This is a genomic window from Novosphingobium olei, from assembly GCF_037076535.1.
Taxonomy (GTDB): Bacteria; Pseudomonadota; Alphaproteobacteria; order Sphingomonadales; family Sphingomonadaceae; genus Novosphingobium; species Novosphingobium olei.
On record NZ_AP029021.1, the window covers coordinates 1,243,454 to 1,353,571 of the forward strand.

The 110,118-nt window shown below is 63.6% G+C and carries 117 protein-coding genes, 4 tRNA genes and 1 pseudogene (2 of these 122 only partly in view); 59 read left to right on the forward strand and 63 right to left on the reverse strand.

What is annotated here, in order from left to right; all coding sequences use genetic code 11:
• A protein-coding gene (locus AACH40_RS05860) for a phage tail tape measure protein (protein ID WP_338644692.1) crosses the window boundary here: on the reverse strand, nt 1–1,188 show its 5' portion. The gene continues 1,185 nt to the left of window position 1, outside the view; the window shows 1,188 of its 2,373 coding nt (coding positions 1–1,188); it begins with the start codon at nt 1,186–1,188; the stop codon falls past the left edge of the window.
• A 76-nt stretch (nt 1,189–1,264) separates the two neighbouring features.
• Here AACH40_RS05860 and AACH40_RS05865 point away from each other — a divergent pair, with 76 nt between their 5' ends.
• The gene (locus AACH40_RS05865; protein ID WP_338644694.1) at nt 1,265–1,552 is read left to right on the forward strand and encodes a hypothetical protein; all 288 of its coding nucleotides are present in this window, start codon (nt 1,265–1,267) and stop codon (nt 1,550–1,552) included.
• Nucleotides 1,553–1,687: 135 nt separating this feature from the next.
• Here AACH40_RS05865 and AACH40_RS05870 read toward each other — a convergent pair whose 3' ends face one another.
• Both AACH40_RS05870 and AACH40_RS05875 read right to left on the reverse strand, forming a co-directional pair.
• Nucleotides 1,688–2,098, reverse strand: a complete 411-nt coding sequence (locus tag AACH40_RS05870) for a GTA-gp10 family protein (RefSeq protein ID WP_338644696.1) — start codon at nt 2,096–2,098, stop codon at nt 1,688–1,690.
• A gap of 21 nt (nt 2,099–2,119) precedes the next feature.
• Nucleotides 2,120–2,569, reverse strand: a complete 450-nt coding sequence (locus AACH40_RS05875) for a hypothetical protein (protein WP_338644698.1) — start codon at nt 2,567–2,569, stop codon at nt 2,120–2,122.
• Between the two features lie 447 nt (nt 2,570–3,016).
• Between AACH40_RS05875 and AACH40_RS05880 the strand changes: the two genes are divergently transcribed.
• A complete protein-coding gene (locus AACH40_RS05880) occupies nt 3,017–4,849 on the forward strand; it encodes an acyltransferase family protein (RefSeq protein WP_338644700.1) in 1,833 nt (610 codons plus the stop codon).
• Nucleotides 4,850–5,019: 170 nt separating this feature from the next.
• Here the strand turns inward: AACH40_RS05880 and AACH40_RS05885 are convergent, their stop codons facing one another.
• From AACH40_RS05885 to terL, 15 genes are all read right to left on the reverse strand, one after another.
• Nucleotides 5,020–5,241: a hypothetical protein gene (locus tag AACH40_RS05885; protein ID WP_338644702.1), complete on the reverse strand. Its 222-nt coding sequence runs from the start codon at nt 5,239–5,241 to the stop codon at nt 5,020–5,022.
• A 92-nt stretch (nt 5,242–5,333) separates the two neighbouring features.
• On the reverse strand, nt 5,334–5,891 hold the full coding sequence (locus tag AACH40_RS05890) for a DUF4760 domain-containing protein (protein WP_338644704.1): 558 nt from the start codon (nt 5,889–5,891) through the stop codon (nt 5,334–5,336).
• Nucleotides 5,892–6,150: 259 nt separating this feature from the next.
• Nucleotides 6,151–6,579 carry a DUF3168 domain-containing protein gene (locus AACH40_RS05895; protein ID WP_338644706.1) on the reverse strand — a complete coding sequence of 143 codons (429 nt, stop codon included), beginning with the start codon at nt 6,577–6,579 and terminating at the stop codon, nt 6,151–6,153.
• A complete protein-coding gene (locus AACH40_RS05900; protein ID WP_338644708.1) occupies nt 6,521–6,706 on the reverse strand; it encodes a hypothetical protein in 186 nt (61 codons plus the stop codon). Before AACH40_RS05900 ends, AACH40_RS05895 begins: the two co-directional genes overlap by 59 nt.
• Nucleotides 6,703–7,113 carry an HK97-gp10 family putative phage morphogenesis protein gene (locus AACH40_RS05905; protein WP_338644710.1) on the reverse strand — a complete coding sequence of 137 codons (411 nt, stop codon included), beginning with the start codon at nt 7,111–7,113 and terminating at the stop codon, nt 6,703–6,705. The genes AACH40_RS05900 and AACH40_RS05905 overlap by 4 nt, the downstream gene beginning before the upstream one ends.
• Nucleotides 7,110–7,478, reverse strand: coding sequence for a hypothetical protein (locus tag AACH40_RS05910; protein WP_338644712.1), 369 nt, complete (start codon nt 7,476–7,478; stop codon nt 7,110–7,112). Before AACH40_RS05910 ends, AACH40_RS05905 begins: the two co-directional genes overlap by 4 nt.
• A complete protein-coding gene (locus AACH40_RS05915) occupies nt 7,475–7,843 on the reverse strand; it encodes a DUF4054 domain-containing protein (RefSeq protein ID WP_338644714.1) in 369 nt (122 codons plus the stop codon). The genes AACH40_RS05910 and AACH40_RS05915 overlap by 4 nt, the downstream gene beginning before the upstream one ends.
• Before the next feature lie 44 nt (nt 7,844–7,887).
• On the reverse strand, nt 7,888–8,706 hold the full coding sequence (locus AACH40_RS05920; RefSeq protein ID WP_338644716.1) for a hypothetical protein: 819 nt from the start codon (nt 8,704–8,706) through the stop codon (nt 7,888–7,890).
• 117 nt (nt 8,707–8,823) lie between these two features.
• Nucleotides 8,824–9,132, reverse strand: a complete 309-nt coding sequence (locus AACH40_RS05925; RefSeq protein WP_338644718.1) for a hypothetical protein — start codon at nt 9,130–9,132, stop codon at nt 8,824–8,826.
• A 3-nt stretch (nt 9,133–9,135) separates the two neighbouring features.
• Complete coding sequence (locus tag AACH40_RS05930; RefSeq protein ID WP_338644720.1) at nt 9,136–10,140, reverse strand: DUF2184 domain-containing protein; 1,005 nt, start codon at nt 10,138–10,140, stop codon at nt 9,136–9,138.
• A gap of 14 nt (nt 10,141–10,154) precedes the next feature.
• Complete coding sequence (locus AACH40_RS05935; protein WP_338644722.1) at nt 10,155–10,610, reverse strand: DUF2190 family protein; 456 nt, start codon at nt 10,608–10,610, stop codon at nt 10,155–10,157.
• A gap of 13 nt (nt 10,611–10,623) precedes the next feature.
• Entirely contained in the window at nt 10,624–11,742 is a 1,119-nt protein-coding gene (locus AACH40_RS05940) for a DUF2213 domain-containing protein (RefSeq protein WP_338644724.1), read from the reverse strand.
• Between the two features lie 268 nt (nt 11,743–12,010).
• Nucleotides 12,011–12,820, reverse strand: a complete 810-nt coding sequence (locus AACH40_RS05945) for a minor capsid protein (RefSeq protein ID WP_338644726.1) — start codon at nt 12,818–12,820, stop codon at nt 12,011–12,013.
• On the reverse strand, nt 12,820–14,730 hold the full coding sequence (locus tag AACH40_RS05950; protein ID WP_338644729.1) for an anti-CBASS protein Acb1 family protein: 1,911 nt from the start codon (nt 14,728–14,730) through the stop codon (nt 12,820–12,822). Before AACH40_RS05950 ends, AACH40_RS05945 begins: the two co-directional genes overlap by 1 nt.
• A 42-nt stretch (nt 14,731–14,772) precedes the next feature.
• On the reverse strand, nt 14,773–16,170 hold the full coding sequence (gene terL, locus AACH40_RS05955; RefSeq protein WP_338644731.1) for a phage terminase large subunit: 1,398 nt from the start codon (nt 16,168–16,170) through the stop codon (nt 14,773–14,775).
• Between the two features lie 152 nt (nt 16,171–16,322).
• Here terL and AACH40_RS05960 point away from each other — a divergent pair, with 152 nt between their 5' ends.
• Nucleotides 16,323–17,114: a hypothetical protein gene (locus AACH40_RS05960; RefSeq protein WP_338644733.1), complete on the forward strand. Its 792-nt coding sequence runs from the start codon at nt 16,323–16,325 to the stop codon at nt 17,112–17,114.
• A gap of 16 nt (nt 17,115–17,130) precedes the next feature.
• On the opposite strand, the gene AACH40_RS05965 is transcribed toward AACH40_RS05960, so the two are convergent.
• The 10 genes from AACH40_RS05965 to AACH40_RS06010 are packed head-to-tail and all read right to left on the reverse strand — an operon-like array spanning nt 17,131 to nt 22,574.
• Nucleotides 17,131–17,541: a terminase small subunit gene (locus AACH40_RS05965; RefSeq protein ID WP_338644736.1), complete on the reverse strand. Its 411-nt coding sequence runs from the start codon at nt 17,539–17,541 to the stop codon at nt 17,131–17,133.
• Nucleotides 17,538–17,927, reverse strand: a complete 390-nt coding sequence (locus tag AACH40_RS05970; RefSeq protein ID WP_338644738.1) for a hypothetical protein — start codon at nt 17,925–17,927, stop codon at nt 17,538–17,540. Before AACH40_RS05970 ends, AACH40_RS05965 begins: the two co-directional genes overlap by 4 nt.
• The gene (locus AACH40_RS05975; RefSeq protein ID WP_338644740.1) at nt 17,924–18,388 is read right to left on the reverse strand and encodes a hypothetical protein; all 465 of its coding nucleotides are present in this window, start codon (nt 18,386–18,388) and stop codon (nt 17,924–17,926) included. The genes AACH40_RS05970 and AACH40_RS05975 overlap by 4 nt, the downstream gene beginning before the upstream one ends.
• On the reverse strand, nt 18,373–19,629 hold the full coding sequence (locus AACH40_RS05980) for an AAA family ATPase (protein ID WP_338644742.1): 1,257 nt from the start codon (nt 19,627–19,629) through the stop codon (nt 18,373–18,375). Before AACH40_RS05980 ends, AACH40_RS05975 begins: the two co-directional genes overlap by 16 nt.
• Complete coding sequence (locus AACH40_RS05985) at nt 19,626–20,489, reverse strand: hypothetical protein (protein WP_338644744.1); 864 nt, start codon at nt 20,487–20,489, stop codon at nt 19,626–19,628. The genes AACH40_RS05980 and AACH40_RS05985 overlap by 4 nt, the downstream gene beginning before the upstream one ends.
• Nucleotides 20,486–20,689, reverse strand: coding sequence for a hypothetical protein (locus AACH40_RS05990; protein WP_338644746.1), 204 nt, complete (start codon nt 20,687–20,689; stop codon nt 20,486–20,488). The genes AACH40_RS05985 and AACH40_RS05990 overlap by 4 nt, the downstream gene beginning before the upstream one ends.
• Complete coding sequence (locus tag AACH40_RS05995) at nt 20,686–21,129, reverse strand: hypothetical protein (RefSeq protein WP_338644748.1); 444 nt, start codon at nt 21,127–21,129, stop codon at nt 20,686–20,688. Before AACH40_RS05995 ends, AACH40_RS05990 begins: the two co-directional genes overlap by 4 nt.
• Nucleotides 21,116–21,343, reverse strand: coding sequence for a hypothetical protein (locus AACH40_RS06000; protein WP_338644749.1), 228 nt, complete (start codon nt 21,341–21,343; stop codon nt 21,116–21,118). Before AACH40_RS06000 ends, AACH40_RS05995 begins: the two co-directional genes overlap by 14 nt.
• Nucleotides 21,340–22,113: a helix-turn-helix domain-containing protein gene (locus tag AACH40_RS06005; protein ID WP_338644751.1), complete on the reverse strand. Its 774-nt coding sequence runs from the start codon at nt 22,111–22,113 to the stop codon at nt 21,340–21,342. The genes AACH40_RS06000 and AACH40_RS06005 overlap by 4 nt, the downstream gene beginning before the upstream one ends.
• Nucleotides 22,113–22,574, reverse strand: coding sequence for a hypothetical protein (locus AACH40_RS06010; protein ID WP_338644753.1), 462 nt, complete (start codon nt 22,572–22,574; stop codon nt 22,113–22,115). The genes AACH40_RS06005 and AACH40_RS06010 overlap by 1 nt, the downstream gene beginning before the upstream one ends.
• Nucleotides 22,575–22,937: 363 nt before the next feature.
• Here AACH40_RS06010 and AACH40_RS06015 point away from each other — a divergent pair, with 363 nt between their 5' ends.
• Nucleotides 22,938–23,225, forward strand: a complete 288-nt coding sequence (locus tag AACH40_RS06015; RefSeq protein WP_338644755.1) for a hypothetical protein — start codon at nt 22,938–22,940, stop codon at nt 23,223–23,225.
• 18 nt (nt 23,226–23,243) lie between these two features.
• Here AACH40_RS06015 and AACH40_RS06020 read toward each other — a convergent pair whose 3' ends face one another.
• Nucleotides 23,244–23,426 (reverse strand): helix-turn-helix domain-containing protein, encoded by a 183-nt coding sequence (locus AACH40_RS06020; protein WP_338644757.1) that lies wholly within the window; start codon nt 23,424–23,426, stop codon nt 23,244–23,246.
• Between the two features lie 93 nt (nt 23,427–23,519).
• Between AACH40_RS06020 and AACH40_RS06025 the strand changes: the two genes are divergently transcribed.
• The 14 genes and pseudogenes from AACH40_RS06025 (at nt 23,520) to AACH40_RS06085 (ending at nt 31,630) form a co-directional block, all read left to right on the forward strand.
• Nucleotides 23,520–24,212, forward strand: coding sequence for an XRE family transcriptional regulator (locus AACH40_RS06025; protein WP_338644759.1), 693 nt, complete (start codon nt 23,520–23,522; stop codon nt 24,210–24,212).
• Nucleotides 24,213–24,647: 435 nt separating this feature from the next.
• Nucleotides 24,648–25,049: a surface-adhesin E family protein gene (locus AACH40_RS06030; RefSeq protein WP_338644761.1), complete on the forward strand. Its 402-nt coding sequence runs from the start codon at nt 24,648–24,650 to the stop codon at nt 25,047–25,049.
• 675 nt (nt 25,050–25,724) lie between these two features.
• Nucleotides 25,725–26,027: a hypothetical protein gene (locus AACH40_RS06035; protein ID WP_338644763.1), complete on the forward strand. Its 303-nt coding sequence runs from the start codon at nt 25,725–25,727 to the stop codon at nt 26,025–26,027.
• Nucleotides 26,024–26,437, forward strand: a complete 414-nt coding sequence (locus AACH40_RS06040; protein WP_338644764.1) for a hypothetical protein — start codon at nt 26,024–26,026, stop codon at nt 26,435–26,437. Before AACH40_RS06035 ends, AACH40_RS06040 begins: the two co-directional genes overlap by 4 nt.
• Entirely contained in the window at nt 26,437–26,685 is a 249-nt protein-coding gene (locus AACH40_RS06045; protein WP_338644766.1) for a hypothetical protein, read from the forward strand. The genes AACH40_RS06040 and AACH40_RS06045 overlap by 1 nt, the downstream gene beginning before the upstream one ends.
• A complete protein-coding gene (locus AACH40_RS06050; RefSeq protein WP_338644768.1) occupies nt 26,682–26,876 on the forward strand; it encodes a hypothetical protein in 195 nt (64 codons plus the stop codon). Before AACH40_RS06045 ends, AACH40_RS06050 begins: the two co-directional genes overlap by 4 nt.
• Nucleotides 26,877–26,958: 82 nt before the next feature.
• Nucleotides 26,959–27,843, forward strand: coding sequence for a PD-(D/E)XK nuclease-like domain-containing protein (locus AACH40_RS06055; protein ID WP_338644770.1), 885 nt, complete (start codon nt 26,959–26,961; stop codon nt 27,841–27,843).
• Nucleotides 27,843–28,934: a hypothetical protein gene (locus AACH40_RS06060; RefSeq protein ID WP_338644772.1), complete on the forward strand. Its 1,092-nt coding sequence runs from the start codon at nt 27,843–27,845 to the stop codon at nt 28,932–28,934. The genes AACH40_RS06055 and AACH40_RS06060 overlap by 1 nt, the downstream gene beginning before the upstream one ends.
• A 20-nt stretch (nt 28,935–28,954) precedes the next feature.
• Complete coding sequence (locus AACH40_RS06065; RefSeq protein ID WP_169493030.1) at nt 28,955–29,191, forward strand: DUF2312 domain-containing protein; 237 nt, start codon at nt 28,955–28,957, stop codon at nt 29,189–29,191.
• Between the two features lie 52 nt (nt 29,192–29,243).
• On the forward strand, nt 29,244–29,567 hold the full coding sequence (locus tag AACH40_RS06070; protein WP_338644775.1) for a hypothetical protein: 324 nt from the start codon (nt 29,244–29,246) through the stop codon (nt 29,565–29,567).
• Complete coding sequence (locus AACH40_RS06075; protein ID WP_338644777.1) at nt 29,564–29,809, forward strand: phosphopantetheine-binding protein; 246 nt, start codon at nt 29,564–29,566, stop codon at nt 29,807–29,809. The genes AACH40_RS06070 and AACH40_RS06075 overlap by 4 nt, the downstream gene beginning before the upstream one ends.
• Nucleotides 29,806–30,489, forward strand: coding sequence for a hypothetical protein (locus tag AACH40_RS06080; RefSeq protein ID WP_338644779.1), 684 nt, complete (start codon nt 29,806–29,808; stop codon nt 30,487–30,489). The genes AACH40_RS06075 and AACH40_RS06080 overlap by 4 nt, the downstream gene beginning before the upstream one ends.
• A pseudogene (locus AACH40_RS18890) lies at nt 30,486–30,626 on the forward strand (helix-turn-helix domain-containing protein); the annotation flags it as partial. The gene AACH40_RS06080 and the pseudogene AACH40_RS18890, both read left to right, overlap by 4 nt.
• Before the next feature lie 14 nt (nt 30,627–30,640).
• Nucleotides 30,641–31,630: a site-specific integrase gene (locus tag AACH40_RS06085; protein WP_338644781.1), complete on the forward strand. Its 990-nt coding sequence runs from the start codon at nt 30,641–30,643 to the stop codon at nt 31,628–31,630.
• Nucleotides 31,631–31,719: 89 nt separating this feature from the next.
• Here the strand turns inward: AACH40_RS06085 and AACH40_RS06090 are convergent.
• The 3 genes from AACH40_RS06090 to AACH40_RS06100 form a co-directional block, all read right to left on the reverse strand.
• Nucleotides 31,720–31,796, reverse strand: a tRNA-Pro gene (locus AACH40_RS06090).
• 123 nt (nt 31,797–31,919) lie between these two features.
• Complete coding sequence (locus tag AACH40_RS06095; protein WP_338644783.1) at nt 31,920–33,443, reverse strand: methyl-accepting chemotaxis protein; 1,524 nt, start codon at nt 33,441–33,443, stop codon at nt 31,920–31,922.
• Nucleotides 33,436–33,789, reverse strand: a complete 354-nt coding sequence (locus AACH40_RS06100) for a hypothetical protein (RefSeq protein ID WP_338644785.1) — start codon at nt 33,787–33,789, stop codon at nt 33,436–33,438. The genes AACH40_RS06095 and AACH40_RS06100 overlap by 8 nt, the downstream gene beginning before the upstream one ends.
• A 127-nt stretch (nt 33,790–33,916) precedes the next feature.
• Between AACH40_RS06100 and thyA the strand changes: the two genes are divergently transcribed.
• From thyA to AACH40_RS06130, 6 genes are all read left to right on the forward strand, one after another.
• Nucleotides 33,917–34,873, forward strand: a complete 957-nt coding sequence (gene thyA, locus AACH40_RS06105; RefSeq protein WP_338644787.1) for a thymidylate synthase — start codon at nt 33,917–33,919, stop codon at nt 34,871–34,873.
• A 134-nt stretch (nt 34,874–35,007) separates the two neighbouring features.
• Nucleotides 35,008–36,291 carry a 3-methyl-2-oxobutanoate dehydrogenase (2-methylpropanoyl-transferring) subunit alpha gene (locus AACH40_RS06110; protein ID WP_338644789.1) on the forward strand — a complete coding sequence of 428 codons (1,284 nt, stop codon included), beginning with the start codon at nt 35,008–35,010 and terminating at the stop codon, nt 36,289–36,291.
• A gap of 2 nt (nt 36,292–36,293) precedes the next feature.
• The gene (locus tag AACH40_RS06115; protein WP_338644791.1) at nt 36,294–37,346 is read left to right on the forward strand and encodes an alpha-ketoacid dehydrogenase subunit beta; all 1,053 of its coding nucleotides are present in this window, start codon (nt 36,294–36,296) and stop codon (nt 37,344–37,346) included.
• A 5-nt stretch (nt 37,347–37,351) separates the two neighbouring features.
• Nucleotides 37,352–38,674, forward strand: a complete 1,323-nt coding sequence (locus AACH40_RS06120) for a dihydrolipoamide acetyltransferase family protein (protein WP_338644793.1) — start codon at nt 37,352–37,354, stop codon at nt 38,672–38,674.
• Between the two features lie 88 nt (nt 38,675–38,762).
• A tRNA-Asp gene (locus AACH40_RS06125) sits at nt 38,763–38,839 on the forward strand.
• 53 nt (nt 38,840–38,892) lie between these two features.
• Nucleotides 38,893–38,969 (forward strand) — tRNA-Asp (locus AACH40_RS06130).
• An 89-nt stretch (nt 38,970–39,058) separates the two neighbouring features.
• Here the strand turns inward: AACH40_RS06130 and AACH40_RS06135 are convergent.
• From AACH40_RS06135 to AACH40_RS06150, 4 genes are all read right to left on the reverse strand, one after another.
• Nucleotides 39,059–39,286, reverse strand: a complete 228-nt coding sequence (locus AACH40_RS06135) for a DUF2842 domain-containing protein (protein ID WP_338644795.1) — start codon at nt 39,284–39,286, stop codon at nt 39,059–39,061.
• A gap of 22 nt (nt 39,287–39,308) precedes the next feature.
• Complete coding sequence (locus AACH40_RS06140; RefSeq protein ID WP_338644797.1) at nt 39,309–39,884, reverse strand: 5-formyltetrahydrofolate cyclo-ligase; 576 nt, start codon at nt 39,882–39,884, stop codon at nt 39,309–39,311.
• 218 nt (nt 39,885–40,102) lie between these two features.
• Nucleotides 40,103–40,435 carry a cell division protein ZapA gene (locus AACH40_RS06145; RefSeq protein WP_169492687.1) on the reverse strand — a complete coding sequence of 111 codons (333 nt, stop codon included), beginning with the start codon at nt 40,433–40,435 and terminating at the stop codon, nt 40,103–40,105.
• A 3-nt stretch (nt 40,436–40,438) separates the two neighbouring features.
• Nucleotides 40,439–40,666, reverse strand: a complete 228-nt coding sequence (locus tag AACH40_RS06150) for a hypothetical protein (protein ID WP_169492688.1) — start codon at nt 40,664–40,666, stop codon at nt 40,439–40,441.
• A gap of 293 nt (nt 40,667–40,959) precedes the next feature.
• Here AACH40_RS06150 and tkt point away from each other — a divergent pair, with 293 nt between their 5' ends.
• The 6 genes from tkt (at nt 40,960) to AACH40_RS06180 (ending at nt 47,227) form a co-directional block, all read left to right on the forward strand.
• On the forward strand, nt 40,960–42,927 hold the full coding sequence (gene tkt / locus AACH40_RS06155) for a transketolase (protein WP_338644804.1): 1,968 nt from the start codon (nt 40,960–40,962) through the stop codon (nt 42,925–42,927).
• A gap of 19 nt (nt 42,928–42,946) precedes the next feature.
• Entirely contained in the window at nt 42,947–43,954 is a 1,008-nt protein-coding gene (gene gap / locus AACH40_RS06160; RefSeq protein WP_169492690.1) for a type I glyceraldehyde-3-phosphate dehydrogenase, read from the forward strand.
• 9 nt (nt 43,955–43,963) lie between these two features.
• Nucleotides 43,964–44,437, forward strand: coding sequence for an MOSC domain-containing protein (locus tag AACH40_RS06165; protein ID WP_338644807.1), 474 nt, complete (start codon nt 43,964–43,966; stop codon nt 44,435–44,437).
• A complete protein-coding gene (locus tag AACH40_RS06170) occupies nt 44,434–45,618 on the forward strand; it encodes a phosphoglycerate kinase (protein WP_338644809.1) in 1,185 nt (394 codons plus the stop codon). The genes AACH40_RS06165 and AACH40_RS06170 overlap by 4 nt, the downstream gene beginning before the upstream one ends.
• A 120-nt stretch (nt 45,619–45,738) precedes the next feature.
• Nucleotides 45,739–46,647 (forward strand): fructose bisphosphate aldolase, encoded by a 909-nt coding sequence (locus AACH40_RS06175; RefSeq protein WP_338644811.1) that lies wholly within the window; start codon nt 45,739–45,741, stop codon nt 46,645–46,647.
• Nucleotides 46,648–46,756: 109 nt separating this feature from the next.
• Complete coding sequence (locus AACH40_RS06180) at nt 46,757–47,227, forward strand: hypothetical protein (RefSeq protein ID WP_338644813.1); 471 nt, start codon at nt 46,757–46,759, stop codon at nt 47,225–47,227.
• Nucleotides 47,228–47,239: 12 nt separating this feature from the next.
• On the opposite strand, the gene AACH40_RS06185 is transcribed toward AACH40_RS06180, so the two are convergent.
• Nucleotides 47,240–47,617, reverse strand: a complete 378-nt coding sequence (locus AACH40_RS06185; RefSeq protein WP_338644815.1) for a hypothetical protein — start codon at nt 47,615–47,617, stop codon at nt 47,240–47,242.
• 83 nt (nt 47,618–47,700) lie between these two features.
• On the opposite strand from AACH40_RS06185, the gene thiE reads away from it, so the two are divergent.
• The 4 genes from thiE to AACH40_RS06205 are packed head-to-tail and all read left to right on the forward strand — an operon-like array spanning nt 47,701 to nt 52,191.
• Nucleotides 47,701–48,348: a thiamine phosphate synthase gene (gene thiE / locus AACH40_RS06190; protein ID WP_169492695.1), complete on the forward strand. Its 648-nt coding sequence runs from the start codon at nt 47,701–47,703 to the stop codon at nt 48,346–48,348.
• 54 nt (nt 48,349–48,402) lie between these two features.
• The gene (locus AACH40_RS06195) at nt 48,403–49,530 is read left to right on the forward strand and encodes a L,D-transpeptidase (protein ID WP_338644817.1); all 1,128 of its coding nucleotides are present in this window, start codon (nt 48,403–48,405) and stop codon (nt 49,528–49,530) included.
• Between the two features lie 27 nt (nt 49,531–49,557).
• On the forward strand, nt 49,558–50,196 hold the full coding sequence (locus tag AACH40_RS06200) for a M23 family metallopeptidase (RefSeq protein WP_422394899.1): 639 nt from the start codon (nt 49,558–49,560) through the stop codon (nt 50,194–50,196).
• Nucleotides 50,197–50,238: 42 nt separating this feature from the next.
• Nucleotides 50,239–52,191, forward strand: a complete 1,953-nt coding sequence (locus AACH40_RS06205; RefSeq protein WP_338644821.1) for an OPT family oligopeptide transporter — start codon at nt 50,239–50,241, stop codon at nt 52,189–52,191.
• Nucleotides 52,192–52,206: 15 nt separating this feature from the next.
• Here AACH40_RS06205 and AACH40_RS06210 read toward each other — a convergent pair whose 3' ends face one another.
• Nucleotides 52,207–52,632, reverse strand: a complete 426-nt coding sequence (locus AACH40_RS06210) for a hypothetical protein (protein ID WP_422394886.1) — start codon at nt 52,630–52,632, stop codon at nt 52,207–52,209.
• 93 nt (nt 52,633–52,725) lie between these two features.
• On the opposite strand from AACH40_RS06210, the gene efp reads away from it, so the two are divergent.
• The 3 genes from efp (at nt 52,726) to AACH40_RS06225 (ending at nt 54,237) form a co-directional block, all read left to right on the forward strand.
• On the forward strand, nt 52,726–53,289 hold the full coding sequence (efp, locus tag AACH40_RS06215) for an elongation factor P (RefSeq protein ID WP_169492698.1): 564 nt from the start codon (nt 52,726–52,728) through the stop codon (nt 53,287–53,289).
• A gap of 3 nt (nt 53,290–53,292) precedes the next feature.
• Nucleotides 53,293–54,117: an inositol monophosphatase family protein gene (locus tag AACH40_RS06220; protein ID WP_169492834.1), complete on the forward strand. Its 825-nt coding sequence runs from the start codon at nt 53,293–53,295 to the stop codon at nt 54,115–54,117.
• A gap of 36 nt (nt 54,118–54,153) precedes the next feature.
• Nucleotides 54,154–54,237: transfer RNA gene (locus tag AACH40_RS06225), tRNA-Leu, on the forward strand.
• A gap of 256 nt (nt 54,238–54,493) precedes the next feature.
• Here AACH40_RS06225 and AACH40_RS06230 read toward each other — a convergent pair.
• Entirely contained in the window at nt 54,494–55,006 is a 513-nt protein-coding gene (locus tag AACH40_RS06230; protein WP_169492699.1) for a hypothetical protein, read from the reverse strand.
• Nucleotides 55,007–55,119: 113 nt separating this feature from the next.
• Here AACH40_RS06230 and radA point away from each other — a divergent pair, with 113 nt between their 5' ends.
• The 7 genes from radA to AACH40_RS06265 all read left to right on the forward strand — a co-directional run bounded on the left by radA (nt 55,120) and on the right by AACH40_RS06265 (nt 62,532).
• Nucleotides 55,120–56,487 (forward strand): DNA repair protein RadA, encoded by a 1,368-nt coding sequence (gene radA / locus AACH40_RS06235; RefSeq protein ID WP_338644824.1) that lies wholly within the window; start codon nt 55,120–55,122, stop codon nt 56,485–56,487.
• A gap of 11 nt (nt 56,488–56,498) precedes the next feature.
• Nucleotides 56,499–57,083 (forward strand): CvpA family protein, encoded by a 585-nt coding sequence (locus AACH40_RS06240; RefSeq protein ID WP_338644827.1) that lies wholly within the window; start codon nt 56,499–56,501, stop codon nt 57,081–57,083.
• Nucleotides 57,084–57,088: 5 nt separating this feature from the next.
• On the forward strand, nt 57,089–57,511 hold the full coding sequence (locus tag AACH40_RS06245) for an iron-sulfur cluster assembly scaffold protein (RefSeq protein ID WP_338644829.1): 423 nt from the start codon (nt 57,089–57,091) through the stop codon (nt 57,509–57,511).
• Nucleotides 57,512–57,578: 67 nt separating this feature from the next.
• Nucleotides 57,579–59,195, forward strand: coding sequence for an MFS transporter (locus AACH40_RS06250; RefSeq protein WP_338644831.1), 1,617 nt, complete (start codon nt 57,579–57,581; stop codon nt 59,193–59,195).
• Nucleotides 59,176–60,243, forward strand: coding sequence for an alanine racemase (locus AACH40_RS06255; RefSeq protein WP_338644833.1), 1,068 nt, complete (start codon nt 59,176–59,178; stop codon nt 60,241–60,243). Before AACH40_RS06250 ends, AACH40_RS06255 begins: the two co-directional genes overlap by 20 nt.
• Before the next feature lie 89 nt (nt 60,244–60,332).
• The gene (gene phaR, locus AACH40_RS06260; protein WP_169492704.1) at nt 60,333–60,890 is read left to right on the forward strand and encodes a polyhydroxyalkanoate synthesis repressor PhaR; all 558 of its coding nucleotides are present in this window, start codon (nt 60,333–60,335) and stop codon (nt 60,888–60,890) included.
• Between the two features lie 94 nt (nt 60,891–60,984).
• Nucleotides 60,985–62,532: an aminoacyl--tRNA ligase-related protein gene (locus tag AACH40_RS06265; protein ID WP_338644835.1), complete on the forward strand. Its 1,548-nt coding sequence runs from the start codon at nt 60,985–60,987 to the stop codon at nt 62,530–62,532.
• Nucleotides 62,533–62,577: 45 nt separating this feature from the next.
• Here the strand turns inward: AACH40_RS06265 and AACH40_RS06270 are convergent, their stop codons facing one another.
• Complete coding sequence (locus tag AACH40_RS06270; RefSeq protein WP_338644837.1) at nt 62,578–64,617, reverse strand: M3 family metallopeptidase; 2,040 nt, start codon at nt 64,615–64,617, stop codon at nt 62,578–62,580.
• Nucleotides 64,618–64,744: 127 nt separating this feature from the next.
• Here AACH40_RS06270 and AACH40_RS06275 point away from each other — a divergent pair, with 127 nt between their 5' ends.
• Together AACH40_RS06275 and AACH40_RS06280 are read left to right on the forward strand one after the other, a co-directional pair.
• Nucleotides 64,745–66,079: a M28 family peptidase gene (locus AACH40_RS06275; protein WP_338644839.1), complete on the forward strand. Its 1,335-nt coding sequence runs from the start codon at nt 64,745–64,747 to the stop codon at nt 66,077–66,079.
• A gap of 52 nt (nt 66,080–66,131) precedes the next feature.
• The gene (locus AACH40_RS06280) at nt 66,132–68,411 is read left to right on the forward strand and encodes a VacB/RNase II family 3'-5' exoribonuclease (protein ID WP_338645942.1); all 2,280 of its coding nucleotides are present in this window, start codon (nt 66,132–66,134) and stop codon (nt 68,409–68,411) included.
• Nucleotides 68,412–68,428: 17 nt separating this feature from the next.
• On the opposite strand, the gene AACH40_RS06285 is transcribed toward AACH40_RS06280, so the two are convergent.
• A complete protein-coding gene (locus AACH40_RS06285; protein WP_338644841.1) occupies nt 68,429–68,890 on the reverse strand; it encodes a universal stress protein in 462 nt (153 codons plus the stop codon).
• A gap of 192 nt (nt 68,891–69,082) precedes the next feature.
• Between AACH40_RS06285 and AACH40_RS06290 the strand changes: the two genes are divergently transcribed.
• From AACH40_RS06290 to AACH40_RS06300, 3 genes are all read left to right on the forward strand, one after another.
• Complete coding sequence (locus AACH40_RS06290; protein WP_338644843.1) at nt 69,083–70,396, forward strand: pyruvate dehydrogenase complex dihydrolipoamide acetyltransferase; 1,314 nt, start codon at nt 69,083–69,085, stop codon at nt 70,394–70,396.
• A gap of 82 nt (nt 70,397–70,478) precedes the next feature.
• Nucleotides 70,479–71,903 carry a dihydrolipoyl dehydrogenase gene (lpdA, locus tag AACH40_RS06295; RefSeq protein ID WP_338644845.1) on the forward strand — a complete coding sequence of 475 codons (1,425 nt, stop codon included), beginning with the start codon at nt 70,479–70,481 and terminating at the stop codon, nt 71,901–71,903.
• An 85-nt stretch (nt 71,904–71,988) separates the two neighbouring features.
• On the forward strand, nt 71,989–72,135 hold the full coding sequence (locus AACH40_RS06300; protein ID WP_169492711.1) for a hypothetical protein: 147 nt from the start codon (nt 71,989–71,991) through the stop codon (nt 72,133–72,135).
• Here AACH40_RS06300 and AACH40_RS06305 read toward each other — a convergent pair.
• Nucleotides 72,132–72,788 (reverse strand): glutathione S-transferase family protein, encoded by a 657-nt coding sequence (locus tag AACH40_RS06305; protein WP_338644847.1) that lies wholly within the window; start codon nt 72,786–72,788, stop codon nt 72,132–72,134. The two genes, AACH40_RS06300 and AACH40_RS06305, sit on opposite strands and share 4 nt — an antisense overlap.
• Before the next feature lie 101 nt (nt 72,789–72,889).
• Here AACH40_RS06305 and AACH40_RS06310 point away from each other — a divergent pair, with 101 nt between their 5' ends.
• Nucleotides 72,890–74,068, forward strand: coding sequence for an NAD(P)/FAD-dependent oxidoreductase (locus AACH40_RS06310; RefSeq protein ID WP_338644849.1), 1,179 nt, complete (start codon nt 72,890–72,892; stop codon nt 74,066–74,068).
• A gap of 303 nt (nt 74,069–74,371) precedes the next feature.
• Here the strand turns inward: AACH40_RS06310 and AACH40_RS06315 are convergent, their stop codons facing one another.
• From AACH40_RS06315 to AACH40_RS06325, 3 genes are all read right to left on the reverse strand, one after another.
• Complete coding sequence (locus tag AACH40_RS06315) at nt 74,372–75,964, reverse strand: patatin-like phospholipase family protein (protein ID WP_338644851.1); 1,593 nt, start codon at nt 75,962–75,964, stop codon at nt 74,372–74,374.
• On the reverse strand, nt 75,961–77,823 hold the full coding sequence (locus AACH40_RS06320) for an FAD-binding protein (RefSeq protein WP_338644853.1): 1,863 nt from the start codon (nt 77,821–77,823) through the stop codon (nt 75,961–75,963). Before AACH40_RS06320 ends, AACH40_RS06315 begins: the two co-directional genes overlap by 4 nt.
• A gap of 117 nt (nt 77,824–77,940) precedes the next feature.
• Nucleotides 77,941–78,195: a YdcH family protein gene (locus AACH40_RS06325; RefSeq protein WP_338644855.1), complete on the reverse strand. Its 255-nt coding sequence runs from the start codon at nt 78,193–78,195 to the stop codon at nt 77,941–77,943.
• 156 nt (nt 78,196–78,351) lie between these two features.
• Here AACH40_RS06325 and AACH40_RS06330 point away from each other — a divergent pair, with 156 nt between their 5' ends.
• Nucleotides 78,352–80,325 carry a TIR domain-containing protein gene (locus AACH40_RS06330; protein ID WP_338644857.1) on the forward strand — a complete coding sequence of 658 codons (1,974 nt, stop codon included), beginning with the start codon at nt 78,352–78,354 and terminating at the stop codon, nt 80,323–80,325.
• 38 nt (nt 80,326–80,363) lie between these two features.
• Nucleotides 80,364–80,582, forward strand: coding sequence for a hypothetical protein (locus AACH40_RS06335; RefSeq protein WP_169492718.1), 219 nt, complete (start codon nt 80,364–80,366; stop codon nt 80,580–80,582).
• 25 nt (nt 80,583–80,607) lie between these two features.
• Here AACH40_RS06335 and AACH40_RS06340 read toward each other — a convergent pair whose 3' ends face one another.
• The 4 genes from AACH40_RS06340 to AACH40_RS06355 form a co-directional block, all read right to left on the reverse strand.
• A complete protein-coding gene (locus AACH40_RS06340) occupies nt 80,608–82,932 on the reverse strand; it encodes a trypsin-like serine protease (RefSeq protein ID WP_338644860.1) in 2,325 nt (774 codons plus the stop codon).
• Nucleotides 82,933–83,093: 161 nt separating this feature from the next.
• A complete protein-coding gene (mprF, locus tag AACH40_RS06345) occupies nt 83,094–85,676 on the reverse strand; it encodes a bifunctional lysylphosphatidylglycerol flippase/synthetase MprF (protein WP_338644862.1) in 2,583 nt (860 codons plus the stop codon).
• A complete protein-coding gene (locus AACH40_RS06350) occupies nt 85,673–86,086 on the reverse strand; it encodes a DUF2147 domain-containing protein (protein WP_338644864.1) in 414 nt (137 codons plus the stop codon). The genes mprF and AACH40_RS06350 overlap by 4 nt, the downstream gene beginning before the upstream one ends.
• Nucleotides 86,087–86,105: 19 nt before the next feature.
• Nucleotides 86,106–86,831 (reverse strand): AcvB/VirJ family lysyl-phosphatidylglycerol hydrolase, encoded by a 726-nt coding sequence (locus AACH40_RS06355; protein ID WP_422394887.1) that lies wholly within the window; start codon nt 86,829–86,831, stop codon nt 86,106–86,108.
• 238 nt (nt 86,832–87,069) lie between these two features.
• On the opposite strand from AACH40_RS06355, the gene AACH40_RS06360 reads away from it, so the two are divergent.
• The 4 genes from AACH40_RS06360 (at nt 87,070) to AACH40_RS06375 (ending at nt 92,725) form a co-directional block, all read left to right on the forward strand.
• Nucleotides 87,070–88,269 (forward strand): acyl-CoA dehydrogenase family protein, encoded by a 1,200-nt coding sequence (locus tag AACH40_RS06360; protein WP_169492722.1) that lies wholly within the window; start codon nt 87,070–87,072, stop codon nt 88,267–88,269.
• Nucleotides 88,270–88,311: 42 nt separating this feature from the next.
• Nucleotides 88,312–89,442, forward strand: coding sequence for an acyl-CoA dehydrogenase family protein (locus AACH40_RS06365; RefSeq protein ID WP_338644868.1), 1,131 nt, complete (start codon nt 88,312–88,314; stop codon nt 89,440–89,442).
• Nucleotides 89,443–89,931: 489 nt separating this feature from the next.
• Nucleotides 89,932–91,461, forward strand: coding sequence for an alkyl/aryl-sulfatase (locus AACH40_RS06370; protein WP_338644870.1), 1,530 nt, complete (start codon nt 89,932–89,934; stop codon nt 91,459–91,461).
• A gap of 10 nt (nt 91,462–91,471) precedes the next feature.
• Nucleotides 91,472–92,725, forward strand: a complete 1,254-nt coding sequence (locus AACH40_RS06375; protein ID WP_338644872.1) for an acetyl-CoA C-acetyltransferase — start codon at nt 91,472–91,474, stop codon at nt 92,723–92,725.
• Here the strand turns inward: AACH40_RS06375 and AACH40_RS06380 are convergent.
• From AACH40_RS06380 to folE, 3 genes are read right to left on the reverse strand one after another with little or no spacing between them, the layout of a single operon-like run.
• Nucleotides 92,722–93,162 carry a DUF3429 domain-containing protein gene (locus tag AACH40_RS06380; RefSeq protein WP_338644874.1) on the reverse strand — a complete coding sequence of 147 codons (441 nt, stop codon included), beginning with the start codon at nt 93,160–93,162 and terminating at the stop codon, nt 92,722–92,724. The two genes, AACH40_RS06375 and AACH40_RS06380, sit on opposite strands and share 4 nt — an antisense overlap.
• On the reverse strand, nt 93,159–94,139 hold the full coding sequence (locus tag AACH40_RS06385) for an NAD(P)/FAD-dependent oxidoreductase (protein ID WP_338644876.1): 981 nt from the start codon (nt 94,137–94,139) through the stop codon (nt 93,159–93,161). The genes AACH40_RS06380 and AACH40_RS06385 overlap by 4 nt, the downstream gene beginning before the upstream one ends.
• Before the next feature lie 37 nt (nt 94,140–94,176).
• Nucleotides 94,177–94,818 carry a GTP cyclohydrolase I FolE gene (folE, locus tag AACH40_RS06390; RefSeq protein WP_169492839.1) on the reverse strand — a complete coding sequence of 214 codons (642 nt, stop codon included), beginning with the start codon at nt 94,816–94,818 and terminating at the stop codon, nt 94,177–94,179.
• Between the two features lie 151 nt (nt 94,819–94,969).
• Between folE and AACH40_RS06395 the strand changes: the two genes are divergently transcribed.
• Entirely contained in the window at nt 94,970–95,554 is a 585-nt protein-coding gene (locus AACH40_RS06395; RefSeq protein ID WP_240959460.1) for a PAS domain-containing protein, read from the forward strand.
• A gap of 351 nt (nt 95,555–95,905) precedes the next feature.
• Here the strand turns inward: AACH40_RS06395 and AACH40_RS06400 are convergent, their stop codons facing one another.
• Nucleotides 95,906–97,768 carry an AMP-binding protein gene (locus tag AACH40_RS06400; RefSeq protein ID WP_338644880.1) on the reverse strand — a complete coding sequence of 621 codons (1,863 nt, stop codon included), beginning with the start codon at nt 97,766–97,768 and terminating at the stop codon, nt 95,906–95,908.
• A gap of 134 nt (nt 97,769–97,902) precedes the next feature.
• Between AACH40_RS06400 and AACH40_RS06405 the strand changes: the two genes are divergently transcribed.
• Complete coding sequence (locus tag AACH40_RS06405; protein WP_338644882.1) at nt 97,903–98,646, forward strand: enoyl-CoA hydratase/isomerase family protein; 744 nt, start codon at nt 97,903–97,905, stop codon at nt 98,644–98,646.
• Between the two features lie 18 nt (nt 98,647–98,664).
• Here the strand turns inward: AACH40_RS06405 and AACH40_RS06410 are convergent, their stop codons facing one another.
• The 5 genes from AACH40_RS06410 to AACH40_RS06430 form a co-directional block, all read right to left on the reverse strand.
• Complete coding sequence (locus AACH40_RS06410) at nt 98,665–100,095, reverse strand: DHA2 family efflux MFS transporter permease subunit (RefSeq protein ID WP_338644884.1); 1,431 nt, start codon at nt 100,093–100,095, stop codon at nt 98,665–98,667.
• 80 nt (nt 100,096–100,175) lie between these two features.
• Nucleotides 100,176–101,333, reverse strand: a complete 1,158-nt coding sequence (locus tag AACH40_RS06415) for a biotin/lipoyl-binding protein (RefSeq protein ID WP_338644886.1) — start codon at nt 101,331–101,333, stop codon at nt 100,176–100,178.
• A 20-nt stretch (nt 101,334–101,353) separates the two neighbouring features.
• A complete protein-coding gene (locus AACH40_RS06420) occupies nt 101,354–102,823 on the reverse strand; it encodes an efflux transporter outer membrane subunit (RefSeq protein ID WP_338644888.1) in 1,470 nt (489 codons plus the stop codon).
• Between the two features lie 236 nt (nt 102,824–103,059).
• Nucleotides 103,060–103,995 carry a methyl-accepting chemotaxis protein gene (locus AACH40_RS06425; protein ID WP_338644892.1) on the reverse strand — a complete coding sequence of 312 codons (936 nt, stop codon included), beginning with the start codon at nt 103,993–103,995 and terminating at the stop codon, nt 103,060–103,062.
• Nucleotides 103,996–104,262: 267 nt separating this feature from the next.
• Nucleotides 104,263–104,634: a response regulator gene (locus AACH40_RS06430; protein WP_169492733.1), complete on the reverse strand. Its 372-nt coding sequence runs from the start codon at nt 104,632–104,634 to the stop codon at nt 104,263–104,265.
• Nucleotides 104,635–104,937: 303 nt separating this feature from the next.
• Between AACH40_RS06430 and AACH40_RS06435 the strand changes: the two genes are divergently transcribed.
• Complete coding sequence (locus AACH40_RS06435; protein WP_338644894.1) at nt 104,938–105,864, forward strand: MerR family transcriptional regulator; 927 nt, start codon at nt 104,938–104,940, stop codon at nt 105,862–105,864.
• Between the two features lie 4 nt (nt 105,865–105,868).
• Here the strand turns inward: AACH40_RS06435 and AACH40_RS06440 are convergent, their stop codons facing one another.
• The 5 genes in view from AACH40_RS06440 to AACH40_RS06460 are tightly spaced (at most 2 nt apart) and all read right to left on the reverse strand, a layout consistent with a single transcriptional unit that may run on beyond the window.
• Nucleotides 105,869–107,005 (reverse strand): methyl-accepting chemotaxis protein, encoded by a 1,137-nt coding sequence (locus tag AACH40_RS06440; RefSeq protein WP_338644896.1) that lies wholly within the window; start codon nt 107,003–107,005, stop codon nt 105,869–105,871.
• Between the two features lie 2 nt (nt 107,006–107,007).
• A complete protein-coding gene (locus AACH40_RS06445; RefSeq protein WP_338644898.1) occupies nt 107,008–107,379 on the reverse strand; it encodes a response regulator in 372 nt (123 codons plus the stop codon).
• On the reverse strand, nt 107,376–107,750 hold the full coding sequence (locus tag AACH40_RS06450; protein WP_338644900.1) for a hypothetical protein: 375 nt from the start codon (nt 107,748–107,750) through the stop codon (nt 107,376–107,378). The genes AACH40_RS06445 and AACH40_RS06450 overlap by 4 nt, the downstream gene beginning before the upstream one ends.
• Nucleotides 107,750–110,047: a chemotaxis protein CheA gene (locus AACH40_RS06455; RefSeq protein ID WP_338644902.1), complete on the reverse strand. Its 2,298-nt coding sequence runs from the start codon at nt 110,045–110,047 to the stop codon at nt 107,750–107,752. The genes AACH40_RS06450 and AACH40_RS06455 overlap by 1 nt, the downstream gene beginning before the upstream one ends.
• Nucleotides 110,038–110,118, reverse strand: the 3' portion of a protein-coding gene (locus AACH40_RS06460; protein ID WP_338644904.1) for a response regulator. It continues 360 nt past the right edge of the window; the window shows 81 of its 441 coding nt (coding positions 361–441); its start codon lies off the right edge, out of view; the stop codon is at nt 110,038–110,040. Before AACH40_RS06460 ends, AACH40_RS06455 begins: the two co-directional genes overlap by 10 nt.

The window sequence follows — 110,118 nt, forward strand, 5'->3', positions numbered from 1 at the left end:
GCCGACAGCGCCTGCGCCTGTGTCAATCGAAGCGATCGGGCTGCCGGTGGGCGACGTTGCACCGCCAGTCTTCGCGGCTGCCGCTTGGGCTTGGCGCATGAGCGCCATCTGTTTCTGCAGTTGCTGGTAGGCGTAGGTGCCCCGCGCATACTGCTGGGTGTTTCCGCGCCGCACCTGCCGATACGCCGCCGTTGCCTCGCGCAGTTGCTGCGTGCGGAAGGCAAGGTCCATGTTGCCGTTGTCTTGCGACTCCTTCGCAGATTGGCCGGTTGCATATCCAAGCAGGCCGCCAGCGAGTGCACCAGGCGCCCCTCCGAGCCGCCCGCCGAGCGCGGCGCCGCCGATCGCTCCGATGGCTCCGGGATACTTGCTCGCGACCTCTGCGGACCGTGCCGCAAGCGTCGCCAGCGCATTGGCGAGACCGTAGATCGCGTTGGCATTGTCCGCGACGACCCCCGCTACGCGGGCCTTGAGCACCTCGTTCAGCGCCGCGAGCTTGTCCGCCGTATCATCGGCCTTCTGGATCTGGTCTTCCGACAGAACGAGGCCAAGCTTGTGCGCGGCATCGCGCAGTTCATTGACCGCCCGGCTGCCGCCCGACAGCAGCGGCTCGAGCTTTTGGCCGGCACGACCGAATAGGTCCATCAGTACGGCGGCGCGCTCAGCGGGCGATTTCAGCTTTTCGAGAGCATCAGCGATCAGCGGAATGGCGTCACCGGCTTCGATGATATTGCCGTTCGCATCCTTGACCGAGACGCCAAGCTTCTCGAACGCCTCCTTCTGCGCCTTCGTGCCGTTGGCCGCTTCACCGATACGGCGCGTCAGCTGCGTCAGCGCCTGATCCATTTCTTCCTGACTCAGGCCAACTTGGGTCGCGGCGTAGCGATACTCCTGCAGGGCGTTGGTTGTGACGCCGAGCTGCTGCGCGGTTTCGCCGAGAGAGGAGGCATACTCGAGGCCTGCCTTGGTCGCCGCGACAATCTTATCGACGGCAATTGCGGCCACGAACCCACTCGCCGCAGTCGACGCGAGGTTGAAGCCCTTTTTGATGTTCTGACCCATCGCGAAGCCGCGCGCTTCGATGGCGTCGAGCTTCTGATCCGTTAGACGCTGGGCGCTGGTTAGATCGGAGCGGTACTTGTTGAGGTCGGCTTCGAGCCTGAGGATGACGGGATCGACTTGGCTCACGAGGGCTCTCCGCTTGGCGGACGGAAAGCTATGTGTCACAGGTCGGCGACGTTACCGCCGTCACTGGGAGGCTGGAGTGGGCGATTTCTTGAAGGTGATTGGTTCGTTGGGGATCCTCGTCGGTGGATTTTTTCTGGACAATGCTATGCTCTCGGGAATCACGAATTTATCGGGGTCAGTAGAGACCATCAACCTTGATCTCATGGCTGCGCGAGCGGACACGATTGGTCTCGGCTCAGCTTTGTTCGTTTCCGGATGGTTGTGCGTCATCGCAAGCTATCTTGGCGAAAAGCTGGACAAAATCGCGGCCCGACTTCGGCAAGAGCCGAATGATGCCCCGCCAGTTAACCCGACGGATTACTGAACCGACTGATGCGCGGCCATAAACCGCCGCAGGCCTTCATCACTAACGGGATCAGCCTTCGGAGCCTCGGGATCGCGCGCGGCGCAGGCCTCAAGGTACATGGAAAGTGATGTCCGCTCCCAGCTCAGGCCAAGCTCACCGCAGTTCACCAGCACCACGCCCTTCACGAACTGGCTTGGCCGTCGGCTTCCTTTTTTTTTTTGAGCCATCGACCTTCACGCCGTAGATCGCAGCGCTGAGCACTTCCCAGGCAAGAGCCATGTCGTGCATCGCCGGCCGCGCCGGATAGCAATAGACTTCTACCAGCTCACGTGCTTGCTGTTCACTGGCACCGCCCCCGATGAGCCCGTTGCGGATGAGCGAATGGCACTGCTTGAGCCGCGCATCGGATGCGCCGATCAGTACCTTCGCGCCGTCGACGGCCTGCCCGAGACTATCGCCGATCGCGTAAAACAGAGCGAAAATAGAGCTTTCGGCCTCCCGTTCGAACGCGACAACGCGGCTCATCGGAAGCCAGAAATCATAGTTGCCGTCGGCAAACGGCAACGTGACCCGTGTCTCCATGGATCAGGCCGCAGCCGTCCAGGTCCAGTCGCCATGGCTGGCGAGCGTGATCTCCGACGATGCGTCGCCACCTTCCTGCAGCGACAGGTTTGCGGCGGTCATGACGAAAGCTGCCGCGAAGGTGCCCATCAGCGCGCCGGTGTCCGTGCCGTCGTCGATATAGAGCTCGACCTTGTAATTCTTGGCCTTGCCAAGCGCTGCATCGAAGACTGCAATGTCCGACTTGTTGGTCAAGCCGGAGCCGGTGAGGTCGATCTGCCGACCAGCTACGCGGACCTTTCGCGAGGCAACCTTGTTCGGCTTGGCGCAGTCGCGGACGAGCCGATCCGACGTCGATACGGTGCGATTGATGCCGACTTGGCGCATGCCGCACAGGGTGGAGAAAATTTCGGTTGGGGTGGCGCCGTCGCCGATCTTGATCAGCGCGAAATCGGCTTCGACTGGAACTGACATTTGCGCGGGCTCCTCGCAGGTTTGCGAGGTGGTCTAGGAGGCGTCAGTCCAGCTCGTTACCGCCGTCAGTTTCCTCTTTGCCGCATCGCCCGCGAGTCAATAGGGCTGTCACCACAAGGGAAAAACATAAAGCGAACTATCAATTTATCGGTCTGCGATGAGCGGCATAAGAGCTCAATTTGAAGTGGCGTAGATAGTGCAGCTGCGGGATTGTGACTGCTCAATACCGATATTTTAGGGTCGCTAGAAAGAGATTGCGTGGTGAAGTGTTCAAATTTACGAGCGGCACGGTGTGGGCTCTTGGATCTCCCGCACTCAACCGAGCGATTGGCTTAGTGCGATATGCATAACTCCCTACCTGCCTCATCAATTGATCGATCAGGGCCTAAGCCAAAATTTCGCAAAGACATTCAGGGTCTGCGTGCCCTTGCCGTTGTAGCGGTTGTGTTGAACCATGCCTTCCCCAACCTTCTTACCGGTGGGTTTGTCGGGGTAGACATATTTTTTGTCATCTCAGGGTACCTGATCCCACAAATCATTGTCCGGGAAATCGAAGCAGGTAAATTTTCGATCGCTGCCTTTTATCGGCGGCGCGCTAGACGTATTTTGCCGGCGCTCTTTGTTGTTCTTGCCGCGACGCTCGCTTGTGGATGGTTGATTCTGCCACCATCGGAATACAAAGAGTTGGCACGCACCGCCATCTCGACCTCTCTATTTGTTTCCAATTTCGATTTTGCCAAGCATACGGGTTATTTCGACACCGCTGCGGACTTAAAGCCACTGCTTCACATGTGGTCTTTGGCGGTCGAAGAGCAGTATTATATTATTTTCCCACCCCTTTTGTACGTTTTGTGGCGTTATATCGACCGCAGAAATGCGCAAGGTTTGCTGTGGATTTTAGCAGTTGCCGGGCTGGGTATTTCCGAGATTGGAATTCATTTATTTCATAACGCCGCCTATTATCTTCTCCCCTTCCGGGCGTTTGAATTGCTGGTTGGCGCCCTTTTCAGCATTTGCGGACTGCCTCCCCTATCAAATGAACGGGCGCGCCATGCCACTTCGCTTCTGGGCCTTGGCATGATGCTTGTCGCCATCGTTTTCTTCACGCCGGACACGAGGTTTCCGGGCGTAGCGGCATTGCTGCCTTGCGTAGGGGCTGGATTGGTCATCTACGCTGGTATTTCCGATGAAACGATCGGCGGTCGGCTGCTATCATTCGCGCCGATTGTATATGTAGGTGCAATTTCCTATTCGTTATACCTTTGGCATTGGCCAATTTTGGCGTTTCTTCGTAATTTCACAAGCGCTGAATTACCGGTTACATTGGCAACATGCGCCGTATTATCTGCATTTGTGTTGGCAGCCCTTTCTTATCATTTCGTTGAGCAGCCGTTTCTATCCGCTTGGGGTCGCACAATCAATTATTGGAAGCTATTCGTTATCGAGGCGGGCATTGTGGTGCTGGTGAGTGGCGCCATTTACCTGTCCCATGGGTTACCACATCGTTTTTCTCCCGCTGCGCAGCAGTTTTTTGCCGCCAATCAAGATTTCAATCATCGCCGGGATGAGTGCCATGACAATGGCGATCAGGACGGGATAGCTTATACCAAATCCTGCGTTTTTGGCGCGAGCACCGTTAAGCCCGATCTTGCAGTCTGGGGCGACAGCCATGGCGCAGAGCTCGTCGCGTATCTCGGCGAACGCGCCGCGAGGGAGGGCCGATCTGTCCGTGAATTAACCTCTTCGGCCTGTCCGCCAGCGTTACAGTTTGCCACACGGAAACGGCCCTATTGCAGCAGAGTCAATCGCGAGACGCTCGCAGCTCTTATCCGAGACCCCGCAATTCGCACTGTGGTACTCACCGCCAATGGCGCCCGCTATGGCGATAAGTTCGAATTGGAAACGGGGATGCGAGCGTCGATTAATGCATTGCTAAAGGCGCGAAAAAGGGTGGTGCTTATCAAGCAAATCCCCAACATGCCTTACGATATAGCAGAAAAGGCGGGAATTTCTGAGCAATATGACTTACCTATGGATGCCCTTGGCCTGCCGGGCAGCACTGCTCGTGCCGACGCTAAGACCTACGATACCTTTTTGGATAAATTGAGTCGGGAGTACGGTCTCGCGATCTATGATCCGAAGGTTGTGCTGTGCGCCGCAGATTTCTGCCACGGCGTTCGCAATGGCTCTATCGTGTTGTATTACAACCCTGACCACCTGAGCATGTCCGGCGTTAGTTTCGCATTCAAACCTTTGGCCGATGATCTCTACGGCTTATGAATTGATTGCGAACCTTAGATATCGAACAACGTCACCACCCGATGTCTGGGCATGCCGGCGTCACGTCAAAATCCGATCGGTCGAGCTGATCTGCAGTACGCAGACAAGGAAAGCTTCGAGGAGCAGGCGCACGAGTTCGAGCGCAAGCAGCCCAACTTCACACCAGGCGATTAATCCTCGTCGGTATCGATAACCCGGAAGCTCGCGCGTCGCTGATCGGCTTGCTCCGCCAGCGACGCGGCATGCGCCTCCACCCAGCTGACGTTCACGTTGTGCGCCTCGACTTCGTGGCCCGCACGAAACAGCCGGCCCGTGATCTCGCCGATGTCGGCTTGCGACAGCGTCCCGTTGCGCACCAACTGTGCGATCAGTTCGGCGACGACGGGGTCCATGACGCGAGGATACAGGTCGGCGCTGGGCTGCGCAATGGTCGACGCCGAGAACGATCGGCGCCCGCGGGCGGCTTCAGATAGTCCCTAGGCGGCTATGCCTTTAGGACTTCCCGGACAGCGTCCCATTTGCGGCGGATGAACGATGGCGGAGCCCCCCATGTTTTGTCCGCTTTCCATCTCAAGGCCGTCTTTTCAAATTCTGAGAAGACTTTGGGATTTCCATAGCTGCTTCTCACTGCCGAGATGTAATCTTTCGTCGCTTCGTAGTCGTCGATGTATGTTCCATTGAACCACCGTCGATAGACGCACTCATCGATGACACCTTCTTGGATCGCGACGGCCGTTAACTCGTGGAGATTAATGACTTTCTTCAGGTGTTGCGCCTCGTCGGAAGTCCGCTTCTCGCGAACGCCGAAAGACGAAATTTTCGTTGTCCCATTTTTTAGCGCAGTGAATCCTTCGCGCGCAGCGATCAACTCTGCGTCAGACTCTTGGTGCATGATTAGATCTAGCGTGCCGCGGCGTCGCGACACTGCCCGGGTATCTCGAATCACTATAAATGCAGTGATTGCGGATACAACTACGGCTCCGTTTTGGATGTCGGAGCCGTAGGTATGCCAAAATTGATATATCTCGGAAAAAGCTGCCATTTAGGGCTCTTATCCGCCGAAACCTTCACGGGTAGCCATGTCGATCTCCCTTTCATTGACACCGCTATATGTACGAAATTTTCGTACAGCAAGTGCCTTTCAATGACATCATATGCGGGTCAGCGGTTAACGTCCTTTGAACGTCAAGGATCCTCGATGCCGATACATCTTGGCAATCATGTAGGAAAGGTTGGCCTGCTCCATCAAGGTGCCAGACGCAGAAATCTGACCATTGGAGTCCGCCGATGGCAGCGAATATCTACCCCGCCAGCACCCGCACGTTGACCTGCGCGAAGTAGTGCCAGGCGCCCGGCTCGCCGTCGTCGATCAGCCGCATGTCCGACAGCGAGACGCGCATCGTAACGCCTTCGAACGTGATCCGCGTGTCGGCCAGCGCGGTTTCGATCAGCCCGCCGATGCGCCCGGCATGATCTTCGCCGGTTTCCACCACTTGGCCAGCATCCTCCCGATCGCGCGCAAAGGCATGAATGTCGAAGGCGACCGTGCCCGCATTGACGCCGGTTGCGCGCAAGCGCCTTGTCCGCGGCGCGCGCAGGATCACGAACGGCCAAGTCGGGACGCCAAGCGGGTTGATCGATGCCTTCGAAACCGCCGCAACCAGTGCTGCGTCAGCCTTGAGCCTTGTCAGCAGCGCGCGGCGCACGAGCCTTTGCAGTGCGACTGCCATTGGTGCTCTCCTTTTCGTGTGCCGCTGCGATTGCGTCGTCGACCTCGTGCTCGCCCGGGCCGAACTCGACAGTCAGCATCGGCGAGAGGTAGGTCCATTTCTTGGTCAGGGTGATCGTCTTCATCATGCGCTCCGTTTCGCGAGCTTCCCGATCTCGGATGCGAACAGGCGCTGCACCTCTGGCGCCATTTTGTCGCGCGCCGGCCGCATGTAGGGGCGAGCCTCCATCCTCGACGTACCGAACTCCAGTGGCGCCGCGTAGGGCGCGTTCGACGAGACCTCGGCTTCGAGATCGGACACCATGCGATTTTCGATGCCTGCCTGCAGGACACCGGTATCGCGGTTCGGCGGCTCGCCGGGCTTCGACGGAACATGGCCCTTGCCGGACACCGACCCTTCGCTGATCGAGCGGAACGCCTCCGCCCTAATCATGTCCGAGCCCACGTAGAGCACGCGCCGCGCCGCCTTGATGACTTCGGGTCCGGCCAGAGCCTTGAGCCGGGCATCCCACTTGTCGCGCACCTTCATGGTCATGGACGCCGCCCCCGGCACAGCCATCCGATGCCCACTGGATCGCGCTCCACGCTCTTGAGCGTCCAGACGCCGGCATGTGGGCCGGTGCTGATCTCGATGCGCGCAGACGTGTCGAGCAGGTCGAGCCCGAGCACCAGCAATGCGACGTCCGTCTCGAGGAAGCCCTCCGCCTGGCGCATGGCCTCTGTTGCCCGGTCGCCCTGCGCCTGACAGTCGATCTGAACGGGCGATCCCGGCGTCACGATGCTGCCGCCATCGTCGGTGACTGGTGTTCCCGCCCAGCTTGCAGTCGCATCGAAGTAGGGACCGCCGCCATCAGCAGAGAAGGCCGCTGCGATACCCGCGAAGGCGTCGGCGAAATTCATGCCGGCGGCGTCCATGCCATGCGAGGGCCACCGAAGATGCGGCGACGAAGCGCACTGAACTCACGGCCATAGATCGTCGCCGTCAGTCCGGCGCGGGATGCAGCGGCGTCCGAGACGTTGGCGCTGAACGAGCCGGAGCGAAATGATACGACACCGGCGGGGATGTTGCCCGTGCCGATTCCCAGCTCAGCCATGCGGTGCGCGGCATAGGCCATGACACCGGCGCGGCGATCTGCATCCGGCCACGTTTCGCCAGCGAAAGCGGCGGCATCGTCGAGCCAGACCTGTACCATCGCATCTGAGACGGCTGCGAATGCAGGATAGCGTGCTTTCAGGTCGGCGGGGGAGGGCGCAGAGTAGGCCATGGCGCTGCATCGCGCCGGGCAGGTTGAACCGTTACCGCCGTCAACTAAGCGCGGGTGACCGAACCCCAGTCAGCAATGAACCGCTCGCCTTTGCGCGAATTGGTCACCCGACCGGTGACAGTGTACTTCCTACCCTCACGCAACGCCTTCGCCTGCTTTTCATCCACGTTTTCGATCAGTATCGACCTCGTTTTCGGCTTCCTACCTAGCACCACGAACCATTTGGAATCCTTGAACACCAACGGATAGCGCGCTTTGACATCGCGTGCCGCCATTTCATCGTAATCAGCGTCTTCTTCGGCCTCGAAGTACTCGTCAGGCGTGAGGCCACGCGGAAAAGCTGGTTCTTCTGGTGGACCAGCGGGCCGATGGATGGCCACGGCTTTCACCACGGCTTCCAATTGTTCCGCAGATAGTTTGCCCCTGATTTCCAGCGAAATGCCGTTCGCGCCTTGCACCTTGGCAGTGACTTCCTCGGCCTCGCCTTTTCTGACTGGTTGGGCAAGGCGCGCGAGCGCGCGCCAGACCTGCGTTCCGCCGGGAAGGGGTTGGCTGTTCAACGCCGCATTAGCGGTGACGGCAAGGTGCTGGCAGAACATGGCGAGCTGCTGTCGATGCGAGAGCACCATTTCGCCTAGTTCATAGACTGCCCCGACCTTGCTTGCGATGTCGAACAAGACGTCGACGCTTCCGGTCGATATCCGGCGGACGACCAGCGCGCGGTCTGGATAACCCATATCCCTGCTGAATTCGTCGAATCCGTTCGACAGCGACTGAAGAAGCATGGCTAAATCACTGACGCGAGGCGGCGAGGTATATCCGATGTGAAGTCGCAGAAGACCGTTTTCGTCGAATACTTGCATCCGGCCCTCACGATTCGCTCGTCAACAGTTGGTGCAAGTTAACGTGAGCCGCCCCCACAAGAAAAGGGCCGCCCCACCCGAAGGCAGAGCGGCCCATCTTCCCGTGGATGTGGAAGCTTATTCCTTGGCTTCGAGCGCCAGTTCGATCGCCGAGAGGATGTCGTCCTTCTTGGCCGCATCGCCGATGTCGATCAAGTTGGCCTCGGCGAAGGCCTTGAGCTGGGCAACGGTCATCTTGGACAGATCGGCGGCTTCTCCCTCGACCGTCTCGACCTCGAACCAGTCACGCGCCTTGATGACCGCGATCTCGGCGTCGTCGATCTCGACCGGCTCCGGCGTAGCCTCTGCCGCCTGCAGCACGAACGGCGGGATGGCGTTGACGACCTTCGGGCCGTCGCTGACGTTGCTGATGATGTGCTTTGCCATGGGTCAGATTCCGTCCAGGTAGCGGAAAGCGCCGGTGCGCAGGACTTCGACACCGCCGGTGCGGAAGATGCCAGGGATTTCGAAGCTGGTCGGACCGTCCTGGTAAACCGGCAGGAAGCGATGCGGCATCGGGAGGTGCAGCTTGCAGACGTCCTGACGGTTGGCATAGGCCACCATGCGCTTGCTGCTGCCCGAGCCGGCCGTGTCGAGGCCGAGGACACCGCGGATCGTCAGCGGCTGTCCGGTCATCTGCGTGTAGACGTTGGTGCGCAGGATGAACGACAGGATCGTCTCGCTGTTCGTCGCCGACATGGGCGTCGCGCCGAGATACGAGATGGTCGAGTAGGGCAGAAGCACCGTGTCGGCCATTTCGACGGTCAGCGAGCCGGTGAACACGCCGGTCAGGACCGCGTTGAGATCGCGAACGATCTGGGTCGGGGTCTTGGTGGCGTTGCCGGCGGTGTCGAACCAGGTCGTGACGGAGCCAGTACCATCGGCGGTCGCGGTGCCGGTGGTGACGCCGGACTGGTTGGCGAGGCCCTTGAGGCCCTTGGTGGTGTCGCCGGTCAGAGTGACGTTCCACATGAACTCGGTGTAGGCGCGACGGGCAGCGAGAGCCTTGCCGCCGGGCAGGTCCATGCCCATCAGCTGGGCTTGGCCAACTTCCTCGATGTCGTAGCCGTAGCCTACGCCCGCCATGTGGACGCGGATTTCAGCCTTGTCGCGGATGACGTCGGCCTTGGCGATGTCCTTCGCGCCCGAGTTGTACCAGCGAGCCTGCCCGACGGTGCTCGAGATGAAGGTCACGATGCCCGGAGTGAATTCCGGCGCCGAGCTGTCGACGAACACGAGGCGCCCGAAGTCGAGATCGGGGAACTTGTTTTCGTAGACCTGCGCGTTGATCGTGTAGGCCTGCCCGACGACGAAGTTGAGCGCGGCCTGCTGCGCGTCGTTGAAGTTCATGCTGGGGTCGCCGTTGTGGCCGAACCCGAAAGGCTGTGCAGTCATTATTCAGGTCCTCCTTACGACGGAATGCGGCGCAGCCGCACCTTGAAGAGCGAGCCGTTTGCGGCGGCAGCCGATTCCGCTTCCGCACCCGCCACGGCAAGGACGGTCCCGGAGGTAGCGGCAGTGGTCCAGCGCCCCGCGACGGTGTCCCAGTTGAGCCCAGCGCCGACCGTGATGGCGGCCCCGGCGATGCCCCACCAGACGCCCTCGTTGGCGACCGGCACGGTGTCGTACTGCTCGTAGGAATCGGCCACGGTCCCGGTCACCTTGTGGGTGGCCTTCGCGATGCCGAGATATTCGCCGCCGCTGGCATAGGGCGAGCAGCTCTCGTCACCGTTGCGCTGGACAGGCGCGCCGAATGCGATCGTGGCGGTTGCGGTCTTGCTCGACGCGTCCCACTCGGACAGGTCGGCCTGCATGCCGGGATAGCCCGACGGCTGAAACTGGCTGTAGCTGGTCTGATACGGCATGGTTCAGTCTCCTTCAGGCCTTGCGCCAGGCGTTGTGATCGTTCGCGCGCTGCCAAGCATCGCGCTCTGCGGCAGCGGCGTCCTTGAAGGCTGCCGGAGCGCCGATGTTCTGGACGGCGGGCTTGCCGTCCGACACCTTCACATCGGCGGTCAGCACCGCGAAGGCACCGGCAACGGCGGCGTCTTCGGTCGGGCACTTGTCCCCCAGCTTGGCGGTGACGACGGCGCGACGGATCTCGGCGTCGGTCTTGCCGGCGACATCGAGGTCGGCCACGACTGCCTTGGCCTGCGAGACCAGCGCAGCGCGATCGGCGACGAGCTTGTCGATTGCGGCCGGGGCAAGCTTGGCGTCGGCATCGGAGAGCTTGGCTTCGAGCGCCGCGACCTTGCCGCTTTCGGTGGCGAGCTTGGCATTGGCGTCGGTGAGGGCAGTCGCCGCCTGCGCGGCCTTGTCCTGCAGCTTGGCGATCGCCGCTTCGACCGCGGCTTCATCGCCCAGATTGACGGGCAGCCCGTCGAGGGTGATCGTCTTCATGCGTTTCTCCATGGAGATTGCCGACAGCGCGGCGGGGTTGGCATCGCAGAGGGCGAAGCGCTCGCCGTCCTTGATCGCACACTCGGAACCGGCGCGGCCTCGATCGACAACGGCAACGTGATTGCCGCGAATGCCGACCTGGCGGGCGTCGTAATTGGTGCCGTCCGGCGCCGTGCCCGGCGTCCAGTCCAGCGTGCATTGGTAGCCGTTGCTCAGCTCGCGCTTGCCATCGGTGACGGCGGTGATCGTTCCGGCATCCATCAGCACGAGATCGAAGGCGAGGTATTCGCCGTCACGCATCGCACCCATAACGGTACCGCGCGCATGATCGCGCCAGTTCGAGGCGGTCACGGCTTCGCGCGGGTGATCGTTGGTGATCGGCCGGCCGATGAAGCTGCGCACGGCGTCAGCCGCGAACACCTCGGCGGCGTCGCGGTAGACTTTGACGACATCGGTTGGCTTGAAGGTGTCCGGCGCTCCTACTTCGGCAGCGAGGTATTCATAGACCCCGGTGCGCGCCGCTTTCGCACGAACGGCGAGGTAGCCATCGGCGGTGCGGCGTGGTGCGTCCAGAATGAGGCGGTCGGCCAGTTGCATTGGTCGGGGAGTAGGGGGAAGGTTGTGGCCTCGTTACCGCCGTCAGAAAGTGGGCGCTATTTGACATAGGGTTGAATGGGGCTGTTATCAGCAGGCTTCAGATCACTGAGGGAAAACCAATCCTCTCGCCCCGTAGAGAATGACCTGCATAGCGCCTTATCAATCACGACATCCACGATGATGCGATTGCGCCCCAAGCTGAGCACCGTGACCACTTGGCCGGGTTTGAAGCCTGACATCGCGCCCTCCTTTCACAGCGCGGTCAATATCAAAACTCCCCATCCAACGACAACACTGCCCGCTCGGTGCAGCCGCAGAACGGCAATTCGCCTGGCAGGTCTCCGGGCGCGTCGCCGTCAGCATACCGCTTGCCATCCCGCGCCGCATGCTCCGGCCGGAAATGCACCTTATGGGACGACACCCACTCCCACGTATCGATGCCAGCCTCGCGACGACGTTCGGCATTCATCTGCGACGACAGCTTCACCAGCTGATCAGACGCGACGTTGCGCGCCCGGCGGCGGCTCATGTCGACGGCCTCGCGGATTTCCTTCGCAACCTCGTCGGCAGCGCGGTTCTGTTGCAGCCCACGAAACACCGCATCTCCGATACGCGCCCGCGATTGCTCGGAAACGGATTTCACCAGAGAGACATTGCGCTCGATCGCAGTGCTGACCGGCGCGCGCATGTCACCCGCGCCGACCAACGTTCCGAGTTCGACGCCCGTCGCGGCCTTCACGTTCGCCACCCATTTGGTGCGCTGCCACTTCTCGACCTTGAGCGCCCATTGCTCGATGCGAAGCCGGATCGAGAAGAGGAGGCGGGTCAACTCAGCCTCGATGCCGTTGAGGGTGCCGCCGACTTCCTCGGGACTGTCCTGCGTCATGGTAGCAAGGGCGCGGCTGTAGACTGCCATCAGATCGGGCAGGGCCTTGTCCCATGCCTTGACCACTGGCGCGTAGGCAGCGGCGTACAGATCGGTGGCGAGTGTGCCGGGGGCCGTGATCGGTTTCAGTGTCACCGATTCGCGCCGAACCTTTTTGCCCCTGCGTGCGAGCTGGGCGAGGTCGTAGCGCATCAGGCTTCCTCTAGGTTTGACGCCCAACCTTCATTGATTTCCTCGAAAATCTCCGGCCCAAATTCCAGCTTGCCACGATACGGCTCGACGCTGGCCAGATCGAGACCTTCGGGCGCGTTGTACGTGATGGTCACGTGGGGCTGGTACTGCTCGAAGTCGAAGCTCGCGCCCGCTTCCTTGATGGCCTCGTGTCGCCAAGAAAGTGCCGACGAAGAGAACAGAAGCACGACCGCTCTTTTATCGCCCAACGGCTCGACCAGGCGGGCTCCACCTGCGGGCACCGTAAGCTTGCCGGTCTCATCGCCATGCCAGTCCTGCCCGACCTTCATCCAGTCGACAGGCTGGCGGGAATATGCCACCGTTACATGGAGTTGGTCGGCAGGCGCGGTTGTTTCGAAGCCTTGAGCCTTCGCCCAGTCGATCAGCTCACCAGCATTCAGGAGCTTCCGCTGGACGTAAAGCGTTCGCGGCGCTGCATCGTTGGCAGCAGCGAGCGGGCCGTTAGATGACCCGCCCGGAGCCGAGATAACCGGATCACCTCCTTTCGGCGCTGACGGGTCTGCATTTGGATCACCGAGCGAGGGATCGGGTGAAATGCCGTAGCGCTCATCCTCGGGAATCTCGGACAACGCGGACTCAAGCTCAGGCAGGTAACCCTCGGCGATCATCAGCGACTGGACGCCGCGATTGAACGCTTCTTCCGGCATGGCGTTGAGCCCGGCCAGCTTCTCGGCCGCCTGCATCTGGGTGTAGAAGCGGTCGGCGCGTTCCTTGTCGGTCTCGACGTCCAGCGGAGCGAACGCGTAGCTGGCATCGAGCTGCGTCGCGCCAAGAGCGGACGGCACAAGGTAGGTATCGAGCCGGTCGAGGCACGGTCCCAGGTCGAGCGTCTGCATCGCGCGGACCTTCTTCGACCAGTCGCGCTGCTGTGAATCGCCCGACGCGTTCATGCCCTCTGGCGCACGGCCGAGGAGGCGGGTGGCGGGGATATCCGAGATTGCCGACACGAACTCGGCAAACGCGTTCAGGATGTCCTTGGCGCCCGCGAAATTGTACGCGACGTCGTCGATCTTCTCGGCAGGGCCGTCGCCATTGCCGGCGTCGTAGATCGCCACATTGAACATGCTCTCGGCCAGCGCGATCGTACCCAGGCGCGAGGATAGCGCCTTCTCGCCGTCAGCCGTCGAGACCAGGTCGGTAAGGTTCGGGATGCCGACGCGTGTCAGCCGCGCCTTGTGCAGCAGGGACGCAAATGCACCGCGCGCTGCATCGCTGTCCTTCACAGCATCGAGCACCTGCGCGAGGCGGCTCTCGCCCCAATAGGCATCGGCGCTGTTCGTGCTGACCGAGATTAGCGTCGCCGAGGTGTCAGCGCGAAACGTGATGACGCGGGAGGGGTGAATTTCCTGCTGCCCGCCCGCGGCGGTGTTCAAGCGCCACATCACCGGCTCGCCGAAGTCGGGCTTGCGGGCGTCGTCCTGCAGGGTGTCGAACGCCAGATGCCAGCGCGAAACGACATTCACGAAGGCGAGGCCACCGGTGCCGATCTGGCGTGGTGCCGGCTGCGAAGGATCGCCGGGCAGGCCGAGGATCAGCGCACCGCCGCCGAGGCCGCGCAGGGTTTCCACTTCCTTGATCTTCTCGCGCAGGCCGAGCCGCTTTTCTTCGTCCCAGATCGCTGCAGCCTGGTCGTCATCGAGCCCGGACCAGTCGCGCCATTCCCGCACCATATCGAGCGCGGAGATCTGGATGATTTTCCGCAGCAGTCCGGAGCCGCGATAGGCCGCTTCGACCTGCTGCTGTGTCAGCGGTGCTGAAACGTAGGTCGAGGCCGAGCGGGGATCGCGCCCGGTGCCTTGGCCGGTGATCGCATTGCGAAGGCCATCGAAGAGACGCGTCACGGTGCCCATGAGCGTGGGCTTGCGTCGGGGAGCGGCTCCCAGTTACCGCCGTCAGGTCAGCGCCGAGATATCGTAGCGGGACCCAAGCGCCACGCCATCGAATGCCCGAGAGGTGCTGTCGACGTCGTCGTCGTGCTTCGCAGTCGGAAAGTTTTCGAGAGCCGAAAACCAGCGCTCGTTCCAAGTCCCGCGAAGCACGACGACGTTGCCTGCCTCTGCCTGCGCTGAGAACGGGCTGAAACGTGTGATCTTGTCACCCGTCTCGGTGCTGGATCGAACGTTGTAGCCCGACAACGCTAGCTTGAGGTTGGCGACCTGGCTCTTCCCTGCCTGCCCCGGGTCCTGCGGCAAACTGATCTTGCAGCCCTTGCCATCGGCACTCGCGGTGTTCTTGATCAGCCGCTCGACACCGGCCGGGGTAAGGCAGTCGTTCGTGTTGTCGACCACGATGTACCGCCCATCCGGCATGCGCCCGACCTTCGTGCCCGAAGTCGCGTCCGGATCTGGATTCTCGGCAGTCCGTGGTGTCGCAGCCAAGTCGTAGCCGCGGCAGAACGTCGTGCCCGCGGGGACTGCGTCGACGACCTGGCACCATGACCGCTGGAAATAGAGCCCTGCAGCCGGACGGATTTTCCAGTTGCCGCCGAGCAGCCGTTCGCGCTCGACCAGTGGCAATGAAAGCAGCGAGGCCATGTAGCCCGGATCTGCCGCCATCAGCGCTTTGTTGTCGGTCAGCTTGGCCGGAATGAACGTCAGCGACTTAGGCGGGATCGGGACGCTTTGACCGTTCTCGTCCACCATCGTGTAGCAGGCGAGGTCTTGCGGGCTGTCAGCCCACTTGAGGTCTTCGCCCACGCGCACAAACCAGCGCAGGATACCGGAGCGTTCGGCGATGGGTAAGCCGGTATTCTGATCGATCCACCACGAGATCAGCTCTGCGACCCAGCTATCAGCATCGGGGTTGCAGGTCGCGCGGATGTAGGGCCGGACACCGCACATCGAACGATTGCGGCTGACCATGTACCAGAACTGCGTCGGCGTGAAATGCGTCAGCTCGTCGAACTTGATCAGCGGGATCTGCGAGCCCTGCCAGTTGAAGCGCGTCTTATCGTGCTCCAGGTGCGCGAAGCTGGCAGTTGCACCGCTCGGGAACTGCCACGTCAGCACATGCTCTTTCGGCTCGGCACCGACCAGCGGGTAAAGGTTGGCGCTCTCGTCCCAGAGACCGCCCTCGTTCCGGATCTGCACGGTCGACCGCCGGAACGTGACGGAGCCGAACCCCGGGTTGTGGATGTGGCGCAGGTCTTCGAGCAGAAGGGCCCATGTTTTGCCGCCGCCGGCCGCGCCACCATAGATCGCGATATCGGCCGCGCTGGCGAGGAACGTGGTCTGTGGGCCGGGCTGCGGCTTGATCGTGGCGTCGGTTATCTGAAACGCATTCTCATGCATTTCTCCGCGTTGGCGCGTGAACTTGTTTAGAGCTACCGCCGTCGCATTTGGCGAGCCTTGCCCGTCGAGAAAATCGCCTTCATCAGTTTATTAAGGGCGAGCGAATCGTGATTGGGACTTCGCTGCCTATGATAATTTGGCGGAGTGAAAAGTTGACGTACGGGGACGATAATGGAAGTGGCTTTGAAAGCGCCCGTTTCCTTATTGAGGAAATCGATTCTGATCTCAATGAGATCAAGACTCTTACGGAAGAATATTTCCGTAATAACCCATATGCTCTTGTTAAGGAGCAAAACCCTATCAATGGCGACGAACATGCGAAGATCGTCTTTAGGCCAGTTCCGTCACGGATTAGATACATCACGTCCAATGTTATAAAAAATTTGCGTGATGCTCTTGACCAAGCCTGCTCAGCTGCCTCTGAACATATAAAGGGGAAGCGTTGCCGGCACGCTCACTTCCCATTTGGTGAAAACCCCGACGATTTTGAGGTCGCGATTACTAAGTCGGTTTGTAAGGATATACCTTCTGAATTGTACCCCATTCTTCGCACGTTCGAATTGTATCCAACTGGGGAGGGGTATGATGGCGGAAACAACCGCTTGCGGATGCTTGGTCGCGTTTCTGGACCTCATAAACATCGGATTGCAATAAGCGCTGCACCTAATATTGTTCCCACGCTACAATGCTTGGAAGTTTTCCCTGGTAAGAATGGAAAGGTTATATTTCATCATCCTTTGCAGGAACGAAAGAACAACGAATTTCCCCTCGTCACCTTAGGTAAAGGCGGAAGGGCTCGATTTAATCTCCAGATGACCGGGCAGCTTATTTTTGCAAATACCAAGCTTCGTGACGTGCCTGTACGAGAGTTTCTGATGGCTTGTCAGGGGGATGTTAGAAAAATAGTGGAAGAGCTGGAGAGTGAAGCACTCCGCATAAAGTGAGATTCTGCTTCTCTGATCATCTCCCATTATCGGGAAGCGCGAAGATCGCGACGGCGGGGGCTGGCAGGTCCTTCCCGTCTTTGCCTGTGTGCTCGACCTTATCGCGCAGGTGTCCATAGAGCTTGGCAAGGCCCATCGTAGCAGAGACAGCCGCCGCTGGTGTGCCGCAATCCCGGGCAAAGGTGCGGTCCTCCAGCAGCATGTCACGGATGCGATCGACGGTCATTTCATGGCGGGCTGCGTGCGCGGCCTTCAACTCGTCGACCATTAGTGCGACCTTAGGGTTGTCGAGCAGCTTTGATGCGGCAACGTGAATGGCGCCAGCCTTCATCTTCCTCGCGTCGTAGGCCTGCCGATATGCCTCCGACGCGTTGCCAGTCTCGATGTAGGCGAGACAGAACGCCTCTTGTTTCGGTGTGAGGCTCATTCCCCGCTCCTCCCGCTCAGCGTCTGCCCCATGACATACCGCCTGCGCCGCTTCTGCCGATCGGCAAGGCACTGCTCGCCCGGCTCCACATGAAGCCGACGGACACCGTTCGCCCGCACGAACTCGGCACGCTCAATCTTCAATTCAGCCCTCCCGCATTCGTCGATCCAGCGGCTGATGCAGCGCCAGTTCGCGTGGTAGTGTTCCATGATCCCGTCCCAGCCCATGCGGACGTAGGTCTCGCGGAAGTCGCGCGGGCAAGGCCGGCGGGGCTTGAGCCGGCCGGTGTCGTGAAGGCGTCCGTCGCGGCGTCGTTTCGGCATGGTCAGGGCCCAGGCAAAGAGCGGGAGGGTAGAGACGTCGTGGCGCGCGGCGGTCTGGATCACGAGCTTGCCCCCATGAGATAGGCGATGGCGCCTCGAAGGTTCGGGTCTTGCGCGGCGCGGTAGTGGTCGCGGATCGGCTCAGGGTCCGTGCCGTCGCGTGCGGTGCGCATGGTGTCGGCGAGGATCTGGGCGGTGTGGGTGGACCAGCAGGCGGAGAGGTCGAATTCGTCGACGCTGCGCCAGTCCGGTTCCGATGGCTGAGGCTGCGCCGGTGAGCGCCCAGTTAACCCCCCTTTAGGGGGGTAACTGGCGCACTGGCGCACCGCCTCTGCACTGCGCCGGTCTGCGCCGGTTTGCGCCAGTTCTGCGCCAGCCCTGAGAGTAACTGGCGCAACGCCGGAAACGGCAGAAAACCGTGCATTTTCGATGTCCGAAGGGGCGCGCGTCTGTTGCGGCCTGCTTCCTTCGCGACACTGTGCGCCGGTTTGCGCCAGTCCGTTCCGCATCAGTCTGTGTGCCATGTGCCGACCTCCACGAACTTGCGGCTTTTCCGATGCTTGTCCTCCCGTTCGACTTCGCGAAGCATGCCGTTCGCGAACCATTGCTTGAGGATATCCTTGATGCGGCCTGCCTTCTTTTCAGCATCCCAATCGAGGATCTGGGCGACGAGAACGCCGACCCATGCTTCCTTCGCGCGGACATCGACGCGCCAGTCGCCTTGCTCGACTTGCCGCTGCACTTCCTTGAGGTGCCAGGACGTGAGACCCTCAAACGGATCGGGCCACTTCCACGGGGAGGCGACCCCGACACTGTCGCCGTTGGGCAGATCGACGTTGTTCATGCGGAACCAGTCAGCGGCCTCGGGTGGGGCCAGGTTCGCCTTGTCGTTCTGGGTGCGGAAGTAGAAGCCGATGAGCTTTGGCTCGATGCCGGCGCGCTCCGCCTCTTCCTTGGTCATGCGATTGTAGACGACAACGCTGCGTGCCGCGCCGATCAGCGAGACCGCGCCGCGGCTGCTTTCGGCGGTCACCTCGGCTCCGTTGGTCTTGCGGACGTGGTGCACGAGGTTGATGGCGCAGTCGCAGATGTCGGCGATGCGCGACCATTCCTTCGCGACCATGTCGATCGCGCGGTTGTCGTTCTCGCTGATGCCGTGGCTCGACACGAAGGGATCGATGCTGAGAACGTCGATCTTGCGCTCTTGCAGCTGGGAGACGACGGCCTCGACGACGGGGCGGACGATGCGCGCGCCGCCGTCTGTTTCCTCTGCGATGCAGATTGGCTGGTCTCGGCCGCTGTCGACATAGAGGCGATCTTCGACCTCGCCGGGGTGAATGTCGTACCACTGCGCAGCGGCATGGATGCGGCGTTCGGTTTCCTCGTTCGGATCCTCGAGGTTGTAGAGCCAGACCCTGTGCGGGCCCTCGTGGATGTCCTTGCCGAGCAGCGCGCGGCCGGTGGCCATGGCGAGTGCCTCGACGATCTTGACGCTCGACTTGCCGAGCCCGCCAGGCGCGATGTCGAGCGAGACGAACTTGCGGATCAGGTGACGTCCGTAGAGCCACCGGCGAGGGGGTATCGTCGCCGGGTCGCGCCAGAGAAATGGCGTCGCCTTGATCTGCGGCCGCTCCGTCTCGCCCTCGTCGTCGTAGGGCGCGAAGGGCGGCAGCGTGTCCTCGCGGCGTGCGAAGGCCTGCACGACTGCTTCTGAGCCGAGCAGATTGAAATCGTCGTTGGCGTCGATGTTGTCGCCCACCTTCACGCTGCCCTCCCGAGCGGAAAAGTGACCTTGGCGCCGATCTCGCGTGCTGCGGCTAGCGCAGCCTCGCGACCCGGGTTTTTGCCGGTCTTGGCTTCGGTGGCGCGATCGTCGTCGCCGAAGACGGTGTAGGTGATGTCGCTGCGACGCTCGTGGAACAGTCGCGCGACGCGGATCAGGTTCTTGGCGCTGAAGGTGACGATGACTGGCAACCCGATCGCCTGATGGATCGCGTCGCCCGTCGCGTAACCCTCGCACAGCACGGCCTCTCGCGTCGTGCTGTCGATAGTTCCGACAATGCAAAACAGGTCCTCTGTCCGGCCGCCCTTCAGGAATCGCTTTTCGCCGTCGGGCCGGATACGCTGAAGGTTCCAGAGGCACCCGTCGGGGCCGAACATCGGGACAAGCAGCTCCTCGCCGATCTGGCGCAGAGGCTTGGGGGCGATGCCCTTGATCTCCACGTAGGGGTGCAAGAGGTTGGCGGGCCCGGCGCGCTGCCAAAGATCGGATGCGGCAAGCGCGGCCTGGTGCTCGTTATTGCGCTTTTCGGCTTCGCGGCGGTCGCGCGCCTGTTGCCATTCGCGCTGCAGAGCTGCGCGCTCCTCCGGCGATAGGGCGGGCCGATCACTGCTCGACTTCCACTTGAGCGTGCCGGTGTTCATCCGATAGTTGCCGAACGCGCCGGCCGGACGCTCGTCGAGATAGAGGATCGCCCAGCCATTCTGCCGACCCTTGCCGTCACCTTCGCAGCGGAAGCGGATCAGCGAGCCGCCGGCGAGGCGCTGCGCGATCGGCTCTACCGGCACGACGCCGTTCGATTCCATGAACCCGATGAAGTCGGCGATGGCATCGTGCACGCTCACGCCTCGACGAGCCCCCAAAACAGGATGAAGTCCTCGCACTCGTCATCGCTGATGAAGCCGCACTGGCGCGCGAGCATGATGCGCTCCTTGCGCTCGGCGTCGCTGATGTACTTGGCCTTGATCGCGGCGAGGATGATGCGGCGCGTGAAGTCCTGCCAGAACGACGGCGCGACCGTGTCGATGGCGGTGAGGACGCTCATGCGGCGCGCTCCAGTTTCGCAAGGGGGAAGCCATTGCGGCGGAGCCAGTCGAACGCGTCGTAGGGATCGAAATAACAGGCAACGAGCCACCCCATGTCGAGCATGGAATTGCCGTAATCGATCTGCGCCTGAGACAGTTTGCCCGGGCGACCGCGGCGATCGTATCCTTTGAATTCGAGGATGGCGCTGAGTGGCCGCTCGGCGTCAATCCGATAATCCATGACGCCCGCGTAAACCCCGATCCGCTTGGCGAGCGCGTGGTTGTAGCGGCCTTCGTTCTTAATGTGGTGGAAGTTGATCGGCCCGCGCTTCCCGCGATGCAGGAGCGTCACGAAGGTCCGGCAACGTTCGTCTTCCGACCAAGTTCGGACACCGTCGGGTTCCTGCACGAAAAAGCGTGGCGGCGCATCGAGCGCGCTTTCAAGATCAGCCCACTGCACGCTGGGCCTCCACCGAACGCCGCCGATCGATCTCGTTGGCGATGATCTGGCGCACCACAGCGGGCGCCACCTTGCGGCAGCGCGCCATGCTGTCGATCGCGCGTTCGTCGCCGGCCAGCTTGTCGAGGTCGGCGTGCAGCATGATCGACGAGACGAGCGCTGCGCGATGGTAGTCGCGAGTGGGCTGCTTGCGCTGGTTGTAGGGGGGCTTCATGCGGCGATGCTCCGCAACCGGTCGGCGAAACTCTCGTCCTGCAGTAAAAGGCTCTCGGCCTGGCGAAGCCCGTAGATGACTGTGGTGCGATCGCGTGACCCGACATACCGGCCAATCTCGCGCATCGGCACACCGTGCTTTTTGAGGGCCAGCATCAACGCTTGGCGAGCGCGGACGACTGGCCGTTCGCGTGACGGCGAGAGGATTTCCTCAACAGGCACATGGAAAGTGCGCGCCGCGTTCATCACGAGCTTAAGCTCTGCGGTGCAAGGCGGCCCGAAAGGTTCCGAACTTGGGATGCGCTGAGGCTGCTCGGCCCCCATTCTTATCCGAAGCCGCTGGCGCTCCTTGGCGTCTTGCTCAAGGATCAGGCGACGGGCTTCGTCTCGGCCGTAATGGTTGCGGATCAGAAAGCGATATTGCTCGCGAAGGTGCTGGGGGCACCATGCCAGCTTGGTGTCGCTGATCGAACGGCCGGCTTTCGCACGAGCCTCTGGAGTCGCGGCAGCTTTAGCGCCAATCTCCCAGATGCGACCTTCAACGAAGTGCCGCGTCCGCTTCTCATTGATCACCGGGTCTTGGCCCAAAGCGATTGCCCGCTTTCGGAGGCCGTCCTTGTAGATCGGATCGGTGGCGATCTTCCGTTTGATGCCGGTGCGGATGCGTTCCTTGAAATCCGGCAGCGCACGCGTCGCCTGCCACACATGGGACTGGCAGTAGCCCGAGACATTGGCGCGGCTCAGATCCTTGCCGCAGGTGGCGCAACCCATCACCGCACCCCCGCGCTCGAAAGCGGCAGAACCGTCGCAATGATCGCGTCGGCGGCATCCCGGCAAAGCGGGCGCTCGACATGATCGAACCGGCCGTCAGCCGCGGCCTTCGCAATCGTCGCTCCCTGTTCCATCAGGGTCGCCACGATCGACGCCGGCTGAACATCGTCCTCGTCGTGGCGGCTCGCGGTATAGTTGATGCAGCCAGCGAGCGCGGAGACGGCGCTTTCGCCCAGCGCGTAGGCTAGGCAGAGCGCATCTTCGGCCGCAACGCGGCGTGTGGTGTCGCCCGGGTTCATGATCTTGTCGATCGTGGCGAGGTGTACGCCGCTTTCCCGCGCCAGCTGGGCCCGGGTGAACGCGCGGGTGTCGAGCGCGCGCTTGATATGACGCGTGAGAACGGTGCGGATCGCGCCGTCCGAGGTGATCCCGCGATTTAGGACAGAGTTATTGTCAGGCATCGCCTAGGCCATCCTCATGGTTGATTTGGAAAAATCCCCCGTTCCCGTCCTTGAGCGCGCTAACTACGAAGACCGGGCACCCGCACGCGCATGCAAACCTTCGCGCAGGCCGAGCTTCGCAGCCGCCGGGGTGGTCGGCTGTGTGAGTAGGCAGGGCCGGTATGGGGTGAGCCGCCATCAGATGCGCGGCCAGTTCAGACCCTGCTCTTCGGCGTGCAGGGCGGAGAAAAACTTGAGGCAGCCCGAGGCGCAGGCGGCGACGATGGCGATGACGCCGATAATGAGCGCGGGGGCCATCGGTCAGGCGGCCTTGCCAGCCGAGGCTGCGGTCGGCACGTTTCCCCGGTCACAGGAGGGATTCGCATGCGTCCGGTCGTCGGATTGGTTTGGTACAGGCGCGCGGATTACCGGCGCGTTCTCGAAGTCATGCTCGATGCAGAGAATCTCCCCCGCACGTTCGACAAGTGGCAAGGTCAGGCCGAGCGCGCAGAGACCGACTTCAAGCGACGGGGACATGCCACTGTCAGAGCTTACGTCGATCCGAACGATTTCGTCGCCTGGTGCGCCGCGACTGGCCATCAGGTCGACGCCAAGGGCCGGAATGCATGGGCCAATCTTGCCGCTCGGCGGCACCAGATCGGCGAGAATTGAAAGACGCGGCCGCATAGGTCAGGCGGCTTGGGAGGCAGGAGATTGCGAGAGCAGCGCTTGCGCGGCCAGCAACGTCCGCTTGTCGAGCGGCAGGTCGCCGCGCTCCAAGCGCGAAATCGTTGACTGGTGCAGTCCGAGCCGATCAGCAAACTCGCACTGCGTCAGGTTCAGCTTTCGCCGGATGTGTCGAATGTCGTCCATGGGATGCACAATATTCCCACAGGAATAACCATGCAAGCAGGAATATTCTCTCAAGAATTAGATTATGCTTGTGGGGTCGGATATGCGTCACGCATGGGGCAAACGACTCTCGCCGCGAACATCGCCGCGTTGCGCAAGCACTTGGGTCTGAACCAGACGGCATTTGCCGAGCTGGTCGGTTCGAAGCAGGCGAACGTGTCGAAGTGGGAGAGTGGAACGCAACCTGATGCCCTCCCGCTGGCGAAGATGGCCACCGAGGCGGGCGTCACGCTGGCGCAGTTCATGGAAGAGGCCTGGGAGCCAAAGCCCACCGCGATCGCCACCAACGTCCGCCGCGAATGGACGATCGAGGACTTCGCGGCAGAGCAGGGCTGGGTGCTCGTCGAGGAAGTCGATTTGGCCTACGGTATGGGCGGCACGTTCATCGACAAACTGAGCCACCCCGATAGCACGGGCTTGGTACCCTTTCGTGAAGACTGGCTGCGCGGCATTTATCGCGGCGCCTCTAGCCACCTTAGGGTCGTACGGGGATCGGGCGATAGTATGGAGCCTACCATCCGAGATGGCGACATGGTCCTGATCGATACCAGCCGCAAAGAGCTAGATGAGCAGGATGTCATTTGGGCTGTGACCTATGGCGACATCGGAATGATCCGCCGACTGCGCCAGATGCCCAGTGGCAGCATTCAGCTAATGCCCGACAATCAATATGTGCGCCCTGTTGAAGCCTATGACGGGGAGCTGCACTTGCAAGGCAGGGTGATCTTCATTGGAAGGCGGATGTGAGGCGCGGACTGATCCCTATGGCATTGCTAGCCACCCCGAAAGCGGCGCAGCAGGGCAGTCCGTGGTCAATTTTCCCGCTCAGTTATTAAGGGGACCAACAGATGATTTTGGCTGCCCTAGCTTTGGCCTCGACGGCTCCCGCAGACCCGCCCAAGCCAAATCCGTCTGAGGCGTTCGAGAATGTGCCTTGGCGCAATGATACAGTCGTCAAGCCAGCACCGTCTGGTCCGGCGTATCTAGTGATAGCGTCAGGTTCGGCGATCAAGACGGTCCCGTACAAGACGATGAGAGCTTGCTTAGCTGCTAGGGCTGCGGTGGCTGGTCCCCCTGCGGGCACAAGGTTGCCGAACGGAGCAATTCTCGGTCCACCTGCTGTGACCTATTCTTGCTTACCTCGCTGACCTTTCCGCGACCAAATGTTTCCGAGCGTACGACATGATCAAGTTTCCCACACAGATGCTGAAGCGCCTTCCCATCGCTATGGCCGCATTAGCGTCACCTGTTCAAGCGGCCACGGTTTGGGTCCCGGTTGGCACTTCTTCAACCGGATCGCGCTGGTATATGGATGACCGCGCCTTGGGAGCAGGTAGCGGCGACTATTGGTTCAAGATTGATTACAGCAATGATAGAACCGAAAAAGATCGTTCGTCAGTTCAGCTAAAGCGGATAGATTGCAGCACCCGCCGATCTGGCACCGTTCAAGCAACCACCTACGCCGTGAATGGAGTGGCGCGGTCTTATGGCCCCATTACGTACCCAAGCCTTAGTGTAGTCGTCCCTGATACTATCGGCGAGGTATTTGTCGACCTGATTTGCGCAACACCTAACAAGGGCTGACCAGAGAAAAGAGGCGCGGATATGATAAAGTTCCCTACCGCTGGCGAAGTTATTGACGCAGCAAGGCCACTTGATCAGCCGCCCATCACGGATGACCAACTGATTGCCCAATGTGAGCGATGCGACCGGTGGGCACCACTATCTTCTTGCAAGATCAAGGACAGTGCAGACGCGCGCCGCTACCATTGTTCCAAATGCAGCGATGTTCTCGCTTTGGTTCGCGAACCGAATATGGGTGGGGTGCCAATTCCAGGTAGCGGACTACGCATCGGCGCTTGGGTCTTTGCAAATCCTGTCGAGGTACTGCTGGAAGGCTTCTCCCGGCTCCGCTTCCCGGCGATGGTCAATGCTACAAGCTTCGAAGTACGACTTAAGTCAGGGAATAGCGTCAAGGACGCGAGCGCGGATTAGAAAGACATTGAATTGGCTTACAGGCATATCAGGCTCCGTCCTTTGGCGGAGCCTTTTTGCTGCAACCCGAAATCAGCGTCTTCCTGCAAGCTCGCCGGTCGCCATGATCGCGCGGCCGCTCCCGGCTAACATAAAGGTGGCCAGGGACAGATAAAATATTCCCATAAGAATTTTCTCTCTTGAGAATATGCCTATGAGAATATAGAGCAACTCCAACAGCCGGTGAGCCGCAAGCGCAGACCCGGCCCAAGTTGGAGACCCCCGATGGCTCTTACCCTCGCCGAGATCGAAGCCCGCTTCCCTAAGCCGAAGCCGCGGCCGTTCATCCTGACCGAAGCCCGCGCTGCCCGGCTGTGGCAGATGGGCCCGGCCGAGCGTCACATGGCGCTGCAGGACGAGATCAACATCCACCTGCTCGAAGAAGGGCGCCGCGCGATCGGTTCGATCATCGCCGGGCCTTTGACGCAGCGCGCCGTCGCCCGCCGCTGGGACCGTGAGCCCGACGCCATCATGGCGATCGCCTACGCTGAGTTCGAGCGCGTGCTGGCGGGGAGGGCTGCAGCATGAACGCCGTCTCGCCGATCCGCCCGGTCCACGCGACCACGTTCCACGCCTGGCGCATCCCCACCGGTTCGACGCAGGCCTATCCGATCGACACCGAAGGAGCGCAGACGCTGGCCGACGCGGTCAATCCCGCTGCCCCGCGCTGCAACCACAAGGACGTGCTGCAGGTCCTTCACACCAACGGCAAGGGCGAGCGCCTGCTTGTGGTCTACGCGATCAAGCAGGGTGCGCCGACCTACCGCAAGTGCCCCGACAAGCTGATCGACGTCCGCTTCGTGCCGTTGAAGCCGGTCGAGCTGTACCGCGTCGCCGTCGAGGACTTCGCTCCGGTCGAGCCGTGGTCGTGGTCGCCGGGTGCTGATCCGGTCGGGCTCAATCGTGGGCTTGTCGAGGTTCGGGGAGGGGTTCGGTGATGACCCGCCCCACCGCCTACACCGGCCCCTATCCGATCACCACGCATCGCACGCTGGCCGACCTTCGCCAAGACCAGGACGACGCCGACACCGCAGCCGCGCGCGAGATGATCGCCCGGTTTCGCGCCGAGGCCATCGCCGACCGCGCAGAACGCGTCCTCTCGCTCGCTCTCGCCGCAGTGTCCGGTGCCTGCATCGCGATCGCCGCGTGGGCCTTTTTCATGCCTGTGATGGAGTGTGTGCGGTGAACATCGAGGACATCAAAACCGCAGAGGCCGAGGCAAACCGCTTCCTCGAGCGCGTTGAGGCCGCGAAGGCTGCCTTCAAGAACCACAACGGCCACTGGTGGAACCACGACACCACCGCCACCGCCGCGCTTCGCCGTGCCAGCATGGATCTGACGCGTGCACTGGCTCAGCTTCGGAGGCCCGGAGCATGACCCCCGTCCTGCGCTACCGCTACGTGCTGCTCGGCCTGATCCTCGGCGCTCAGGCGGGCGCCGCCTATGGGATGTGGGTGTCGTGAACGCGCCCGCGAAGATCCGCCTTGGCGATGGCACGCCGCTCGTCACCCGCATGTCTGCGGCGGAGTACCATGCCGACCCGGCACCGGTGCCCAGCCTGTCGGCAACGCTCGGCAAGCTGCTGCTGACGAAGTCGCCGCGCCATGCCTGGCACGCCAGCCCGCGTCTCAACCCCGATTGGGAGCCCAAGACCAGCGAGACGTTCAATGTCGGCCGCGCTGCGCATCGGGCCGTGCTCGGCGCCGGGGAGGACTATGTCGCCATCCCGTCCGAGATCCTCGCCAAGAACGGCGCAGCAAGCACGAGCGAGGCGAAGGCCTTCATCGCGGCCCAGCTTGAGGCCGGACGGACGCCGCTCAAGCCAGACGCTGTCGACGAGATCGAGCAGATGGCGGCGCTCGCCCGCGTTCGGCTCGCAGAACACGGCGTCCAGCTTGACCCCGAGCGTTCCGAGCTTTGCGCCGTGGCCGAGATCGACGGCGTCTGGTGCCGCGCCATGTTCGACAACGTGCCGGCTGATCCTCGGTCGCCGATCTGGGATTTTAAGACCTGCGAGGACGCCAGCCCGCAAGCCTGCCTGCGCGCCGTGATCAACTACGGCTACGACTTTCAGGCCGAGCACTACCGCGCGGTCTGGAAGGCCGTGACCGGCGAGAACCGCGAGTTCGGGTTCATCTTCCAAGAGAAGAGCGCGCCGTACGAGGTCTGCCTGATCAAGCTGTCGGGCCAGTTCCTCGACCTTGCCGCCATGCGCGCCGCGCGCGCCCGGAAGATATGGGCCGAGTGCACGCGCACCAACAACTGGCCGGGCTACCCGACCGGCTTCCACGAAATCGATGCGCCGGCCTGGTTGGTCGAGCGCGAAATGCAGGAGCATTGCTGATGCCTATCCGCTTCATCCCCGTTGCCGAGATCCACGACCCGCTGACGATCGCCCTGGGCATCTCCGGCGGCTCCGGCACCGGCAAGACCTTCACGTCGCTGCGCGTCGCGCGCGGCATCGCCGAGGCCATCACTGGCAAGAAGGGCGCGCCTATCGGCTACGTCGACACCGAGAACAAGCGGGCGCTGCACTACAAGGCCGCGTTCCCGGAGATGGCGCACTTCGACTTCACCGCGATCAACGACGACGGTGAGCTGGTCGGCTTCGGTCCCGAGCGCTGGATCGAGGTCATCGACGCAGCCGAGGCCGCGGAATTGCCGGTGCTGATCTTCGACAGTTTCAGCCACGCATGGGAAGGTGTCGGCGGCGTGCTCGACCTTCACGCCCAAGTGCTCGACCGCCTCGTGCAGGAAGCGCAGAAGCGCGCCAACGGTCGCTACGACGTCGATCCGGCCAAGTTCAGCCAGCTGGCGTGGGCCGAGGTCAAGCCGCGCTACCGCCGGCTGATCGACCGCATCGTGCGTGCGAAGACGAACATCATCATCTGCACCCGCGCCAAGCCGGTGATGCAGGCGGGATTCGGCGACAAGGCGAAGAACGCGCGCAAGACCAAGACCCGGCGCGACGATGTGCCGTGGGATCCGGCGAGCGATGCCGACCTGATGTTCGAGATGACCGCGATGATCATCCTCGATCCGATCGCGCCCGGCTGCCCGGTGCACCAGATCAAGGTCGCCGACCAGTTCAAGAACCTCTTCGATCCGCGCAAGCCGATGTCCGAGGCGACCGGCGCCGCCATGGCCGAATGGGCCAAGGGGCAGGGCGGGGCGCAGAAGCAGAAGGAGACGATGGACCTTGCCCGCGAAAAGGCGCGCGGCGGGTCCGAGGCCTTCAAGGCCTGGTGGGCTGGCGACGAGGGCAAGCTCGCTCGCAACATCGTCCGGCCGATCATGGAGGAAATCCAGAAGATCTGTGCCGACGCCGATGCTGCCGCGCTGCAGACGGACGACGATCCGTTCGCGCAGGGCCGCTCGGATGAGGAGCACGGTGACCAGCACAACGGCACCGAAGACGTGGCCGCTGCGGCCTAACCACCAAGGAGAACTGACCAATGGCCGAATCCGCCGACGACCGCCTGCGCCTTCTGATCGAGCGCATCGAACGCCTCGAGGAAGAGAAGAAGGGCATCAGCGACGACATCAAGGACGTCTACAACGAGGCCAAGGCCACCGGGTACGACGCCAAGGTGATGCGCATCATCGTCCGCCTTCGCAAGATGAAGCCGGATGACCGCCGCGAGCAGGAGTGCGTCGTCGAGACGTACAAGAACGCGCTCGGGCTCGACTGACTTTCACCCCAAGGGAACGGCGCGTCAGCCTAAGAAGCGGCGCCGGGAGATTATGAGCACCATGGATTGCGCACACGGCGTTCCGATGAACCTGCCATGCGGTGCCTGTGGAACAGCGCCCCTGTCGATCGACCAGACGCTTGCCGAGCGCGGCAGCCGCTACGGCAGCTTCGCCGAACATGCCCGCATCACGCAGGCGATCAAAGCGGCGATGGCCGACAGTCCGAATTGGGCCAAGCTCGACGCCGACATGCGCGAGGCGCTGGAAATGCTGGCGCACAAGGCCGGACGCATTCTGAACGGTGATCCTGCCTATCACGACAGCTGGCACGACATCATCGGATACACGAAGCTCGTTGCGGATCGACTGGCATGACCATCCCCCCGCTGATCCACGACTGCCTCAAGACCTGGCTCCCGGTCCACACGCACCACCTCATCGCCGAGGCCGCGTCGCTGGAAACGGACCTGCACTGCGACGCGCTGGTCCCGCTCGACCTGTCCGAGGCGCTGCGGGAGCACTTCGGCCAAGAGGTACCTGACGCCGTGATCGAGCGGTGGGAGACGGTGGGCGATGTCTGCCGGACTTATCGGGAGATGGAAGGAGTTTTGGCGTGAGTGCGCCGCGTGTCCTGATCGGCTGCGAACGTTCGGGTGTGCTGCGCCGCGCCTTTCTCGCGCTCGGTTTCGATGCCTGGTCTTGCGACCTTGAGCCTGCCGACGATGGCAGCAACCGCCATATCCGCGATGACCTTCTTGCCCATCTCGACGACGGTTGGGACATGCTGGCCGTGATGCACCCGCCGTGCACGATCCTATGCAACAGCGGCGGCCGCTGGCTCTACATCGGCGGGAAGAAGGTGAACGGGCGAGACGAACCGCGCTGGGCAGAACTCGACGCCGCGGCGGCCTTCTATCGCGCGTGCCGAGAGAAGGGGAACATCCGCCGGCGGGCTCTCGAAAATCCTGTCATGCACCGCCACGCGATCGAGCGCACGCAGCGCGGCCGGACGCAGTTCGTGCAGCCGTGGTGGTTCGGCGATCCGTTCTTCAAGTCGACCGGGTTCGAGCTGATCGAGCTGCCGGACCTGCAGCCGACGAACAAGCTGACCCCGCCCAAGGCTGGGACGGATGAGCACAAGGCGTGGAGCCGGGTGCACCGCATGCCCCCGGGCGCCGAGCGCGCGCGCCTGCGGAGCGAAACATTTCCCGGGTTGGCGGATGCCTGTGCTGATCAATGGGGCGCGGCCTTGCTCAACCCGGCTCAGCCCGACCTTTTCGACAGGATCGCAGCATGACCGACCCGCGCCCCTATTCCGTGCCCCAGCTGGCCGACCGCTGGGGCGTCTCCGAAGGCCTTGTCCGCAAGCTGATTCGCGATGGCCGCTTGCAATGCTTCCGACCTGGTAGCCTGATCCGAATCAGCGCAGCGGAAGTGGAGAAGTTCGAATGCCAGCAGCAAATGATAGCGAGTTCAGCGTCCAACGACTGCGAGGCGGCTTCGCGCTCGTCTACAAGCTCGATGGCAAGCGCGTCCGCCGCCAGCTCGCCGCCACGGATCGGCAGAGCGCCGAGGCGGAAGCCCGCGCTCTCTGGGCCGGCGCCGACCGTGGTGTCTGGACCGTGGGCCGGATCATGACCTCGTACCTTTCCACCATCAGCCACAAGCCCTCGTATGGGCGGCGGCAGGATGCGTGGAAGGCGATGAAGCTTTTCTGGGACAACGTGGATCCCAAGCTGATCGACGAGACGATGTGCCGCGCCTACCGCAACGCCCGTAAGGTCGGTGACGCCACGGCGCGCTATGAACTTCTGCAGCTATCGACCGCGCTGGGCTGGGCGACAACCAACGGCCCGCGTCTCGACAAGCGCCCGGCGATCTGGCTTCCGCAACAGCCCGAGCGCAAGACCCGGCACCTGACGCGCCCGGAGCTTAAGCGGTTCTTCGCCGCGGTGAAGGCCGACCACGCCCGGCTCTACGTCATGCTCGGCCTCTACACGATGGCCCGCCCGTCCGCGATCCTCGAACTGACCTGGGATCGCGTCGACTTCATGCGCCGGCTGATCGACTTCACGCCGCCAGGCCACAAGCGCACGGCCAAGCGCCGCACCGTCGTGCCGATCAGCGACGAGTTGATGGTCGAGCTGCAGAAGGGCCACGCTGCGCGCACCACAGATCACGTGATCGAGCGCGGTGGCCGACCCGTCGCCTGCATCAAGAAGGCGTTTCAGGCGGCCTCCGAAAGGAGCAATGTCCGCGCGACGCCTTACACGCTGCGCCACACCGGCGCGGTCTGGGCGGCAGAGGCAGGCGTCAGCATGGACGAATTGGCTCAGTTCATGGGTCACGACGACGCATCGACCACCGCCAAGCACTACGCCAGGTATTCTCCGGGCTATCTTTCGAAGGTCGCGAACGCGATCGGGAGTGTCGCATGAGGTTCAATATGGGGCTTCGACCCATGTCTGCGCATGGCGCGCAGGCAACAAAAAACCCCCGGTTTCCCGAGGGTTCATTGCTTGTGAAGTGGTCGGGGAAAGAGGATTCGAACCTCCGGCCCCTGCCTCCCGAAGACAGTGCTCTACCAGGCTGAGCTATTCCCCGACCGATCTGCGGCCGGTCACCCGGCTGCAAGGCAGGCGCGCCCTATACGGGGGCGTTTGCCGGTACGCAAGCGGGGAGGGCACAATTTTTGCGACCCTCCCGTTTTCCGCGGATTTACGCGGATCAAGCCGCGTGCCGCAGCGTGAAGCCGGCACTTGCCGCTTCGGTCCGGAACCGCGCGACAAGGGCCTTTAGGCTCTCTGCCTCCCGCGCCAGGCTGTGTGCCGCAGCGTTGCTCTCTTCGACCATCGCGGCGTTCTGCTGGGTCACCCGGTCGAGATCGCCGAACGAGCGGCCCACGCTGTGAAGGTCGCGCGCCTGCGCTTCCGCAGCGCTGGCGATGTCGCCGATGGCGCTGCCGATCCCGGTGATCTGCTCCACGATCGTGCGCAGCACAGTGCCGGTCTCGCCGACGAGCGCAACGCCTTGGCTGACCTGCTCGCTCGAGACGCTGATCAGGCTCTTGATCGTCTGCGCAGCATCTGCCGTGCGCTGGGCCAGCGCGCGCACTTCATTGGCAACCACGGCAAACCCCTTGCCCGCGTCGCCAGCGCGTGCGGCCTCGACCCCGGCATTGAGCGCCAGCAGGTTGGTCTGGAAGGCGATGCCGTCGATCAAGGTGATGATCTGGCTGATCTCGCCTGCCGACTGCTCGATCGCGTTCATCGCGTCAATCGCGCGCTCCACGACCTGGCCGCCGTTATAGGCATCGGCTTGCGCCGTGCTGATCGAGACATTGACCTCACCAGCGCGGCTGGCGGTCGATTCGATTTCCTGCGTCAGCTTGTGCGTTGCCGAGCCACTGTGTTCCACGGCGCTTGCCTGCTGTTCGGTCCGGCGCGAAAGGTCGTCGGAGGCATTGCGGATTTCGGCCGATCCATTGGTGATCTGCAGTGCGCTGTCGCTGACCGAGCGGACGAGGCGGGAAAGGTCGCTCGTCGCGGCATTCAGCGTCATGCGCAACGGCTCATACGCAGCCGGGAACGCCTGCTCGATGCGCATTGCCAGGTCCCCCTGCGCAAGGGCCGCAAGCCGGGCTTCCAGCGCATCGATCACTGCCTTCTGCTCGGCGGCGACCTGTTCGCGTTCGCGCGCACTGGCCTGGGCGAACTCTTCCGCCGTGCTGCGGGCAGACGCCTGGCGGACAACTTGTGTCTCGAGCTGGCTGGAAAGAAACATCAATGCGCCGCTTTCCACGACCACGATCACGGCATGCATCACGACGCGCGTAAAGTCGGGGCCGTCAGGAAAGACGAGCGTCGGCGCGAGGAAGTTCGTGGCGAGATGGTGGACTGCCGTCACCGCTGCCGCCACCAAGATGGGGCGCCAGTCTGCCAGCATCGCAAGCGTGGCGATCACGGCAAAGAAGACCATGTGCTGGTCGAGAATCCAGTCGGAGCCGGACCACTGCGCAAGAAACAGCGCGGGATAGAGCGGTATGGTCAGGCCAAGCACGAGGCGGACTTGGGCGTCGCAACGGCCCGAAATTGCAAACAGGGTCGGAAGAACCGAAAGCGCCACGGCCAGCAGCGCGGGCAGATAGCCGCCACCCGCCAGAGCGCGGCCCAGGGCGATGGCGGTGCACAGCCAGCCGATCGCTGCCAGCGCGCGGACGCCCCGCCGGCGCAGGTCTTCGAGATCATCCATTTTCAGAAGTCCTTGATGGTTCGCCGCCCTTTGGCTTGGGCAGGGCGCAAAGTGTGGAAGGCACCGCGATCAGCAGCCAGCCGTGCTGAAGCGCAGAGAAAGCCGCATCGCTTCGCGCGAGCTTCACGACTGGCCACCCGCCCACCGATGACTGACCGAGGATCTGGGCCCCCTCGGACAGCGAGGTGATCGCGTGGCGCGACGTTTCCCCGGCAAACGGTATGGCAACGGCGGCTCGCCCCGCGAAGGGATAGCCGGTCGCGAGGGCAAACAGGACAAGTGCAAGCATCGCCTGGATTGGCGCAACTGCCTGACTCGCTGCGATTCTGGACAAACGACCGGCCATTGAAGTGCTATGGCAAGCCGCGCTTGATGGTTCGCCCAAAGGGGCAACGGAACACTACGTAGGCTTTGGCGCAAGGTTTGGGCGATCGCCCCTTCCGCTGCCGACCGCGCGCGCCTAGTCTGCGGGCATGGCATCCCGGCTGGCCCCGTCCGATTCCCTGCCCGATCATCCCGAGTGGCAGTATCTCGATCTCATGCGTCGGATCTGGGAGCATGGAGATGAGCGTGTCGACCGCACGGGCGTCGGCACGCGGTCCGTCTTCGGTGCGCAGTTGCGCTTCGATCTGTCCGGCGGGCGCATGCCGTTGCTCACCACCAAGCGTGTCTACTGGAAGACCGCGACGCGCGAATTCCTGTGGTTCCTGACCGGGGATACCAACATCCGCGCGCTTTGTGCGCAGGGTGTGGAGATATGGACGGACTGGCCGCTCGATCGCTACCGCCGCGAAACGGGGGATCCGATCGAACGCGCGGACTTTTCACGCCGCATTGTCGAAGATGCGGATTTCGCCGCGCGCTGGGGCGATCTGGGGCCGGTATACGGCAAGCAATGGGTCGACTGGCCGGTCTATGAGCCGGCGGGCGAGGGGCTGTTTCGCCAGCGCGCCGGCGGCGTGAACCAGGTCGCGCAAGTGGTCGAAAGCCTGCGCAACAGTCCTGGCAGTCGTCGGCACATCGTCGAAGGGTGGAACGTCGCCGAGCTTGACGCGATGGCCCTGCCGCCCTGCCACAAGACGTACCAGTTTCACTTGGCCGGCAATAGGCTCAATGGCCTGCTCTACCAGCGCAGTTGCGACGTTGCTCTGGGCTTGCCGTTCAACCTGTGGGGTGCCGCGCTGTTCATCCGCATGCTCGCCCAGCAATGTGACCTTGAACCGGGCGAGCTGGTGTGGATGGGCGGAGACACTCACCTGTACCTGAACCACGCGGATCTGGTTGAGCAGCAGCTGGCGCGTACGCCTGCGGGCGACCCCCGGCTCGAGCTGATTCGCCGCCCGGATTCCATCTTCGATTACGCCATCTCGGACTTTGTCGTGCACGGCTACGAGCCGCAGAAAGCCTTGTCCGCGCCTGTCGCCGTCTAGTGCGGGGCCCTGATTGACTCGGAAAGCGCCGCGTAATAAAATAACAAGGCGCTAAAATTTTGCGAGCATCGGCACGAGGCGGTTCCTCGCGCGTTCGCTTCGCGGGAGAGTCCAGACATGCGGATTTGCACAGCATGACCGCGAAGGCGAACGGCAACCTGCCGCCCCTTTCGCTCCACGTGCCCGAGCCCAAGTTCCGGCCCGGCGATGCCGTGGATTATTCACATATCGAGGTACCGCCGGCTGGCGCGCAGCCGCGTCCCGACGAAGGCTGCGCAGCGGTCGAAACGCACCCGCTGTGCATGGATCTCGTGCGCGTGCTGGGCGAGGATGATGCGGCGCACGGGCCCTGGGATCCGCGGCTTGATGCCGAAACGCTGCGCCGGATGCTGCGCACGATGGCGCTCACCCGCGCCTTCGACGATCGCATGTATCGCGGCCAGCGCCAGGGCAAGACCAGCTTCTACATGAAGTGCACCGGCGAGGAGGCCACCTCGGTCGCGCCGGCGATGGCGCTGGCGGGCGACGACATGGTGTTCCCCAGCTATCGCCAGCAGGGCATCCTGATCGCACGCGGCTATCCGATGGTCGAGATGATCAACCAGATCTACTCGAACCGGGCCGACAAGCTGAAGGGCCGTCAGCTGCCGATCATGTATTCGGCGCGCGAGGCTTCGTTCTTCACCATCAGCGGCAACCTCGCCACGCAATATCCGCAGGCCGTCGGCTGGGCCATGGCGAGCGCGATCAAGGGCGACACCCGCATCGCCGCGACGTGGGTGGGCGAAGGCTCGACCGCGGAAGGCGACTTCCACTCGGCGATGACTTTCGCCACGGTCTACAACGCCCCGGTGATCTTCAACGTGGTCAACAACCAGTGGGCGATCTCGAGTTTTTCAGGGTTCGCCGGCGCCGAGCGCACGACCTTTGCCGCGCGCGCCATCGGCTATGGCATGGCCGGCCTGCGCGTCGACGGTAACGATCCGCTCGCGGTCTATGCCGCCACGCAGTGGGCCGCCAACCGTGCCCGCGCCAATGGCGGGCCGACGCTGATCGAACACTTCACCTACCGCGCCGAAGGCCATTCGACGTCGGACGATCCCGGCCAGTACCGCTCCGCGCAGGAGCGTGAAGAGTGGCCGCTGGGCGATCCGATCAACCGGCTCAAGAAGCACCTGATCGCGCTCGGCGAGTGGTCGGAAGACCAGCACGCCGCGATGGACCGCGAACTGATGGAGCAGGTCAAGGCTGCCACCAAGGAGGCCGAGAAGAACGGCGTGCTCGGCCACGGCCTGCACCACCCGTTCCACACCATGTTCGAGGACGTGTTCGAAGACCTGCCCTGGCACCTTAAGGAACAGAGCGAGCAGGCGATCCGCGAGCGCCGCATCAAGTGGCCGGAATGGAAGGAGTCGTGAGCATGATCGAGGAAGCCCCGGTTAGCCTTGCTGACGCCCCGACCCGCCGCCTCAACATGATCGAGGCGATCAACGACGCGCTCGACATCATGATGGAGCGCGACAACAACATCGTCGTGATGGGCGAGGACGTCGGCTATTTCGGCGGCGTATTCCGTGCCACCGCCGGCCTGCAGAAGAAGTACGGCAAATCCCGCGTGTTCGACACGCCGATCTCCGAATGCGGGATCATCGGCGTGGCGGTCGGCATGGGGGCCTATGGCCTTCGCCCCGTGCCGGAAATCCAGTTTGCTGACTACATCTACCCCGGGCTCGACCAGCTCGTCTCGGAAGCGGCACGCCTGCGCTATCGTTCTGCGGGCGAATTCATCGCGCCGCTGACCGTGCGCTCGCCCTTCGGTGGCGGCATCTTCGGCGGCCAGACCCACAGCCAGAGCCCCGAGGCATTGTTCACGCATGTGGCGGGCCTCAAGACGGTGGTGCCTTCCACCCCACATGACGCCAAGGGCCTGCTGATAGCCGCGATCGAGGACAACGATCCGGTGATCTTCTTCGAACCCAAGCGGATCTACAACGGCCCGTTCAACGGCTACTACGACAAGCCGGTCGAGCCGTGGAACAAGCACGCCGACAGCGGGGTGCCGGAGGGCTATTATTCGATTCCCTTGGGCAAGGCGCGGATCGTGCGGCCGGGGCAGGCCTTCACCGTGCTCGCCTACGGCACCATGGTCCACGTCGCCGCGGCGGTCTGCGCCGAAAAGGGCGTCGATGCCGAGATCATCGACCTGCGCACGCTCGTCCCGCTCGACATCGAGACGATCGAGGCTTCGGTGGAAAAGACCGGCAAGTGCCTGATCGTTCACGAGGCGACGCGCACCGGTGGCTTCGGTGCAGAGCTTTCCGCGCTGGTGCAGGAGCGCTGCTTCTACCACCTCGAAGCGCCCATCGAGCGCGTGACGGGCTTCGACACGCCTTATCCGCACAGCCTTGAATGGGCTTATTTTCCGGGTCCCGTCCGCATTGGCGAGGCCATCGACCGCTTGATGAAGGCTTGAACCCCATGGGCAAGTTCACATTCCGCCTGCCGGACATCGGCGAAGGCATCGCCGAGGCCGAGATCGTCGCCTGGCACGTCAAGGTCGGCGACCGCGTCGAGGAAGACGGCCGCGTGGCCGACATGATGACCGACAAGGCCACGGTTGAAATGGAAAGCCCGGTCTCGGGCATCATCGTCCAGGTCGCGGGTGACGTCGGCGATGTCGTCGCGATCGGTTCGCCGCTGGTGGTGATCGAGACCGAAGGGGAAGGGGAGGTCGAAGAAGCCGCGCCCGCACCCAAGGCCGAAGTCGTCGAGCAGCGCATCGAGGCGGAAACCCCCGCGGTTGCCGAAGTCGCGCCCGAACCGGCTCCGGCTCCAGCTCCGGCGCCTGTCGTTCCGGCTTCACCGCCGCCAAGTCGGCCACCTGCAGCAGCCAAGCCTGGACTGCAGCCGTCCCGCACGGCGCACGGCGCCAAGGTCCTCGCCAGCCCGGCCGTCCGCCAGCGCGCCCACGATCTCGGCATTGACCTTTCCGAAGTGCGCCCGTCCGAGGAAGGACGCATCCGCCACGCCGATCTTGACCAGTTCCTCGCCTACAACGCAGCGGGTGGCTATCGCGCGGCGGGCCCCGATCGCGGGGACGAGACGATCAAGGTCATCGGCCTGCGCCGCCGCATCGCCGAGAACATGGCCGCATCCAAGCGCAACATCCCGCACTTCTCCTATGTCGAGGAATGCGACGTGACCGCGCTCGAGGCGATGCGTGAACAGCTCAACGCCAATCGCGGCGACAAGCCGAAGCTGACGATGCTGCCGCTGCTGATCACCGCGTTCTGCCGGCTGCTGCCGCAGTTCCCGATGCTCAATGCGCGCTATGACGATGAAGCCGGCGTGGTGACGCGCTATGGCGCAGTGCACATGGGCATGGCGGCACAAACGCCCGCCGGCCTGATGGTCCCGGTGATCCGCAACGCACAGGGCCTCAACCTGTGGCTGCTCGCGCGCGAGATCGGGCGCCTTGCCGAAGCCGCGCGCAACGGCACCGCCAAGTCCGAGGAGCTGTCTGGCTCGACCCTGACGGTCACTTCGCTCGGGCCGCTTGGCGGCGTCGCCACCACGCCTGTGATCAACCGCCCCGAAGTCGCCATCATCGGTCCCAACCGCATCATCGAACGGCCGATGTTCGTGCCCGACGGCATGGGTGGCGAGCGCATCGAGAAGCGCAAGCTGATGAACATCTCGATCAGCTGCGACCATCGTGTTGTCGATGGCTGGGACGCGGCAAGCTTCGTCCAGGCAGTCAAGAAACTGATCGAAACGCCGGTGCTTTTGCTCGCCGACTGATCGCTGTGGAAGAGGTGGAAAAATTGTCGCGACACTTTGTTGACAGGCGCGCTGCGCTGGCATAGTGGCGCGGCTCCCAAGCGGAAACGCGGGTGTAGCTCAGTTGGTTAGAGTGCCGGCCTGTCACGCCGGAGGTCGCGGGTTCGAGCCCCGTCACTCGCGCCATTCGCTTTGGGACACGAAATGGGGCGCTTGCGGGCGCCCTTTTTTGACGATGAGCGGGTGTAGCTCAGTTGGTTAGAGTGCCGGCCTGTCACGCCGGAGGTCGCGGGTTCGAGCCCCGTCACTCGCGCCATCGTCGAAATGATCATGCATCGAAAAGTGAAAAGGCGTCCTGCGGGACGCCTTTTTCGTTTGGGTCATGCTCTGGCGAATGGAAATCTGTCAGGCCGACCAGCGGCCCGTTTCCATCCAGATCAGGAAGCGCCGCAACGGCAGCAGCCAGGCCACGCCCAGCACCAGATAGATCGGCACCTGCGCCAGCACCGGAAGCGCGCCGATCCAGTTTGACAGTGCCGCCACCAGCACCGCATAGGCCATGAGGGCCGCGAACAGCGCCAGGATGCCGACCGGCTTGCGCCAGGTGGGACGCGCATCCTTGAACTCGTCCATGCTCACTGCCTTTCCGTTCCGGTCACCATGGCCCGTAAAGCCGTGTCGGGGTTACCACGGCGCGCAGCGGGCGGTCATGGGGCTCTTCGGGCAGGCTGTCGACCAATTGTGCATCCCAGGCAAGGCCGATGGCGGGCACTTCGGGATACGCTGCCAGCCAGCGGTCGTAATGGCCACCGCCCTGGCCCAGCCGTTGTCCGTTTGCAGTGAAGCCGACCAGCGGCACGAACAGCAGATCGGGCACCACTTCGTCGGCGTCCTCGACTGGCTGCGCCATCCCGTAGGGACCAGGCACCAGCAGTTCGTCGACATGCGGAGATGCCCACGTGCGGAACGTCATCGCCGCTTCGCGGGATGCGAACCAGGGCAGGGCGATGCGGTGCCCCCCTTCATGGAAGAAGCGCGCATAGGAAAACGCCGGAGCCTCGTCGGCCGTTGCGGCATAGAGCCCGATCGTCGCGCCATCGGGCACGATGTTCAGGAGCGGAGCCGGGGGGCGCATGAACAGCAGGGCCTTCACGCGCGGATCGAGCGCGGCGACGTGATCGCGGCGCGCGGCGCGTAACGTCTTGCGCAAGGCGGCCTTGCTTTCCGGCACAGGTACTCCAGCTTTGCTCAGGGAAAGGTGGGTGACGGGACCACCATGGGTCGTTTGCTCGGAAAATCCACCGACGCCTCAACGTCAGGTGGGGACCATTTACCCGGGACCCCAATGGAAACAGAGTGGTCCAGGGCAGGGACAGCCCCCATGGATTTGCTTATAGCCTCAGGGATGTTTCAACGGCTCGTGCCGGGCAGTACCCGTCGCCATCCGATCTAGGACGCCGGGCCCACATGCTCAAGGTGCATCGCGAGTTTTTCGACCCGCGCCGCGATCGTGTCGATCCGCGCCAGCACTTCGGGCGATGGACCGGCGGGCGGCAGCGGCTCCGCAGCAGGCGGGGGCGCGGCCTTGTGCGCTTCATGCAACTCGTCCGCCATGACGAGCGCGGCAAACAGCAGCATGCGCGGCTCGGACTGGTTTTGCGCACCGATGCGGCGCGCGCGCTCGTCGATCATCCGGCCCAGCATCTCGATGTGGCTTTCCTCGCCATCGGTTGCCGAAACCGTGAAATTGCGCCCGCCGATGGTAAGGGTGACGTTGCTCATGGGCTAACCGCGCTGGCTGGGAAGGTTGGCGAGAAGCAGGTCCAGCTGACGCAGCTCCTGGGCGACGGTATCCTTGAGCTTGCGATGGCGCGTGCGGAGTTCGCCCAGCTCGACCACGGCCGCGCCGCTCTGCTCGACATGCTCGGCCTGCTTTGCCGCTGCGGCCTCGAGCCGGGCAAGGGCCTGCTCGATACGGTCCAGCGCTGCTTCGAGATCGTGTTCGCTCGCCATGATTCCAATCGCTAGCATAGAGCAGGCGGGGTTGTAACGCCGCTCCTCGGCACAAGCCAAGCTGACCTGTTGATAAGCGCGCCGGCGGGCCCTCTCCGTGACCGGGCTTGCGAATCGGCGTCCGCATTCGTATGCGCGGCCGGGACGCGAACGTATGCGTCGGCTCGACACGAGAGGGTGAGCGCGTCACCCTCGCAAACTTGACGCTTGGGGGCGGGGTCACCAAAGAGGCCGCGCTCCGAATCACCGATAATGCGTGCCGATTTGCGCGCCAGAAGGGTTTTTCTCAGGTTATGACTCGTGATCCCGCCGCGCTCGGTCCCATGGCCAACGCGATCCGTGCGCTTGCCATGGACGCGGTCCAGGCTGCCAATTCCGGCCACCCCGGCATGCCGATGGGCATGGCAGACGTCGCCACCGTGCTGTGGTCGCAGTTCCTGAAGTTCGATCCCTCGGCGCCCAAGTGGGCGGACCGCGATCGCTTCGTGCTCTCGGCCGGCCACGGCTCGATGCTGATCTATTCTCTGCTCCACCTCTCGGGCTACGCCAGCCCGACGATGGATGACATCCGCAACTTCCGCCAGATGAACAGCGTCTGCGCGGGGCATCCGGAAAACTTCCTGATCGATGGCGTCGAATGCACCACCGGCCCGCTTGGTCAGGGCATCGCGATGGCCGTGGGCATGGCGATGGCGGAACGCCATCTCAACGCCCAGTTCGGCGATGACCTGGTCGATCACAAGACTTGGGTGATCGCCGGCGACGGCTGCCTGATGGAAGGCGTCAACCACGAAGCCATCGGCCTTGCCGGCACGCTCAAGCTCGGCCGCCTGAACGTGCTGTGGGATGACAACAAGATCACCATCGACGGCGATACCTCGCTGTCCACCAGCGAGGACATCCTCGGCCGCTACGCCGCCACCGGCTGGCATACCACCTCGTGCGATGGGCATGACTTCGCCGACATCGCCCGTGCACTGGCCGAAGCTGCTGCCGATCCGCGCCCCTCGATCGTCGCCTGCCGTACCGTGATCGGCAAGGGCGCGCCCAACAAGCAGGGCGGCCACAACGTCCATGGTGCGCCGCTGGGCGCCGACGAAATCGCCGCCGCGCGCGAATACCTCGGGTGGACTTCGGCCCCGTTCGAGATTCCGGCGGAGATCCTTGCCAACTGGCGCTCGACCGGCGAAGCGGGCAAGGCGGCCCATGCCGAATGGCAGGCGCGCGCCGCCGCCAGCGACAAGGCCGGGGAACTCGCCCGCCGCATGGCCGGCGATCTTCCCGCCGACACGGGCTTCGATGCCTATGTCCAGTCGCTGATCGCCAACCCGCCCAAGGTCGCCACCCGCAAGGCGAGCGAGATGGCGCTCGAAGCCTTCACCGCCGCCATCCCCGAAATGGTCGGTGGCTCGGCGGACCTGACCGGCTCGAACCTTACCAAGACCAAGTCGACCCTGCCGTTCGGCCCGGACAGCTACGACGGTCGCTACGTGTTCTACGGCATCCGCGAATTCGGCATGGCCGCGGCGATGAACGGCATGGCGCTGCATGGCGGCATCATTCCCTACGGCGGCACCTTCCTGGTCTTCGCGGACTACTGTCGCAACGCGATCCGCATGTCGGCGCTGCAGCACACCCGCGCGATCTATGTGCTGAGCCACGATTCTATCGGCCTGGGCGAAGATGGCCCGACCCACCAGCCGGTCGAGCATGTGATGAGCCTGCGCATGATCCCCGGCCTCAAGGTGTTCCGCCCGGCCGACGCGATCGAGACGGCCGAAGCCTGGGCGCTCGCGCTGGCCGACAAGCATGCCTCCTCGGTCCTCGCCCTGTCGCGCCAGAACCTGCCGCCGGTCCGCTTCGATGCCGAAATGAAGAGCGCCAAGGGCGCCTATCGCCTGGTTAGCGCCGAAGCCGATCGCAAGGTCGTGCTCGTCGCCACCGGTTCGGAAGTGGCACTCGCCAAGGACGTCGCCGTCGCGCTCGAAGCCAAGGGCATTGGCGCGGACGTGGTCTCGGCCCCGTGCCTCGAACTGTTCGACGCTCAGGACGCCGCCTACAAGGCCGACGTTCTTCCGGCCGGCTTGCTCAAGGTCTCGATCGAGGCGGGCGTCACCTTCGGCTGGCAGAAGTATGTCGGCGATGGCTTGACCATCGGCCTGGATACCTTCGGCGCATCGGCACCGGCCGACGTCCTGTTCGATCACTTCGGGTTCAGCGTGGACAAGATCGTCCCGCAGATCCTCGAACGTCTTTCGTGATTTAAAGGGAGTTTTTGACATGGCGATCAAGGTTGCGATCAACGGTTTCGGACGTATCGGGCGCAACGTCGCGCGCGCCATTCTCGAACGCCCCGAAGCAGGGCTCGAGCTGGTTTCGATCAACGATCTCGCCGATGCCAAGGCAAACGCCCTGCTGTTCAAGCGCGACAGCGTCCACGGCGCTTTCCCGGGCGATGTCTCGGTCGATGGCAACGATCTGATCATCAACGGCAAGCGCATCCAGGTCACTGCCGAAAAGGATCCGGCCAACCTGCCGCACGCCGCCAACGGCATCGACATTGCGCTGGAATGCACCGGCTTCTTCGTGGATCGCGCCGGCGGCCAGAAGCATCTCGACGCGGGCGCCAAGCGCGTGCTGATCTCGGCGCCGGCCAAGGGCGTCGACCTCACCGTCGTGTTCGGCGTCAACCACGACAAGCTGACCGCCGACCACAAGATCGTGTCGAACGCGTCGTGCACCACCAACTGCCTCGCGCCGCTGGCCAAGGTGCTGCATGAATCGATCGGCATCGAGCGTGGCCTGATGACGACGATCCACTCGTACACCAACGACCAGAAGATCCTCGACCAGCTGCACAAGGATCCGCGCCGCGCCCGCGCTGCCGCGATGAACATGATCCCGACCAGCACCGGCGCCGCCGTCGCCGTGGGCGAAGTGCTGCCCGACCTGAAGGGCAAGCTCGATGGTTCGTCGATCCGCGTTCCCACCCCGAACGTCTCGGTCGTCGACCTGACCTTCACGCCCAAGCGCGACACCACGGTCGAGGAAGTCAACGGCCTGCTCAAGGCAGCTGCCGAGGGCGCGCTCAAGGGCGTGCTCGGCTACACCGACGAGCCGCTGGTCTCGATCGACTTCAACCACGATTCGCACTCGTCGACCATCGACAGCCTCGAAACCGCGGTGCTCGAAGGCAAGCTGGTGCGCGTGCTGTCGTGGTACGACAACGAATGGGGCTTCTCGAACCGCATGCTCGATACCGCGGGCGCGATGGGCAAGTTCCTCTAAGCATCCGCGATGGACGCGGGACAGCGCTCAGGCGTTCTGGAGGGAATCGCGCGGCATGATCGGCCGCGCGGTCCCATCGAGACCATCTCCCGCGTACGCGTGACCGAAGGCGAGGGCGTCCACGGCGATCTGCGTGGCGCCCTCCGCCCCGGCAAGACGGGCAAGCGCCAGATCACCGTCATGGAGGCGGAAAGCTGGGCCGCCGCGCTGGCCGATCTCAAGATCGACCTGCCCTGGCACGTGCGCCGCGCAAACCTCCTGGTTTCCGGTCTGCGCCTGCCACGCCAACCCGGCGCCATCATCCGCATCGGCGAAGCCCTGCGCATCCGCATCAACTGCGAATGCGACCCCTGCAGCCGCATGGACGAAATTGCCCCCGGCCTGAAAGCCGCGCTGCTGCCCGATTGGCGCGGCGGCGTGTGTGGCAAGGTCATCAGCGATGGCGACATCGCCATCGGCGACGAAGTGAGGATCGAGACATGAGCTTCAAGACGCTGGACGATATCGGGGACGTGACCGGCAAGTCCGTGCTGGTCCGTGAAGACCTCAACGTGCCGATGGCCGATGGCAGGGTCACCGACGATACCCGCCTGCGCGCCACCGTGGCGACGCTGACCGAGCTTTCCGACAAGGGCGCCAAGGTGCTGGTGCTGGCCCACTTCGGCCGTCCCAAGGGCCAGCCGTCCGAAGAATTTTCGCTGAAGAAGCTGGCCGACCCGCTCGCCCACGTGCTGGGCCGTCCGGTCAGCTACATCGACTGGGAGGGCGACAAGGCCGCCGTGGCCGCGCTTGCCCCCGGCAGCATCGCCGTGCTCGAAAACACGCGCTTCTTCGGCGGCGAGGAAAAGAACGATCCTGCCGTGATCGAGCGCTTCGCCAGCTTGGGCGACTTCTACGTCAACGACGCATTCTCCGCCGCGCACCGCGCCCACGCTTCGACCGAGGGCCTCGCCCGGGTGCTGCCAGCCTTTGCCGGTCGGGCCATGGAGGCCGAGCTCAAGGCGCTGGAAAAGGCGCTTGGCGCGCCCGAACGGCCGGTCGCTGCCGTCGTCGGCGGGGCGAAGGTTTCGACCAAGCTCGACGTGCTCAAGCACCTCGTCTCGAAGGTCGATCACCTGATCATCGGTGGCGGCATGGCCAACACCTTCCTCGCCGCGCGAGGCGTCGATGTGGGCAAGTCGCTGTGCGAGCATGATCTGAAGGCCACGGCCGAGGAAATCCTCGACAATGCCGACAAGGCCGGTTGCACCGTGCATCTGCCCTATGACGTGGTCGTGTCGAAGGAATTTGCCGCCAACCCGCCTTCGCTGCGCACCTGCAACGTGCACGAAGTCGCCGCCGACGAAATGATCCTCGACGTGGGGCCGCAGGCGGTGGAAGCGCTGGGCGATGTGCTCAAGACCTGCCGCACGCTGGTCTGGAACGGGCCGATGGGCGCCTTCGAAATGGAGCCGTTCGATGCCGCGACCGTGGCGCTGGCCCGCACCGCCGCCGCGCTCAGCAAGGAAGGTTCGCTGATCTCGGTCGCGGGAGGGGGCGATACCGTCGCCGCGCTCAACCACGCGGGCGTGGCGGGCGACTTCTCCTATATCTCGACGGCTGGCGGCGCTTTCCTTGAATGGATGGAAGGCAAGGAACTGCCCGGCGTCGCCGCGCTCGGATAAAAAATCGACCCACCGGACAGGCGCGATGTTGCACTGCAACCCGCGCCTGTTTATGGAGCGTTTGCGCATAGGTATGCACGGGCCGCTTGCCCGATTCTTTTCCACAGCACGGGATCAGCCATGAACTACGCCGAAATGACCGAGAAGATGGCCGCGGGTAACGGATTTATCGCCGCGCTCGACCAGAGCGGCGGTTCGACGCCCAAGGCACTTGCCGGTTACGGCGTGGAAGCGGGCGCGTGGAACACCGAAGAGGAAATGTTCGGCCTGATCCACGACATGCGCAGCCGCATCATCAAGTCGCCCGCTTTTACCGGCGACAAGGTTATCGGCGCGATCCTGTTCGAACGCACCATGGACGGCACCGTCGATGGCAAGCCGACGCCGGCCGCGCTGATCGAAAAGGGCGTCGTGCCCTTCATCAAGATCGACAAGGGCCTGGAAGACGAAGCCAACGGCGTCCAGCTGATGAAGCCGATGCCCACGCTCGACGCGCTGCTCGAAAAGTCGAAGGCGCTGGGCGTCTATGGCACCAAGGAGCGCTCGGTCATCAATTCGGCCAATGCCGAAGGCATCGCCGCCGTGGTCAAGCAGCAGTTCGAAGTGGGCAAGCAGGTGCTTTCGCACGGCATGATGCCGATCATCGAACCCGAAGTGAACATCAAGAGCGAAACCCGCGCCGACTGCGACAAGATCCTGCTCGCCGAGATCCTCAAGAACCTCGACGAGCTGCCCGAAGGCCAGCAGGTCATGCTCAAGCTGTCGCTGCCGATCGTGCCGGGCACGTTCGATCCGCTCGTCTCGCACCCCAAGGTCCTTCGCGTCGTCGCGCTTTCGGGCGGCTACAAGCGCCCCGAAGCCTGCGTCGAACTTGCCAAGAACACCGGCATCATCGCCAGCTTCAGCCGCGCTCTGCTCGAAGACCTGCGCTTCCAGATGAGCGACGCCGAATTCGATGCCTCGCTCGGTGCGGCGATCGACGAAATCTACAACGGTTCGACGCAGAAGACCGCCGCCGTCGCGGCCTGATGCGTGAAGGGGAAACCCCTTCCACAAGTTGCGTGAGGATGGAGAAAGGCCGCCCCGCACCCCGTCAACCGGGGGCGGGGCGTCTCCGTTTCAGCCTCAGGATGCCGCCGTGACCTTTCCCTATCATCGCAGCGTCGCGCCGATGGTCTGGGCGCTGTTTGGTCTGGCGGTGCTCGAAATGCTCGCCGTTCACCTGTTGGTTTCGCTCAAGTGGCCGGCGCTCGCCTGGCCGCTCACGATCCTGACCTTCCTGTCGCTCGTCTGGCTGGTCGGCTGGATCCGCTCGTTCGCGCGGTTGCCGCATCGGCTGGATGGCGATGTCCTGGTCCTGCACATGGGCTCGCTGCGCAGGATCGAGCTGCGGCTTGATCAGATTGCCGGCATCCTGCGCGATTGGCCCGCGGGCACGCTCGGCGCGCCAGATGTGCGCAAGCTGGTGCCCGTGGCTTATCCCAACCGCATCATCGAAGTCGCGGAAGGGGCACTCGCCGGCAAGCGTCGTCGCTTCGCCATACGGCTGGACGATCCGTCACCCTTCGATGCCGCCATGACGCAACACGGAATTGCCGTTTCGGGCTGAAGCGCGGCTTCGTCAGCGGCCCGTCCAGCTGAAGTGAAAGCGATAATCCTGCGGACGGATCGGGGTGTCGGTGCGGGTTGGCGGTTCGACCGTATCGAGCATGACGCTGCCAGACGTCAGCAGCGCCGGTTCGCCCAGCACCAGCTTGCGCTCCTGCTTGCGGCCGTCTTCGGTGATCACGGCAGAAACGACCACGCGGCCCGCCCAGATGCAGCGCGCGTTCATCGGGCAGCGGCTGTCCTCGACCACGTCCACCGGCCGGACGGTGACGGGCCCGGCGCGGGTCGCCTCGTTCAGCCGTGCAAATCCGTCAGTCCGGATATCGGCTGGAATCGTAGCGCAGGCGGCAAGCGGTGCGAAGGCGATCAGGGGGAGCAGCAGCTTCTTCATGCGGCCATAATCGGCGCTGGGGCTGAACGGTTCCGGAACGCCCGATTGCGCAGGGCTGGCGGGAAGGGTAGGGCGCTCGTCCCATGGCTCACCCTTCCTGTTCGATCTACCTGATCTCGCCGCTCGATGTCTCCGGCACGTTTGCCGACCGGCTGGCCCGCGCGCTCGATGCCTCGGACCCGGCCGCGCCGATTGCCGCGTTCCAGTTCCGGGTAAAGAATGTCGATGAACACCAGGCCGCGCGGCTTGCCGAGCCGCTCCAGCGCATTTGCGCCGATCGCGAAGTGGCGTTCATCGTCAACGATTCGGTGGCGCTCGCCAAGCGCCTGGGTGCAGACGGCGTGCATCTTGGCCAGGAGGACGGCACCGTCGCCGAAGCGCGCCAGCGGCTGGGGCGCGATGCCCAGATCGGCGTCACCTGTCACGACAGCCGCCATCTTGCCATGGAAGCGGGCGAGGCCGGAGCGGACTATGTCGCCTTCGGCGCGTTCTTCCCCAGCAGCACCAAGGAAACCAAGCACCGGCCAGAGCCCGAATTGCTCACTTGGTGGTCGACGCTGTTCGAACTGCCCTGCGTCGCCATCGGGGGGATCACTGCGGACAATTGCGCAGGGCTGGTGCAGGCCGGTGCCGACTTTCTCGCGGTAAGCCAGGCCATCTGGGGAGCCGACGAAGCCCTGGGTGTCCGCCGCCTTGCCGACGCGATCCTTGCTGCCGCGCGAGAGGGCTGAGGAACCCATTGAACGCCAAGGTGTTTCCCGGGAAATATAACACCGGGAACACTGATGCGTCGCTTTCTGCTGACTACCTGCCTCGCCCTTTCGCTGGCGGCTTGCAATTCGAACAGTTCGGGAATTGGCACGGGTGCGACCGATACCGGAGCAGCTTCCGAGCCGGCGCAGGAACAGCAGGGCATCACCGCCGATTCGATGGCCTCGCACGATCCGGGCCCCGGCCAGGCGCCCGATCCTGCCGCCGCCGACGATCAGCCGCGCCCGATCATGAAGGTGCAGGTCGTGCTCGAACGCCTCGGCTTTGCGCCCGGTGTGATCGACGGACAGATGGGCCTGTCCACCCACAACGCGCTGCGTGGCCTGCAACAGGCGAACGACCTGCCGCAATCGGGCGAGCTTGACGACCAGACGCAGACCCTGCTGTCGCGCTGGTCGCAGATCGCCGCCACGCGCGTGGTCACCATCCTCGCCGATTTCGCCGCGGGTCCCTTCGCGCCCCTGCCCAAGGACCCGGTCGAACAGGCCAAGCTTCCCTCCCTCGGCTACGCCTCGCTCGATGAAAAGCTCGCCGAACGCTTCCATACCACGCCCGAGGTGCTCCACGCGCTCAACCCTGCGCCACACGGATCGCCGCCGGTCGCCTTCGCCGCTGGCCAGAAGATCCGCGTGCCCAATGTGGGCAACGATGCGATCTCCGCCGTTGGCAAGCAGGATGAAGACTGGCTGCGCACGCTTGCCTCGCTGGGCGTCGGCACCGACCAGCCCCCGCTCGACCGAATCGTCGTCAGCCGCAGCAAGGGCACCCTGAGCGGATACGACACCGCCGGAAAGCTGGTCGCGCTGTTCACCGTCACGACCGGGTCGAGCCACGATCCTCTGCCGCTGGGCAACTGGAAGATCTACGGCATCGATCACAATCCCAAGTTCCACTATAACCCGGACCTGTTCTGGGATGTGTCGGACAAGAAGCCCAAGGTCCTGCTTCCGCCCGGCCCCAACGGCCCGGTGGGCGTGGTCTGGATCGATCTGTCCAAGGAACACTACGGCATCCACGGCACGCCCGAACCGCAGACGATCGGCCGTAGCCAGAGCCACGGCTGCGTGCGCCTGACCAACTGGGACGTCGCGCGCCTTGCCCAGATGGTCTCGACCAAGACCAAGGTGGAATTCGTTGCCTGACGCGGTGAAGTCGGGGGCGTGATCGCGATGGAGCGGTGGCAGGACAAGCTGCGCCTGATCGCCACCACCGCCGCGATCACGTCGGCGGTCTGGCTTGTTGCCGGGGCTCTCTGGATGAACGGTGGCGCGCGTTCGTCAGTCATGCCGCAGTCGCTGGTCGGCGCACCAGGTCCTGCCCCCGCCGTGCCGCATCCTGCTGCGTCCCCGCTCGCGCCAGTTCCGGCGATGTCCGGGTCGCTCGTCCTGCCGGTCCAGGGCGTCCGCCCCGCCGACCTGACGGACACCTATACGCAGGCGCGGGCCGGCGGCGCGCGGATCCACGATGCGATCGACATCATGGCCCCTTCCGGCACGCCCGTGCTCGCGGCGATGGCGGGCCGGGTCGACAAGTTGTTCCTGTCGAACGACGGCGGCAACACGATCTATATCCGCAGCCCCGATGGCCGGACGATGGCCTACTACGCGCATCTGTCCGCCTACGCCCCGGACCTCGCCGAAGGGCAGGCGGTGCGCGCGGGGCAGGTGATCGGCGCGGTCGGCGCCACCGGCAATGCCGATCCGGGCGCCCCGCATCTCCATTTTGCGCTGCTGCGCACCACGCCCGAAGCGCGCTGGGATCAGGGCGAGCCGATCAATCCCTTCCCGCTGCTGCGCGCGCTTCCCTGATCCGCCTGCACGTGCCACTACGGCACGGTTGAGGAGAACCGCATGGCGCAAGAGCAACCGATCCGTGAACTGACCTTGCGCGCCGTGGTGCTTGGCGCGCTGCTGACGATGGTGTTCACCGGTGCCAACGTCTACCTCGGCCTGCGGATCGGGCTGACTTTCGCGACGTCGATCCCTGCCGCCGTCATCTCGATGGCGCTGCTGCGGCTGCTTCCCGGATCGACGATCCAGGAAAACAACATCGTCCAGACCATCGCCAGCTCGGCCGGCACGCTGTCAGCGATCGTGTTCGTGCTGCCCGGCCTCGTTATGGTCGGCTGGTGGAGCGGCTTTCCCTACTGGCAGTCGGTCGCCGTCATTGCCATCGGTGGCGCGCTGGGCGTGATGTATTCGGTGCCGCTGCGCCGTGCGCTGGTGACGGGTTCGGACCTTCCTTATCCCGAAGGCGTTGCCGCCGCCGAAGTGCTCAAGGTCGGTGCAGGCGTCGGCGGGGTAGAGGAAAACCGCAAGGGCCTTGCTGCGGTCGGACGCGGTGCGTTCCTCGGCCTGTTCTACCCGCTGCTCGCCAAAATGAAGCTGGTGGCCGAAGAAGCCTCCTTCACCATTTCTGTGGGGTCTGGCGGCACGTCGGTGGCGGGCGGGCTCTCGCTCGCGCTCGTCGCCGTGGGCCATCTCGTCGGCCTTGCCGTCGGCATCGCGATGCTGGTCGGCATCGTCATCAGTTTCGGCGTGCTGCTGCCGGTCTACACCGCGGGCGGCCCGCCTGCGGGCACCGAGCTTGCCGATTTCATCGGCACCGTGTTCCGCCAGAAGATCCGCTTCATCGGCGCCGGCACCATCGGCATCGCCGCGATCTGGACGCTGCTGCGCGTGATCGGGCCGATCGTGCGCGGCATCGCCGCCGCCATCGCCGCCAACCGCGCGCGGGCAGGGCAGGGCATGGAAGGTCTGGAGCTCACCGAGCGCGATCTGCCGATCGGTGTTGTCGGCGGCACCATCCTCGCGCTGATGATCCCCATCGCGCTGCTGCTCGCCGATTTCGCCGCGGGTGGCCCGGTCGCCAGCAAGCTCGGCCTCGGCATCGGCGCGGCAGTGATCTATGTGCTGATCGCCGGCATCGTCATCGCGTCGGTCTGCGGCTACATGGCTGGCCTGATCGGCGCGTCGAACAGCCCGATCTCGGGCGTCGGCATCCTCGCCGCGCTCGGCATCTCGCTGGTGCTGCTGGCGATCTTCGGACGCGGTGGCTCGCCAGCCGATATGCGGGCGCTGGTGGCCTTCGCCCTGTTCGTCACCGCAATCGTGTTCGGCGTGGCGACGATCTCCAACGACAACCTGCAGGATCTCAAGACCGGCCAGCTCGTCGGCGCAACGCCGTGGCGCCAGCAGGTCGCGCTCATCCTCGGCGTCGGCTTCGGCGCGCTGGTGATCCCGCCGATCCTCGATCTGCTCAACGCGACGTTCGGGTTCGAGGGGATGCCCGGCGCTGGCAAGAACGCGCTTTCCGCGCCGCAGGCCGCGCTGATCTCCGCCATCGCGCAGGGCGTGCTCGGCGGCAATCTCGACTGGGGCCTCGTCGGCATCGGCGCAGCCATCGGCGTCGCGGTCGTCGCTGGCGATGAAGTGCTGCGCAAGACGGGCAAGGGCGCGCTGCCACCGCTCGCCGTCGGCATGGGCATGTACCTGCCGATGCAGGTCACCGCGCTGGTCGTCGTCGGCGCTGTGCTCGGGCACGTCTACAACCGCTGGGCTTCCCGGCAGGCCGATCCCGAGCTTGCCGAACGCATGGGGGTGCTCGCCGCCACCGGGCTAATCGTCGGTGACGGCCTGTTCAACATCGCCTACGCCGCGCTGGTCGCTGCCAGCAACAATGCCGACGTGATGGCGGTCGCGGGCGAAACCGGTGTCGCCGTGCCGATGGGGATCATCGTGTTCGGCACGATCATCGCCTTCGCTTATGCTACGATGCAGCGCGATTCCGTCAGGCGGGCGTGATCCCGCCCGGCGGGATCAGTTCTTGGTCGGCAGCGGCGGGTTCGTCTCGGCCATGTCGACATAGGCCGAAGGCGTACCCGACTTGACGCAGCGCATCCCGGTTTCCTTGCCATCGCTGCCAAGCGGGTGGACGGTCGCGGCGCTTTCCACGGCATAGGCCCGTCCCTCGAACGGACCGGACGTCATTACCAGGCGATCGGCCAGCAGCAGGTACGTGCCCGTCTCGCCGTTGCGCAGCGAATAGCTCGAATCCTGCACCGCCCAGAAATCGTCCGCTTCCAGGCGCACCGGCGGCTTGGTCGCATCGCCGGGCTGCTCGCACAGCCAGTGGCCGATGGCCAGGGTGTGCAGTTTTCCGCCAGGGACGGCATGGGCCGGAACGGCGGAACCGGCGCTCGCCAGCAGGCACGCGGCGATCAGGGCAAGGCGCGACTTCATCACGCCAGTCGCGCTAGCACGACGGCTGCGCTTGAAGCAATCGGCGCTTGGCGCTAAGGGCCGCGCTTCCCCATCTCTGGCAGGGCTCTTTCCATCATGAAGATCAGCGGCGTGGACATCCGTCCGGGCAATATCCTGGAATACGAAAAGGGCATCTGGAAGGTTGCCAAGACCCAGCATACCCAGCCCGGCAAGGGCGGCGCGTTCATGCAGGTCGAAATGAAGAACCTGATCGATGGCCGCAAGACCAACGTCCGCTTCCGCAGTGCCGATACCGTGGAACGCGTACGCCTCGATACCAAGGACTTCCAGTTCCTTTATGCCGAAGGCGAAGACCTGGTGTTCATGGACGTCGAAACCTACGACCAGATCACCCTGCCCAAGGACCTGCTCGGCGGCGCCGAAGCATTCCTGCAGGATGGCATGACCGCCGTGCTCGAAATGTACGACGATCGCCCGATCTCGGTGCAGCTGCCCGAACAGGTCGAAGCCACCATCGTCGAAGCCGACGCCGTGGTGAAGGGCCAGACCGCTTCGTCCAGCTACAAGCCCGCGATCCTCGACAATGGCGTGCGCGTCATGGTTCCGCCGCATATCGAAAGCGGCACGCGCATCGTGGTTGACGTGTACGAGCGTACCTACGTCGGCAAGGCGGGCTGATCCATCATGGCGATGTCCGGTCTGATGCGCGTGATGGAGAAGGCTGCCCGCAAGGCCGGGCAGCGTCTCCGTCGTGATTTCGGCGAAGTCGAACACCTCCAGGTCAGCCGCAAGGGACCGTCCGACTTCGTTTCGAAGGCGGATCAGGCTGCCGAACGCACGATCTGGGACGAACTGCGCGCGGCGCGCCCCGAATGGGGCTTCCTGATGGAAGAGGCGGGCGAACTGCCCGGCGATCCCACCAAGCCGCGTTTCATCGTCGATCCGCTCGATGGCACCACCAATTTCCTCCACGGCATCCCGCACTTCGCGATCTCGATCGCGGTGCAGGAGCCCAAGCTCGATGGTTCGGGCTGGGGCGAAGTCACCGCCGGGATCGTCTACCAGCCGGTCACCGACGAAAGCTTCTGGGCGGAAAAGAGCCGTGGCGCCTGGCTGCAGGATCGCCGCCTGCGCGTTTCGGCGCGTCGCAACCTCGATGAAGCCGTGATCGGCACCGGCATTCCCTTCGCCAATCGCGGCGACATGGGCGAATGGACGCGGATCTATCACGAACTCGGCCCGCGTGTTGCGGGCATCCGTCGCTTCGGCGCGGCCTCGCTCGATCTCGCGTGGGTTGCCGCCGGTCGTTTCGACGGGTTCTGGGAATCGGCGCTGCAGCCTTATGACACCGCCGCCGGCTGTCTGCTGGTGCGCGAAGCGGGCGGTTTCGTGTCCGATTTCCGCGGCCGTTCGCTGCCCATCTGCGATGAAACCGTGCTCGCGGGCAACGATGCGCTGCATTCGCGCCTGCACAAGCTGCTTGCCGGCGCGCTCAAGGCCGGTTGAACCTTTGCGCGGGCGCGGCTAAGCCGCGTCCGCAGTGCCCCTGTGGTGGAATGGTAGACGCGACCGACTCAAAATCGGTTGGAGAGATCCGTGCCAGTTCGAGTCTGGCCAGGGGCACCACCTTTTCAAAGACAATTTGTCCCTTGCTCGCCGCATCCGTGCGGGCAAGTTGACACGTCTCTTGCATATGCAAGCATGGCCGCTGCTTTCCTACAGCGCCGTGGCGGCGTAAAAGCCCCGCTTCGCTCTTTTAAAACTCTGATAATGCGTGGTTTTTGATCGAACGCGTTGAATCCGGGCCTTGTCCGCAGTTTGCCCTTTGTAGTCTGTCAACTTTGTCAACTTGGGGCCTCGCCGGGGGATGAAAATGGGCCCTTCAATCGGCCCCGTCCGAACCCGAACGCAGCGCCGATGCCGATCGCAGCGTGCGCAGTTCCATGGCCGAGGGGCGGTAGGGCCCGGCCTCCTCGCGCCGCTTCTTTTCCGCCTGCAACTGCTTCAGCGCCTCCTCCCGCTGTGCCGCCGTCATCGTCGCGGCCTGCCGGGGGTCGAGCTCGATCTGGATCTGGTTGGGGGCGGGGGCATAGGGGGAAACGCTGGTGTCGGTCCCGTCGATCGGATCGGGCCCCACATCCATATCGCTCGGCGGCGGCGGGTTCGATCGGGCATCGACCAGCGTGCCGTTGCCGGTCTTCACCTCGGGATGGGGCGGTGCCTTGTCCGTCGGCTTGCCCGGTGCGGGCGCCGCTGCCTCGGCCGGTGGGGCCGCAGGCGCGTCGCTTTTGCCGTTGGTGAACATCGCGATAGCGATCGACAGCACCAGGGTGATCGCCGCGAAGTGGCGATACATCTTCGGGTCGATCCCGAGCATGGGTGCGGGTGAAGCCATCGCCGCTCGTCATGAATGCAAAGCGTTAACAGGCCGTTTGCCACGCCTTGCGGACTGTCGATATGGCGCCAAAGGTCGCTTGTGTTCGCCCTATGTTCGCGTTAGTCGGAGCCATGGCCAAGCCCAAGCGTCGTTATGTCTGCCAAGCGTGCGGAAGCGTGTCGAATCGCTGGCAGGGCCAGTGCGCCGATTGTTCGGAATGGAACACCCTGTCCGAAGAAGCGCCCGAAACCGTGTTCTCGGCAAAGCACGACCTGTCGAGCGGTGGGCGCGCGGTGCGTTTCGTCTCGCTGGACGAGCCGGTCGAACTGCCGAAGCGGCGCAAGACCGGCCTTGCCGAATTCGACCGCGCGCTTGGGGGCGGGCTTGTTCCGGGTTCGGCCATCCTGATGGGCGGTGATCCCGGCATCGGCAAGTCCACCCTGCTGCTCCAGGCATCGGCAAGCATCGCCAACGCGGGCGGCCTGTCGGTCTATATCAGCGGAGAGGAAGCGTCGGACCAGGTCCGCCTGCGCGCCGATCGGCTGGGCTTGGGCAAGGCGCCGATCCGGCTCGCCTCGGCCACGTCGGTGCGCGATATCCTGACCACGCTCGGCACGATGGAGCCGCCCGCGCTGCTGGTGATCGATTCGATCCAGACCATGCATTCGGACCAGATCGAAGGTGCGCCCGGCACCGTCAGCCAGGTGCGCGGCTGCGCGTTCGAACTGATCCGCTACGCCAAGGAAAATGGCGTCGCCATGGTGCTGGTCGGCCACGTGACCAAGGACGGCAACATCGCCGGCCCCCGCGTGCTGGAACACATGGTCGATGTGGTGATGAGCTTCGAGGGCGAACGCAGTCACCAGTACCGCATCCTGCGCGCGCTCAAGAACCGCTTCGGCGCCGTCGACGAAATCGGCGTTTTCGCCATGGCCGGGGCGGGGCTCGAGGAAGTGGGCAACCCGTCGATGCTGTTCCTTTCCGGCCGCGACCAGCCGGTGGCGGGCAGCGCGGTGTTCCCCGCGCTCGAAGGTACGCGGCCCGTCCTCGTCGAAATCCAGGCGCTTACCGTGCGGCTGGCGAGCGGGGCGACGCCGCGCCGGGCGGTGGTCGGGTGGGATTCGGGCCGCCTCGCCATGCTGCTCGCGGTGCTGGAATCGCGCTGCGGGCTCAGCTTCTCGTCGGCCGAAGTCTACCTCAACGTGGCCGGCGGCTATCGCCTGACCGATCCGGCGGCCGATCTTGCCGTTGCCGCCGCGCTCGTGTCCGCGCTGGCCGACCGGCCGCTGCCGTCCGATTGCGCCTGGTTCGGCGAAGTATCGCTGGCGGGCGAGGTGCGTCCGGTGGCGCACGGCGGCATCCGGTTGAAGGAAGCGGCAAAGCTAGGTTTCACCACGGCCTACGGGCCGGATGTGGGGGGCGAAAAGGTGCCGGGCCTGCGCTTTGGCAGTCTCAAGCTCCTGCCAAATCTCGTTGACCGCATCGTGGGCGGCTCGTAGCACCCGTTGCAATGACCGGCTTCGATTATGTCGTGCTCCTCGTGGTGGCGGTTGGGGCGATCGGTGGCTTCTTCCGTGGGTTTGTCGAGGAAGTGCTGAGCCTGCTCGCCTGGGGCGTGGCAGTCGTCGCCGTGCGCTACCTCCATGCCCCGCTCACGCTCTGGCTCGAACCGCACCTTTCGACCGAAACCGGTGCCGGTGTGCTGGCTTTCGCGCTGCTGATGGTCGGTCCCGTCTTCGCCACCCGCTTCATCGCCCGCAGGATGGGGCAGGCAAGCCGCGGTTCCACGCTTGGCCCCATCGACCGCCTGCTGGGCTTCGGCTTCGGCGCGGTGAAGGCCTTCGTCGTCGTCGTGCTGGGCTTTTCGGTTCTGGTGTTCGGCTACGACGTGGTGTGGGGCGCATCCGGACGGCCCGAGTGGATTTCGCTCGGCCGGACTTATCCGGTGCTCAATGCCGCGAGCGAGGAGCTGATGACGCTCATCGCCGAACGGCGCGAGGAAGCGGCGCGGGCGGCCGAACCGGACGACAGCGCAAGCGCCGCCGCGACCGAACACCGCACCGCTTCGCGCAAGAAGCGCCGCCCCGCCGACTGATCATCATGGCACAAGCGCTCTACACCCCGGCGATCCTCGCCGCCGCGACCGGCCTTGCCACCTACCCGTGGGACGAGGCGCTGCCCCTGCGCGGAGAGGCGCGATCGCGGTCCTGCGGCAGCAGCCTTGCCATGGCGCTTGCCGTCGACGGCGAAGGCCGGATTGTCCGCGTCGGGTTGAGGCCGCATGCCTGTGCCGTGGGGCAGGCCGCCGCGAACGTCTTTGCGGCTGCGGCAGCGGGGCGCAACGCGGAGGAGATTGCCGCCGCCCGCAGCGAGATCGCCGCGTGGCTTGCGGGTGACGGGCCCCTGCCGGATTGGCCGGGCTTCGAACTGATCGAACCGGCCCAGGCCTACCCCGGACGCCACGGCGCGATCGTGCTGGCGTGGGACGCCGCGCTGGATGCCCTTTCCTTATACCATCCATGATTTTTGCGAGGCTTTCGCGCTGGCCATGCCTTCGCTAGAGCATTCGGAAACGGGAGAAGGGACCGGCATGAGCGACAGCAAGAGCGAACCGAGCGCCAGCGACATCCGGCTGGTGATCGCCGCGTCCAGCGCGGGCACGGTGTTCGAATGGTACGACTTCTTCATCTACGGCACGCTCGGCTCGATCCTGTCCAAGGCCTTCTTCCCGACCGGTAACGCCACGCTGGAAATGCTGCTGTTCTGGCTGGTGTTTGCGGTCGGTTTCGGCTTCCGGCCGCTGGGCGCGGTGCTGTTCGGTTTCCTGGGCGATCGGCTGGGGCGCAAGTATACCTTCCTGGTCACCGTGCTGCTGATGGGCATTGCCACGGCGGGTGTCGGCCTGATCCCTTCGGCCGCAACGATCGGCATGGCGGCGCCCGTGCTGGTGATCCTGCTGCGCATCCTGCAGGGCCTTGCCCTGGGCGGCGAATACGGCGGGGCGGCGGTCTATGTGGCCGAACATTCCAACCCCGAACGGCGCGGCTTCTATACCAGCTTCATCCAGGCGAGCGTGATGGGCGGCTTTGTCCTCAGCCTTCTGGTGGTGCTTTCGTGCAAGGCGCTGATGAGCGCGGAAACCTGGGCGGCATGGGGCTGGCGCGTTCCGTTCGTGCTTAGCCTTGCGCTGCTGGCGGTTTCGATGTGGATGCGGCTGAAGCTGTCGGAAAGCCCGGTGTTCAAGGCGATGAAGGAGGAGGGCGAGCTTGCCGGCAATCCCTTCGTCGAAAGCCTGACCTATCCCGGCAACAAGCGCCGCCTGTTCATCGCGCTGTTCGGCGTGGCCGCTGGCCTGACGGTGATCTGGTACACCGCGATGTTCTCCGGCCTGTCATTCCTGAAATCCGCGGTGCGGGTCGACGATACGACGGCGGAAATCCTTGTCGGCATCGCCTGTGTCCTTGGCATGCCGTTCAACCTGCTGTTCGGGCACCTGTCGGACAAGGTGGGCCGCAAGAAGCCGATCGTGCTGGGCTATGTGGCCACGTTGCTTCTGCTGTTTCCGGCGTTCTGGCTGGTGGGCGGCGCGGCCAATCCCGGGCTTGCCGAAACCGCACGATCGGTGCCGGTGGTGGTGAGCGGGCCCGACTGCCGCTACAGCGCCTTCGCCACCGAGCAGGCGACGCCGTGCAGCAAGCTTTTGGCTGACCTGACGGGATCGGGCGTCCCCTACACGCTGGTGCAGGGCAGCGCGCTGATGCTGCGCGCGGGCGACAGGGTGCTTTCGCTCGACGGCTATGCCTGGGACGACAAGAAGGCGCGGGCGACGCAGTTGCAGGCGCTGCTCGGCGATGCAGGCTACGATTTCACCAAGGTGACGCCTGACTTCGGCCGCGCCGCGATCGTGGTGCTGGGGCTGGTACTGCTGATGGCGCTTTCGGGTGCGACGTACGGCCCGGTGGCGGCGCTGCTGGCGGAAATGTTCCCGCCGCGAATCCGCTACAGTTCGATGTCGATCCCCTATCACATCGGCACGGGCTACTTCGGTGGCTTCCTGCCGTTCATTTCCACCCTGATCGTCGCCAAGACCGGCAATCCCTATTCGGGCCTGTGGTACACCTGGGGCGTGGTCCTGGTTGCGCTGATCGTCGCGGCCTGGGGCCTGAAGGGCGGGAAGCCGCGCGATTATGGAGACCAAGCTGCCTGATACCTGCCTGAGCCTGCCGCCTGCTTCGTTGCGCCTGCGGCTCGATGCCGGGGCGCTGGCCGACAACTGGCGCACGCTCGACCGGATGTCGGGCGCGGCGCGGGCGGGGGCCGCAGTCAAGGCCGATGCCTATGGCCTCGGCGCCAGCCGCGTGGTGCCCGTCCTGGCGGCGGCGGGCTGCCGCGACTGGTTCGTGGCGCACTGGAGCGAGGTGCCAAGCCTGCTGGCGCATGTGCCGGCCCAAAGCATCGCCGTGCTGCACGGACCGATTACGCATGAGGATGTCCTTTTCGCGCAGCGCAGCGGTGTCCGCCCGGTGCTCAACTCGATCGCGCAAGCGGCGCGTTGGCAGGCTGCGGGCGGCGGGACATGCCATGTGATGGTGGATACGGGGATCAACCGGCTCGGCATTGCGATGAGCGAACTGGGCCATCCCGCGCTGGCCGAACTCGATATTGACCTGGTGCTGAGCCATCTTGCCAGCGCCGACGAGGATACCGACCAGAACGCCGCGCAGCTTGCGCGTTTCCGGCAGGTGCGCGCGGGCGTGAAGGGGCGCCGCTACAGCCTTGCCAACAGCGCGGGCATTGCGCTGGGGGCGGATTACCATGCCGATCTGACGCGTCCGGGGATCGCGCTTTATGGCGGGATTCCGCGCCGCGATTTCGCAGGCACGATAAGGCAAACCGCTTATCCGGAAGTAGCCTTGATCCAGACCCGCGATCTCTCCGCGGGGGACCTGGTCGGCTATAATGCCACGTTCATTGCCGACCGCCCGATCCGCGCCGGGACGGTGTCGATCGGCTATGCCGACGGATACCTTCGCTGCTGGTCCTCGATCGGGAAATTTTCGTTCAATGGGAAGACCTTGCCGGTGATCGGGCGGGTTTCGATGGACCTTGTGATCCTCGATCTTTCCGCAGTGCCCGAATGTGCCGAAGGAGACTGGCTGAGTGCAGAATATGATCTGCCGACCGCAAGTGCCGCGACAGGATTGTCCCAATACGAGATGTTGACCCTTTTGGGCCGGCGGTTTGCAAGGTTGTAGTATTTTAACTTTAACTGCTAACTTTTATTGCGCTGCACATGCTGCATCTGCTAATTAGCAGGAGAGAACCCAGCGGGGGCGCACATACAATGGCACAGCAGGCAAAAGACGGCGAAGCGGTCATCATCAAGAAGTACGCCAACCGCAGGCTCTACAATACCAGTACGTCGAGCTACATCACGCTCGACCACCTCGCCCAGATGGTGAAGGACAATGTCGACTTTCAGGTGATCGACGCCAAGACCGGCGCCGACCTGACGCACACGATCCTGACCCAGATCATTATGGAAGAGGAATCGGCGGGCGAGCAGATGCTGCCGACGAACTTCCTGCGCCAGCTGATCTCGATGTACGGCAATTCGATGCAGGCGCTGCTGCCCGGCTACCTCGAAGCCTCGATGGAGCACTTCCGCGAGAACCAGGTGAAGCTGCGCAAGGCGATCGAGGACTCGATCGGCGCGAACCCGTTGGCGCAGATCGCCCAGCGCAACATGGAAATGTTCAAGGCTGCGGCCGCCGCGTTCGTGCCGGGCGCCGCCACCCCCGGACGGGAAGATCCCAAGGCTGCGGGCGAATCCGACGAACTGGAAGCGCTGCGCAAGCAGATGGCCGACATGCAGAAGAAGCTGGACCAGCTCGTCAAGTAATGCGGCGAGCGGGGTGATCCGATAGCGCTTGCCACGGTGGGGCAGGCGCTATCCGGGATTGCCCGAATCCGCGCGGGGCACTAACCCCCGCGCCATGAACAAGCCCACGATCAAGCACGCGCTTCCCGTCACCCGCGAGGAAGATTTCGCCCAGTGGTACCAGGCGGTCATCGCCGAGGCCGAGCTCGCCGAGGAATCGGGCGTGCGCGGCTGCATGGTGATCAAGCCATGGGGCTATGGCATCTGGGAACGCATCCAGAAGCTGATGGACGAACAGATCAAGGCGGCCGGCGTCGAGAACTGCTATTTCCCGCTGTTCATCCCGCTGTCCTACTTCGCCAAGGAAGCCGACCACGTCGAAGGCTTCGCTAAGGAAATGGCGGTCGTCACGCACCACCGCCTGATCGCCGATCCCAAGGGCGGGCTGGTGCCCGATCCCGAGGCGAAGCTGGAAGAGCCGCTGGTGGTGCGCCCGACGTCCGAGACGGTGATCGGCGCGGCGATGGCGCGCTGGGTGCAATCTTGGCGCGATCTGCCGCTGCTGACCAACCAGTGGGCCAACGTTGTGCGCTGGGAAATGCGCACGCGCATGTTCCTGCGCACCAGCGAATTCCTCTGGCAGGAAGGCCACACCGCGCACGCCGATGAAGCCGATGCCATGACCGAGACGCTGCGCGCGCTCGAAATGTATCGCGCCTTTGCCGAAGGGCCGCTGGCGCTGCCGGTCATCGCGGGGCCCAAGCCTGAAAACGAGCGCTTCCCCGGCGCGGTCGCGACCTATTCGATCGAGGCGATGATGCAGGATGGCAAGGCACTGCAGGCGGGCACATCGCACTACCTCGGCACCGGCTTCGCCGAGGCGGCGGGCATCCGCTACCAGGACAAGGAAGGCCAGCAGACGCTGTGCCACACCACCAGCTGGGGCGTTTCCACCCGCATGATCGGCGGCGTGATCATGACCCATGGCGACGACGACGGCCTGCGTACTCCGCCACAGGTGGCGCCGCAGCAGATCGTGATCCTGCCGATGCTGCGCGACAATGATGGCGACGCGGCGCTGCTCGCCTATTGCGAGAAGCTGCGCGCGGAGCTGGCCAAGCTCTCCGCGTTCGGGGAGCGCGTGCGCGTGCTGCTCGACAAGCGGCCCGGCAAGGCGACGCAGAAGCGGTGGGCATGGGTCAAGAAGGGCGTGCCGCTGATCCTGGAGATCGGCGGGCGCGATGCCGAGGGCGGACAGGTTTCGGTGCTGCGCCGCGACCGGCTGTGGAACGATGCCGGGAAGGCGAACTTCACCGGCATGGCGCAGGGCGAATTCGTGGCGATGGCGGCAAGCGAGCTGGAAGACATCGAGCGCTCGCTCTATGAGGAAGCCCGCGCGCGTCGCGACGCACAGATCGAGCGGGGGGTAACCGACCTTGCCGGCCTTGCCACCTATTTTGCCGAGGATCGCAAGTTCCCCGGCTGGGTCGAAATGCAGTGGTCGCGCCCGACCGGTGCCGCGCTCGACAAGGTGGTCGAGCAGTTGAAGGCGCTCAAGCTCACCATCCGAAACACGCCGCTGGATGCAGCGCCCGTGGACGGCACCTGCCCGTTCACCGGCGAGCCTGCGGTCGAACGTATCCTGGTGGCGCGCGCGTATTGATACTGGCAAAGGCGCGGCGGTTCGCTGGCCGCCGCGCCCTTCGCGTCATTTGTCCTTGGCGACTTCGGCCTTGTAGGCATCTATGCTGATCGGGCGGCCGAGGAAATCGGCCACCAGTTCCGCCGCAGGCTTGGACCCGCCGGGGCCGAGCACCAGCGTGCGATAGCGCAGGGCCGTGGCGGTATCGCGCATGCCGTTCCTGGCGAACTGGGTGAACATGTCGTCGGCGATCACTTTCGACCATTCGTAGGTGTAGTAGATCGCCGAATAGCCGTTGAGGTGGCCGAAGCTTGCCTGCGACTGGGTCGATGGCGGCAGGGGCAGCAGGTCGTATACGGCGGCGAGTTCGCGCGTTCGGGCGCCCAAGTCGGCGGGGGCAGGGCCCTGGTGCAGGCGCAGCGAGATGTTCGAATAGCCGAGCTGGCGCAGATCGGCCATGCCGAGGTTGAAATAGCGCGCCTTGTTCATCTTCTCGACGAGGTCGCGCGGGATCGTCTTGCCCTGCGCGTCCACCGCGAAGCGGCTGAGCGTGTCGTAGTCGTAGACCCATTCCTCCAGCATCTGCGAGGGTGCTTCGGCGAAATCCCATTCGGTGGAAATGCTGCTGACGCCGGCCCACTTGACCGTCTGCCCGCCGAAGATGTGATGCAGCATGTGGCCGAATTCGTGCAGGAAGGTCTGCACGTCGCCGTGCTCCATCAGGCCGGTGGAATGGTCGCCGGCCGGGAGGTTCATCACCAGCGCACCGACCGGAATGGTGCGGCCGGCAACGCCAACCCGCAGCGGGATCATGTTGGCGTGATCGTATTTGCCGGGGCGCGGGTGGCTGTCGAAATAGAACCGGCCGAGCAGCTTGCCCGCCTCGGGCCCGCTCGCTTCTGAAATCTCGTAGGTTTCGACCATCGGATCCCACTTGGCGGTCTGCCAAGGCGTGATCTTTACGCCGAACAGGTCTTGCGTGAGCCGCAGGATACCGTCGCGGACGTTGTTGTAGGCGAAGTATTTGCGGGCTTCCTGCCGATCGTAGGAGAAGTCCTGCTTCTGCACGAGGTTGGTCAGGTAGCTGTTGTCCCACACGTTGAAGCTGGTCGCACCGGGGTGGTCGAGGCGGTAGACCGCAAGCTTGCGGGCATAATCGCGATCGGCTGCGGGGCGGGCCGCGCTTGCCATGTCATCGAGCAGCGCGACAACCTTGTCGGGCGTGTTGACCATCTTGTCTTCGAGCACGAGGCTGGCGAAGTCCTTGCGGCCGACCAGCTTTGCCAGCTGGTCGCGCAGATCGATCATCGTGCGCAGGTTGGCGTCGTTTTCGGGCCAGGCGCGGGTCAGGAACGCTTCGTAGATCCGCTGCCGCAGCGCGCTGCTCTTGGCATAGGACATGACCGGGAACAGGTCGGGGTAGTCGGTCGAGAGGGTCACCTTGCCGCTGGCGTCGGGCTTGTGCGCGGCGATGTAGTCGGCAGGCAGGCCTTCGAGTTCGGCGGGATCGGCGGTGACCGTCTTGCGACCCGCAGCGATGGCCTGGTCGAAGGCGGTTCCGGCCTGGGAAATCTTGTCCGATAGCTCCTGCGCCTTTGCGCGTTCGGCGTCTGGCAGGCCTATCCCTGAACGTTCGAACGATCCGATGATTCGACTGTGCAGCAGCTTGGTGGCGCTGTCGGCCTTGGACACGTCGACGGCCTTGAGCCGTTCGTAGATCGGGCGCGACAGGCTGATCTTGGTGTTCGCGGCGTTGATCTTCACTTCACAGGCGGCGGCCGCATCTCGGCGCGGGGCATCCGCCATGACTTCGCGATAGAGCGTCATTTCTCCCAGCGAGGAAAACAGCAGGTCGGTCAGATCGTCGTAAGCCTGCAGCGTCGTCGGTATGGTGGCGCGGCCCTTCTCGCCCTCAAGCGCGGCCTGGCGACGCGCGATTTCGTTCACGAACCTGTCGCACATCGCGTTGATCGCGGCGGCATCGGCTGGCGTTGCGGCGACGTTGCCGACGAAGGTGTCCACCGCGTTGGGCTTCATCGGAGCGGCAACGGCGGGCGTGGCGAACATGCTGCCCGCAAGCAGCATGGCGGAAAGCGTCTGGCGCATCGGAATTCTGTCCCCTTCGGAATCCTCGGATGAGCGACGATAAGCACGCGCAAAGAAGCGCGCAATCAGGGTGCTATAGTCTCGAAAGAAACCTTGTCGGGCACTACGGTCGAGCTAGACTGCGCAGATGCAACGTCTTCTTCCCAGCATCTTCGCCTTGGCGCTCGCCGTGCCTGCAACCGCCCAGACAGGCCCGGACCCGGCGCAGGCCGTGTCCGAGGCGCGCCAGCGGGCGGATATCGAAAAGCTGGTGGCCTTCGGCACGCGCCACACGCTGTCGACGCAGACTGACCCGAAGCGCGGGATCGGGGCCGCCCGTCGCTGGGCCGAGGCGGAGTTTCGAAAGAGCAGCAAGGCCTGCGGCAACTGCCTCGAGATCGCGCTGCCCGAGACGATGATTTCGGGCGAGCGGGTGCCGACGCCCACGCGGCTGGTGGATGTGGTGGCGATTCAGCGCGGGACCGAGCGGCCCAATGAAGTGGTGATCGTGCAGGGCCACATCGACAGCCGCGGGTCCGACGTGATGAACGCGACAGTCGATGCGCCCGGCGCCAACGACGATGGTTCGGGCACGGCACTGGTGCTGGAAGCCGCGCGCGTGCTGTCGAAACACAAGTACCCGGCGACCATTGTCTACGCCGTGTTGTCGGGCGAAGAGCAGGGGCTTTATGGCGGCAAGCTGCTGGCCGACTACGCCAAGGCGCAAGGCTGGACGGTGAAGGCGGTGTTCAACAACGACATCGTCGGCGGATCGCGCGGAAGCGACGGGGTGAAGGACGATGCCCACGTGCGCGTCCTTTCCGAAGGGCTGCGCGCGGATTCGACAGACGCCCTGCGCGCGCAGATGCGACGCTTCGGGGGCGAGAACGACAGCCCGTCGCGCAATATCGCGCGCTGGCTGGAAGGTCTGGCGGCGCAGGACGCAACCGGCCTTGCCGTGCGTCAGATCTGGCGCGCCGACCGCATGGGACGGGGCGGGGACCAGCTGCCCTTTTCGGACAAAGGCTACCCGGCGGTGCGCTTTTCGGTGGCGATCGAGGACTACGAACACCAGCATCAGGACGTGCGGACCGAGAACGGGGTGAAGTTCGGCGACACGATCGACGAAATGGATTTTCCCTACCTCGCCAAAGTCACGCGTTTGAACGTGCGCGGGCTTGCCGCGCTGGCATCGGCGCCGATGCCGCCGGTGGTGACGGCCAAGGCGGCGGTTTCGACCTGGACCGACCTTGAATGGAAGGCCGTGACCGGTGCCGTGTCCTACACCGTGTGGCGTCGGCGCACCAATGCGCCCGGCTGGACCGAAAAGGTGGCGGAAGGGGTGACCGCCACCACGCTGCGACTGGAACACGTGCGGGGCGATGACTGGTTCTTCGGCGTGAGCGCCAAGGCGGCGAACGGAGCGGAGAGTCCGGTATCGTCCGCCGTGCCCGGCGGTGGCTTCGGGCCGATTGGCGGGTGATTTCCGGGCTTCGGCGGTTGCCACGCCTGCGGTGAAGCGCCACATGGGAGCGATGGTCAAATCCAAGCTCCCCCAGGGACTCCCGACGCGCCAGCAGGTGCTCGATTTCATCGCGCAGAGTGCCGAGCCTGCTGGCAAGCGCGAGATCGCCAAGGCTTTCGGGCTCAAGGGGGCGGAGAAGATCGCGCTCAAGGCCCTGCTCAAGGACATGGCTGACGAAGGGCTGATCGACGGCAACCGCAGCGCGTTCCATGCCATGGGTGGGGTGCCCAAGGTGACGGTGCTGCGCATCGTCGAGATCGACGAGGGCGATGTCTACGCCGTGCCGGACAACTGGCAGCCGGACGATGCGAGCCCGCCGCCGCGCCTGCGCATCGTTGAGCCCAAGGGCCGGGCGCGCACCCGCGAGGCCGCCCTAAAGCCCGGTGATCGCGTGCTGGCGCGGACCGAGGAAGCGGGTGCGAGCTGGGTCGCGCATCCGATGAAGAAGCTGGCGCTGCGCGAAGAGCAGCTGCTGGGCGTGATCGAGCTGGATGGCACGGGCAAGGGCTGGCTGGCGCCGGTCGACAAGCGCGTGCGCAATTCGGTGCCGGTGTCCGATTTGGGCGGCGCGGAAGCCGGGCAGCTTGTGCTGGCAGAGCCGGCGGGCAAGAGCCCGCGCGCGGGAATGAAGGTTACCGCCGTGCTGGGCGACCCACTGGCGCCGCGCGCGTTCAGCCTGATCGCGATCCACAAGCACGGCATCCCGTTCAGCTTTGCGCCCGAAGCGGTGGCCGAAGCCGAACGCGCCGCAAGGCTGCCGTTGAGCGAGGACAAGCGCGAGGACCTGCGCGCGCTGCCGATCGTGGCCATCGACCCGGCCGATGCGCGCGACCACGACGACGCAATCTGGGCCGAACCCGACGGTGCCGGCGGCTTCCGCGCAGTGGTCGCCATTGCCGACGTTTCGTTCTATGTGCGGCCGGGTGGACAGCTTGACCGCGAAGCGCGCAAGCGGGGCAATTCGGTCTACTTCCCCGACCGGGTGGTGCCGATGCTGCCCGAAGTGCTTTCTGCCGATGTCTGCTCGCTGAAGTCGGGGCAGACCCGCGCGGCGATGGCGTGCCACATGACCATCGACGCGCAGGGGCGCATCACCGACTGGCGCTTCACCCGCGCGCTGGTGAACATCGCCGAAGTGATCGCTTACGAAGAAGCGCAGCGCCGCATCGATGCGGGCGAGGCCGCGCCGCATCTCGTCCATCTGTGGGAAGCCTGGCGCCTGCTGGAAAAGGCGCGCGACGCGCGCGATCCGCTCGCGCTCGAATTGCCCGAACGGCGCGTCGTGCTCGACGAACAGGGTCGCATTGCCGAAGTCGCGGTGCGCGAACGCCTCGATGCCCACCGCGTGGTCGAAGACTTCATGATCGCAGCCAACGTCGCTGCCGCAAAGGCACTGGAAGCCAAGGTCGCACCGGTGGTCTATCGCATCCACGAACCGCCGAGCCGGGAGAAGCTGGTTGCGCTCAAGGACTATCTCGCGACGTTCGGGCGCAAGCTGGCGCTGGGGCAGGTGATCACGCCGTCGCTGTTCAACCGCATGCTCAAGGACGTGACCGACGAGGCGGAAAAGGCGCTGGTGATGGAGGCGGTGCTGCGCAGCCAGACGCAGGCCTATTACGGCCCGCGCAACGCTGGGCACTTCGGGCTGTCGCTGGGCTCATACGCCCACTTCACCTCGCCGATCCGGCGTTATTCAGACCTTCTGGTCCACCGTGCGCTGGTCGATGCCTATGGCCTGGAGCAGCCGCGACCGCAGGCGGATGTGCCGCCGACATCGGGCCTTGCCGACCGTGACCGCGCCGATCTGACCCGCGTGTCCGAGGCGATCAGCGTGGCCGAGCGGCGCGCGATGGAAGCCGAGCGCGAGACGATCGATCGCTATGTCGCGGCATGGCTTTCGGCGCGGGTGGGCGAGGTGTTCGACACGCGCATCACCGGCGTGCAGAAATTCGGCCTGTTCGCCACGATCGTGGGGCTGGGCGGGGATGGTCTTGTCCCCGTGTCCACGTTGGGGGCAGAGCGCTTCGCCTATGACGAGAAGGCGCAGCGGCTGATCGGGGAGCAGAGCGGCGAGCAGTTCGCCATCGGCATGATGCTCAAGCTGCGGCTGGCCGAGGCAAACCCGCTGACCGGCGCGCTGAAATTCGAGCCCGTGGACGTGGAAGAAGGCGTGCGCCGGATCGAACGGCGCGGTGGCCGGATAGAGGCCAAGCCGAAGAAGCAGGGTAACTATATCGCCGGAAAGCGTGGGCGCCCCGGCAATATCCGGCACCAGGGAAAGCGTCGCTAGATCCGGCCGGGCCGCGGTTACGAAACCGCGTCGATCCGGCTTTCGTCGGCGGCACCTGGCACGATCATCAGCACGCAGGGCAGCTGGCCCGCGTGCGCTGCAAAGTGGGCCACGAGCTGTCCGGGCCCGCCCTCTGCTGCGGCGCCGAGGACCAGTGCGGATACTTCGGGATGTGCCTTAAGGAAATCCCGCACCACCTGCGGGCCATCGCCCTGCTGCACGGTGATCGTGGGCATGAGGCCGGATTCGGCGGCGAGGCCACCGGCTGCGGTCGTCGCCAGGACTTCGGCGCGGTCGCGCGCTTCCTGTTCGATGGTTGCCTGCACGCTGCCGAATGCGACGAATTCCTGCGGAGGGATCAACGCCAGGATATGCACCGCGCCATTGGTGCGAGCAGCGCGACGAGCGGCAAAACGGAGTGCGTTCTGCGCCTCGGGCGTTTCGTCCATGATGACGAGGTAGACGCGTTGCTGCGCCATCGGGCTCTCCACGAGGCTTGACCTGCTCCAGTTCTTATGACCATCGGCCTAATTCGTATGCGGGGCAAGTGGCAATGGGGTTGACCCTGCGCGCTGTGGTGGCGAAATGCCGCAACCGGAAGTCGTAGCGGCATCGCGCCCTTGCGACCCCACGCGACACCCGAAGATACCCAGAACGGAACAGAACCCGCCATGACCGTCTCGATAAAGATGCCCGCGCTGTCCCCGACGATGGAAGAGGGCACGATTGCCCGTTGGCTGGTCAAGGTGGGAGATACGGTTTCTTCCGGCGACATCCTCGCGGAGATCGAGACCGACAAGGCGACGATGGAGTTTGAAGCGGTCGACGAAGGCACCGTTGTCTCCATCGACGTTGCCGAAGGGACCGAAGGCGTGAAGGTCGGCACCGTGATCGCCACCATCGCGGGCGAGGATGACGATGCTGCACCGGCTCCGGCAGCGAAGGTTGAAGCGGCGCCTGCTCCTGCGGCCAAGCCAGAGGCTGCACCGGCACCGGCACCGGCCGCAGCGGCGCCCGCACCGGTCGCTGCGCCGGCCGCTGCTGCAGCAGCGCCTGCGCCCAAGGGTGATCGCGTGATCGCATCGCCGCTTGCCAAGCGGATCGCGGCCGACAAGGGGCTCGACCTCAGTGCGATCAAGGGCAGCGGTCCCAATGGCCGCATCGTCAAGGCGGACGTCAGTGATGCCAAGCCTGCGGCTGCCGCTCCGGCTGCAGCAGCGCCCGCAGCAGCAGCGCCAGCCCCGGCCGCGGCGACCGCACCGGCCCCTGCAGCTGCGTCGATCCCCGACTTCGGCATTCCCTACGAGGCGACCAAGCTCAACAACGTGCGCAAGACGATCGCGCGCCGCCTGACCGAGGCCAAGCAGACGATCCCGCACATCTACCTCACGGTCGATATCCGGCTCGATGCGCTGCTGAAGCTGCGCGGCGAGCTCAACAAGGCGCTCGAGCCGCAGGGCGTGAAGCTTTCGGTCAACGACCTGATCATCAAGGCGCTGGCCAAGGCGTTGCTGATGGTGCCCAAGTGCAACGTCAGCTTTGCCGGCGATGAACTGCGGACGTACTCGCGCGCCGATATCTCGGTCGCCGTTGCCGCGCCTTCGGGCCTGATCACGCCGATCATCGTCGATGCCGGATCGAAGTCGATCTCGACCATCGCCACCGAGATGAAGACCCTTGCGGGCAAGGCACGAGAAGGCAAGCTGCAGCCGCACGAATACCAGGGCGGCACGGCGAGCCTGTCCAACCTCGGCATGTTCGGTATCAAGCAGTTCGACGCGGTGATCAATCCGCCGCAAGCGATGATCCTGGCGGTTGGCGCTGGCGAGCAGCGCCCCCATGTCGTGGATGGCGCCCTTGCCGTCGCCACGGTGATGAGCGTGACCGGCAGCTTCGACCACCGTGCCATCGATGGCGCGGACGGTGCCGAACTGATGCAGGCGATCAAGACGCTGATCGAGAACCCGCTCGGCCTGCTGGCCTGAGACTGTCACTTTGAGGAGCGGGCGATTGCTTCGCCCGCCGCTAGATCATGGGCCGACAAAGAGGGCCTGAAGGAGCATTCGCGTGGCTGACCAATACGACGTCATCGTTCTCGGTTCGGGCCCCGGTGGCTATGTCGCGGCGATCCGCTGCGCGCAGCTGGGCCTCAAGACCGCGATCGTGGAGCGCGAAAACCTGGGTGGCATCTGCCTGAACTGGGGTTGCATCCCGACCAAGGCGCTGCTGCGCTCGGCCGAAGTCTATCACCAGATGAAGCACGCGGCGGCCTATGGCCTTGCCGCAGACAACATCCGCGCCGACATCGACGCGGTGGTGAAGCGTTCGCGCGGCGTGGCCAAGCAGCTCAATCAGGGCGTCACGCACCTGATGAAGAAGAACAAGATCGCCGTTCACATGGGTAGCGGCACACTCAAGAGCGCCAACACGCTCGAAGTGAAGGGCGACGCTGACGGGAAGGGGGGCACCGAAACGCTGACCGCCAAGCACATTATCGTGGCGACCGGCGCGCGTGCACGCGACCTGCCGTTCGCAAAGGCCGATGGCGAGCGCATCTGGACCTATCGCCATGCGATGACGCCGAAGGAAATGCCGAGCAAGCTGCTGGTCATCGGATCGGGCGCGATCGGCATTGAGTTCGCCAGCTTCTACAACGACATGGGCGCCGAAGTGACCGTGGTCGAAATGATGGACCGCGTGGTGCCGGTGGAAGACGCCGATGTTTCGGCCTTCCTGGAAAAGGCGCTGAAGAAGCAGGGGATGACCGTGCTGACCGGCGCGGGCGTCGAAAGCATCGACGTTTCGGGCAAAGGCGTGAAGGCCAAGATCAAGGGCAAGGACGGGAAGGTCACCGAAGCCGACTACAGCCATGTGATAGTGGCCGTGGGCATCGTGCCCAACACCGAGAACATCGGCCTGGAAACGGTCGGCGTGAAGGCCGAGCGGGGTATCATCGCGATCGACGGCTATGGCCGCACCAACGTCAAGGGCGTCTGGGCGATCGGCGATGTGACGCCGGGGCCGTGGTTGGCGCACAAGGCGAGCCACGAGGGGGTGATCGCCGCCGAAGCCATCGCGGCGGAACTGGGCAACAAGGATGTGCACCCGCATCCGATGGACCGCGCCAACATCCCGGGCTGCACGTATTGCCACCCGCAGATTGCCAGCGTCGGCCTTACCGAGGCGAAGGCCAAGGAAGCGGGTTATGCGGTGAAGGTGGGCACGTTCCCGTTCATCGGCAATGGCAAAGCGATCGCGCTCGGCGAAAGCGAAGGCTTCGTGAAGACGGTGTTCGACGAAAAGACCGGCGAGTTGCTCGGCGCACACATGATCGGTGCGGAAGTGACCGAAATGATCCAGGGCTTCGTCGTGGGCAAGACGCTGGAAACCACCGAAGCCGAACTGATGCACACGGTGTTCCCGCACCCGACGATCAGTGAATCTATGCATGAAAGCGTGCTCGCCGCCTATGGTCGTGCGCTGCACATCTGATTGCGTCCATTATTGCGGTAAACCGCTGAACTGAAACGGAACTGTCGTCTCCATGGGGCATTGATGGCCCAAGGAGACGATGTCCGTGGAATACGAGATCGAAGAACCGATCAATCCGCGCTCTTGGCAGGATGAGCAGGACAGCGCGCGCAGCGAACGCGCACCGTTGCTGCGCTGGAAACCCGTGCAGCAAAAACGCGCCATGCTCATCCCGGAGAGCGAGGAGGCCTAGTCGCCTAGGCTCACAGATGCGAGATAAACGGCGTGCTGCGCGGCAAAGGCCCGCTGAAAGGCGGGCCGCGCTTCTGCACGCGCGATGTACTGCATCAAATTTGCGTGAGGTTCGAGAAGATCGTGCCCGCGCAAACGGATCATCACCGACACCAGCATCAGATCGCCCGCGCTGAATTCCCCATCTATCCAGGGATTTTCGCCCAACCTCGCGGCGAGTGCGGCAAGACGGTGATGGATACGTTCCCTGATCAAAGGGAGACGTTCCTCGGTCCAATCGTTCTGTCCTTCAAGCAGCACCGCGGTCTGAAGCTCCAGGATCGGCGGCTCGACGGTGCTGACCGCCGCAAACATCCAGTTGATCGCGCGGGCGCGGGATACGGGATCAAATGGAAGAAGGCCCGGCGTCGTCTCCGCGAGATGGAGAATGATCGCGCCCGATTCAAACAAGGTTACGCCATCGGTTTCAAGCGTAGGGATCTGGCCGAACGGATTGCGCGCAAGGTGCGGCGGCTCGCGCAGGTCGGTGAAGTCCAGAAGCTGCACTTCGTAGGGGACACCAAGCTCTTCCAAAGCCCAGCGGACGCGCATGTCGCGGGCAAGCCCGCGGCCACGGTCGGGCGAGGCCCTGAATGCAGTGATCACGGGGGGCACGCAGAAATCTCCCGAGCGATGATGATATGGCCGAGAGTGCGCGGTCGGGGCGGCGACGACAACGCCTTTCCACATGGGTGTCGGCACGCTAGGGCGAGCCCATGCCTTCCACCCATGATGTCATCGTGCTCGGCGCGGGCGCCGCAGGGCTGTTCTGCGCGGCAACCGCAGGCGCGCGCGGCCGCCGCGTCACCGTGATCGATCATGCGGACGAGGTGGGCAAGAAGATCCTGATTTCGGGCGGAGGCCGGTGCAACTTTACCAATCTGCACACCGCTCCGGACCGCTACCTTTCCGAAAACGCACACTTTGCCCGCTCTGCGCTGGCACGCTACACGCCCGCCGATTTCCTGACTCTCGTCGAGCGGTACGGCATAGCCTGGCACGAAAAGACGCTGGGCCAGCTGTTTTGTGATGGCTCCGCACGCCAGATCGTTGCCATGCTGGTGGAGGAGTGTCGCGCCAGTGCGGTCGAAATCCGGACAGGTAGCGGCATCTCGAAGGTGCACCACGCCGACGGCCTGTTCCATGTGAGCACGTCAGCGGGCCCTGCGCTTGCAGCCCCCAAGCTGGTGATCGCCACAGGCGGTCCATCGATTCCCAAGATGGGCGCAACCGGATTCGCCTATGACCTGGCGCGGCAGTTCGGGCTCAAGGTCGTGCAACCGCGTCCGGCGCTGGTGCCGCTGACGCTCGCCGGGGAAGACGCGCTGTTTCGCGAGCTGTCGGGCGTATCCGCCCCCGTGCTGGCGAGGGCGGGGAAAGCGGCTTTTCGCGAGGCAGCGCTGTTTACCCACCGCGGACTTTCGGGGCCGGCCATCCTTCAGGTGTCGTCCTACTGGCGTCATGGCGAGCCGATCCTGATCGACTTCCTGCCCGACGCGCCGGCCGATTGGCTGCTGTCGGCCAAGCGCGAGCGTCCGCGCAGCACGCTGCGCCGTGCCTTGTCGGAGGCGCTGCCCGACCGGCTGGCCGGCGCGCTGGGCGAGGCCATCGGCGTGAACCAAGAACTGGGTGCCGTTCAGGACAAGACCTTGCGCGCGGCGCAGGAGCGGCTGGCGCGATGGCGCTTCATGCCCAACGGCAGCGAAGGTTTCGCCAAGGCCGAGGTTACCGCCGGTGGAATTAGCACGGCAGAACTTTCGTCCCAGACGATGGAGGCCCGAAAGGTGCCGGGGCTGTTCGCCATCGGCGAGGCTGTCGACGTTACGGGCTGGCTTGGCGGCTACAACTTCCAGTGGGCCTGGGCCTCGGCCCATGCTGCGGGGCAGGCGATTTAAGCTGTCGCCGATTTGCGCAGCATAGGCAGGAACCGCCTGAGCCCATCGACGCTTCAACCTCAAAAGGTGCGCGCAGCCGCGCCGCGAGCAGGGGAGAGCGACGATGACTTCTGCAACCAGAATCGTGCCGGCAGCCATCGCTGCAAGGCTGGCGTACACGTCGTTGCGTACAGGGATCGGCTGGATGCGATTTGCGCAGTGGGATGCCGTGTTCGTTCACCTTGTTCTTGGGGCGGCCCTCGGGAGCGCTTCGATCAGGCTCGCCGGGCGACGCTAGCCGTCGACTGCCGGTTCATGTGCTAGCTATCGGCGCTTGAGTTCCTGCGCGGTAACCAACCGCGTCCAGGCATCGAGCAGCAGCTTTTCGCTGGTCCCGCGATCCGCGTGGGCGACGCCATAATCGCGCAAGCACAGCATGAAGAGGTCATCGAACATGATGTCCTTGTTGCGCTTGGCGCAGAACGCGCGGGGTGAGTATGGGGTAAAGTCGTGAAAACCATCCGCCGTGGTGAAATAGACGGGGCCATCCGGGTTTGTCAGGCGCAGGTCGGCGATCGACTGCACCTCGACCTGGTTCACGACGATCTTTTCCGCACGCATGGCAGCGTCCAGTGGGTTGGCTGTATTGTTGACCTTTTCGTCCGCGCCCGGAACGTCCCGCTCGACCTTGCTGCCCGGCGCCCTGATCCGCTTCAGCAATGCGGTGGGGCCGTTGCGAAGCACGAAGATCGGCCGCTTGTTTTCAGCACTCTGCCTTGCCTGCGCAAGCTCGGCCTCGAACACCGATTGCCGTACGCCGCCGTCGTAGTACGTGCGCTTCTTCCCGCCGGTGCCCGGGTCGGCGATCTGGACCTGCTGGTAGAACAGCGGCATGGCCGCGCTGGCGAGGCCGATACCGGCAAGGCACTGCTGGGCGTTGCGCACCGAGGTCGGGGAAATGCCCTTTCTGACGGCATCGGCCGTGAACAGATCCTGGGCGATGCGCGTGGCATTGGCCATCATGAATTCACCATCGTCGGCCCGCACCATCCCAACGAACACGTTCCGTGACAGCGCGGGCGGCGCGGGAAGGCCGGGCACTTTCGTGCCGCCGGACCGGGCAAGCCGCGCGATCATCGGGCAGGTAGCAGCAACAGCTTCCGGGCTGAGCGACTGGCCCGCTTTCAGCGACTGGGCGAGCAACGCGCGCGAACAGAGCGCGTGTTCGAGACGGACTCTGAGGCGGGCGATGGCGGCCATTTCGCCGGTGACCGCCGCCAGCATGGTGGGTCGATAGCGCCGAACGAGATGAGCTTCGCTGGGCGGTGCATAGACGGCTGAAAGTGCGCGGAAGTCTTCGTCCCCACCCGCTCCGACGAACAGGGCCTGGAAGGCACCGGTGCTGACCCCGGTCACCGTGCCGAAGTGGTAGTTCCGGTCAAACCCCTTGGCGTGCAGCCGCGAGAGGAAGCCTGCGCCGTATGCTCCCCACTGACCGCCACCCGAAAGCAGCAGGTCCGCCGAAATCGGCTGGTTCGGCGTTGTGAAAGACCAGCTTTCGGCAAAGGCATGCGCGTTGACGGCGGCCTTTTCGACCGCCTTGGCTTCCTGTTCCGATTGCTGCAACGCCTGCTCCAGCGTCAGCACCGGGGCCTTGCCGTCTTCGACAGGAGCACCCCCCTGGATCGGTGCGATCGCTTCGACGGGGGCCATCATCTCCGCCAATCCGGCAGGGGGGCGGGGCAATCCGCCGGGCCGCGCCTGGCCGCGGATCTGCCGGACATAGGCCGATTGCGGTTGTGGCTGGGCGTAGCCCTTATCGCCTTCCAGGCCCCTGCATTCGAACGCGATCGGACCGGTGGTGCTGCACCCTGCGGCGAACAGCGACAGAGCGAGGGGGAAGACGCGGCGGATCATTCCACAACCCCGTATTGCTTGACGGCGGGGTTCCAGAAGATCGATCGCCCGAAATCGTCGAGCAGCGTTTCGCGAGCCTTGCGCCAGCGCATCAGCGGTGATGCCGGGTCGCTGACCGGGCCGTAGTCTGCATGCACCTTCGCGCTATCCAGATCGCCGAGCTTGCCCCAGTGCATCGAAAACGCAACGCCGGCACCATCAAGCGCGGCACGCACGGCTCTGGCCCCCGCGGGCAGCACCGTGGCAAGCTGCCTGAGGCCGGCGACGGCCGGTGGGGGCAGCGGATGGCCCGAAGCATCGGGATGGGCTGCGGCCTTGTTGCAGATGAAGGGGGACAGTCCATCGATTTCGATCACTGCCGTTTCCGGAAAGCGGGTGAAGGCCAGCGTGCCGCTCGCGTGGCTGACGAAACGAACGGTGAAGACAAACGTCCCGGGAAGTGGCGCAACGGCGGCACAGATCGCTTCGATTGCCCTGCGCAACTGGCTGCGATCGATCGCGAAGGACGCATTGTAGAGCGAGCCGGGGACGCCACCGGTCAAGGCATCGCTATCGTGCAATTGGCCCCAGCTTTGCGGCGGCCAGAGTTTGCCCGCTGCACCGAAGCTGCCGGTGTCGCGATAGAAATCGAATGCGCTTGGATGGTTGTCCAGCAGGGCGCGGATCAGGTCTTCGACCGGGTCGGACGCCGCAACAGCATCTTGGGCTGCAATCCGGGAGGCTGCTTCGCTCGGTCCATGGGCGAAAAGGCTCGACGCCATCTTCACCACGGCTTCGCCCGCGATCGGCGCCCGTTCGGCACTGCACTGCTCGGCTTGGTGCGCGGGCGTAGGTTCAAGATAGAGCGTATGCAGTGCGTGAGGGCCGTACGGAGCGTGCGGATCGATCGTGAGCTCATAGAAGACCGGCCGCTCGGTTCGACCGAGATCGCGGGCCAGCGCCTCGAAGTCTCCACGGGCGATGGTGTCCAGCACATCCTCTTTCAGGGGCCGGTCGATGCGAAAGCGCTGGTAACGGGCAAGCGGGGCAAGCTCGATGGCGACGCCGGCAACGATGCCCATGGCGCCGAGGTGCACGAGCGCGGCTTCGAACAGGGCGGTATCCCGGCGTACTTCAGGTGGCGTGCCGCCATCGGCCAGGGCTGCTATGCCGGCGTCGGAAAGTACCGGCGCACCATCCCGCTCGATCCACCAGTGCTTGTCCGGTCCCGCCACCAGATGGATGCCGACGATCATGTCTTGCGTTCCGCCGAAGCCGAGGCGCGAGCCATGGGTCGCGGTTGCTGCCGCGCCGGCGACGGTCGGGCCGAGAAAGCTGCCGCTCGTCGGCAAGCTCAGCCCCTTCGGCTCGGCCCAATCGACCAGCTCGCGCCCGCGCGTGCCGCCCCCTGCGATTACCAGTCGATCCGCAGGATAGGGGCTCGCCGAATTGCGATGCGAGGTCGGAAGAAGCCCGACGAACGAGAGGCCGCCGCACATCAATTGCGACATAGGCGCGCCGATGAGGGGGGCGAAACTCCACGCCGTTCCGACCATGCCGGCCGCGAATGGAACCCCGGGCTGGTGGGGTACGCCGGGAACGAACACCGGGTTGGCGATGCGCTCTGCGATGTGGGCAAGATAACCTTGCAGGACCGGCGCGATGTGGCCGAGCCGTTCGAGCGGGCCAAGTCCGTCGATGTCGGCGAGGTGTATGCGTGCCAACTCTACGATGCCGGGTGGCAAGTCCCCATTGGCGAAGTCTGTCGCCCCGATGTCTGCGACATCCGGGCGAGTCACAGTCATGTGGTAGTTCGACCACCACGCAAAGGATTCATAGGAAATATTCGGCACGCAAAGCCCCCCCTCTTCGCGCGCCATGGTGTTGAATGCGGAAGCAGTGGTCAAATCCGAATTAAAGCCCCATCAGCGTGTAATTGTGGAGAACTTCGCAACGCTGACCACCAGCGCATTGTCTAGACGGCCCAGAAGCCTTTCCTAGTCGACTGGCTGACGCGAGTTGCGGACCAGCGCCGAGATTTCATCGAGCAGCGCAAGACGTTGTTTCTTCAAGTCTTCCAGCAGAACTTGCGACAGAGGTTCGACACCGATTTCAGCGTGATAGATGCGTGCATCGATTTCGGAATGTGCCCGGTTGAGGCGTTCGAAGTGCGGGCTTTCGCTTTTCAGTTTCCTGAGAATGGCCTCGTCGTTTGGAAATTCATTGTGGAGCTGTTTCGATAGGTGAATCATCTTGGTTCTCCGGCCGGCTTGGGATGTGCTTGCCGCCCTTGGGGATGCGCTCCGCAGATGCAGCCTGCATTGTCCCCGATCAAAGGCGGCCATGCGCGGTGTGTGCGGTGCGATATGCTGGCTTTGCCCCGCAATAGGCGCTAAATTGCAGTCTTGATGGGGGAAACTGGTTCAGCAGCTGACGACGCGACAGTCACAGGCGGTTCCCCCGGTTCCGTTTTCGTCAGCTATTCCCGGCCGGATCGCGCGCGAGCGGCCCAAGTCGTCGCGCTGCTGGAAGGCGCTGGCTGCAAGGTGTGGTGGGATGGCCAGCTGGAGGGCGGACAGGCCTTCCTGCCGGAGATCGAAGCGGCCCTGACCTCCGCCGACGCGGTGGTCGTCCTCTGGTCGGCGACGGCTGTAGCATCGCACTGGGTCCGCGACGAAGCCGAACAGGGCCGGGTGCGAGGTTGTCTCGTTCCGTTGGGGCTGGATGGTACCGAACCGCCGCTGGGCTTCCGGCAGGTACAGGTCATCGATATCGCACGCTGGCGCGGCCGTGCCGACGATGCAGAGGCGCTGGCGATCCTGCGCGCGGTATTTGCGCGCTTCGGAGCCGAGGTTCCGGCGATACCGCGGCGGGTGCCGAAGCGTTCACGGCGCAATGTGCTGATCGGGGCGGGCGCGGCGACACTGGCCGCTGGCATCGGTGGTGTCGGATTTGCGGTGTCCAGGGGACTGCTGCGGCTGCCCGGTAGCGTGGGTGAGAATTCGGTTGCGGTGATGCCGTTCCAGAATCTCTCTCCGGACCGGTCACAGGCATGGTTTTCGGACGGATTGTCGGAAGAGGTGCGGGCCGTTCTGGCGCGCAACCCACGGCTTCACGTCGCGGCTCCTGCCTCGTCCGTCAGCCTGCGCGATGCGGGGGACGACGTCATGGCCGTTTCGTCGAAGCTGGGTGTTGCCAACGTGCTTCGGGGCAGCGTGCAGCGGTCGGGCGATGCAGTGCGTATCACGGCCGAGCTGGTCAGAGGCAGCGACGCGATGGTGCGGTGGGCGGAACGCTTCGATCGCAAGCTTTCCGACGTATTTGCACTCCAGACGGAAATCGCCGAGACGGTTGCCGTCGCTCTCGTCGCAGAAGTGGCGGGGGATGACGTGGCGCGCCAAAGCGCTGTGGCGCAGCGTGACATCGGCGGGACCAGCGATGTCGCCGCGCACGACGCATATTTGCGCGGGCGCGCCTATTTCGAGCTTTCGGCGGGGGAAGAAACGGATCGCGCGGCGCTTGCGCAATTTGAAGCCGCGATCAGCCGCGACGGCAACTACGCGCAGTCGCACGCCATGCGTTCGACCATGCTGGCCGCGATTGCCAACGAGACGGGCGATTCTGGGGCCGTGCGAGGGCTTTATGCATCGGCCATCGAGGCTGCGCAGCGCGCGATCGCTTTGGCGCCGGAACTTGCGCAGGGGCATCTGGCGCTAGGCTATGCGCTCAACAACGGCGAACTCGCCACGGCGGCGGCCTTGCCCCATTATCGCCGGGCGCGGGACCTTGCGATCGGCGACGCGGACGTCCTCCGATCAGCCGCGACCTACTTCGCGTTTGCCGGGGACAATGCAACGGCGGCACCCCTAGCGGCCAAGGCCATCCGCCTCGACCCTCTAAACGCACGGGTGTTCCGCACGGCCGGATACGTTGCCTATGCCGCGCGCGATTTCGGCGACGCCATGCGGCAAATGCGCAAGGCCATCGAGCTCAACAATCGCATCGCGACCGCACACTTTTCGATCGGCAACGTGCTGTTGGCAAAGGGGGACGCGAAAGCGGCGCTCGAGGAATACCGGCAGGAAGCCACGCCGCTGTTCGCGCTCGCCGGTTCGGCGATCGCCAGAGCGCGGCTTGGAGACCAGGCGGGCGCGAAGCGCGACTTTGACAAGCTGGTGGCCGACTTTGGCAACAACGGTCTGTACCAGCAGGCGCAGGTGCTGGCCCAGTGGAACGACGTGCCAACGGCGCTGGATCGTCTGCGCAAAGCGCGCGAGGTGCGCGATGCGGGGCTGCTGCTCGCTCCCACCGACTGGATGCTCGATCCCTTGCGCAAAGAGGGCGATTTTGGGCGCTTGCTAACCGGGCTTACAGCGCGATAGCTTCGATGCCGCCACTTTCGGCAAAAGGGGGAATCTGCATGAAGAAGATTGCACTTGTTCTGGCCTGTGCGGGATCGCTTGCTCTTGCCGGATGTGGCCAAGGTGACGACAAGCCGGCCGCTACCGACACTGCGACTGCCTCGGCCGAAGCTACCGACGATGCAAGCGCTGCGCCCTCGGACGATCCGGCCGTCGACGCGGCGGCTTCGGAAGGTGCCTCTGATACCGGGAACCCGGTTCCGCCGAAGTCGAACTGAATTTACGTCGGCTGGACCTGCAGGATCAGCGGTTGCCCGGGGCATCGATGGTCTTGCGGATCCAGTCCGCAAACTTGGCGACGCGCGTGTAGCGGCTGGCAACGCCGCCCACGCCGCAGACGCCCTTGCTTACCACCGCAATGAGCGTTGGAACCTTGCGGTCTGACGCCATTCGGCCGTTTCCAAGGACTGACACGGGGTCGTATGAAACGAGCGGCCCGCCACTGTCTCCATAGCAGGCTTGCTGGCCGTTCGAGCCGAAGGCGCAGAGCACCGAATCCCTCCGCTGACTATCCGTCAGCTTGGTCTGGTCGGTACAGGCGTCAAGGCTGGCGAGCTGGAGGGGAGCCTGATTGAGCTTTAGCGAGCCAGCGCTGTCTTCGGGCTTGGTCCAGCCCCAGCCGAAGACCCTGACATTGTCCCCTTGTTCGATCTTGCGTTCATCGATGCTTTCCGGATCCAGTCGGATCGTCCGCATTTCGCCCGGGACGCCAATCACTTCGGGATGAAGGTCATCTATCCTGAGCAGCGCAATGTCATAAGCGACGCGCCGTTGTTCTGGTCCTTGCTTCAGGAAATTGGGGTGGGGAATCGCTTGCAGGATGCGATATCGCTGCCCGCCGGGCTTCGAGATATCGTTTGTGCCCAGACGCACCTTGTACCCTGACGTGGTGATGTCGATGGCGCCATTCTTGTCCAGATGATCGCTCAGGCAGTGTGCCGCCGTCAGGATCCAGCCCTTTGCGATCAGGCTCCCCCCGCACAGCACCCTGTCTCCACCTGCAAAGGTGCGGCCGGCAACCTTCTCAGGGCGCTCCACCAACGCCTGCCAAGGCGCGCCGCCGCGTGGCACTGCAATGCCGTTGACGACCCCCAGACATCGGCGGCCATCGTCCGCAGAGTAGGTACGGTCCTCGATCTGGACTTCGAAACGACCGCAATAGGGATGTCTTGCCTGATAGTCGGAGATCACGTCTTCGTTGGTGCCGAAAGTTACGTCGGCGGCGAGAGGCGCAAGGGTCGGGTTGTCGATCTGAAACTGGCTGGCGCTGATGCAGGCGTCGCCATAGTCCAGGCGACAAGCCTTGCCGTAAAGCGCAAGCGCCGCGCCAGGATCGCGTTCCGTACCTTCGCCCCGTGCCGAGAGATCGCCCGCAAGTTTGCAGGACAGGCCATCGAATGCGCATCCGTACTGGTAAAGGCGGAGCCGCCGGGCTGCGGGGATTTGACTTTCTAACTCCTTGGAGGACGCCAGAAGCCGGGCAGCGGCGACGCACCACAGGATCCCGTCCGGTCCACATATCCTTTCATACGCAAGCACGGCCTGCGCGGGATCGTAGAATGGCGAGTCAGGCTTCTCCGCCATTTCTCCGACCGACTGGCACGCGAATTCCGAGGTGCCGTCCTGACACTGCTTCAACCGGTCGGGATAATTGCGCACGTCACTGGCGAGGATGCACAAGTCCTGGTTGATCTTGCACGCATCGTCATAAAAGTCGGCTGCACTGCGGGCTGCCGGGGCTGTGATCCTGTTCGTAAGGATGGTCCGCCCGGTATCTACACAGGACTGCGCATCGCCTTGGGCACAGCCATTGGCCAGCGTGGATTGCGCCATTTCGGCATCCGGGGCGCCGAGGGAGGTGCCAAGCGCCAGATTGCCCAAGGCGCCGCAGAAGCCAGGCTCCGCCCTTCGGCAGCCTTGTATCAACAATTCACGCGCCTGGGCCGGCTCGGCCTTGGTCCCATTGCCGGTGGCAAGCAGGCTTGCCCAGGTCAGGCATGACCCGCGATCTCCGCGGCGGCAGGTTTGATAGGCGAGGGCAGCAGCTCGCGGAGGGTCGGCTCCAATGCCGGTTCCATCGATCAACGCGCGGGCAAAGAGGCCGCACTGTTCCAATATGCCAAGATTGCACGCCTGTTCTCGCGCCAATGTCACCAAAGTGGCACTGTTCGGGGGGGCGTCCTTTTCCCCAAAGCTGCCGCCGTTTTCCATCGAGCCGAGTTCGATGACCCTGATGCAATCGCGCCCGCGCCCAAGGTTGCAGGCCTTGAAATAAAGCGCGCTGGCAGCACCGGGCGAGTAAAGTTCATGGCCGAGCCTGAGCTGGGCCTTGTTTTCGAAGCGTCGCGCAAGATATTCGCAATCGTCGGCGTCGCCCGCGCGGCAGCCGCTGTCATCAGGCTTCAGCACCGTTACCGATCGCCGGATGGTCGGGCCGTCTTCGCCGCCGATCCTGAGCGATCGCAAGATCACGATCTTGTGGTCCGGACCCCGCGCGAAAGCCGGCGCCTGCCCAAGCAGGCTTGTCACGATCAAGGCGGCAAGCAAGACGGTGGCGCGAACGCTCATGAAGAGCTCCGGAACAAACCTAGTTAAGTTGCTTCCATATCATTGTGACGCAACCATCAAAAGCTGGGACACCACGTGCGCCAGCCAACCGTTAACCGGCGGTTTGCTTGTCGTTCCATGTTGATCCCGAGTTAAGACCGGCCCTGCATCTGCAGGCCATTTCACCCGCGGCTTCCGCCCGAAACGAGTGCAATGACGGCTCCTACCGCGAAGAATCCTTGGGGACCTTGCGGACAAGCGAGATAGCGGCTTTCCCAGGCGGGCGCATACTTCTGCTTGTAGAAGCGCAGGCCTGCGAAGTTGTAGACCCGGCCTCCGACATCGTGGACCACCCGGGCAAGACGGGCCCAGAAAGGGGCCAGTCTGCCGCCCGGAAGCCCCGAAAGCGGCGCAAGGCCAAGGTTGAACCGAGCGGCACCACTTGAACGAGCATGCTCGATCAGGCTGGTCAGGAGGAAGTCCATCGCCCCTGGAGGCGCATCAGGCAATTGCCGCATCAGATCGACCGACATCTCGCCGCCGTCACCAGACCGCCAGATGTTGGCAAAGGCGACCGGCTGTTCGTCGCGCAGAACGACCGCGATGGCAAAGTGTCGCAAGTAGGAAAGATCGAAGCGGCCGAGGCTGAAGCCTTTCTCCTGCGTCTTATGCTCGTCGAGCCAGATTTCGGAGATCGGACGCAGCCGGTCCATCCAGTCTTGCACTTCGTCTGGCGAAATGATCCGCAACGTCAGGCCGTCTCGCCGTGCACGCGCGCAGCTGTTGCGCAGGCTTTTCATCCGTGGGCCGACTAGGGAGAAGCTCCGGGGATCGACGATTGCTTCCTCGCCGTACTTCATGACCGAAAGGCCCAGTTCGACGAGTACCGGCAGAAGTTCCGCGCTTGCCTGGTAGAAGCATAGCAGGGCGTTGCTCGCATCGGCCAGGCGGCGCAAGTCCCAAACGAGTTGGTGCCAGTGATCGCGTGTGCCGACCGGATCACCCATCACCACCCATTTCCTTCCGCGAGGACGGAACATGATGAAGCATTCACCGTCGGTCGAAACCAGGAACCGCTTGTCTCCGGTATGAGCAAGCGCTGCGTCGCTGCGAGGGCACACGGATGTTGCGCGATCGATGACGGCCTGAGGCAGGCGCGTCTGCCCACCGATTGCTCGGGGTCTGCTCATCCATTCGCGCATTGCGAAGGCAAAGATCAGGACGCTGGTTGCGAAGCTCGCCCGGAGCGCGCGCGGTCCATCGCCATAGAGCGCAAAGTGCCACCACAAGTCGGACCGGAACCGATCGGCATCGTGAAACATGGCACCGATCGCTGTCGCCGCGATGACGGCCGCCCCAGCGGCGAGCAGCCACGGGAGGTTGTGGGTCGAGAAAGCAGCCTTGCGTCCGCGATAGAATGCCGGCGCGGCCAACTGCAGGAGCGCGACCATGGCCAGCATGACCATGGCCTCCTCGAAGTCGAGACCCTTTGCCAGCGAGAACATCGCGCCGAGCAGGAAAAGCAGGCGAGCCGCGCGAAGGCCGCTGGCAAGCCGCTGTGCCAGGGCTGGAGCAACGAGCAGCAAGCCGGTGCCGACCAGGCTTGCGGCAAGGTGCGAGGTTTCGATGAAGGGCAGCGGCACCAGGTGCACAAGGTGATGCAAGCGATCATGCTCTGCCGGCACGGCACCCGAAAGGAGCAGCACGATGCCACCGGCAAAGCTCATTCCCGCAAAGAACATCGGGCTCAACGCCAGTGCCAGCCGGCGTGCGGGGGCGGTGGCGCGCATCAGCAGAGCCGACGCCCAGCTCACGCTCCGCCCGCTTTCGATCGCTGCATTGAGTGACAGCGCGATGCAAAGCGGCAGCAGGTAATAGACCGCACGATAGGCGACGAGGGCACCGAGGATGGACGCGGTGCTCGCGTGCGATCCTATGGTTGCGACGATGACCGCCTCGAACACGCCGAGTCCACCGGGAACGTGAAGGACGAGGCCCAAGGCGATGGCGAGCGCATAGGCCAGTACGAAGCCAGCGAACGAAAGTCCTGCATGCGGAAGCAGGACATAGAGAGCGAGGCTGGCAAATGTCAGATCGGCAACCGAGACCAGCGCGAGCAGGGCCATGGTCGCCATCGATGGCCACGCGATCAGTTCGATCCTGGCACGCAGCTTTTCCGGCAGGGCGCGGCGGACTCCGAAAATTAGGGCGGCGACGAGTGCCAGAACCGCCAGTCCTGCAGCATGGGCCACGCCCGGTTCGAGATCAAAGGTTGGAAGGTGGATCGGCCGGGGAATCGCAAGAAGCGCAAGCGTGGTGGCGAACGTGACGCCAATCCAGAAGGCGACGCCTGCAATCGCCACGATCCGGGCGATCGTGCGCGTGGGCAAACCTGCCTTGCCATAAATGCGCAGGCGCGCGGATCCCCCCGTGATCGCCCCGAAGCCCAGCGTGTGGGAAACGGCATAGCTGGTGAAAGCCGCCCGCATGGTGACGCCCACGGGAACGCGAACGCCGAGCATCTGCAATGCGAGGCGATCGTAAACCGTGAGCAGGACGTAGCTCGCCGCAGTGAAGAGCACGGCCATAAGCGTGCGGAGCGTGCCGAGGTCGCGAAACGCAGCCTTGACCTCGTCCACTCTGACGTTCTGGATGGCGTGCTGCGAGAGTACGATCAGCAGCACGAGGGTCGCCAGCATACCGAAGATGCCGGCGCAACGCCGCCAATCCAGACGTTTCGGAAGTTCGGCGATGGCGGCAGTCATATCCGTTGCCAGATTTCGGACTGACACAGGAAACTGCCGAACAGACAACCCGCAACCTTGGCGTGATCGCGGTCGATCAGTGTTATGTGTGAGGAAAAGCGGTGGCCAAGGTCGGGGACGAAGACGGTCCCGCTCCAGTGGTTCTGGCCATCCCGCTTGTACCCCTGGAACAGCGGCAGGCCAATCAGTTGTGTCGTGCCTGCCGCACGTGCATCGGCCACTGCCGTGGCGTTGGCGCTGGTGATGACACCGCAGAGCGCGCCGCCGCATGGATCGATGCGTATTGCGACAGAGTTGTCATCGTTGTGCCACGAGCCGCACAGCGGATCGCTGCCATTCGTGGTCAGACTGGCAAGCGCAAGCTGAGGAACCGCAAGCAGCGCCATCAAGGCGAGGCCGAGCCGTTTCACCGACATCATTTTAGGGTACTCAATCCATGGGTTTGGGTGGGAAAAGGGCGGAATCGGCCACTTTTCTGGCGAGCTCGCCGTAGTGGCGCAGCATGAGGTGGCCGTCGTCGATGCCGACGATGTTAGCGTTGGAAAGCTCAGGCTGGCGGCAGAGCGTTTCGCTTTCGCGCAGGCCATAAATGCAGGTGACGGGCAAGCCGCGGAGCAGTCGCGCCGTGCGACGGGGGTCGCTGTCGGGTCTGCCGAGGTAGGTCAGTCCGCTGGGATTTGCCTGGAAGTAGACATCGGTCCCCGGAACGACGAGCACCACTGACGCGATCTTTGCGCGCAAGTCGGGAGGAAGGCTGCCGATGCCAGTGCCAAGCACATCCGCACCGAAAGAACTGCCGACAAGAGCGAGCCTTTGCACACCGGGCCGGGCAAGCGCCTGCCGCATCGCATCGGAAACCAGCGCATCGACATAAGCGCGGTCTCGACCGCGGCCGAACAAGCCCGAGGAATTGATTGCGAGCACCGGAAGGCCCCGCTTGCGCAGCTCTTCCACCGCACCTTCGCCGGCTCCCACGCGCAGGCCCATGTCACCCGACAGAAAGACGACCGCTTCGTCGCCATGTACGGGACCTGCGGGATCGAGGTATGCGATCGGTTGTGCGTCGAAGTAACCTCCGACAGCCAGGGTCGACAGCGCCAGCGCCGGGACGGCTGCGATTCCGGCAAGGATCCGGCGGGGAGGTCTTACGCGCAAAGGCATGCTTCCGGCTTAGAATCCTGATGCCTTCGCGGCAGTGAGGGAGGGATTAAATTCGCGTCATGAAAAATCTTGGAGAGGCGGACGTTAGGGAATGCTGGAGCCGCGTGACGGCCGGGGCATGCCCTCGGGGTCAGTTGCGTGTCGCCACCTTTCCACGGCGGATTTTCGTGATATTCAATGCTCGATTAAACAACGCCGTCCGGTCAGGGACGGTACGAGCAGGAGAGCCGCTGTGGACCTGGAATTCAGCCCTGAGGAGATCGCCTTCCGCGACGAAGTTCGCGCCTTCATTGCCGAGAACTATCCGGCCGAGTTGCGTGGCAAGCAGGATGAAGGCGACGACCTGACCAAGGAGGACTTCCTTTCGTGGCACCGCGTGCTTGCCAAGAAGGGCTGGATCGCGCCCGCATGGCCGGTCGAATACGGTGGCCCGGGCTGGACCGCGACGCAGCGCTACATCTGGTCGGAAGAAACGGCGCGCGCAGACTGCATTCGCATCATGCCGTTCGGCATCACCATGGTGGGACCGGTGATTTACACCTTCGGCACACCGGAGCAGAAGGCCCGCTTCCTGCCGGGCATCCTTTCGGGCGATGACTGGTGGTGCCAGGGTTATTCGGAGCCAGGCGCGGGATCGGACCTAGCTTCGCTGCGCACCCGCGCGGTGCTGAGCGATGACGGCACACACTACATCGTCAACGGTCAGAAGACCTGGACGACGATGGCGCAGCATGCGGACTGGGGCTTCTTCCTCGTCCGCACCAATCCTGATGCCAAGCAGCAGGAAGGCATCAGCTTTCTGCTCATCGACATGAAGACGCCCGGCATCACCGTCCGTCCGATCATCACGCTGGGTGGCGAGCACGAAGTGAACGAGGTTTTCCTCGAGGATGTGAAGGTCCCGGTCGAAAACCGGATCTATGAAGAGAACAAGGGCTGGACTTGCGCCAAGTTCCTTCTCGCCCACGAACGTGCTGGAATTGCCGGTGTGGCCGCATCCAAGCGCGGGATCGAGAAGATCCGAGATATCGCCAGCACCGAGATGGATGGCGACCGACCGCTGCTTTCCAACCCGTTCTATCGCCGCAAGGTGGCCGAGCTGGAAATGGATCTTACGGCGCTCGAGTTCACCGAACTGCGCACGCTCGCCAACGAGGCGGCGGGCAGGGACGCCGGGGCCGCGGCCAACGTGCTGAAGATCAAGGGATCGGAAATCCAGCAGCGGATCACCGAACTCGTGCTCGAGGCAGCAGGCCACTACGGCGCGCCTTATTTCCGTGGCTTCGGCGAAGGGGACAACGAGCATCCGATCGGACCCGAATGGGCCAATCGTGCCGCGCCGAGCTACTACAACATGCGCAAGACCACGATCTATGGTGGGTCGAACGAAGTTCAGCGCAACATCATCGCGAAAATGGTCCTCGGCCTCTGAGCTGAACGCCAGACACAGAGACCGGACGAGGGGATTAATAGAATGGACCTGAGCTTTACCGAAACGCAGGACATGTTGCGCGAAACGCTGGCGCGCTTCCTGGCCGATACCTATGACTTCGAAACCCGCAAGAAGATGCTGGCACGGCCCGAAGGCCGGGATCCCGGAATCTGGAACGCGCTGGCGACCGAGCTGGGAATCCTGTCCGCGCCGTTCGCCGAGGAGCACGGCGGCATGGGCGGCGGCGCGATCGAGAACATGATCGTGATGGAGGAGCTGGGCAAGGTTATTGCGATCGAGCCCTACCTTCAGACCGTCGTCATCGGCGGCAATGCCCTGAAGTATGCAGGTGGCGCGCATGCCGACGCGCTTATCCCGCAAATCATCGGCGGCGAAGCGATCTTCGCGTTCGCTTATGCCGAGCCCAAGGGGCGCTACGATCTGGCGCGCATCGAGACGACCGCGAAGAAGGATGGCGCTGGATATGTGCTCAATGGGCACAAGGCAGTGGTCTATGCAGCCCCGTGGGCCACGCATCTGCTAGTGACGGCCCGGACCGGTGGTTCTGGCGCTGATCGTGAGGGCGTCGAGCTGTTTCTGGTCGATGCAAAGGCTGCTGGAATCACTCGTCGCGATTACCCGACCGTCGATGGCTTCATGGCCAGCGAAGTCTATTTCGAAAACGTCGCCATCGGGGCCGATGCGTTGTTGCCAGGCGGCCTCGACTTGATCGAGCGTCTGGTCGACGACGCCACGATGGCGGTTTGCGCTGAAGGCTTGGGCGCCGGTCGCCGGCATCACGAACTGACGCTTGCCTACACGAAGGAGCGCAAGCAGTTCGGTCAGCCGATCGGCAAGTTCCAGGCGCTGCAATTCCGGCTGGCCGACATGATGGTCGAAGCGGAGCAGATTGAATCCATGGTCCTCATGGGAACACTCAAGCTCGACTTGCCGGCAGCCGAGCGCAAGGCGGCTGTCAGCCTTGCCAAGGCCAAGGTGGCGCGTTCGCTGCGATTCATCGGCCAGAACGCGACGCAGACCCACGGTGGTATCGGCATCACCATGGAACTGGCCGCTGCGCACTACTTCAAGCGCACGACCATGATAGAGGGCCAGTTCGGAAGCTCGGATTATCATCTGGAGCGTTACGAAGCGCTGACACTGCCAGCGTGACCGCGTGGGGCAGTAATTTCAGGTAACTGGCGGGTGGGGGCGTAAGCTCCTGCCCGCTATTTCATTTGTGAGGGGGGATGGATGATGCGACCGCGTTTGGCTCTGCTGGCGTCGCTTCTGCTGGGTTCCGTTGCGCACGCTGCACCCGCCGATCCTGATGCCCCGACTGAGACGACCCGCGCCGCCAATGCAGCGGCTCTTGCTGCTGCACCGATGTCGGACAAGCGTGACGAAGACTTTGCCGGCAGAGGGTTCGTTGCAACGCGTGCCGATCCGCTCATCAAGGATAGTGACGGGCGGGTGGTTTGGAACCTCGACCAATGGAAGTTCGCGACTGGAGCGGCGCCTGACACCGTCAATCCCAGCCTGTGGCGGCATGCCGGCCTTCTTGCGAAAAGTGGCCTGTTCAAGGTTACCGACCGTATCTGGCAAGTGCGCGGGTTCGATATCTCGAATCTCACGTTCGTCCGTGGGGAGAAGGGCTGGATCGTGATCGACACCGGCACGACCTCGGAGACGGCTGGAGCGGCATGGGCGCTCGTTGCCGAAAAACTCGGCAAGGCACCGGTCACGGCGATCATCTATACCCACAGCCATGCCGATCATTTCGGAGGCACAGGCGCATTTGTAGCGGATCTTGCTCCGGGTGCCCCAATCGTTGCGCCCAAGGGGTTCCGTGAAGCAGCCGTGTCCGAAAATGTGATTGCCGGACCTGCCATGGCACGGCGCGCGGCCTACCAATTTGGTGTGCCGCTCGATCCAGGTCCCAGAGGGACCGTCAATTCAGGGATAGGTCTGGCCGTACCGGTCGGTACACAAACGCTCGTTCCGCCGACCAAGGAGATTGAAACCACCGGCACCGAACTCGTGCTCGACGGGGTCAGGGTGCGTTTCCAGGTTACGCCTTCGACCGAGGCGCCTGCGGAAATGAACCTGGGCTTCCCGGATTGGAAGGTGGCTGACCTCGCCGAGAATGCCAATGTCAGCCAGCACAATATCCTGACGCCGCGTGGGGCACAGATCCGCAACGCGCGCGGCTGGGCCCAAGGCCTGACCGAGGCGATCGACTTTTTTGCCGGCGCAGAGGTGATGATCACCAGCCACGGCTGGCCCCGGTTCGGCGCAGGCGAGATTGCCGATTATCTCGCCAAGCACCGGGACGCCTACGCATTCCTCCACGACCAGACCGTGCGATGGATGAACAAGGGCCTTACCGGGCCGGAGATTGCCGCACGACTAAAGCTTCCGGCCGCGCTCGAGAAAGAGTGGTACGACCGGCCATACTATGGCTCGTACGCATTCAATGCGCGGGCGGTCTATCAGTACTACCTCGGCTGGTATGATGCGAACCCCGTGCACCTTGCGCCCTTGCCTGCTGAAGACGCTGCCAAGCGTTATGTCGCAGCGATCGGGGGAGCGGCGAAGGTTCGCGCGCTTGCCAAGGCTGCATTCGACAAGGGGGACTACCCTTGGGCAGCAGAGTTGCTCGACAAGGCGGTGTTTGCCGACCCGGGCGATCAGGCAGCGCGCACCTTGCTCGCCAGCAGTTATCGCCAGATGGCCTGGGGCAGCGAAAATGCCCTGTGGCGCAACATGTATCTGACCGGCGCACAGGAACTTACCACCGGAATCAAGCCGCTTGCAGGCGGAGGACGGTCGACGATAGCGACGTCGCTGCCGCCGGACGATCTGTTCGACGTCCTGGCGACCCGGCTTGATCCCGATAGGGTCGGGGATGTGTCGCTTCGTCTGGGCTTCACATTTCCCGATCGCAACGCGTCCTACACGCTCGTCGTCGCCAACGGCGTCCTTACGCATCGCCCGGGCATTGTCGGTGCACCCGATGCGACGCTAACGGTGCGGTATCCCGATCTCGTCAACGCCTTGCTGCGCGGCCAGCCTCTCGCGGCCAGGATTGCGTCAGGTGATGCAAGTTTTGCCGGGGACCTGACGGCGCTGCAGAGGTTTGTCACCTATCTGGACAGGCCAGATCCGCTGTTCCCCATCGTCACGCCCTGAGGGAAGTTCCATGACAGCTGCCTATATCGTCGACGCCGTTCGCACCCCGCGGGGCATCGGCAAGGCCGGGAAGGGGGCGCTTGCGCACCTCCATCCGCAAGATCTTGGCGCTGCCGTGCTTCGCGCAATCCGCGACCGCAACGATCTCGATACGTCCAGGGTCGACGACATCATCTGGTCCTGCAGCCAGCAGCGCGGGAAGCAAGGTGGTGATCTTGGTCGATTGTCCGCGCTCTGGGCAGGGTATGACGTCAAGGCAAGCGCGATGACTCTTGATCGCTTCTGCGGTGGGGGCATCACTTCCGTCGGCCTTGCCGCCGGGCAGATCATAGCCGGCTTCGAAGATGTCATCATTGCCGGCGGTACGGAGATGATGAGCCATCATCAGGAAGCTGATGGCTGGGATCAGGGCACCCCTTACGCAACGCTCGGTCGTGCGCGAGGCAATTATGCGCTCTATGAACAGCATCCGATCTCCGCGGTCGGCGTGGCGGCGGATGCCATCGCAGGCATGGAAGGTATTTCGCGCACCGACCTTGAGGCACTGGGCGTGGAAAGCCAACGCCGGGCCAAGGTTGCCATCGACGAAGGGCGCTTCGCTCGCAGCCTCGTGCCCGTGTGCAATCGCGATGGCACACTCGCACTCGACCACGACGAGTACCCGCGTCCGGAGACCACGGCGGAAACGCTGGCAGCGCTCAAACCCGCGTTCCTTGCAGTGGAGCAGTTGGCGGCCGCACCGGATGGCACGACCATGCGGCAGATGATCGAACGCAAGTATCCCGACCTTCGGTGGGAGCCAGTTCACCATGTCGGCACAAGTTCAGGCGTCGTCGATGGCGCGGCGGCATTGCTTCTTGCCAGCGAAGATGGCCTGACGGCCAATGGCTGGAAACCACGCGCCCGGATCGTCACAGCGGTGAATGAGGGCGACTGCCCTACGTTGATTCTGAATGCCCCTGTGCCAGCCGCGCGCAAGGCGCTGGCGCGAGCAGGGCTTTCGGTCGAGGACATCGACTTGTGGGAAATCAACGAGGCCTTTGCCGTGGTCACGGAAAAAGCGATCCGCGATCTGGGACTCGACCGCGATAAGGTGAATGTAAACGGCGGCTCCATAGCCTTGGGCCATCCGATCGGTGCGACGGGTTCGATCCTCATCGGCACTGCCCTCGATGAACTCGAACGCAGAGGCGGCCGCTATGCTCTCATCACGATGTGCGCATTCGGCGGGATGGCGCCTGCGGTGATCATCGAGCGCGTCTAGGCAAACGCAAGCGCGAGCGTCAGCAGCCCGAGGCCAGTAGAGAGACGGCGCCGTAGAGCAAGCCAGCTTTGGGGAAGAGGCATTGCCTTCGCCAATCTTGCGTCGACGAACGGGCTCGCCAGCAGGCATGTGCCCAAGACAACGAGCGATGGTCCCGGCCATGGTAATCCGAAACACCATGGCAGCATGGCGGCCAGTGCGATCAGGCTCGGTGTCACTGCCAGCAAATGGTCAGGCAAACTTTGCCGATCTGCAAGCAGCGCCTGGACCCACCAGATCCCGCCGAGAAAGCTGAAGATCAGCGCTGCATAGACGCATCCTGCCGCGATTGCGGACCAATGCAGCGTTTCGGTGTGCGCCGCCACAAGTGCTGCAAGCTGCGGCAAAAGGCCGGCTACGCCAAGCCATCTGGCTGATCCTTGAACCTGCTTGCTCATGCCGATGCGCGGCTGGCGTGCTCTGCGTCCGCGGCGTGGATCGATGGCAACATGGCTTCGCCGAGGGCATTGCCGGATAGCCACGCATTTTCGACTCTCGGTCCTAGTAACCAATCGCCGCATGCGCCGAGTGCGAGAGCAGGGTTCCACAAGAAGCGCTTATTGGCGTTGCCTGAGCGCGCATATCGCCAACGGTGGGCGGCGGCGTGGATCGGAGCGGGTATTTCGCATCCGATTGCCGCTGCGAATTCGGCCAGCAGCAGCGGTGCAATCTCGTCGGCCGATTTCTCGAGGTGCGAGGTGCTCCAGCGAGTATCAGCCTGGACGATCCAGGACTCCGGGCCACCCCGCCCGGGTTTGCCGCTGTTGCGCGCGGCCCATCCGATTGCGCCTCTGCTTCGGATCACTGATGGCGCGTCGATTGCTTGGGGCAAAACGTACATGCCGGCCCAGCAGGGTTCGGATTTGCACGAGGCTGCGACGCGGCCGAATGTGAAATCGCACATTCCGAGCAACGCAGCGGCCTGCTCCGCTGGGAGTGCGACAACCGCGATGTCGAAGGGACCTTCCGTTTCTTCTTCCAGTCGAACGTACCAGCCATCCGCTTTTCGGACCATCGCACGGACCAACGCGCCCTGACGTACGTGATGCGATCTGGCGATGTGGCGGGGAAGCGCGCTCATACCCGGGCGAGCAACCCAGGCATGATCTCCGGCCTCGGGCCATCGTGTTACCACACCTTCGGCCGCCCAGTTTACGACGCGATTGAGGAAGCGATCCTCGCGAGCCGTGAAGTATTGCGCGCCATGGTCAAAGGCAGCTTGACCAATGGAAGTGTCTACTCGGCGCGTGGACATCCGACCACCAGGAGCGCGGCCCTTGTCGAGCAAGGTGACCAATGCTCCGGCGGAGGCCAGAACCTCCGCACAGGCGAGACCGGCCATCCCGGCCCCGACGATCACGATACGCGAAGACACAAAATAATTCCCGTTTGCGAGTGAAGGGCTGTCGAGTTCAGGGACGGCCCATCAGGCTCAGCACTTCGCGACGGCTGCGAGGATCATCGAGGAACACGCCGAGCATGCGGCTCGTCACCATGTTCACCCCGTGCGTGCGAACGCCGCGTCCCGTCATGCATCCGTGCTGTGCTTCGATCACCACCGCCACGCCGCGGGGGTGCAGGTGATCCTGGATACACTGTGCCACTTCGGCCGTAAGCCTTTCCTGCACCTGCAAGCGCTGCGCAAATCCGTTCAGCACGCGGGCCAGCTTCGAAATCCCGACGACCCGCTCATTGGGTAGGTAGGCGATTGATGCAGTGCCGGTGATCGGCGCCAGATGGTGTTCGCAGTGCGACTGGAACGGAATGTTCTTGAGAAGCACGACCTCGTCGTAGCCGCCTACTTCCTCGAACGTGCGGGAAAGATGCAGGCCCGGGTCCATTTCGTAACCGCTGCAGTATTCCTTCCAGGCTCGCGCCACGCGCTTGGGCGTATCGAGCAGGCCTTCGCGCTGCGGGTCGTCGCCCGACCATTCGAGCAAAGTGCGGACGGCGGCCAGAACGTGATCGGGGACAGGGATCTTCCCTTCTTCAAGCACATCGTGGTCATGGTCGTGCTCGTGGTCGTCGCCGACCGGGCAAAGGTTACGTACCATCACGTTCATGGCTAATGCTTTCGCTTGTTGAGCCATCGAGATGGCACCGCCCCCCCTCAGTCGATACCTGCACATAGGGGAACAGCCCTTGCAAACTGCACTTCAGGGAAGACATTGGACAAGTTCGATCGAAGCGGTATGGAAATGTGAGATGCCAATTGCAGACATGATCGAAGCGGGCTCAGTCGCCGCCGTTATCAGCAACCCGCGGTTGCCGGATAATCCTATCGTTGCCTGCAATGAGGCGTTCTGTCGCCTCACCGGCTATTCCAAGGACGAGATTGTCGGCAGAAACTGCCGGTTCCTGCGCGGCACGGACACGGAGCCTGAATTGGCGCAGCAATTGCGCGAGAATATTCACGCGCGCCAACCGGTCATGGTCGAGATCCTGAATTACAAGAAGGACGGCACGCCTTTCCGCAACGCCGTCATGGTGGCGCCGATCTTCGATGCCGATGGCGAGGTGGAGTATTTCCTCGGCTCCCAAGTCGAGGTCGTGGATGACAATACGCCTCCAGTTCGGCGCCAGGCCGCACTCGACAAGATTGGCGGGCTCACCAGCCGTCAGCGCGAGATCCTGCTGATGATGGCGGCAGGAAAACTCAACAAGCAGATCGCTTGGGAACTCTCCCTGAGTGAGAGGACGATCAAGATGCATCGCGCGGCCATGTTCAAGGCATTGGGCGTCAGGACGAGTGCCGACGCAATCCGTGTCGCAGTCGAGGCTGGACTGTAATTTTTCTGTAAATAAGTCTTTCAAACACTTGAATAAATTATGGTGCCTCTTAGACAACCTCGTGTATTCAAGCATGAGGTTGCGCATCCGTTGGCGCTCGTAAGTTCGCTTTGCATCGGGTGGATCGCAGTCACCTCGATCGTCTACTGGCTATCCGTGCGGCAATCGGCACGGGCGCGTCTTTGCCTGCTTGCCTTCAGTGGCCTTGCTGGTTTGGCGGGCTATGCACTGTCCAAAATGCTTTTGGAGCACCAGGGTGTGTCAGCGATCGTCTGTGCGATCGTCTACACGGTCGTCGCAGAGGTGATCGTGCTGGTTCTGACAGCAAGATCACGCGCACGCAGCGCGTGATCATCCCAGATCTAGAACACTTTCAGATTCCGTCGGGTTGTAAAGCCGTGCGACATCGTCGGCGCGTCGCGTCAACGCGGCACGCTGATTGACATAGCCTTTGTCGGTAATTTCGCCGCCGTCGATGGATGGCGGCTCACGCAGCACGATTGCGCTTTTGACCCGACGCGAAGATCCGCCGGCCGTAGCGTTGTGGGCATGGAGCTTCTCTCGCACACGCTCGCTCAGTATGGTCAACGCGTCGGCACCCGGCACCTCCTGCTCGATATCGGCGAGGGCTGCGGCCGAAGGCCAGGCCAGAATGCCGATATACGGCTTGTCCTGTCCGGCAACGACAAGATCCTGGATGTATGGCGCGCAGGCGGCGATCAGATCGGGGCGCAGGGTTCCGACCGAAACCCACGTACCGCTATCAAGCTTGAAGTCTTCGGTAATACGCCCATCGAACACTAGTCCCTGCGCCGGATCATCGGGATCCACGAACTTCGCGGCGTCGCCCAGCTTGTAGAAACCCTCGTCGTCGAAAGCTTCGGCAGTCCGTACCGGGTCCTTGTGATAGCCGCTTGTTACCGTTGGACCCTTGACGCGGACTTCCATCTTGTCGCCACTGGGGACGAGCTTCAGCGTTGTGCCGGGGAGCGGCAAACCGATAAGACCGACCCGCTCGGTTGCCCAGTGGACGACCGTTATGCCCTGGGTTTCGGTGGCGCCGTACATCGTGGTCATCGGAATGCGGTGGCCGGTTTCGGCGATGGCAAGCGCTTGCATCCGTTCGTTGACATCGCTCGAGAGCGTGGCCCCGCCGTATCCCATGAAGATAAGGTTCTTGAAGAACGATTTGCGCAGCTTTTCGTCCTTCTCCATGGCTTCGGCCAGCATCGCAAAGGCGATCGGAGCGGAGCCGAATACGAGCGGCGAAACGTCGTAAAGGTTCTTGATCGTTGTCTCGAACAAGCCCGGTACGGGTTTTCCTTCATCAAGAAAAAGCGTTCCGCCTGCGTGCAGGTTGCCGTTGAAGGCGATGTTTCCGGCAGAGATATGGCTCCAGGGCATCCACTCGAGGGATTGCGGTGGGTCGCGCTCCATCCCGTCGTCGACCCGTAGCCCTTCTGATGCTGCGACGACGTGCGTCATCATACCATGGGTTTGCGGCACGCATTTCGGCATGCCGGTCGAGCCCGAGGTGAAGAGGTACTTGCCGATACTCTGATGGTCCACGGTGTCGAGAGCGTCCTGCACGGCTGCCGTTGGCAACGGCGAAGCAAGTTCGGCAAAGCCCACCGAGTCATTTGCCCCGTCCACCGAGACACAAAGGATCGTCGGATCCAGATCTCGGAGGGTCCGGAATGCTCGCGCATATTGTTCCGAATCCTGCGCGAACACGATTTTCGGGCGAAGTGTCTCGAAGGCATGTTTCAGCTTAGCATGGTCGTTCGACACGAGGCTGTGTGCCGGGCTGATCGGCGAAACGGGAACGCCAGCGGTGTAGCCTCCCAGCATGAGGAGGCCGTGCTCGATCGAGTTGGACGAGAGGATAAGCACGCAGTCATCGCTATTTAGGCCCCGATCGATCAAGCCTTGGGCGATCCCGTCCACGATGCGTTTCGCTTCACCATAGGTAACGCCGCGCCAGGGTCCATGAAGTGGCTCGCGCTGCATCAGGAATTTGCGCTCGGGATGATCGGCGGCGTGCTGGGCAAACAGATGACCAATCGATCGCGCTGGCGGTGCGAGCGGATGATTGGAGCGGATCAGGATCGAGCCGTCGTCGCGGCGCTCGACAGTTACATCGGGCCCCTTCTGCGGCAGGGGCTTGAACGGAACGCTCGTAATATCGCGCACAGCATCAAGCGTGACCACCATCGATCCTCTCCCAGTCATTCAAACCATGTTTTGCAGCTTTCGAGCTTGCTCGTATATCAAGCGATAAAAGTCAATTGGTTGATCGATTAAGAAAATTGCCGCAAGCGATGAGGCGTAAGTGGGAGAGATTGGCAATGGATGACTTGGTGCTGCGCGAGGATCACGATGGATGGACCATTCTTTCCCTCAATCGTCCCGACAAGCTGAACGCGCTGACCGTCGATATCTTCCGCGCGCTTCGGGCGCAGATAGAGTTGCTCGCAAATGACCACACCGTGCGCTGCGTCGTCTTGCGCGGAGCGGGCAAGTGCTTTTCGGCCGGGCATGATCTGGGGGACATCGCGACTGGCGAGGCGGTACCGTCACGAGGATGGCACAGCGAGACGCTGCAGATGCTTGAACGGTTGCCCCAGCCGGTCATCGCTGCGGTTCATGGTCATTGCTACACCGGTGCGCTTGAAGTCGCCCTAGCGTGTGATTTCATTGTCGCGGCAGACAATGCACGCTTCGGCGATACTCACGCCAAATGGGCCCTGACTCCGATCTGGGGCATGAGCCAGCGCTTGCCGCGACGTGTCGGCGTGGCGACCGCCAAGCGGCTGATGTTCACCGCCGACATGATTGATGCCGTCGAGGCCGAGCGGATCGGATTGGCGGAATATGTCGTCCCGCTCGCCGATTTCGATCGGGAAATTGCCGCGCTGGCCAGCCGGATCGCATCGCAGTCAGCATTTTCCCATCGCGCCAACAAGCGCCTGCTTGCCGCAACTGATGGAATGCCACTCGATGCCGGCCTGCAGTGGGAGATCCTCGAAAATGAAGGGCACGGACCTGATTTTGCCGAGCGCGTAGCGGGCTTTGGCGGAAGAAGGGGCTAGCCGTTGTCGGCGGCGCAGTCAGTGTGCCGCCGACATGTCGACCTTTGCCTTTGGCTTGGGGGCAAGCCAGATCACCGCTGCCGCGAAGGCAAAGATGCCGGCGCTCCACAGAGCAATCTTGTCGGTGGCCAGAGTCACCGCCTCCGACTGGACCAGCCTGTCGAGGATTATCCGTCCTTGGGCGGCACCGTAGCTGTCGAGCACTTTTCCTGGGTGCATCACGTTGACGAGCTCTGCACGCTGCAGCCGCGTCTGTGTCTCCCAAATTGTCTGCACGATGGAGGTAGCTATCGCGCCGGACAAAGTACGCATGAAGTTCTGGATGCCGGCAGCCGATGCGGTCTGGTCTGGCCGAACCGAACCAAGTGCGAGAAGTGTCGTGCCGATGAAGAAGAACGGCATGCCGATGCCCTGCAGGAACTGGGGAAGCGACAAGGTGAAAAAGTCCATCTGCGTGACCCAGCCGGTCCGCATCAGCGAAACCATCCCGAGCCAGATTACCCCGCCGCTCACCATCAGGCGAATGTCGAAACGGCTGCCGAATGCAGCAGCAACTGGGGACATCAGAACGGCCATGACGCCCACGAACGCCGTCGCATAGCCGGACCAGGTTGCGGTATATCCAAGGTTTGTCTGCAGGAAGAGCGGGATCAGCACGACTGACGAGAAGAACGCCGCGTAAGTCGAGCTTTGCGCGATAACGCCGATCGTGAAGCCGCGCTGTCGGAAAACCGACAAGTCGATGATCGGGTTGGCCTCTGTCAGTTCCCAGATGAGGAATGCGAGGAAAAACACAGCCGCGATCACGGCCAGCCAAACGATCAGGCCATTCGCGAACCAGTCAACCTCGCGTCCCTTGTCGAGCATGATCTGAAGCGCACCCACCCAGATCACGAGCAGCAACAGGCCCACGTAATCAACCGGGTTGCGCGTGGTCCCGGTCTCGTAGCGCCGCAGCAACTGCCACGCGAGCGTGACGCAGATCGCCACGACCGGCAGGTTGATGAAGAATATCCAGTGCCACGACCAATTGTCGGAAATCGTCCCGCCCAGGATCGGTCCCGCGATGGGTGCCACGACCGTGGTCATGCTCCACAGCCCCAGCGCGGCCGGCGCTTTTTCCTTCGGAAAGATTCGCAGCAAAAGGGTCTGTGACATCGGCATGATCGGCGCGCCGCAGAAGCCTTGGAAGACGCGAAACAGGATCAATGCTTCCAGGCTGGTGGAAAGACCACAGAGCAGCGAGAAGATACCAAAGCCGAGCACCGCCAGCATGAACACGCGGACTTCGCCAAAGCGGGATGCAATCCACCCTGACAAGGGGACGCAGATCGCCTCCGCAACCGAATAGGAGGTGATCGCCCAAGTGCCCTGCGTGGGGGCCACCGCGAGCGCCCCCGAAATGTGGGGAACCGAGACATTGGCGATGGTGATGTCGAGCACCACCATGAAGTTGGCAAGGGCCAGTGCTGCGCCGCCAAGGATCAGCTTGAACCCGCTCAGCGATTGCGTGTCCGACGACACGGGACTCACTCCGCCTTCGTGTCGATGGTAGCCGTCATCGACAGCCCGACCCGAAGCGGGTGATCCCTGAGCTGTGCTGGATCGAGCGCGATCCGCACCGGCACACGTTGCACGACCTTGATCCAGTTGCCCGTCGCGTTCTGTGCCGGAATGACCGAAAGCGCCGAGCCGGTGCCGCCTGAAAGACCAACGACCCGACCCTTGAAGACGACGTCCTCGCCGTAGAGATCGGAAACGAGATCCACAGGCTGGCCGGATTTGACCCCCTTCAGTTCGCCTTCCTTGAAGTTGGCATCGACATAAGCTTGCCCGACGGGGACGATGGTCATCAGCGTTGATCCCGCCTGAACCCGCTGACCGACCTGAACCGAGCGGGTCGTGATCACGCCGCCGATGGGCGCTCGGACAACCGTCCGGGCAAGGTCCAGCCTGGCCTTGTCGAGTTGCGCCTTTGCGGCGAGGACTTCGGGATTGTTTTCGACCGAAGTGCCATCGATCAGAGCTGCATTTGCGCCCTTCTGGCCTTGCGCAGATCCTCGCGCCGCCCGTGCCTGAACGAGCCCGGCCTTGGCTGCTGCCAGTGATCCACTGGCCGACGCAAAGGCGTTGCGCGCGCTGCTCAGCTCCTCGCCTGAAACTGCCCCGTCCTTGGCAAGGGACTCGCGCCGGGTCAGGTCGATGCGGGCACGTTCCACGTCTGCCACGGCAATCCTGACCTGCGCTTCCATCTTGCTGATATCGGCGGCCCGCTCTTCCACCTGGTTACCCAGCGCGGACGCGGTCGCGAATGTCTGGCGTACGCGGCGCAAGGCCTGCGCATAGTTTGCCTCGGCTTGGGCTAGGGCGATCTTTGCATCGCTGTCGTCGATCACGACCAGCACATCGCCCCTTTTGACCATCTGCGTATCAGAAACAGCGACCGCCTTTACCGAGCCGCCGACCTGCGGAGTGACCTGAGCGGTCTCGGCTCCGACGTAGGCATTGTCTGTTTCTACGTAGCGACCACCCGTGATCCACCGGTAGGTAAGTGTGATCCCACCCACGAGCGCAAGTGCAACAAAGAACATCGTAAACGCGCGCTTTCGCTTCGACGTGCCAAGAGCGGCATCGTGCGCGTCGCGATCTGTGGCGGGGTGGATCGAAGCAGGATCGATATCGGCCATGGAGCTCTCGACTGGATTGGTCATTGTGCAGAGAAACCGCCGCCAAGCGCGCGGATCAGTTGCACGTTGATGCTGAAGGAACGAGCCTCTGTCGCGGCCAGCTGCCGGCGTGCAGCAAGGAGCGAATCTTCGGCCAACAGAACTGACACGTAAGCGGACAGCCCACCTTGATACCGTCGCCGCGCCAGATCATACGCTTCGCGAGCAGCAGTCACGGCCTCCGTGGCGGCAGCAGCCTGACTTTCGATCGCTTGCTGCGAAGCAATCGCGTCGGCCACTTCATGAACTGCGCGAACGAGGGTTTCGTCATATTGGGCAACGGATTCATCGTAGTCGGCGCGGGCAATGCGATAGTTTCCTGACAGTCGGCCGCCCTCGAAGATCGGCAGGCTGATGCTTCCGGTCGCCTGGCCAATGTCCGAACCCGACGCCGTCAGGTTGCTCAATCCCAGCGATTGCACGCCCACCAGCGCCAGCAAGTTGATGTTCGGATAAAAGGCGGCGCGCGCCACCTTGATGCGTGCGGCTGCAGCTTCGACGCGGGCCTTTGCAGCAGCAATGTCTGCCCGGCGGGCGACAAGCTCCAGCGGCAGATTGGCTGGTATGGACACCGCATGGGGCACAGTGTCCGGCGGCGCGATCGTTGCGCCACGCTCGGGACCTGCGCCAAGGAGCGCCGCGAGCGCATTGCGGATCAGTTCGATCTGTTCATCGGCCGATGAGAGTTGGGCTTTCGCCGATGCGACCGCTGCATCCGCCTGACGCAGTTCAGCTCTTGTATCCAGCCCGTTTGCGACCCGGCGCCGGACTAGATCGGCACTTTCCTGCCGCAATCGCAAGGCATCGCGCGCCAATGCCTGATCAGCGCCGGCTCGGCCGAGATCGGCCCAGGTCGCGGCGACCGAAGTCGCCAAGGCAAGGCGGGCTGCCTCACTTTCGATCCTCGCGGCTAGCTGGTCGGCGTGTGCTGCGCGGAGGGCGGCCCGGTTCTTGCCGAAGAAGTCGATCTCGTAGGAAAGATCGAGGCTCGCTCGACCGGTCTGCTGCCAGCCCTGGGGCACGAACTGCCTTGGAAAGCCGTTGTTATAGCTCTGCTTTGACCACCCTGCGCTTCCTGATGCCGACGCCGTCGGCAATAAAGCGGCGCCCGCGGCTTGGGAGTAACCCTCGGCGCGACGGGCCCGGGCGTCGGCGGCGGCAAGGGTGGGCGAACCGCGAAGTGCCTCGTCGATAAGGGCGGCGAGTTGCGGGTCGCCGAATTGCGACCACCAATCGGCCTTGGGGAATTCGGCTTGTCCGCCGGGACTCAGTCCGCGGGTTACCGATGGCGCTGACCGCACTTCGGGTTTCGGACCGAGGTTGGGGACCGCCGCACAGCCGCCGAGGCACAGGGCGATCGCGGTCAGCGCGGTAGAGATGGACAGCGATTGTCCTCTGCTGGATCGCGATGTGGTCATGGGGACTCGCAAATTAGTGTACAGATCGGTCACTAATAGTGCGATGCCCGCTTGCTGCTATGGTGTCAAGCACCTTCTGTACGGGACGGTCACTAAATGACTGCAGTGTGCCCTGCCATGGCATTCAAGCTGGCCTGATCCATGTGGGCTTGGCGGGGAGGCACTTGGCCACGAAGCCACCGGTGCATCATCGATGCTGTCGTTATTCGTGATGGTCAGAACGCTGGAAGCGGAAAACGCGGGTGTTGTTTTGAACGGGAAGGAGCTGATCAGAACAACTCGATCTTGGCATCGGACGGCTGTATCGCTTCCTCACCCGCCAGCATCGTGCTGTAGACGTTGCGCTGGCTCTCCATCACGTAGCCATTCCGCTGATCCTCGAGCACCTCGAGAAGCGATCGCGCCGGTGGCGCGCCGCGATTGGCGCGCGCGACGAGATCTTCCAGCGCTCGCAAGGCATTGAACACCTGCTCCAGTCTCTGCCGCATGACGTCCTGGAATTGTAGATTGCCGAGAATGTCTGACAAGGTCGTGACAATTTCCCAATGGCCAGCGTCAAGCGTCTGGATAACGCGATCCAGGTCGGAACTGCTTTCGAGTATCCGATCCTGCGCCTGGCGCAACTCGTCTACCAAGCTGTCGAGCGTTTCCAGCCCGGCCTTCTTGCTCGGCATGGCAGCCGTGATCTGGTCGTGCATGCGTTCAGAAAATGCGTTGATGTCAACGCCCACGTCATGGGCGCTTTCCGCCGTCTGCTTGGCCAGCGACCTCATTTCCGCGGCGATCAACGCAAAGGCGCTCCCCGCGCCACCGCGATGCTGCGCCTCTACTGCAGCATTGACCGATAGAAAGAAGGCCTTGTCGGCAATCTTGGTGATCATGTCGACTGTGGAGCGCAGGCCCTGGAATTCATCGGCCAGTGTCTGCAATCCTGCGAAGTTTGCCTCGATCTGCTGGTCCCTTTCGGCCAGCATGGTCGCCAAGCGAGAAACGATTTCGCCCGGGACCTCGGTCGCGCGCATGATCGTATCCGCGCCCGCCAGCGTCGCGCGGATACGGTCCCTCTGCGACTGTGATGCCCGATCTACCGCCCGAACCTTGTCCACCACGGCCACGACGCCGTTTTCGACATCGTTCTGGATGCCTTCGATCTGGCCGCAGAGGGTTTCGACGAAGGGCTCGACTGCCTGCATGTCGGCAAGCACGGGCGGGGGGATGGCGAACGGGTCGTTAAGAAAGGCAAGCGAGGCGATCGGCGAGGCGTGTTCGACATCTGGAACCGTCTCGGCTTCGGTCGGTGCCTGTTCGTCGTTGCTCCGATCACGCATGAGCGTGACAGCAGCGCAAAGGCCGGCGGCAACCCCTGCAAGCGCCGAGGCACCGCCAAGTGCCGCCGCGATTCCGCCCACCATCACCAGAATGGCAAGGCGAGAACGCGGCAACAGCGCGATGCGGCGCATCGTCAAGATCAATCAGGCCGGGAGCACTTGCCGGATCACGCCGAGCAAGTCGGGACCGGAAATAGGTTTGACGAGCCAGCCGGTCGCACCGAGCCGGCGGCTTTCCTCGCGCTTGGTCCGCTCGCTTTCGGTGGTCAACGTCAGGATGGGCGTGAAGCGGCAGCCTGGAAGCCCACGCGCATTGCGAATGAAATCTAGCCCGCCCATGTTCGGCATGTTGATATCGGTGATGATGAGGTCGGGCTTCAGGCCGGCGGACAGGGCGCTTAGCGCGCGGGCCCCATCGGCGGCCGATTCCACGCGGAAGCCATTCATCTCTAGCGTCGCGCGGACGCTCATGATCATCGTCGGGGAGTCGTCGACGATCAGGATGGTCTTGTTCATGTTCCGGATTCCCCTCATTGATGGCGGGCCGGCGCGGACGAAGCGGGTGCTTCGCGGTGCACTGTCCAACACAATTTGTCCAACTTGCGCCAAGTCCCCTTGTGGCAATCGGCGCGACCACATCCGGTGGTCGACCCACCCCATGCGCCCGGAAGCTGAAAGGGACTATTGCGCAGCGCGCTTAAGGCGACACGAAAACGGCTCCGCGAGATTACGTAAGGGCGCTCGATTGGACAGCAGAGGTTGGACAAACGGATCGCCCCGTTCACGATTAGGTAGTGGGTCCTGGTCATGCCCGGAGGCATGGATGATTATGCGCCTGCAACCGTTCTATCGCTGAGCGACGTTGTCGCGATGACCGGTATGGGGGGCGACCTGCTACGAGCGTGGGAGCGACGTTACGGTTTTCCCATCCCTCTGCGGGATCGGCAGGGCCGCCGCGTCTATCCTGTGACCCAAGTCGACCGGCTGCAGTTGCTATGCCAACTGGTTAACGCAGGGCACCGTCCATCGCGTATCGCTGCGCTGCCTCAGCCACAGCTCGTAGCCCTGCTTCATGCCAGCCCCTTGGCCGTCACTGCCGGATCACCGCTCGTCGGCTATTCCGACGTCGTCGAGCAGCTGGTCGAAGCGCTCGCGCGCAACGATCTGGACGCACTTGCCCAAGGATTGAGGCGCGATCTGGCTTATCGAGGTGCGCGATCGTTCATCCTCGAAACTGCGGCACCGTTGACGACGGCAGTGGGCTGTGCCTGGCAGGTGGGACAGATATCGGTGCACCAGGAACACGCCTTTTCGCAAATTCTGCAGCATGTCCTGCGGACTGTCGTGTTGAATGCCGGGTCTGCCGCGGGGCCGAAATTCGTCCTGACCACAACGCCGGGAGAGGCGCACGGCCTTGGGATCTCCATGGCCGAAGCAATGATCGCGCTCGAAGGAGGATGTTGCCTTTCGCTTGGCTTGCAGACACCGCTCGAGGAAATTGCTGCAGCTGCGCTTGCGCACCAGGTGGAAGTTGTCGGGTTGTCGTTCTCGGCCTTCCATGCACCGCGCAGGGCCGCCCGGACGATTGAAGCACTTCGCAATCTGCTCGCGCCGACCGTTCGCTTGTGGGTGGGAGGCGGCTGTGCCGGGCTCGGTCACATTACAGGCGCCGGTGTCGAACGCTTTGCTAGCCTTGCAACAATCGGGGAAGCAGTTAGCGACCTGCAAACAAGACGCGCCGCCTGAGCTCTTAGAACAATTCGATCTTCGGGGCGGTTGCCGCAGCTTCGCCACGGTGTGCGGCGCGCTGCTGTTCCATGACGTAGTTTTCAAGGATCGAAGCAAGGCAGTTTGCGATCGAGCTGTCGGGGGGCGCATCATCATGGATGATAGCGTTCGAGAGCGAGACGAAGTGGTCGGAAATCATCGATAGCGCTCGGCTGACCTGTTCGAGCTGCTGCCGGGCGACGTCCTGGAACTGGATCGAACCGCAAAGCGTGTTAAGCGGGGTGCGCATTTCCTCTCCGCGCTGCTGAACCTGTCCGATTAGCTCGGCTTGGAACTGGTTAAGCAGGGCCATGTGCGAAGACAGCTTTTCGAAGCTGTCCTGAAGAGCCTTGGCCTTTGCGTCGTCGGAGTGTTTCTGGCTCGAAACCTTGTTCAGAAGATCCTCTCCGACCAGACGGTCCATCTCGGTCAGTTCGACGTTCAGGTTGTTGGCGAGCGAACCGGTCTGCGTTGCCAAAGCTCGGATTTCTTCGGCGATAACGTCGAGGCCCGTATTGCTGCCCAGGCTGGCTATGCGGATACGCGCGTTGATTGCGAGAAGATCGGTATAGCGCCGGATATCCTCGATCTCGTCGAGGTGCGCGCGCATCCTGTGTGACAACGCGCGCACGGTCGACAGGCTATGCCGGATTTCCGCCTGGGTTTCGCTGTGATTGCGGATCAGGTCGGCGATGACGGAACGGCCTGTAGACACGCTCAGCTGCAATGTGTCGCTCGCGTCCATCAGGGCATCGGACTGCATCGTGTCACTGACGTGCCGAACAAGCGAGGTGACGCTTCCCTCGATGTCGAGCGCCTGGCCCAGAATGTCTTCAGCAGCGCTCTGGGTCTCCGTGCAGACATTTGCGAGGTGATGCTGCATGATCTCCACGAAGCCAGCGTAGCTCTTCATCTCCTCGACCAGGGCCATCGTCTGCGGATGGATCCGGTGCAGTCGATTGTCTGGGGGATCGAGTTGGACGACGTTGCTCACGGTCAGCTCAGGCGGGATCACGATATCCAGCGGTTCCGGAGACGCGGGAAAGAGGTCGACCCGCGGCTCATCGTCGGGCGATTGCGGACCCCTTTTGCCGAAAAGGCGGGAGAGAAACGCAAGCACGGTCAGGACCCGGGAACCATCTGCTTGACGACCGCAAGCAGGTCTGTCGGTTGAACCGGCTTCACGATCCAGCCCGTTGCACCGGCGCTGCGCGCCTCCTGACGCTTGTCCAGCGAGGATTCGGTGGTTAACATGATGATCGGCGTGAATCTCGTCTGCGGAAGCTGTCGAAGGTTGCGGATCAAGTCGATCCCGCTCATCGCCGCCATGTTGAGGTCGGTAATGACGAGGTTCGGCTTGCCGCCGCCTTGCAGTGCCCGCAACGCATTTTCGCCGCTGTCAGCCTTCAGCACGCCGTAGCCGGCGCGCGTGAGGATTGCTTCCATGCTCATCAGGATCGTCGGGGAATCATCCACGATCATCACGGTCTTCATGACGGATCGGCCTTCTTGGCGCGCCGGGCGCGCGCAGGGGATTTCGGGTTTGAATTTGAGACGCGCGCGCGCGGCTTTCGGGGTTGCGCTGGTGCGGAAGTTTCCTGTTGGTTGGCGGGCATCGTGGTCGCTGGCAGGTGACCAAGCGAAGGCTTCAGCCAGCGCGCCAGCGTCGCGTCTGCCGGAGCTGAAGCAAGTCCTGGGGTCAGCGCCATCAAGGTCTGCAGGATTGCGCTGTGCATGTCTTCACATGCCGCAAGATCGACGGCGCGTGTGCGATCAGCCAGGAGCCATTCGGTAAGTTCGCCCGCTTCCTCGACGACGCACTGGCCGCTCAGCCGGGCGATCGTTCCTTCGAAGGCGATCGGCATCACAGGATCTCCTTGAGGTTGAGAACAAGCAAGACCCGGCCATCGCCCAGCACTGCGGTCCCTGAAAAGCCGCTGAGGTTCGCGAGGATGCCGGAAAACGGCTTGAGGATGATGTCCATGCCGGTGCCGAAGTCATCGATGACCATGCCGACGGTGGCATTGCCGACGCGCAGGATCAGGACGGATTCCAGCGCGGGGCGATGCCTCTCCATTCCCAGCATGTCCCGCAGGCGCGCAATGGGGATGACCTGATCGCGCAGCACCACCGCTTCCGACGCCTTCAGGCGGCGGATGGATCCGGGCTCGATACGGACCGTCTCGACCACCAGGTCCATCGGGACGCCATACAGCCGTCCTGCCATCTCCACTGTGAGAACGCGCGTGACCGCCATTGACAGCGGCAGCTTCAGCCGCACCGTCGTGCCTTCGCCGCTCCTGCTTTCCAGCGTCACGTGGCCGCCGAAGCGCTCTACCACGGCGCGCACTGCGTCCATGCCCACGCCACGACCGGAAAGGTCCGATACCGCCTCCGCCGTCGAAAAACCGGGCAAGAAGACGAGCTGCACCGCTTGGGCGTCCGACAGTTGCGTCACGCGCTCTGCATCCAGCAGGCCGCGTTCGACAGCTTTGCTCCGGACCTTGTCCGGATCGATACCGCGACCGTCGTCGATCACTTCGATCACCACGCTGTCGCCATCCTGGAATGCACGAAGCTTGAGCGTTGCGATCTCCGGCTTGCCCGCGATCGTCCGGACGCCTGCCTGCTCGATCCCATGGTCGAGACTATTGCGCAGGACGTGCGTCAACGGCTCGGCCAGCGCCTCGATGATGTTCTTGTCGGCCTCGGTGCTTTCGCCTTCGATCAGAAGGCGCACCTTCTTGTCCTGCTTGCGGGCAATATCGCGCACCAGCCTCGGAAAGCGCTTGAACAGGTCGGACACCGGCATCATCCGGATGTCCATCACCGCATTCTGCAGCTGGCGCGAAATCCGGTCGATGACCGCGTACTTGTCCTTGATCTCACGCGAAAGCTCACGGCTTCCAAAGCGCGTCTCGGCATCGCGAGCCAAAAACGGCAGCGCGTTCTTGGCAACGACGAGTTCGCCGACAAGGTTCATCAGGGTGTCAACCTTGCCCTGTTCGACCCGCAGCGTCCGTTCGCCGCTTGCCTCATGCCGTTCCAGCGCGATGTCGGATGCCGGGGTCTGCGTCAGGGCGTCGCTGCCGGCAGGCTTCGTCTGCGAAAGGAGATCCGCAATGGCCCGGCCCAACACGTCCGCGTCGGCCGGACCATCGTGAAGCGGACAAGGTACGTTCTGTGAGCGGCAAAGGTTTCGCAATGTCGTTTCGATGTCGCCAACCTGGCCATGCCGTCCGGGCAGCGCCAGCGCACGCTGCTGCGCCTCCAGAAGTTCTACAGCCAGCGGATCCAGGCCGCCCCTCATGTTTTCGCAGAAAGCCTCGTCCGGTTCGGCGAGCGACTTCGTTGCGGCGACGGTCAGAGCGATATTGTCCGGCACGTAGCGGAAGTGATGCTCGACCTCGGCCCGATTGGCATTGGAGACAATCCGGAAACGCAAGTTGCAGGCGAAGGGATCAAAGGCTTCGCGAGCGGGCCAAGGCGCCTGTGTCCCGATGTCCAGCCAGATCAACCCGGGTGTCGCAAGCGCGACGCGCAAAGGGTCCTCGCCGGCGAAGAAGCATCCTTCGTCCGGAGTATATTCGACAAGCACGGCGTCATCACTGCCGTCGCTCACCGCTGAAATAGCCTCGCCACTGGTGCGCGCCCATTCCGGCAGTTGGGCGCCTTCGTTCTCCGTCTGCCCGGCAGATGTCGCCGCCAGCTCGTTCTTGCGTCCAAGGCGTGCGCGATAGATCGACGCAAAGCTGCGCGCCTCTTCCATGGCTTCGGCCGGCAGCACGCCATCGGCACGAAACATCTCGTTCCAGCGGGCTACGCGGTCCAACCCGGCAAGCAACTGGTCGGTCAGTTCCGCATCGATCGAGAGTTCGCCCTCGCGCATGGCGCCAAGCAGGTCCTCACCTGCATGCACGAGGTGAATCAGCGCGGGCAGGTCGAACAGCCCCGCGGCGCCCTTGATCGAATGGACGCAGCGGAACAGCGCATTTATCGCCTCGGCATCCTCGGGATGCCGCTCCAGAATTAGAAGAGCGCTGTTCGCCTCTTCGAGAAGCGCACGCGTCTCCTCGACGAAGCTCGCCGCGAGATCGGCTGTCTCTGCAGCTCGCGCGGCTTCCTCAGCCGGGCTAAGCGGTTGGCTGGACCTCAGGGGCATGGCACACCTGTCATCAGGTTTACGGTTGCAAGAAACCGCGTGGGGTCAATCGGCTTGGTCAGATAGAAATT

What these genes read in the sequence shown, in the direction of transcription:
- AACH40_RS05945 (WP_338644726.1), bottom strand. Translation starts at nt 12,820, where the DNA reads ATGCGCTACGACCTCGCCCAGCTCGCACGCAGGGGCAAAAAGGTTCGG.
- AACH40_RS06285 (WP_338644841.1), bottom strand. Translation starts at nt 68,890, where the DNA reads ATGGCGCAGCAACGCGTCTACCTCGTCATCATGGACGAAACGCCCGAG.
- AACH40_RS05915 (WP_338644714.1), bottom strand. Translation starts at nt 7,843, where the DNA reads ATGGCCTACTCTGCGCCCTCCCCCGCCGACCTGAAAGCACGCTATCCT.
- AACH40_RS06310 (WP_338644849.1), top strand. Translation starts at nt 72,890, where the DNA reads ATGCCTTCCACCCATGATGTCATCGTGCTCGGCGCGGGCGCCGCAGGG.
- AACH40_RS06380 (WP_338644874.1), bottom strand. Translation starts at nt 93,162, where the DNA reads ATGAGCAAGCAGGTTCAAGGATCAGCCAGATGGCTTGGCGTAGCCGGC.
- AACH40_RS06230 (WP_169492699.1), bottom strand. Translation starts at nt 55,006, where the DNA reads ATGGCTTCACCCGCACCCATGCTCGGGATCGACCCGAAGATGTATCGC.
- AACH40_RS06040 (WP_338644764.1), top strand. Translation starts at nt 26,024, where the DNA reads ATGAACGCCGTCTCGCCGATCCGCCCGGTCCACGCGACCACGTTCCAC.
- AACH40_RS05875 (WP_338644698.1), bottom strand. Translation starts at nt 2,569, where the DNA reads ATGTCAGTTCCAGTCGAAGCCGATTTCGCGCTGATCAAGATCGGCGAC.
- AACH40_RS06270 (WP_338644837.1), bottom strand. Translation starts at nt 64,617, where the DNA reads ATGCGCCAGACGCTTTCCGCCATGCTGCTTGCGGGCAGCATGTTCGCC.
- AACH40_RS06320 (WP_338644853.1), bottom strand. Translation starts at nt 77,823, where the DNA reads ATGGCGCGCGAAGAGGGGGGGCTTTGCGTGCCGAATATTTCCTATGAA.
- tkt (WP_338644804.1), top strand. Translation starts at nt 40,960, where the DNA reads ATGACTCGTGATCCCGCCGCGCTCGGTCCCATGGCCAACGCGATCCGT.
- AACH40_RS06400 (WP_338644880.1), bottom strand. Translation starts at nt 97,768, where the DNA reads ATGGTGGTCACGCTTGATGCTGTGCGCGATATTACGAGCGTTCCGTTC.
- AACH40_RS06170 (WP_338644809.1), top strand. Translation starts at nt 44,434, where the DNA reads ATGAGCTTCAAGACGCTGGACGATATCGGGGACGTGACCGGCAAGTCC.
- AACH40_RS05965 (WP_338644736.1), bottom strand. Translation starts at nt 17,541, where the DNA reads ATGAGCCTCACACCGAAACAAGAGGCGTTCTGTCTCGCCTACATCGAG.
- AACH40_RS06375 (WP_338644872.1), top strand. Translation starts at nt 91,472, where the DNA reads ATGACAGCTGCCTATATCGTCGACGCCGTTCGCACCCCGCGGGGCATC.
- AACH40_RS06315 (WP_338644851.1), bottom strand. Translation starts at nt 75,964, where the DNA reads ATGATCCGCCGCGTCTTCCCCCTCGCTCTGTCGCTGTTCGCCGCAGGG.
- AACH40_RS05890 (WP_338644704.1), bottom strand. Translation starts at nt 5,891, where the DNA reads ATGGCAGCTTTTTCCGAGATATATCAATTTTGGCATACCTACGGCTCC.
- terL (WP_338644731.1), bottom strand. Translation starts at nt 16,170, where the DNA reads ATGCATGAGAATGCGTTTCAGATAACCGACGCCACGATCAAGCCGCAG.
- AACH40_RS06005 (WP_338644751.1), bottom strand. Translation starts at nt 22,113, where the DNA reads ATGGGTTGCGCCACCTGCGGCAAGGATCTGAGCCGCGCCAATGTCTCG.
- efp (WP_169492698.1), top strand. Translation starts at nt 52,726, where the DNA reads ATGAAGATCAGCGGCGTGGACATCCGTCCGGGCAATATCCTGGAATAC.
- mprF (WP_338644862.1), bottom strand. Translation starts at nt 85,676, where the DNA reads ATGACTGCCGCCATCGCCGAACTTCCGAAACGTCTGGATTGGCGGCGT.
- AACH40_RS06430 (WP_169492733.1), bottom strand. Translation starts at nt 104,634, where the DNA reads ATGAACAAGACCATCCTGATCGTCGACGACTCCCCGACGATGATCATG.
- AACH40_RS06205 (WP_338644821.1), top strand. Translation starts at nt 50,239, where the DNA reads ATGGCGCAAGAGCAACCGATCCGTGAACTGACCTTGCGCGCCGTGGTG.
- AACH40_RS06245 (WP_338644829.1), top strand. Translation starts at nt 57,089, where the DNA reads ATGGCACAAGCGCTCTACACCCCGGCGATCCTCGCCGCCGCGACCGGC.
- AACH40_RS06450 (WP_338644900.1), bottom strand. Translation starts at nt 107,750, where the DNA reads ATGCCGATCGCCTTCGAAGGAACGATCGCCCGGCTGAGCGGCCAGTGC.
- AACH40_RS06185 (WP_338644815.1), bottom strand. Translation starts at nt 47,617, where the DNA reads ATGAAGAAGCTGCTGCTCCCCCTGATCGCCTTCGCACCGCTTGCCGCC.
- AACH40_RS05990 (WP_338644746.1), bottom strand. Translation starts at nt 20,689, where the DNA reads ATGAGCGTCCTCACCGCCATCGACACGGTCGCGCCGTCGTTCTGGCAG.
- AACH40_RS06240 (WP_338644827.1), top strand. Translation starts at nt 56,499, where the DNA reads ATGACCGGCTTCGATTATGTCGTGCTCCTCGTGGTGGCGGTTGGGGCG.
- AACH40_RS06045 (WP_338644766.1), top strand. Translation starts at nt 26,437, where the DNA reads ATGACCCGCCCCACCGCCTACACCGGCCCCTATCCGATCACCACGCAT.
- AACH40_RS05940 (WP_338644724.1), bottom strand. Translation starts at nt 11,742, where the DNA reads ATGCAACTGGCCGACCGCCTCATTCTGGACGCACCACGCCGCACCGCC.
- AACH40_RS06085 (WP_338644781.1), top strand. Translation starts at nt 30,641, where the DNA reads ATGCCAGCAGCAAATGATAGCGAGTTCAGCGTCCAACGACTGCGAGGC.
- gap (WP_169492690.1), top strand. Translation starts at nt 42,947, where the DNA reads ATGGCGATCAAGGTTGCGATCAACGGTTTCGGACGTATCGGGCGCAAC.
- AACH40_RS06115 (WP_338644791.1), top strand. Translation starts at nt 36,294, where the DNA reads ATGATCGAGGAAGCCCCGGTTAGCCTTGCTGACGCCCCGACCCGCCGC.
- AACH40_RS06325 (WP_338644855.1), bottom strand. Translation starts at nt 78,195, where the DNA reads ATGATTCACCTATCGAAACAGCTCCACAATGAATTTCCAAACGACGAG.
- AACH40_RS06000 (WP_338644749.1), bottom strand. Translation starts at nt 21,343, where the DNA reads ATGAAGCCCCCCTACAACCAGCGCAAGCAGCCCACTCGCGACTACCAT.
- AACH40_RS06060 (WP_338644772.1), top strand. Translation starts at nt 27,843, where the DNA reads ATGCCTATCCGCTTCATCCCCGTTGCCGAGATCCACGACCCGCTGACG.
- AACH40_RS05895 (WP_338644706.1), bottom strand. Translation starts at nt 6,579, where the DNA reads ATGGCAGTCGCACTGCAAAGGCTCGTGCGCCGCGCGCTGCTGACAAGG.
- AACH40_RS06030 (WP_338644761.1), top strand. Translation starts at nt 24,648, where the DNA reads ATGATCAAGTTTCCCACACAGATGCTGAAGCGCCTTCCCATCGCTATG.
- AACH40_RS06070 (WP_338644775.1), top strand. Translation starts at nt 29,244, where the DNA reads ATGAGCACCATGGATTGCGCACACGGCGTTCCGATGAACCTGCCATGC.
- AACH40_RS05885 (WP_338644702.1), bottom strand. Translation starts at nt 5,241, where the DNA reads ATGGACCCCGTCGTCGCCGAACTGATCGCACAGTTGGTGCGCAACGGG.
- AACH40_RS06065 (WP_169493030.1), top strand. Translation starts at nt 28,955, where the DNA reads ATGGCCGAATCCGCCGACGACCGCCTGCGCCTTCTGATCGAGCGCATC.
- AACH40_RS06145 (WP_169492687.1), bottom strand. Translation starts at nt 40,435, where the DNA reads ATGAGCAACGTCACCCTTACCATCGGCGGGCGCAATTTCACGGTTTCG.
- AACH40_RS06120 (WP_338644793.1), top strand. Translation starts at nt 37,352, where the DNA reads ATGGGCAAGTTCACATTCCGCCTGCCGGACATCGGCGAAGGCATCGCC.
- AACH40_RS06010 (WP_338644753.1), bottom strand. Translation starts at nt 22,574, where the DNA reads ATGCCTGACAATAACTCTGTCCTAAATCGCGGGATCACCTCGGACGGC.
- AACH40_RS06280 (WP_338645942.1), top strand. Translation starts at nt 66,132, where the DNA reads ATGGTCAAATCCAAGCTCCCCCAGGGACTCCCGACGCGCCAGCAGGTG.
- AACH40_RS06075 (WP_338644777.1), top strand. Translation starts at nt 29,564, where the DNA reads ATGACCATCCCCCCGCTGATCCACGACTGCCTCAAGACCTGGCTCCCG.
- AACH40_RS05925 (WP_338644718.1), bottom strand. Translation starts at nt 9,132, where the DNA reads ATGGCAAAGCACATCATCAGCAACGTCAGCGACGGCCCGAAGGTCGTC.
- AACH40_RS05900 (WP_338644708.1), bottom strand. Translation starts at nt 6,706, where the DNA reads ATGATGAAGACGATCACCCTGACCAAGAAATGGACCTACCTCTCGCCG.
- AACH40_RS06250 (WP_338644831.1), top strand. Translation starts at nt 57,579, where the DNA reads ATGAGCGACAGCAAGAGCGAACCGAGCGCCAGCGACATCCGGCTGGTG.
- AACH40_RS06035 (WP_338644763.1), top strand. Translation starts at nt 25,725, where the DNA reads ATGGCTCTTACCCTCGCCGAGATCGAAGCCCGCTTCCCTAAGCCGAAG.
- AACH40_RS06095 (WP_338644783.1), bottom strand. Translation starts at nt 33,443, where the DNA reads ATGGATGATCTCGAAGACCTGCGCCGGCGGGGCGTCCGCGCGCTGGCA.
- AACH40_RS06415 (WP_338644886.1), bottom strand. Translation starts at nt 101,333, where the DNA reads ATGGCCGATATCGATCCTGCTTCGATCCACCCCGCCACAGATCGCGAC.
- AACH40_RS06265 (WP_338644835.1), top strand. Translation starts at nt 60,985, where the DNA reads ATGAACAAGCCCACGATCAAGCACGCGCTTCCCGTCACCCGCGAGGAA.
- AACH40_RS06025 (WP_338644759.1), top strand. Translation starts at nt 23,520, where the DNA reads ATGGGGCAAACGACTCTCGCCGCGAACATCGCCGCGTTGCGCAAGCAC.
- AACH40_RS06410 (WP_338644884.1), bottom strand. Translation starts at nt 100,095, where the DNA reads ATGGTGGTGCTCGACATCACCATCGCCAATGTCTCGGTTCCCCACATT.
- AACH40_RS06435 (WP_338644894.1), top strand. Translation starts at nt 104,938, where the DNA reads ATGGATGATTATGCGCCTGCAACCGTTCTATCGCTGAGCGACGTTGTC.
- AACH40_RS06255 (WP_338644833.1), top strand. Translation starts at nt 59,176, where the DNA reads ATGGAGACCAAGCTGCCTGATACCTGCCTGAGCCTGCCGCCTGCTTCG.
- thyA (WP_338644787.1), top strand. Translation starts at nt 33,917, where the DNA reads ATGGCATCCCGGCTGGCCCCGTCCGATTCCCTGCCCGATCATCCCGAG.
- AACH40_RS06110 (WP_338644789.1), top strand. Translation starts at nt 35,008, where the DNA reads ATGACCGCGAAGGCGAACGGCAACCTGCCGCCCCTTTCGCTCCACGTG.
- AACH40_RS06275 (WP_338644839.1), top strand. Translation starts at nt 64,745, where the DNA reads ATGCAACGTCTTCTTCCCAGCATCTTCGCCTTGGCGCTCGCCGTGCCT.
- AACH40_RS06365 (WP_338644868.1), top strand. Translation starts at nt 88,312, where the DNA reads ATGGACCTGAGCTTTACCGAAACGCAGGACATGTTGCGCGAAACGCTG.
- AACH40_RS06405 (WP_338644882.1), top strand. Translation starts at nt 97,903, where the DNA reads ATGGATGACTTGGTGCTGCGCGAGGATCACGATGGATGGACCATTCTT.
- AACH40_RS05935 (WP_338644722.1), bottom strand. Translation starts at nt 10,610, where the DNA reads ATGCCGTATCAGACCAGCTACAGCCAGTTTCAGCCGTCGGGCTATCCC.
- AACH40_RS06135 (WP_338644795.1), bottom strand. Translation starts at nt 39,286, where the DNA reads ATGGACGAGTTCAAGGATGCGCGTCCCACCTGGCGCAAGCCGGTCGGC.
- AACH40_RS06175 (WP_338644811.1), top strand. Translation starts at nt 45,739, where the DNA reads ATGAACTACGCCGAAATGACCGAGAAGATGGCCGCGGGTAACGGATTT.
- AACH40_RS06165 (WP_338644807.1), top strand. Translation starts at nt 43,964, where the DNA reads ATGGACGCGGGACAGCGCTCAGGCGTTCTGGAGGGAATCGCGCGGCAT.
- AACH40_RS06445 (WP_338644898.1), bottom strand. Translation starts at nt 107,379, where the DNA reads ATGAAGACCGTGATGATCGTGGATGATTCCCCGACGATCCTGATGAGC.
- AACH40_RS05920 (WP_338644716.1), bottom strand. Translation starts at nt 8,706, where the DNA reads ATGCAAGTATTCGACGAAAACGGTCTTCTGCGACTTCACATCGGATAT.
- AACH40_RS06395 (WP_240959460.1), top strand. Translation starts at nt 94,970, where the DNA reads ATGCCAATTGCAGACATGATCGAAGCGGGCTCAGTCGCCGCCGTTATC.
- AACH40_RS05950 (WP_338644729.1), bottom strand. Translation starts at nt 14,730, where the DNA reads ATGGGCACCGTGACGCGTCTCTTCGATGGCCTTCGCAATGCGATCACC.
- AACH40_RS06455 (WP_338644902.1), bottom strand. Translation starts at nt 110,047, where the DNA reads ATGCCCCTGAGGTCCAGCCAACCGCTTAGCCCGGCTGAGGAAGCCGCG.
- AACH40_RS05910 (WP_338644712.1), bottom strand. Translation starts at nt 7,478, where the DNA reads ATGAATTTCGCCGACGCCTTCGCGGGTATCGCAGCGGCCTTCTCTGCT.
- folE (WP_169492839.1), bottom strand. Translation starts at nt 94,818, where the DNA reads ATGGTACGTAACCTTTGCCCGGTCGGCGACGACCACGAGCACGACCAT.
- radA (WP_338644824.1), top strand. Translation starts at nt 55,120, where the DNA reads ATGGCCAAGCCCAAGCGTCGTTATGTCTGCCAAGCGTGCGGAAGCGTG.
- AACH40_RS06330 (WP_338644857.1), top strand. Translation starts at nt 78,352, where the DNA reads ATGGGGGAAACTGGTTCAGCAGCTGACGACGCGACAGTCACAGGCGGT.
- phaR (WP_169492704.1), top strand. Translation starts at nt 60,333, where the DNA reads ATGGCACAGCAGGCAAAAGACGGCGAAGCGGTCATCATCAAGAAGTAC.
- AACH40_RS06290 (WP_338644843.1), top strand. Translation starts at nt 69,083, where the DNA reads ATGACCGTCTCGATAAAGATGCCCGCGCTGTCCCCGACGATGGAAGAG.
- AACH40_RS05905 (WP_338644710.1), bottom strand. Translation starts at nt 7,113, where the DNA reads ATGACCATGAAGGTGCGCGACAAGTGGGATGCCCGGCTCAAGGCTCTG.
- AACH40_RS05975 (WP_338644740.1), bottom strand. Translation starts at nt 18,388, where the DNA reads ATGGCACACAGACTGATGCGGAACGGACTGGCGCAAACCGGCGCACAG.
- AACH40_RS06340 (WP_338644860.1), bottom strand. Translation starts at nt 82,932, where the DNA reads ATGAGCGTTCGCGCCACCGTCTTGCTTGCCGCCTTGATCGTGACAAGC.
- AACH40_RS06200 (WP_422394899.1), top strand. Translation starts at nt 49,558, where the DNA reads ATGGAGCGGTGGCAGGACAAGCTGCGCCTGATCGCCACCACCGCCGCG.
- AACH40_RS06015 (WP_338644755.1), top strand. Translation starts at nt 22,938, where the DNA reads ATGCGTCCGGTCGTCGGATTGGTTTGGTACAGGCGCGCGGATTACCGG.
- thiE (WP_169492695.1), top strand. Translation starts at nt 47,701, where the DNA reads ATGGCTCACCCTTCCTGTTCGATCTACCTGATCTCGCCGCTCGATGTC.
- AACH40_RS06335 (WP_169492718.1), top strand. Translation starts at nt 80,364, where the DNA reads ATGAAGAAGATTGCACTTGTTCTGGCCTGTGCGGGATCGCTTGCTCTT.
- AACH40_RS06150 (WP_169492688.1), bottom strand. Translation starts at nt 40,666, where the DNA reads ATGGCGAGCGAACACGATCTCGAAGCAGCGCTGGACCGTATCGAGCAG.
- AACH40_RS06020 (WP_338644757.1), bottom strand. Translation starts at nt 23,426, where the DNA reads ATGGACGACATTCGACACATCCGGCGAAAGCTGAACCTGACGCAGTGC.
- AACH40_RS06100 (WP_338644785.1), bottom strand. Translation starts at nt 33,789, where the DNA reads ATGGCCGGTCGTTTGTCCAGAATCGCAGCGAGTCAGGCAGTTGCGCCA.
- AACH40_RS05930 (WP_338644720.1), bottom strand. Translation starts at nt 10,140, where the DNA reads ATGACTGCACAGCCTTTCGGGTTCGGCCACAACGGCGACCCCAGCATG.
- AACH40_RS06195 (WP_338644817.1), top strand. Translation starts at nt 48,403, where the DNA reads ATGCGTCGCTTTCTGCTGACTACCTGCCTCGCCCTTTCGCTGGCGGCT.